The 115343-nt window shown below is 50.4% G+C and carries 106 protein-coding genes and 2 tRNA genes; 84 read left to right on the top strand and 24 right to left on the bottom strand.

Going from position 1 to position 115343, the window contains the following annotated elements; all coding sequences use genetic code 11:
* Positions 1-72 precede the first annotated feature (72 nt).
* The 3 genes from Q7T66_RS03210 to Q7T66_RS03200 are packed head-to-tail and all read left to right on the top strand — an operon-like array spanning position 73 to position 3098.
* Positions 73-1224 (top strand): ATP phosphoribosyltransferase regulatory subunit, encoded by a 1152-nt coding sequence (locus Q7T66_RS03210; protein ID WP_304931851.1) that lies wholly within the window; start codon positions 73-75, stop codon positions 1222-1224.
* Between the two features lie 3 nt (positions 1225-1227).
* Entirely contained in the window at positions 1228-2541 is a 1314-nt protein-coding gene (locus tag Q7T66_RS03205) for an adenylosuccinate synthase (RefSeq protein ID WP_304931850.1), read from the top strand.
* A gap of 20 nt (positions 2542-2561) precedes the next feature.
* Entirely contained in the window at positions 2562-3098 is a 537-nt protein-coding gene (locus tag Q7T66_RS03200; protein WP_304931849.1) for a phosphoribosyltransferase, read from the top strand.
* Between the two features lie 193 nt (positions 3099-3291).
* On the opposite strand, the gene Q7T66_RS03195 is transcribed toward Q7T66_RS03200, so the two are convergent.
* A tRNA-Leu gene (locus tag Q7T66_RS03195) sits at positions 3292-3376 on the bottom strand.
* Positions 3377-3524: 148 nt separating this feature from the next.
* On the opposite strand from Q7T66_RS03195, the gene rnr reads away from it, so the two are divergent.
* The 4 genes from rnr (at position 3525) to Q7T66_RS03175 (ending at position 8335) form a co-directional block, all read left to right on the top strand.
* A complete protein-coding gene (rnr, locus tag Q7T66_RS03190) occupies positions 3525-5957 on the top strand; it encodes a ribonuclease R (protein WP_304931848.1) in 2433 nt (810 codons plus the stop codon).
* A 2-nt stretch (positions 5958-5959) separates the two neighbouring features.
* On the top strand, positions 5960-6703 hold the full coding sequence (gene rlmB, locus Q7T66_RS03185) for a 23S rRNA (guanosine(2251)-2'-O)-methyltransferase RlmB (protein ID WP_304931847.1): 744 nt from the start codon (positions 5960-5962) through the stop codon (positions 6701-6703).
* Positions 6704-6848: 145 nt separating this feature from the next.
* The gene (cysE, locus tag Q7T66_RS03180) at positions 6849-7592 is read left to right on the top strand and encodes a serine O-acetyltransferase (protein ID WP_304931845.1); all 744 of its coding nucleotides are present in this window, start codon (positions 6849-6851) and stop codon (positions 7590-7592) included.
* A gap of 35 nt (positions 7593-7627) precedes the next feature.
* Positions 7628-8335, top strand: coding sequence for a YceH family protein (locus Q7T66_RS03175; RefSeq protein ID WP_304931844.1), 708 nt, complete (start codon positions 7628-7630; stop codon positions 8333-8335).
* A gap of 86 nt (positions 8336-8421) precedes the next feature.
* On the opposite strand, the gene Q7T66_RS03170 is transcribed toward Q7T66_RS03175, so the two are convergent.
* From Q7T66_RS03170 to Q7T66_RS03160, 3 genes are all read right to left on the bottom strand, one after another.
* Entirely contained in the window at positions 8422-9216 is a 795-nt protein-coding gene (locus Q7T66_RS03170) for a UDP-2,3-diacylglucosamine diphosphatase (RefSeq protein WP_304931843.1), read from the bottom strand.
* Between the two features lie 38 nt (positions 9217-9254).
* The gene (locus Q7T66_RS03165; RefSeq protein ID WP_304931842.1) at positions 9255-9743 is read right to left on the bottom strand and encodes a peptidylprolyl isomerase; all 489 of its coding nucleotides are present in this window, start codon (positions 9741-9743) and stop codon (positions 9255-9257) included.
* Between the two features lie 74 nt (positions 9744-9817).
* The gene (locus tag Q7T66_RS03160) at positions 9818-10396 is read right to left on the bottom strand and encodes a peptidylprolyl isomerase (RefSeq protein WP_304931841.1); all 579 of its coding nucleotides are present in this window, start codon (positions 10394-10396) and stop codon (positions 9818-9820) included.
* Between the two features lie 504 nt (positions 10397-10900).
* Here Q7T66_RS03160 and cysS point away from each other — a divergent pair.
* The 4 genes from cysS to tilS are packed head-to-tail and all read left to right on the top strand — an operon-like array spanning position 10901 to position 15366.
* Positions 10901-12298 (top strand): cysteine--tRNA ligase, encoded by a 1398-nt coding sequence (gene cysS / locus Q7T66_RS03155; RefSeq protein WP_304931840.1) that lies wholly within the window; start codon positions 10901-10903, stop codon positions 12296-12298.
* Positions 12299-12303: 5 nt separating this feature from the next.
* Positions 12304-12951, top strand: coding sequence for a DNA-3-methyladenine glycosylase (locus tag Q7T66_RS03150; protein ID WP_370691602.1), 648 nt, complete (start codon positions 12304-12306; stop codon positions 12949-12951).
* 42 nt (positions 12952-12993) lie between these two features.
* Entirely contained in the window at positions 12994-13971 is a 978-nt protein-coding gene (locus Q7T66_RS03145; protein ID WP_304931838.1) for an acetyl-CoA carboxylase carboxyltransferase subunit alpha, read from the top strand.
* Between the two features lie 3 nt (positions 13972-13974).
* A complete protein-coding gene (gene tilS, locus Q7T66_RS03140) occupies positions 13975-15366 on the top strand; it encodes a tRNA lysidine(34) synthetase TilS (RefSeq protein WP_304931836.1) in 1392 nt (463 codons plus the stop codon).
* Positions 15367-15368: 2 nt separating this feature from the next.
* Here tilS and Q7T66_RS03135 read toward each other — a convergent pair whose 3' ends face one another.
* Positions 15369-15500: a hypothetical protein gene (locus Q7T66_RS03135; protein ID WP_304931835.1), complete on the bottom strand. Its 132-nt coding sequence runs from the start codon at positions 15498-15500 to the stop codon at positions 15369-15371.
* A gap of 18 nt (positions 15501-15518) precedes the next feature.
* On the opposite strand from Q7T66_RS03135, the gene Q7T66_RS03130 reads away from it, so the two are divergent.
* From Q7T66_RS03130 to Q7T66_RS03120, 3 genes are all read left to right on the top strand, one after another.
* The gene (locus Q7T66_RS03130) at positions 15519-16772 is read left to right on the top strand and encodes an aspartate kinase (RefSeq protein ID WP_304931834.1); all 1254 of its coding nucleotides are present in this window, start codon (positions 15519-15521) and stop codon (positions 16770-16772) included.
* Positions 16773-16872: 100 nt separating this feature from the next.
* Positions 16873-16966: transfer RNA gene (locus Q7T66_RS03125), tRNA-Ser, on the top strand.
* 120 nt (positions 16967-17086) lie between these two features.
* The gene (locus Q7T66_RS03120) at positions 17087-17563 is read left to right on the top strand and encodes a hypothetical protein (RefSeq protein WP_304931833.1); all 477 of its coding nucleotides are present in this window, start codon (positions 17087-17089) and stop codon (positions 17561-17563) included.
* A gap of 123 nt (positions 17564-17686) precedes the next feature.
* On the opposite strand, the gene Q7T66_RS03115 is transcribed toward Q7T66_RS03120, so the two are convergent.
* Positions 17687-17890, bottom strand: coding sequence for a hypothetical protein (locus Q7T66_RS03115; RefSeq protein ID WP_304931832.1), 204 nt, complete (start codon positions 17888-17890; stop codon positions 17687-17689).
* Between the two features lie 808 nt (positions 17891-18698).
* Here Q7T66_RS03115 and flhD point away from each other — a divergent pair.
* From flhD to Q7T66_RS02980, 27 genes are all read left to right on the top strand, one after another.
* The gene (flhD, locus tag Q7T66_RS03110) at positions 18699-19016 is read left to right on the top strand and encodes a flagellar transcriptional regulator FlhD (RefSeq protein ID WP_112992201.1); all 318 of its coding nucleotides are present in this window, start codon (positions 18699-18701) and stop codon (positions 19014-19016) included.
* Positions 19017-19081: 65 nt separating this feature from the next.
* The gene (flhC, locus tag Q7T66_RS03105) at positions 19082-19630 is read left to right on the top strand and encodes a flagellar transcriptional regulator FlhC (RefSeq protein ID WP_304931831.1); all 549 of its coding nucleotides are present in this window, start codon (positions 19082-19084) and stop codon (positions 19628-19630) included.
* A 33-nt stretch (positions 19631-19663) separates the two neighbouring features.
* Entirely contained in the window at positions 19664-20470 is an 807-nt protein-coding gene (locus tag Q7T66_RS03100; RefSeq protein ID WP_304931830.1) for a class I SAM-dependent methyltransferase, read from the top strand.
* Positions 20471-20661: 191 nt separating this feature from the next.
* On the top strand, positions 20662-21522 hold the full coding sequence (motA, locus tag Q7T66_RS03095; protein ID WP_304931829.1) for a flagellar motor stator protein MotA: 861 nt from the start codon (positions 20662-20664) through the stop codon (positions 21520-21522).
* 52 nt (positions 21523-21574) lie between these two features.
* A complete protein-coding gene (gene motB, locus Q7T66_RS03090; protein ID WP_304931828.1) occupies positions 21575-22672 on the top strand; it encodes a flagellar motor protein MotB in 1098 nt (365 codons plus the stop codon).
* A 42-nt stretch (positions 22673-22714) separates the two neighbouring features.
* Positions 22715-23263, top strand: coding sequence for a chemotaxis protein (locus tag Q7T66_RS03085; protein WP_304931827.1), 549 nt, complete (start codon positions 22715-22717; stop codon positions 23261-23263).
* Between the two features lie 62 nt (positions 23264-23325).
* Positions 23326-23691 (top strand): response regulator, encoded by a 366-nt coding sequence (locus Q7T66_RS03080; protein ID WP_304931826.1) that lies wholly within the window; start codon positions 23326-23328, stop codon positions 23689-23691.
* 50 nt (positions 23692-23741) lie between these two features.
* Positions 23742-25892, top strand: a complete 2151-nt coding sequence (gene cheA / locus Q7T66_RS03075) for a chemotaxis protein CheA (protein WP_304931825.1) — start codon at positions 23742-23744, stop codon at positions 25890-25892.
* Positions 25893-25906: 14 nt separating this feature from the next.
* Positions 25907-26398: a chemotaxis protein CheW gene (locus tag Q7T66_RS03070; protein WP_304931824.1), complete on the top strand. Its 492-nt coding sequence runs from the start codon at positions 25907-25909 to the stop codon at positions 26396-26398.
* A 127-nt stretch (positions 26399-26525) separates the two neighbouring features.
* Positions 26526-27401: a CheR family methyltransferase gene (locus tag Q7T66_RS03065; RefSeq protein WP_304931823.1), complete on the top strand. Its 876-nt coding sequence runs from the start codon at positions 26526-26528 to the stop codon at positions 27399-27401.
* Between the two features lie 10 nt (positions 27402-27411).
* Complete coding sequence (gene cheD, locus Q7T66_RS03060; RefSeq protein ID WP_304931822.1) at positions 27412-28023, top strand: chemoreceptor glutamine deamidase CheD; 612 nt, start codon at positions 27412-27414, stop codon at positions 28021-28023.
* A gap of 42 nt (positions 28024-28065) precedes the next feature.
* Positions 28066-29142 carry a chemotaxis response regulator protein-glutamate methylesterase gene (locus tag Q7T66_RS03055; protein ID WP_304931821.1) on the top strand — a complete coding sequence of 359 codons (1077 nt, stop codon included), beginning with the start codon at positions 28066-28068 and terminating at the stop codon, positions 29140-29142.
* Between the two features lie 145 nt (positions 29143-29287).
* Positions 29288-29686, top strand: a complete 399-nt coding sequence (gene cheY / locus Q7T66_RS03050; protein ID WP_304931820.1) for a chemotaxis response regulator CheY — start codon at positions 29288-29290, stop codon at positions 29684-29686.
* Positions 29687-29726: 40 nt separating this feature from the next.
* Positions 29727-30353, top strand: coding sequence for a protein phosphatase CheZ (gene cheZ / locus Q7T66_RS03045; RefSeq protein WP_304932316.1), 627 nt, complete (start codon positions 29727-29729; stop codon positions 30351-30353).
* Positions 30354-30416: 63 nt separating this feature from the next.
* On the top strand, positions 30417-31625 hold the full coding sequence (locus Q7T66_RS03040; protein ID WP_304931819.1) for an EAL and HDOD domain-containing protein: 1209 nt from the start codon (positions 30417-30419) through the stop codon (positions 31623-31625).
* A gap of 154 nt (positions 31626-31779) precedes the next feature.
* Complete coding sequence (flhB, locus tag Q7T66_RS03035) at positions 31780-32955, top strand: flagellar biosynthesis protein FlhB (protein WP_304931818.1); 1176 nt, start codon at positions 31780-31782, stop codon at positions 32953-32955.
* Positions 32956-32963: 8 nt separating this feature from the next.
* Entirely contained in the window at positions 32964-35048 is a 2085-nt protein-coding gene (gene flhA, locus Q7T66_RS03030; protein ID WP_304931817.1) for a flagellar biosynthesis protein FlhA, read from the top strand.
* Positions 35045-36352 carry a flagellar biosynthesis protein FlhF gene (gene flhF, locus Q7T66_RS03025; RefSeq protein ID WP_304931816.1) on the top strand — a complete coding sequence of 436 codons (1308 nt, stop codon included), beginning with the start codon at positions 35045-35047 and terminating at the stop codon, positions 36350-36352. The genes flhA and flhF overlap by 4 nt, the downstream gene beginning before the upstream one ends.
* Positions 36345-37160, top strand: coding sequence for an antiactivator of flagellar biosynthesis FleN protein (locus Q7T66_RS03020; RefSeq protein WP_304931815.1), 816 nt, complete (start codon positions 36345-36347; stop codon positions 37158-37160). Before flhF ends, Q7T66_RS03020 begins: the two co-directional genes overlap by 8 nt.
* Before the next feature lie 3 nt (positions 37161-37163).
* Positions 37164-37895, top strand: coding sequence for an RNA polymerase sigma factor FliA (locus Q7T66_RS03015; protein WP_304931814.1), 732 nt, complete (start codon positions 37164-37166; stop codon positions 37893-37895).
* Positions 37877-38617, top strand: coding sequence for a flagellar motor protein (locus Q7T66_RS03010; protein ID WP_304931813.1), 741 nt, complete (start codon positions 37877-37879; stop codon positions 38615-38617). The genes Q7T66_RS03015 and Q7T66_RS03010 overlap by 19 nt, the downstream gene beginning before the upstream one ends.
* A 27-nt stretch (positions 38618-38644) precedes the next feature.
* The gene (gene motD / locus Q7T66_RS03005) at positions 38645-39421 is read left to right on the top strand and encodes a flagellar motor protein MotD (RefSeq protein ID WP_304931812.1); all 777 of its coding nucleotides are present in this window, start codon (positions 38645-38647) and stop codon (positions 39419-39421) included.
* A gap of 52 nt (positions 39422-39473) precedes the next feature.
* Positions 39474-40217: a hypothetical protein gene (locus Q7T66_RS03000; protein WP_304931811.1), complete on the top strand. Its 744-nt coding sequence runs from the start codon at positions 39474-39476 to the stop codon at positions 40215-40217.
* A gap of 372 nt (positions 40218-40589) precedes the next feature.
* Positions 40590-42329 (top strand): ShlB/FhaC/HecB family hemolysin secretion/activation protein, encoded by a 1740-nt coding sequence (locus Q7T66_RS02995; protein ID WP_304931810.1) that lies wholly within the window; start codon positions 40590-40592, stop codon positions 42327-42329.
* Between the two features lie 63 nt (positions 42330-42392).
* A complete protein-coding gene (locus Q7T66_RS02990; protein WP_304931809.1) occupies positions 42393-48704 on the top strand; it encodes a hemagglutinin repeat-containing protein in 6312 nt (2103 codons plus the stop codon).
* Between the two features lie 452 nt (positions 48705-49156).
* Positions 49157-49966, top strand: a complete 810-nt coding sequence (locus Q7T66_RS02985; protein ID WP_304931808.1) for a hypothetical protein — start codon at positions 49157-49159, stop codon at positions 49964-49966.
* Positions 49967-50175: 209 nt separating this feature from the next.
* Positions 50176-50481, top strand: a complete 306-nt coding sequence (locus tag Q7T66_RS02980; protein WP_304931807.1) for a hypothetical protein — start codon at positions 50176-50178, stop codon at positions 50479-50481.
* A 7-nt stretch (positions 50482-50488) separates the two neighbouring features.
* Here Q7T66_RS02980 and Q7T66_RS02975 read toward each other — a convergent pair whose 3' ends face one another.
* From Q7T66_RS02975 to dapC, 8 genes are all read right to left on the bottom strand, one after another.
* Positions 50489-51316: a Rossmann-like and DUF2520 domain-containing protein gene (locus tag Q7T66_RS02975; RefSeq protein ID WP_304931806.1), complete on the bottom strand. Its 828-nt coding sequence runs from the start codon at positions 51314-51316 to the stop codon at positions 50489-50491.
* Positions 51317-51341: 25 nt separating this feature from the next.
* The gene (locus tag Q7T66_RS02970; protein ID WP_304931805.1) at positions 51342-53318 is read right to left on the bottom strand and encodes an ATP-binding cassette domain-containing protein; all 1977 of its coding nucleotides are present in this window, start codon (positions 53316-53318) and stop codon (positions 51342-51344) included.
* 214 nt (positions 53319-53532) lie between these two features.
* Positions 53533-54423, bottom strand: coding sequence for a 50S ribosomal protein L3 N(5)-glutamine methyltransferase (gene prmB / locus Q7T66_RS02965; protein WP_304931804.1), 891 nt, complete (start codon positions 54421-54423; stop codon positions 53533-53535).
* Between the two features lie 160 nt (positions 54424-54583).
* The gene (dapE, locus tag Q7T66_RS02960) at positions 54584-55711 is read right to left on the bottom strand and encodes a succinyl-diaminopimelate desuccinylase (RefSeq protein ID WP_304931803.1); all 1128 of its coding nucleotides are present in this window, start codon (positions 55709-55711) and stop codon (positions 54584-54586) included.
* Between the two features lie 4 nt (positions 55712-55715).
* Entirely contained in the window at positions 55716-56069 is a 354-nt protein-coding gene (locus Q7T66_RS02955; RefSeq protein WP_304931802.1) for an ArsC family reductase, read from the bottom strand.
* A 2-nt stretch (positions 56070-56071) separates the two neighbouring features.
* Positions 56072-57199: a PilT/PilU family type 4a pilus ATPase gene (locus tag Q7T66_RS02950; protein ID WP_304931801.1), complete on the bottom strand. Its 1128-nt coding sequence runs from the start codon at positions 57197-57199 to the stop codon at positions 56072-56074.
* Between the two features lie 63 nt (positions 57200-57262).
* The gene (gene dapD, locus Q7T66_RS02945; protein ID WP_304931800.1) at positions 57263-58087 is read right to left on the bottom strand and encodes a 2,3,4,5-tetrahydropyridine-2,6-dicarboxylate N-succinyltransferase; all 825 of its coding nucleotides are present in this window, start codon (positions 58085-58087) and stop codon (positions 57263-57265) included.
* 70 nt (positions 58088-58157) lie between these two features.
* The gene (gene dapC / locus Q7T66_RS02940) at positions 58158-59372 is read right to left on the bottom strand and encodes a succinyldiaminopimelate transaminase (RefSeq protein WP_304931799.1); all 1215 of its coding nucleotides are present in this window, start codon (positions 59370-59372) and stop codon (positions 58158-58160) included.
* 263 nt (positions 59373-59635) lie between these two features.
* Here dapC and smc point away from each other — a divergent pair, with 263 nt between their 5' ends.
* The 5 genes from smc (at position 59636) to def (ending at position 68137) form a co-directional block, all read left to right on the top strand.
* Positions 59636-63151 carry a chromosome segregation protein SMC gene (gene smc, locus Q7T66_RS02935; protein ID WP_304931798.1) on the top strand — a complete coding sequence of 1172 codons (3516 nt, stop codon included), beginning with the start codon at positions 59636-59638 and terminating at the stop codon, positions 63149-63151.
* Between the two features lie 361 nt (positions 63152-63512).
* On the top strand, positions 63513-64637 hold the full coding sequence (locus Q7T66_RS02930) for a cell division protein ZipA C-terminal FtsZ-binding domain-containing protein (RefSeq protein WP_304931797.1): 1125 nt from the start codon (positions 63513-63515) through the stop codon (positions 64635-64637).
* A gap of 2 nt (positions 64638-64639) precedes the next feature.
* Positions 64640-66742: an NAD-dependent DNA ligase LigA gene (gene ligA, locus Q7T66_RS02925; RefSeq protein ID WP_304931796.1), complete on the top strand. Its 2103-nt coding sequence runs from the start codon at positions 64640-64642 to the stop codon at positions 66740-66742.
* Positions 66729-67604 (top strand): UTP--glucose-1-phosphate uridylyltransferase GalU, encoded by an 876-nt coding sequence (galU, locus tag Q7T66_RS02920; RefSeq protein ID WP_304931795.1) that lies wholly within the window; start codon positions 66729-66731, stop codon positions 67602-67604. Before ligA ends, galU begins: the two co-directional genes overlap by 14 nt.
* Positions 67601-68137 carry a peptide deformylase gene (def, locus tag Q7T66_RS02915; RefSeq protein WP_304931793.1) on the top strand — a complete coding sequence of 179 codons (537 nt, stop codon included), beginning with the start codon at positions 67601-67603 and terminating at the stop codon, positions 68135-68137. Before galU ends, def begins: the two co-directional genes overlap by 4 nt.
* A gap of 57 nt (positions 68138-68194) precedes the next feature.
* On the opposite strand, the gene Q7T66_RS02910 is transcribed toward def, so the two are convergent.
* The 3 genes from Q7T66_RS02910 to map form a co-directional block, all read right to left on the bottom strand.
* The gene (locus tag Q7T66_RS02910; protein WP_304931792.1) at positions 68195-68941 is read right to left on the bottom strand and encodes a pseudouridine synthase; all 747 of its coding nucleotides are present in this window, start codon (positions 68939-68941) and stop codon (positions 68195-68197) included.
* A gap of 101 nt (positions 68942-69042) precedes the next feature.
* Entirely contained in the window at positions 69043-71595 is a 2553-nt protein-coding gene (locus Q7T66_RS02905) for a [protein-PII] uridylyltransferase (protein WP_304931791.1), read from the bottom strand.
* 6 nt (positions 71596-71601) lie between these two features.
* Positions 71602-72438 (bottom strand): type I methionyl aminopeptidase, encoded by an 837-nt coding sequence (map, locus tag Q7T66_RS02900; RefSeq protein WP_304931790.1) that lies wholly within the window; start codon positions 72436-72438, stop codon positions 71602-71604.
* Positions 72439-72721: 283 nt separating this feature from the next.
* On the opposite strand from map, the gene rpsB reads away from it, so the two are divergent.
* From rpsB to Q7T66_RS02820, 16 genes are all read left to right on the top strand, one after another.
* Positions 72722-73468 carry a 30S ribosomal protein S2 gene (rpsB, locus tag Q7T66_RS02895; protein ID WP_304931789.1) on the top strand — a complete coding sequence of 249 codons (747 nt, stop codon included), beginning with the start codon at positions 72722-72724 and terminating at the stop codon, positions 73466-73468.
* 140 nt (positions 73469-73608) lie between these two features.
* Positions 73609-74490 carry a translation elongation factor Ts gene (gene tsf, locus Q7T66_RS02890; RefSeq protein WP_304931788.1) on the top strand — a complete coding sequence of 294 codons (882 nt, stop codon included), beginning with the start codon at positions 73609-73611 and terminating at the stop codon, positions 74488-74490.
* A gap of 184 nt (positions 74491-74674) precedes the next feature.
* Positions 74675-75391, top strand: coding sequence for a UMP kinase (pyrH, locus tag Q7T66_RS02885; RefSeq protein ID WP_304931787.1), 717 nt, complete (start codon positions 74675-74677; stop codon positions 75389-75391).
* An 85-nt stretch (positions 75392-75476) separates the two neighbouring features.
* The gene (frr, locus tag Q7T66_RS02880) at positions 75477-76037 is read left to right on the top strand and encodes a ribosome recycling factor (protein ID WP_304931786.1); all 561 of its coding nucleotides are present in this window, start codon (positions 75477-75479) and stop codon (positions 76035-76037) included.
* 49 nt (positions 76038-76086) lie between these two features.
* A complete protein-coding gene (gene uppS, locus Q7T66_RS02875; RefSeq protein WP_304931785.1) occupies positions 76087-76851 on the top strand; it encodes a polyprenyl diphosphate synthase in 765 nt (254 codons plus the stop codon).
* Positions 76845-77663, top strand: coding sequence for a phosphatidate cytidylyltransferase (locus Q7T66_RS02870; protein WP_304931783.1), 819 nt, complete (start codon positions 76845-76847; stop codon positions 77661-77663). Before uppS ends, Q7T66_RS02870 begins: the two co-directional genes overlap by 7 nt.
* 19 nt (positions 77664-77682) lie before the next feature.
* Positions 77683-78861 (top strand): 1-deoxy-D-xylulose-5-phosphate reductoisomerase, encoded by a 1179-nt coding sequence (ispC, locus tag Q7T66_RS02865; RefSeq protein WP_304931782.1) that lies wholly within the window; start codon positions 77683-77685, stop codon positions 78859-78861.
* Positions 78862-78863: 2 nt separating this feature from the next.
* Positions 78864-80231, top strand: coding sequence for an RIP metalloprotease RseP (rseP, locus tag Q7T66_RS02860; protein ID WP_304931781.1), 1368 nt, complete (start codon positions 78864-78866; stop codon positions 80229-80231).
* A 58-nt stretch (positions 80232-80289) separates the two neighbouring features.
* Positions 80290-82683, top strand: coding sequence for an outer membrane protein assembly factor BamA (gene bamA / locus Q7T66_RS02855; RefSeq protein ID WP_304931780.1), 2394 nt, complete (start codon positions 80290-80292; stop codon positions 82681-82683).
* A gap of 42 nt (positions 82684-82725) precedes the next feature.
* The gene (locus Q7T66_RS02850) at positions 82726-83259 is read left to right on the top strand and encodes an OmpH family outer membrane protein (protein ID WP_370691601.1); all 534 of its coding nucleotides are present in this window, start codon (positions 82726-82728) and stop codon (positions 83257-83259) included.
* 15 nt (positions 83260-83274) lie between these two features.
* A complete protein-coding gene (gene lpxD / locus Q7T66_RS02845; RefSeq protein ID WP_304931779.1) occupies positions 83275-84342 on the top strand; it encodes a UDP-3-O-(3-hydroxymyristoyl)glucosamine N-acyltransferase in 1068 nt (355 codons plus the stop codon).
* Complete coding sequence (fabZ, locus tag Q7T66_RS02840) at positions 84335-84853, top strand: 3-hydroxyacyl-ACP dehydratase FabZ (RefSeq protein WP_304931778.1); 519 nt, start codon at positions 84335-84337, stop codon at positions 84851-84853. Before lpxD ends, fabZ begins: the two co-directional genes overlap by 8 nt.
* Positions 84853-85641: an acyl-ACP--UDP-N-acetylglucosamine O-acyltransferase gene (gene lpxA, locus Q7T66_RS02835; protein ID WP_304931777.1), complete on the top strand. Its 789-nt coding sequence runs from the start codon at positions 84853-84855 to the stop codon at positions 85639-85641. The genes fabZ and lpxA overlap by 1 nt, the downstream gene beginning before the upstream one ends.
* A 25-nt stretch (positions 85642-85666) precedes the next feature.
* The gene (gene lpxB / locus Q7T66_RS02830) at positions 85667-86803 is read left to right on the top strand and encodes a lipid-A-disaccharide synthase (protein WP_304932314.1); all 1137 of its coding nucleotides are present in this window, start codon (positions 85667-85669) and stop codon (positions 86801-86803) included.
* Between the two features lie 37 nt (positions 86804-86840).
* Positions 86841-87458 (top strand): ribonuclease HII, encoded by a 618-nt coding sequence (rnhB, locus tag Q7T66_RS02825; protein WP_304931776.1) that lies wholly within the window; start codon positions 86841-86843, stop codon positions 87456-87458.
* 47 nt (positions 87459-87505) lie between these two features.
* Positions 87506-88294, top strand: coding sequence for an RNA methyltransferase (locus Q7T66_RS02820; RefSeq protein WP_304931775.1), 789 nt, complete (start codon positions 87506-87508; stop codon positions 88292-88294).
* Between the two features lie 18 nt (positions 88295-88312).
* Here the strand turns inward: Q7T66_RS02820 and Q7T66_RS02815 are convergent, their stop codons facing one another.
* Positions 88313-89158: a pyruvate, water dikinase regulatory protein gene (locus tag Q7T66_RS02815; protein WP_304931774.1), complete on the bottom strand. Its 846-nt coding sequence runs from the start codon at positions 89156-89158 to the stop codon at positions 88313-88315.
* A gap of 182 nt (positions 89159-89340) precedes the next feature.
* Between Q7T66_RS02815 and ppsA the strand changes: the two genes are divergently transcribed.
* The 3 genes from ppsA (at position 89341) to Q7T66_RS02800 (ending at position 93450) form a co-directional block, all read left to right on the top strand.
* Positions 89341-91779 carry a phosphoenolpyruvate synthase gene (gene ppsA / locus Q7T66_RS02810; RefSeq protein ID WP_304931772.1) on the top strand — a complete coding sequence of 813 codons (2439 nt, stop codon included), beginning with the start codon at positions 89341-89343 and terminating at the stop codon, positions 91777-91779.
* Positions 91780-91951: 172 nt separating this feature from the next.
* Positions 91952-92404, top strand: a complete 453-nt coding sequence (locus Q7T66_RS02805; protein ID WP_304931770.1) for an NfeD family protein — start codon at positions 91952-91954, stop codon at positions 92402-92404.
* Positions 92405-92514: 110 nt separating this feature from the next.
* A complete protein-coding gene (locus Q7T66_RS02800; protein WP_304931769.1) occupies positions 92515-93450 on the top strand; it encodes an SPFH domain-containing protein in 936 nt (311 codons plus the stop codon).
* Positions 93451-93522: 72 nt separating this feature from the next.
* Here Q7T66_RS02800 and smpB read toward each other — a convergent pair whose 3' ends face one another.
* Positions 93523-93972, bottom strand: coding sequence for an SsrA-binding protein SmpB (gene smpB / locus Q7T66_RS02795; protein ID WP_304931768.1), 450 nt, complete (start codon positions 93970-93972; stop codon positions 93523-93525).
* A 63-nt stretch (positions 93973-94035) separates the two neighbouring features.
* On the opposite strand from smpB, the gene Q7T66_RS02790 reads away from it, so the two are divergent.
* Together Q7T66_RS02790 and Q7T66_RS02785 are read left to right on the top strand one after the other, a co-directional pair.
* Positions 94036-94467, top strand: a complete 432-nt coding sequence (locus tag Q7T66_RS02790; protein WP_304931767.1) for a type II toxin-antitoxin system RatA family toxin — start codon at positions 94036-94038, stop codon at positions 94465-94467.
* The gene (locus Q7T66_RS02785) at positions 94451-94786 is read left to right on the top strand and encodes an RnfH family protein (protein WP_370691600.1); all 336 of its coding nucleotides are present in this window, start codon (positions 94451-94453) and stop codon (positions 94784-94786) included. Before Q7T66_RS02790 ends, Q7T66_RS02785 begins: the two co-directional genes overlap by 17 nt.
* Before the next feature lie 37 nt (positions 94787-94823).
* Here Q7T66_RS02785 and Q7T66_RS02780 read toward each other — a convergent pair whose 3' ends face one another.
* Positions 94824-95330 (bottom strand): DUF4124 domain-containing protein, encoded by a 507-nt coding sequence (locus Q7T66_RS02780; RefSeq protein WP_304931764.1) that lies wholly within the window; start codon positions 95328-95330, stop codon positions 94824-94826.
* A 163-nt stretch (positions 95331-95493) separates the two neighbouring features.
* Between Q7T66_RS02780 and guaB the strand changes: the two genes are divergently transcribed.
* Genes guaB through thpR form a run of 4 tightly spaced genes read left to right on the top strand, consistent with a single transcriptional unit; the run spans position 95494 to position 99646 of the window.
* Entirely contained in the window at positions 95494-96954 is a 1461-nt protein-coding gene (gene guaB / locus Q7T66_RS02775) for an IMP dehydrogenase (RefSeq protein ID WP_304931763.1), read from the top strand.
* Positions 96955-96966: 12 nt separating this feature from the next.
* Positions 96967-97428 carry a hypothetical protein gene (locus Q7T66_RS02770; RefSeq protein ID WP_304931762.1) on the top strand — a complete coding sequence of 154 codons (462 nt, stop codon included), beginning with the start codon at positions 96967-96969 and terminating at the stop codon, positions 97426-97428.
* Positions 97429-97459: 31 nt separating this feature from the next.
* Positions 97460-99079, top strand: coding sequence for a glutamine-hydrolyzing GMP synthase (guaA, locus tag Q7T66_RS02765; RefSeq protein ID WP_304931761.1), 1620 nt, complete (start codon positions 97460-97462; stop codon positions 99077-99079).
* Positions 99080-99085: 6 nt separating this feature from the next.
* Positions 99086-99646 carry an RNA 2',3'-cyclic phosphodiesterase gene (gene thpR, locus Q7T66_RS02760; RefSeq protein ID WP_304931759.1) on the top strand — a complete coding sequence of 187 codons (561 nt, stop codon included), beginning with the start codon at positions 99086-99088 and terminating at the stop codon, positions 99644-99646.
* A 37-nt stretch (positions 99647-99683) separates the two neighbouring features.
* Here the strand turns inward: thpR and Q7T66_RS02755 are convergent, their stop codons facing one another.
* From Q7T66_RS02755 to Q7T66_RS02745, 3 genes are all read right to left on the bottom strand, one after another.
* The gene (locus Q7T66_RS02755) at positions 99684-100085 is read right to left on the bottom strand and encodes a group III truncated hemoglobin (RefSeq protein WP_304931758.1); all 402 of its coding nucleotides are present in this window, start codon (positions 100083-100085) and stop codon (positions 99684-99686) included.
* A gap of 30 nt (positions 100086-100115) precedes the next feature.
* A complete protein-coding gene (locus Q7T66_RS02750) occupies positions 100116-100475 on the bottom strand; it encodes a VOC family protein (RefSeq protein WP_304931757.1) in 360 nt (119 codons plus the stop codon).
* 133 nt (positions 100476-100608) lie between these two features.
* Positions 100609-101295: a hypothetical protein gene (locus Q7T66_RS02745; RefSeq protein WP_304931756.1), complete on the bottom strand. Its 687-nt coding sequence runs from the start codon at positions 101293-101295 to the stop codon at positions 100609-100611.
* Between the two features lie 284 nt (positions 101296-101579).
* On the opposite strand from Q7T66_RS02745, the gene cydD reads away from it, so the two are divergent.
* From cydD to Q7T66_RS02715, 6 genes are all read left to right on the top strand, one after another.
* Positions 101580-103208: a thiol reductant ABC exporter subunit CydD gene (gene cydD, locus Q7T66_RS02740; RefSeq protein WP_304931755.1), complete on the top strand. Its 1629-nt coding sequence runs from the start codon at positions 101580-101582 to the stop codon at positions 103206-103208.
* The gene (gene cydC, locus Q7T66_RS02735) at positions 103205-104914 is read left to right on the top strand and encodes a thiol reductant ABC exporter subunit CydC (RefSeq protein ID WP_304931754.1); all 1710 of its coding nucleotides are present in this window, start codon (positions 103205-103207) and stop codon (positions 104912-104914) included. Before cydD ends, cydC begins: the two co-directional genes overlap by 4 nt.
* A 53-nt stretch (positions 104915-104967) precedes the next feature.
* Positions 104968-106569 (top strand): cytochrome ubiquinol oxidase subunit I, encoded by a 1602-nt coding sequence (locus Q7T66_RS02730; RefSeq protein WP_304931753.1) that lies wholly within the window; start codon positions 104968-104970, stop codon positions 106567-106569.
* The gene (gene cydB / locus Q7T66_RS02725) at positions 106566-107720 is read left to right on the top strand and encodes a cytochrome d ubiquinol oxidase subunit II (protein ID WP_304931752.1); all 1155 of its coding nucleotides are present in this window, start codon (positions 106566-106568) and stop codon (positions 107718-107720) included. Before Q7T66_RS02730 ends, cydB begins: the two co-directional genes overlap by 4 nt.
* A 100-nt stretch (positions 107721-107820) precedes the next feature.
* Positions 107821-107943 (top strand): cytochrome bd-I oxidase subunit CydX, encoded by a 123-nt coding sequence (gene cydX, locus Q7T66_RS02720; RefSeq protein WP_304931750.1) that lies wholly within the window; start codon positions 107821-107823, stop codon positions 107941-107943.
* Positions 107944-108075: 132 nt separating this feature from the next.
* Positions 108076-109722 carry a Na+/H+ antiporter gene (locus tag Q7T66_RS02715; RefSeq protein ID WP_304931748.1) on the top strand — a complete coding sequence of 549 codons (1647 nt, stop codon included), beginning with the start codon at positions 108076-108078 and terminating at the stop codon, positions 109720-109722.
* Positions 109723-109726: 4 nt separating this feature from the next.
* Here the strand turns inward: Q7T66_RS02715 and Q7T66_RS02710 are convergent, their stop codons facing one another.
* A complete protein-coding gene (locus Q7T66_RS02710; RefSeq protein WP_304931747.1) occupies positions 109727-110194 on the bottom strand; it encodes a hypothetical protein in 468 nt (155 codons plus the stop codon).
* Positions 110195-110472: 278 nt separating this feature from the next.
* Between Q7T66_RS02710 and queE the strand changes: the two genes are divergently transcribed.
* The 7 genes from queE to ldcA all read left to right on the top strand — a co-directional run bounded on the left by queE (position 110473) and on the right by ldcA (position 115017).
* Complete coding sequence (gene queE / locus Q7T66_RS02705; RefSeq protein ID WP_304931746.1) at positions 110473-111108, top strand: 7-carboxy-7-deazaguanine synthase; 636 nt, start codon at positions 110473-110475, stop codon at positions 111106-111108.
* A 39-nt stretch (positions 111109-111147) separates the two neighbouring features.
* The gene (gene queD / locus Q7T66_RS02700) at positions 111148-111597 is read left to right on the top strand and encodes a 6-carboxytetrahydropterin synthase QueD (protein WP_304931745.1); all 450 of its coding nucleotides are present in this window, start codon (positions 111148-111150) and stop codon (positions 111595-111597) included.
* Positions 111598-111603: 6 nt separating this feature from the next.
* Entirely contained in the window at positions 111604-112116 is a 513-nt protein-coding gene (gene tadA, locus Q7T66_RS02695; protein WP_304931744.1) for a tRNA adenosine(34) deaminase TadA, read from the top strand.
* A 183-nt stretch (positions 112117-112299) separates the two neighbouring features.
* The gene (locus Q7T66_RS18025; RefSeq protein ID WP_370691599.1) at positions 112300-112566 is read left to right on the top strand and encodes a hypothetical protein; all 267 of its coding nucleotides are present in this window, start codon (positions 112300-112302) and stop codon (positions 112564-112566) included.
* A complete protein-coding gene (locus Q7T66_RS02690) occupies positions 112563-113099 on the top strand; it encodes an esterase/lipase family protein (RefSeq protein WP_370691598.1) in 537 nt (178 codons plus the stop codon). The genes Q7T66_RS18025 and Q7T66_RS02690 overlap by 4 nt, the downstream gene beginning before the upstream one ends.
* A gap of 28 nt (positions 113100-113127) precedes the next feature.
* Positions 113128-114051: an alpha/beta fold hydrolase gene (locus tag Q7T66_RS02685; protein ID WP_304931743.1), complete on the top strand. Its 924-nt coding sequence runs from the start codon at positions 113128-113130 to the stop codon at positions 114049-114051.
* Between the two features lie 3 nt (positions 114052-114054).
* On the top strand, positions 114055-115017 hold the full coding sequence (ldcA, locus tag Q7T66_RS02680; RefSeq protein WP_304931742.1) for a muramoyltetrapeptide carboxypeptidase: 963 nt from the start codon (positions 114055-114057) through the stop codon (positions 115015-115017).
* The last annotated feature ends 326 nt before the right edge of the window (positions 115018-115343 follow it).

Below are 115343 nucleotides of genomic sequence, written 5' to 3'. Positions count from 1 at the left end.
TTGTGCCTCGCCAGTAAGCTGGCGATATTAGCCGTGCCGATTTTCTTTTTCTGACCTAGTTCATTTCCCGTCATGCCTAATTGGCTCTTGCCTGAAAATATTGCCGATGTTTTGCCGTCCGAAGCGCGCAAGATTGAAGAGTTGCGTCGTCTGATCATCGACAGTTTCCATCTGTACGGCTACGAGCTTGTCATGCCGCCTATGCTGGAATATCTGGAGTCTCTGCTGGCAGGCGCCGGTCAGGATATGGATTTGCGTACCTTCAAACTGGTTGACCAATTGTCCGGCCGTACCTTGGGTGTGCGCGCCGACATGACTACGCAAGTTGCGCGTATCGACGCACATCTGTTGAACCGCTCATCAATCACACGTCTGTGTTACTGCGGCAGCGTATTGCTGACCCGCCCAAATGGCTTGCATGCGACGCGCGAACCTTTGCAGATCGGTGCCGAGATATATGGTCATGCCGGTTTGGAAGCAGATGGTGAAATTCAAGAGCTCGCGCTGGCCTCATTGGCATTAGCCGGCTTTACGCATGTGCGTCTGGATTTGTGTCACGTAGGCGTACTGCGCGCATTGCTGGAAAGTGATGCAAACGCGCAGAAGGATGAGCGCGCACTGTATACTGCGTTACGTGCGAAAGATGTACCGGCACTTGAAGAGATCACCGCTGCTTATAGCGCGGAAACGCGTCGCGCCTTGCTGGCTTTGCCAGGCTTGTATGGCGACGTGGCTGTGCTTGCGAAGGCGCGCGAAGTATTGCCAAAATTACCTGGCATCACCAAGGCTTTGGATGAACTGAATGCCTTGGTCAGCCTCGCGGGTGACGCCAACGTAACAATCGATTTGGCAGATCTGGGCGGCTATCAATATGAAAGCGGCGCCATGTTTGCGATTTTCGTTCCTGGCTTGCCGAACGCAGTTGCACGCGGCGGTCGTTACGATCACGTCGGCGAAGCATTTGGCCGAGCACGTCCGGCAACTGGCTTCTCGATGGATTTGCGCGAATTGGCGCGATTGTTGCCTGTCGCTGAACCCAAGCGCGCGATTCGTGCACCATGGGGACGCGAACCAGCATTACGTAAAGAAATCAGCGCATTGCGCAAGGCAGGGGAAGTCGTGATTCAAAGTCTTTCCGGCCATGAAAACGATCAGGATGAGTTCGAGTGCGATCGTGTACTCGTGCTTGAAAACGGCAACTGGATTATCAAAAAATTAGGTTAAGTGATGTCTACAAAAAGCATGGCAAAAAACGTCGTCGTAATCGGTACCCAATGGGGCGATGAAGGCAAGGGCAAGATCGTCGATTGGTTGACAGATCATTCGCAAGGCGTGGTGCGCTTTCAAGGCGGCCATAACGCAGGGCACACGCTGGTTATCGGCGGCCATAAAACTGCATTGCAATTGATCCCGTCCGGCATCATGCGTGAAGGCGTGGCGTGCTACATCGGTAACGGCGTAGTTCTGTCAGTACCTGACGTGCTGCGCGAAATCGACAAGCTGGCTGCGATTGGTGTTGAAGTGCCGTCGCGTCTGAAAATTTCCGAAGCCTGCCCGATTATTTTGCCGTACCACACCGCGCTCGACGTAGCGCGTGAAGTTGCGCGTGGCGATGCAAAAATTGGTACGACAGGCAAAGGCATTGGTCCTGCGTACGAAGACAAAGTGGCACGTCGTGCGATCCGCGCTGCTGACTTGTTGAACGAAAAACGTTTTGCTGAAAAATTGCGCGAAAACCTTGATTATCACAACTTCGTTCTGGCTAATTACCTGAAGGTTGCGACTGTCGATTATCAAAAAACACTGGATGATGCGCTGGCCGATGTGCCACGTTTGAAACCTATGGTCGGCGACGTATCGAGCGCGCTGTATGCCGCATTTAACGCAGGTGCGAATTTGCTGTTTGAAGGTGCGCAAGGCAGCTTGCTGGACGTCGATCACGGCACTTATCCGTACGTCACTTCGAGTAACTGCGTGGCAGGTAATGCCTCGACAGGTTCTGGCGTTGGCCCAGGCATGTTGCATTACATCCTGGGTATTACCAAGGCTTACACCACACGCGTAGGTTCAGGTCCATTCCCATCCGAATTGCCTACAGATACAGGCGTCGGCAAACATTTGGCAACCGTCGGTCACGAGTTCGGTACCGTTACCGGTCGTGCACGTCGTTGCGGCTGGTTCGATGCTGCGTTGCTGAAACGCTCGGTACAGATCAACGGTGTGACCGGTATGTGCTTTACCAAACTTGACGTATTGGATGGTTTGGAATCGCTGCGTATTTGCACTGGTTATAAATTGAATGGCAAGACAGTGGATATCTTCCCGGTTGGTGCGGAAGATGCTGCAGCTTGTGAACCGATTTACGAAGAAATGCCAGGCTGGAAAGAAACCACAGTGGGTGCAAAAACGCTGGAAGCCTTGCCGGCCAATGCGCGTGCCTATATCGACAGAATCGAGAAATTGGTCGGCGTACCTATCGACATGATTTCAACCGGTCCTGATCGTGAAGAAACGATCGTATTGCGTCATCCGTTCAAATAAGACTGACCACAGCCGGCAACATGCCTGAATCGAGCGACAAGGATCTTTGGGTTGCGTGGGATGAATATCACCATGCAATCGAACGTCTTGCTTTATTGGTGCATGAGTCCGGCTGGAAGTTCGATCAAATACTTTGCCTGGCGCGCGGCGGTTTGCGCCCAGGTGATGTCTTCTCCCGCATCTTCGATGTTCCGCTGGCGATTTTATCGGCGAGTTCTTATCGTGAAGATGCCGGCACGACGCAAGGCATGCTTGATATTGCCAAGCACATCACAATTACTAATGGTTCGCTGAGCGGCCGCATTTTGCTGATCGATGATCTGGTTGATTCCGGCGTTACGCTGGAAAGAATTCAATCGCATCTCGCTGCGCAATTTCCTGATGTCACAGAAGTAAAATCTGCTGTCATCTGGTACAAAGCTTGCTCATCAATCAAGCCTGATTACTATCTTGAGTATTTGCCGCACAATCCATGGATACATCAGCCATTTGAGGAATACGATGGCTTGCGTCCGCACCAATTAGCGGCATGGATGAAAAAAGGCGACGTAGATTAAACGTGTAGTGATGTTGTCATGCTCGGCTGGCATGATGCAGTGAGTAATCTACGAATACTGAGGGGAAATACGAAGTAGTCGGATAACAAATTGACTGCAATTTTGAATGTAAATAGATTGCAAAGAACTTGGATCTGAAATGCATTCTGAAAAAGAAAAAACCCGTTGACGAATCAACGGGTTTTTAATAACTTGGTGCCCACGGAGGGACTCGAACCCCCACATCTTGCGACACATGGACCTGAACCATGCGCGTCTACCAATTCCGCCACGTGGGCCTACAGAAAGATGAGCAGTATAGCGGAAACCATTCGAAAGTCAATCAAGGATTGCAATGAATTTGCATGATTGCTGACTTATTATGCAAACATCGTCACCGTCCGTTACACTGACTTCCGTTCCAATAACAATTAACTGAAACAGCTTTTGAGCCAATACTCTTACACCATTCCCAGCCGCGAGGAAATTCTCGGCATCTTACGCACGACGACCAGTTCGCACGATGCGCCATCCCTTGCCACCGCACTCGGCGTAAAGCCTGACGAGATGGACGGCCTCATGCGCCGCCTGAACGCAATGGAGCGCGACGGACAGATCAAGCCGGATCGCTCCGGCAATTATCAACTCGCGAACTCATCGAATTTTATTGAAGGTCGCGTCAGCAGTCATCGTGATGGTTTCGGATTTTTAATCCCCGACGATGCCACTGCAGATATCTTCCTGCCAGAAAAAGAAATGCAAAAAGTGCTGCATGGTGATCGCGTACAAGCGCGCATCATCGGCACCGATAGACGTGGTCGTCCTGAAGGCACCATCGTTGAAGTTGTGTCACGTGCGAACACGCATGTGATCGGCCGTTTGCTGAATGAAAACGGTGTGTGGGTTGTTGCACCTGAAGATAAACGCATTGGTCAGGATATCCAGCTTTCTGGCTCTCCAGGCAAAGCAAAAACCGGCCAGGTTGTTAGCGTCGAACTGACAGAGCAACCTTCGCGCTTCAGCCAACCTGTCGGCAAAATTGTCGAAGTGCTGGGCGACATTGATGATCCAGGTATGGAAATCGAAATAGCTGTGCGCAAGTACGGCGTGCCGCATGAGTTTTCTGAAGAAGCAAAAAAAGCCGCAGCAAAATTACCAACAGAAGTACGTGCTATCGATTTGAATGATCGCGTCGATTTGCGCGACGTGCCATTGGTAACTATCGATGGTGAAGATGCGCGCGATTTTGATGATGCCGTTTATTGCGAACCATGCAAAATCGGTAAGGCAGATGGTTTCCGTTTGATTGTTGCGATTGCCGATGTCAGCAATTACGTCAAGCCAAACGAAGCACTGGATGTTGACGCTATTGAACGCAGCACCTCGGTGTATTTCCCGCGCCGCGTGATTCCTATGCTGCCGGAAAAATTATCCAATGGTTTGTGTTCACTCAATCCTGGCGTCGATCGTTTGACGCTGGTGTGCGATGCAGTGATCACGACCAAAGGCGAGATCAAGGCATATCAGTTTTATCCAGCGGTGATTCATTCTGCTGCGCGCATGACTTATACCGAAGTCGCAGCGATTCTCGGCAATACCAAAGGAATAGAAGCAAGCAAGCGTCCGACTTTGGTTCCGCACTTGTTGAATTTGCATGGCGTGTATCAAGCGTTGCTGCTGGCGCGTCACGCGCGTGGCGCAATCGATTTCGAAACGACAGAAACCTATATCGTCTGTAACGAAGTCGGCAAGATCGAACAGATATTGCCGCGCACTCGTAATGAAGCGCACAAGCTGATTGAAGAGTGCATGCTGGCCGCCAACGTCTGTGCTGCGGATTTGCTTGAGCGTCATAAACATCCAAGTTTGTACCGCGTTCACGCGTTACCAACCAAAGAAAAATTGAATCAGGTTCGTACCTTCCTGAAGCAAGTTGGTTTGAATCTGGGCGGTGGCGATAAGCCAAGCGCATCCGATTACGCCGAGTTGATGCCGAAGATTAAAACGCGTCCTGATGCATTGCTGTTGCAAACGATGTTGCTGCGTTCTATGCAGCAAGCCGTCTACAGCCCGGAAAACATCGGTCACTTCGGTTTGTCGTATGAGGCTTACGCGCATTTCACCAGCCCGATCCGTCGTTATCCGGATTTGCTGACGCATCGCGCAATCAAGGCGATTTTGCAAGGCAAGCGTTATACGCCTAAAGGCATAGACACGAGTGTGTTGAACACGATGTTGTCGCCAGCGGCGCGTAAAAAACATGCGCAAGACAAGGCCGAAGGCAAACAGAAAGCCGAAGGCGAACTCGCGATCTGGGAAGCCTTGGGTATACATTGTTCCGCCAATGAGCGCCGTGCAGATGAAGCTTCGCGTGACGTCGAAGCGTGGCTCAAGTGCTACTTTATTCGTGACAAGCTGGGCGAAGAATTTACCGGTGTGATTTCCGGCGTTGCGACTTTTGGTATTTTCGTGCAGCTTGATTCGTTGTTCATTGAAGGTATGGTTCACGTCACCGAGCTCGGTGCGGATCACTTCAAGTTCGATGAAGCACGTCACGAGTTGCGTGGTGAGCGTACCGGTATTCGTTATCAGTTGACTGATCGCGTGACGGTGCAAGTTAGCCGCGTCGATCTGGATGCGCGCAAAATCGATTTGCGTCTGGTAACTGAGCCAGGTATTCACACGGTGCTTAAAAACGAAGCACGTCGCGCGGATACCGAACATCAATTGCGCACGCAAAAAGGCGCAAAGAAAACTTCGGCTAAAACTAGTCCTGCCGGCAGCGCTGCTCCTGCGAAAAAAACCAAAGCTAAACGTACGCCGACGACGCCAAGCAAACAGCGTCCTCCGGCAACAAAACCAAGCAAGAAGAAACGATAAAAATGAAGAGCAAGATAATTTTCGGCTTCCATGCCGTCACGGCGCGCTTGCGCCATGAAGCCTCTTCGGTAGAAGAAATTTATATCGACGCCAGCCGTCACGATCAGCGCATGAAGGATTTGATACGCGCTGCCGAAGCATCAAAGGTACGAATCATTTCGGCTGATGATGCACGTCTTAGCAGCATCGTTGGTACGCGCCGCCATCAAGGTGTTGTGGCCAAGGCCGGCGAACTATCGCTGGCCCGCAATCTGGATGAATTGTTGGACGCAGTCGATGGCCCACCGTTGTTGCTGGTGCTCGATGGTATTACCGATCCGCACAATCTGGGCGCATGTCTGCGTGTGGCTGATGGTGCTGGTGCACATGCAGTGATCGCCCCTAAAGACCGCGCAGTCGGTTTGAATGCGACTGCCGCCAAAGTTGCCAGCGGTGCGGCTGATAACATTCCCTACATCACAGTAACGAATCTGGCGCGCACATTGCGTGAACTCAAAGAGCGCGACATCATGTTGATTGGTACTACCGACGACTCGGAAAAAGGCTTGTATGAAGCTGATTTCTCCGGTCCAGCAGCGTTGATCATGGGTTCCGAGGGCGAGGGCATGCGCCGTCTGACGCGTGAAACCTGCGACGTTCTGGTCGGCATCCCGATGTTTGGTTCGGTCGAAAGCTTGAATGTCTCCGTGGCGTCCGGCGTTTGCCTGTACGAAGCCCGTAGACAGCGGATCGCTACCGGCTCATAAACCGCGCTTGAAGAACCGCAGTTCATTGCTCCAGTAATCAAAGAAAAGCCGTACAAGTCATGACGGAGCCGAACTCGGCTTCCATCATGACTTGCTATAACAGGCTAATATTGTCACCTCGGCATTTTTCGCATAACCATATTCCATGTTTAGTCGTATTCAAGAAGATATCGCCAATATCATTGTCCGCGATCCGGCCGCGCGCAATAAGTGGGAAGTTATAACCTGCTATCCGGGCCTGCATGCCATCGTCATGCAGCGCTGGGCGCACTGGTTCTGGCGCAATGATTTGAAATGGATGGGGCGCTTTACCTCACACATTGCACGCTGGCTGACCGGGATTGAAATTCATCCAGGCGCAAAAATCGGTAGACGTGTCTTTATCGATCATGGCTTTGGCGTGGTAATCGGCGAGACTGCAGAAGTCGGCGACGATTGCACTATCTATCAAGGCGTCACTTTGGGTGGCACTTCACTCAGCAAAGGTACGAAGCGCCATCCTACATTGGCGAATGGTGTCATCATCGGTGCTGGCGCACAGGTGCTGGGCGCATTTACGGTCGGCGAGGGCGCCAAGGTGGGATCGAATGCCGTGGTGGTCAAAGAAGTGCCTGCAGGCGCGACAGCGGTCGGCAATCCAGCGCGTATCATCCTGAAAGACAATGCACGCGATGAAGCAGCCGCACGCATGTTTGCATCTTATGGCGTGGTGCCGAATGGCGACGACCCTTTATCCAAAGCCTTGCACGGACTGATTGATAACGCCGCGACGCAAGAGCATCAAATCGAAAAAATTCTGGCTTCCTTAAAGTGCGCCGGTATCGATTGCGAAACCTTGCTGACGACCGAAAAGTTTGACCAGAAAGAAATGAACAAGTTGGTCGAGTAAGAACTCGCATAACCATTAAAGATTAAGTGTTTTAAATGAGTAATGAGATAAGCAATTCGCAAGTCGCGGAACAATCCAGCAATGAGCAATTCCTGCTGGACGCAGCAGAAATCCGTGTGCTGGCTGTGCTGGCTGAAAAAGAAGCGCTGACGCCGGATAGTTATCCAATGTCCTTGAACGCGCTGACGAATGGCTGTAATCAATTGACCAGTCGCGATCCTGTAATGTCCATGAGCGAAGGCGACGTGCAGGCGATTCTTCAGCGTTTGATGGAAGAGAAATTCGTTACCGAGGTTCATCAGGCCGGCGCGCGCGTCAGCAAGTATCAACATCGGCTACGCGTGAAGTGGTCGCTGGAACAGGACAAGCTGGCCGTATTGACGATCTTGATGTTGCGCGGGATACAAACTGCAGGGGAGATTCGTACACGTTCTGGTCGCCTGCATGATTTTTCAGCGATCGCTGATGTCGAGATCGGATTGCAATTCTTGATGGATAAATATCCACCACTGGTTGCACGCTTGCCGCGTACGCCAGGGACCAAGGAAGCGCGTTATGCGGCCTTGTTATCGGGTGAATTTTTTCCTGAAACGAATGAAGCTGCGGTGAGTTCGGCTAGTGGCGCAGCTGATGTCAGTCGACAAGATCGGATAACTCAGCTTGAAGAAGAAGTCAGTTCTTTAAGGCAGGAAGTCGCTGGATTAACTGAACAGTTCCAGCAATTCAAAAAGCAGTTTGAATAATCAGTATCGATTTTCTACTGACAGAAAACAATCGGATGCGTGATTGTTTGTTGATTAAATAGTGCCTCATTGCTGAGGCATTATTTTTAACTACCGATTTCAATACCGTTCAAATCATAGCGACGGATTATTCCGTTCGCATCCAACGCCAGCCAGTCTCCTCGAGCTGCTGAGCCATCCAGATCCCAGTCAGACAATACATAGCGCACACGCGCTTTTCCATCTTCATGGCGTGCTGGTCTATGCGTGTGGCCGTGGATCATGGTTGCTGTTGCGGTTTGCTCGAATAAAGCAGTAATCGCATCATGGTTAACGTCCATGATTTCGTAAGATTTTTCACGTTGCGCAGCACGACTACCTGCACGTAAATTTTCGATGATGGCTTTGCGCTGTGTCAGCGGCAGAGCAAGAAAATTCTTTTGCCATTCCGCATCTCGCACTTGCGCGCGAAACTGCATATAAGCTGCATCCTCGGTGCAATACGCGTCACCATGCGTCAGCACCAGCAAGCGATCGGCAATAGTCGTTACAAATGGATCGGGGAGTAGCGTGATATTGCAGGTTTTGGCGAATTGTTCGCCAACCAAAAAATCACGATTGCCAGCGATCCAGAATACGTCTACGCCGCGCTGACTTATATTCTTAAGCTGATCTACTACCAGGCTGTTGTACGGATCATTGATGTCGTCATCGCCAGCCCATGCTTCAAAAATATCCCCGAGCAAATAGAGCTGTCGAGTTTTGGTCGCTTCGGTCTGAAGAAACTTGAAAAATGCTTCGGTAGTACGGGGCATCGCAGCCTGCAAATGCAAGTCAGAAACAAAAAGCGCAGCCGTTTCAGGCTGCGCTTTTTGTTTCGATGCAGAAAATGAAATGGTCATATCGTGCGTCGAGAGTGATGCGGTGGCAGAAGTAATGATTAGATGACTTCTGCTTTTTCGATGATGACATCTTCTACTGGTACGTCAGCAAACATGCCGCTGCGTGTGGTTTTGACTGATTTGATTTTTTCCACAACATCGGTGCCGTCAGTAACTTTACCGAATACGCAGTAACCCCAACCGTCTTGACCTGGATAGTCGAGGAAAGTGTTGTTGTTGATGTTGATGAAAAATTGAGCAGAAGCGGAATGTGGATCCGAAGTGCGTGCCATTGCCAGCGTGTACAGATCGTTTTTGAGGCCGTTTTTAGCTTCGTTTTCAACGGTATCGTTGGTTGGCTTTTGTTTCATGCCAGGCTCAAAACCGCCGCCTTGGATCATGAAGCCATCGATCACGCGATGAAAAATGGTGCCAGCGTAGTGGCCAGCGTTAACGTAGGCTAAAAAGTTTTCAACTGTCTTTGGCGCTTTTTCTGCGTCGAGTTCGATGGTGATTTTGCCGTGGTTGGTGGTGAGGATGACTGCCATATTATTCCTTGAACTATGTAAAGTGAGACTGACTAAGTGATACTAAATGGGTGAAGCTAAAAATGTTTGGGTAATTATTTTGTGACAGTCGCAGATTCAATCACGATGGCTTGAACTGGCACATCTTGATACGGTCCACGGCTACCAGTACGGACTTGCTTGATCTTGTCGACAACTTCAGTGCCTTTAACGACTTTGCCGAACACTGCGTAACCCCAGCCATCAGCGCCCGGGTTGTTCAACATATTGTTGTTATTCGTATTGATGAAGAATTGTGCTGTTGCGGAATGTGGGTCACCAGTACGTGCCATCGCAATGGTGTAGGTGTCGTTCTTCAAACCATTTTTTGCTTCATTGCGGATAGGTGCACGCGTTGGCTTCTCACGCATGTTTTGATCAAAGCCACCACCTTGAATCATGAAGTTGCCGATTACACGGTGAAAAATCGTGCCTGTGTATTGGCCGCTTTTTACGTATTGCAAAAAGTTTTCTACCGATTTTGGCGCTTGCTCAGGATTCAATTCCAGCTCGATGTCGCCCAGATTTGTTTTCAGTACTACGTGAGGCGCATCTGCTGCTTGCGCCAATTGCATTGCACTTGACAGAGAGAGTGCTGCAATCATGGTCATGACATGACGACGGGAAAATTTCATTCTGACTTCCTTCATTCGTTTCTAGTGTTTAATTTCTAGCGTTTATATATTGCTTACGTTTGTAAAACGCAAACCTGCAAATATTGATTCTTTTTACTCAACTTCAGCAATTTGGAAAAGCTGACCTCGTTGCGCCTGTTGCACGAATGTCGACACTGTCATATTATGCCGTCCCGTTTGCATTTAGGTATTTGATCTGATGCGGACCGGGAATTTAAGTTTCGATTAGCTGATGTATTTAACGGATTTCAGCGCAAATTTATTACGGCTTGCCGATAGCAAACGTAGCAAATTCAAACTAATTCAAGGTAGCAGAAGAGTATTTCATCAATGCTATACTGCCGCAAAAACGTGCATTTTATCAAAAAGAAGTATGACAAAGTGTTTTGGCGACCTAGTCGCATCAGAGTTTCGGATTTGTTGATACGCGTTGATGACGATGCGCGTCAAGTCTTGTAATAAAAAGCCTTGCAATAAATCCCTGACCGAAACAGACAACCATTCATGAGTGCACTGAAGATCTACAATACGCTGGCGCGTGAGAAGCAGTCGTTTACTCCTATTGATCCGGGCAAAGTCCGGATGTATGTGTGCGGCATGACGGTGTACGACTATTGTCACATCGGGCACGCACGCGTGATGGTGGTGTTCGATCTGGTGCAGCGCTGGTTGCGTACTTCAGGTTACGAAGTTACTTACGTACGAAATATCACCGACATCGATGACAAGATCATCAAGCGTGCGGCAGAAAACGGCGAGTCGATTTCACAATTGACGCAACGCTTTATCGACGCGATGGATGAAGATGCCGCCGCGCTGGGTGTGCAAAAGCCGGATCACGAACCGCGCGCTACTAACTACGTGCCACAAATGCTGGGCCTGATTGAAACGCTGGAGCGCAATGGGCTCGCGTATAAATCATCTGATGGCGATGTTAATTATTCTGTGCGTGATTTTCCCGGTTACGGCAAATTGTCTGGCAAGTCGCTGGACGACTTGCGTGCAGGCGAACGCGTTGATGTGAACACCGGCAAACGCGATCCACTAGACTTTGTGTTGTGGAAGTCGTCCAAAGAATCCGAACCTGACGAAGTGAAGTGGTCATCCAAATGGGGCAGTGGTCGTCCGGGCTGGCATATCGAATGCTCGGCGATGGCCTGCGATTTATTGGGTGAACAATTCGATATTCACGGTGGCGGCGCTGATTTGCAATTCCCGCATCACGAGAATGAAATTGCTCAGTCCGAAGGCGCGAGCAAACATACATTCGTCAACTATTGGATGCATAACGGTTTCGTGCGTGTTGATAATGAAAAGATGTCCAAGTCTTTGGGTAATTTTTTCACGATCCGTGAAGTGCTGGAAAAATTCGATCACGAAGTCGTGCGCTTTTTTATCCTGCGCGCGCATTACCGTAGTCAGTTGAATTATTCCGATGCGCATCTGGATGACGCGCGTAATGCATTGACGCGACTGTACACCGCACTGAAAGAAGTAGCACCAGACGATCAGCCTTTGGATATGACGGAAGCGCACGCAGTTCGCTTTGCCGATGCGATGAACGATGATTTCAACACGCCATTGGCAATTGCTGTTTTGTTTGAATTAGCAAATGAAATTAACAAAAATAAATCCGCAGCATTGGCGCGCCAGTTGTTCAAACTCGCTGGTATAGTCGGTCTTCTGCAACGCCCGGCACAGGAATTTTTGCATGCCGGATTGGCAAGTAACGAAGACGGTAGCGATCTGGAAACATTTGTTACCGAGCAAATTGCCGCACGTGTACAAGCTAAAAAAGAAAAGAATTTTGCCGAGGCTGATCGCATCCGTGCGGGCTTGCTGGAAAAGGGCATCATTCTTGAAGATAAATCTGGCGGTTTGACCGAATGGCGAAGGGCTTAAGCTGGATGGTAAAGATGATTGTCGCTGATGAAATACGCATCCTGCCAGCTTACTGGGAGGACGCGAAGGTTGAGTTGATGAAACGCGACCGCATCATGCGCAAGCTGATCCCCCAGTTTGGCGATTTGCATTTGATTGGCCGCAACGAAGCTTTTTCAACTCTGGCCCGTTCCATTATCAGCCAGCAGATTTCTGTCAAATCAGCGGATAGCGTTTGGCAAAAATTCCTCGAAGTCTGCCCAAAGTGCACGCCAGCGCAGGTTATCAAGGCTGGCGACAAGCTGGCAGAATGTGGCTTGTCGAAGCGAAAATCAGAGTACATTCTCGATCTAGCCGACCATTTCAAGGCAAAACGTGTCAATTGTGACAAGTGGGCCGAGATGGCGGATGAAGACGTTATTGCCGATTTGATTCAAATTCGAGGCATCGGACGCTGGACAGCGGAGATGTTTTTGATATTTAATCTGCTCCGGCCGAATATATTACCGTTGGACGATCTTGGTTTGCTGGCTGGTATCAGCCGCAACTACTTTTCGGGCGAGCCGGTTTCTCGTAGTGACGCGCGCGAAGTGGCCGCGAATTGGGAACCGTATCGCACAGTGGCAACCTGGTATCTGTGGCGCAGTCTCGACGCAGCACCGGCAACAAGTTAAACATATACGAAATCCACCTCGTGTTGATCAGAAGGAGGCACGATGAGTAAAACGACTTTCCTGGGCTTTGAACAGCCGATTGCAGAACTCGATTCCAAGATCGAAGAGCTGCGCTTTGTACAAGATGATTCTGCAGTCGATATCTCGGAAGAGATTGATCGCCTGTCGAAGAAAAGCCAGCAACTGACCAAAGATATCTACGCCAAGCTCACGCCATGGCAGGTTTCACAGATTGCGCGTCATCCACAACGTCCATACACCATGGATTACGTGAATGAAATCTTTACCGACTTCCACGAATTGCACGGCGATCGCAGCTATGCGGACGATCTGTCCATCGTAGGTGGTTTGGCACGTTTTAACGGCATGCCTTGCATGGTCATCGGCCATCAAAAAGGTCGTGATACCAAGGAACGCAGCTTGCGTAATTTTGGTATGCCTAAACCAGAAGGCTATCGCAAAGCGATGCGCCTGATGAAGGTCGCGGAGAAATTCGGCTTGCCGGTATTCACCTTCGTCGATACGCCAGGCGCGTTTCCGGGCATCGATGCAGAAGAGCGCGGTCAATCGGAAGCGATCGGTCACAATCTGTACGTGATGGCAGAACTGAAAGTGCCGTTGATCGCAACCATCATCGGTGAAGGCGGCTCAGGCGGCGCGCTGGCGATTGCGGTTGGCGATGCAGTGTTGATGTTGCAATACTCGACTTACTCAGTGATTTCGCCTGAAGGTTGCGCGTCGATTTTGTGGAAATCCGCAGAGCGCGCATCCGATGCTGCAGAAGCTTTGGGTCTGACCGCACATCGTTTGAAAGCAATGGGCTTGATCGACAAGATCATCAATGAGCCACTGGGCGGTGCCCATCGCGATCCAAAGCAGATGGCCGCATTGGTCAAACGTGCACTGGCCGATACCGTACGTCAATTCCAGGGTATGAAAACCAAGGATCTGTTGGCAGCGCGTCATGAAAAATTGATGAGCTACGGTAAATTTAAAGAGATCACCAATACACCGGAATGAGCCTTGAGCAATAAAGACATTGCGGCAACGCAAAGTGAATTTGAACGCGCGTTAGGGGAAATCCGGACGCGCGTTTCTCTTTCCGGACCTGCTGCGCAAAAGATAGCGATTGCCTATAGCGGCGGGCTGGATTCTGCCGCGCTGCTGCATCTGCTGCATGCGTATGCAGCGCAGCAAGGACTTGAATTATTTGCTTTCCATGTGCATCACGGACTGAGTGCCAATGCCGATCAGTGGCTGGCGCATTGTCAGCAGCAATGTACCGCTTTGAACGTGGCATTTGATGCACGACGCGTGCAAATAGACAATCAGGAAAAGAGTGGCGTTGAAGAAGCCGCGCGCCATAGTCGCTACGCCGCCTTGGGTGAAATGTGCCGCGCGCATGATGTGCCTTTGCTGTTGACTGCGCATCATCAGGACGATCAGGCGGAAACCGTATTGCTGCAATTGTTGCGCGGCTCCGGCGTGGCTGGATTGTCCGGCATGGATAGCTCTAATCACGCAGCCGATTTGCTAGGTGATGCAAGCTTGCTGATGGGGCGCCCGCTGTTGCAACTCGCGCGTGCTGACTTGGAAAAAATCGTCATCAAAAATGCGATTGCTTACGTCGAGGACGAATCCAATCTCGATCCACGTTATGCGCGCAATGCCTTGCGTCATCAGGTGATGCCTGCGCTGGCACAACATTTCCCCGGTTTTCAGCAACGCTTTGCGCGTACCGCGCAACACGCCCAATCGGCGCAACGTTTGTTGATAGAACTCGCAGAGCAGGATTTGACGCAGTGTCTGGACGGCGAATGTCTGGATATTACGAAGCTGAAAAATTTCAGCAGTGATCGTATCTATAATATGTTGCGCTACTGGTTTTGCGTGCGTGGTGTGCGCATGCCATCGACATCCTGGCTCAATGAAATGCGCACGCAACTGCTTGAAGCGAAACACGATGCGCAATTATGCGTAACGCATGCGGATTGCCATATCCGACGTCATCGCGATCGTGTTTTCATCACGCCCAAGCTGGATCCTGAAACTTTGGAACAACCGCCAGTAGCCTTTGCTTGGAAAGGTGAAGCTTCCGTTCATTTCGCGGAATTTAGCGGCACGCTATTTTTTGAACAGACAGAGCAGGGCATAGCTGCTGACTGGTTACGTTCACAGCCTTTGACGCTGCAGTTGCGCAGCGGCGGCGAGCGTTTGAAACCAGCGTGGAATCGTCCTACCAAAAGCTTGAAATACCATTACCAAGCCTGCGATGTTCCTGCGTGGGAGCGGGAACGCTTGCCGCTGGTCTTTGCGGGCAAGCAATTATTGTTTGCCGCCGGAATCGGCATGGATTGTCATCAACTCAGTAAAGAAGTCGGCCCGCATATCCAGTTTCGCTGGCAATTCGATTAAGGTTAAGCTGCTTGCTTGCATTTTTGCTTACTTTGATAAGCCGAAAATGGCCAGAAACCGTTGTCGGACTTGTCATTCTGCGCTGCAAGCTGTAAAGTCGTGGGTTGATTTTTCCAGCTTTTTTCTTTTTTCAAGCGCGCTTTTCTATCCTTATGGCTTTAATCGTTCACAAATACGGCGGCACGTCGATGGGCTCTACCGAGCGCATCAAGAATGTCGCCAGACGCGTTGCCAAATGGCATGACGCTGGGTATCAAATCGTCGTAGTGCCGTCGGCCATGTCCGGCGAAACAAATCGTTTGATCGGCTTGGCAAAAGAATTGATGCCACAACCGAATCCGCGTGAACTCGATATGCTGGCTTCAACCGGCGAGCAGGTTTCCGTCGCCTTGTTGGCCATGGCTTTACAGTCGATCGGCAAGGAAGCTGTGTCCTACGCAGGTTGGCAGGTTGCGATCAAGACTGACTCCGCTTTCACCAAGGCACGGATTCAATCCATCGACGACGCAAAAGTCAAAAAAGATCTGGACGCTGGTCGCATCGTTATCATTACTGGTTTTCAGGGTGTGGACGATGAAGGGAATATCGCGACATTAGGACGCGGTGGCTCGGATACTTCTGCTGTTGCTGTGGCAGTCGCATTGCAAGCGCAAGAATGCCTAATCTACACCGACGTCGACGGCGTGTACACGACCGACCCGCGCGTCGTATCAGAAGCACGTCGCCTGAATACGGTTACGTTTGAAGAGATGCTCGAAATGGCGTCGCTCGGTTCGAAAGTGCTGCAGATACGCTCAGTCGAATTTGCCGGCAACTACAAGATGCCGACGCGCGTATTGTCGTCGCTGACCGACCCTATGATGTCGCTGGAAGAAGAAGCAAAGTCCGGCACCCTGATTTCGTTTGAGGAAGATACAAATATGGAACAAGCCGCTATCACCGGTATCGCATTCAATCGCGATGAAGCGAAGATCACTGTGTTGGGCGTGCCAGATCGTCCAGGCATCGCTTATCAAATCCTCGGCCCGATCGCCGCTGCGAATGTTGAAGTCGACATGATTATTCAAAATCAATCAGTCGATGGCAAAACAGATTTCACGTTTACTGTGCCGCGCAATGAGTACGCAAAGGCAGTGGACGTATTGAATGACAGCGTCAAGGCACACATCGGTGCTGCCAGCATTCAAGGCGACACCAAGGTATCGAAAGTATCGGTCGTCGGCGTCGGTATGCGCAGCCATGTCGGCATCGCTTCGCAAATGTTCCGCACCTTGTCGGAAGAGGGCATCAATATCCAGATGATCTCCACTTCAGAAATCAAGATATCGGTCTTGATCGATGAAAAATACATGGAACTGGCAGTGCGCGCATTGCACAAGACCTTCGATCTGGAAAAAAGCAATTAAGTCATATTTTGATGGCATAGTTTGGTTGACCAGACATGCCTGAAAAGTTATGATACTGAACCTTGCAGTAGCGGGCAGTTTGAAGCTACTGAAGTAATGTGGAGGCGTGGCCGAGTGGTCGAAGGCACTTCCCTGCTAAGGAAGCATACGGGCTTAAACCTGTATCGTGGGTTCGACTCCCACCGCCTCCTCCAAAAGATTAGAAGCCCTTGATGAAAATCAAGGGCTTTTTTCTTTGGTCGAATTGGATCAAGTCACTTTTACTGGAACAACGCATTTTGAACACGAAAAGAAGTAAGCGCTGGAACGGCAGTATGGATACGCTGGCCGATGAATATTTGAACGGTGTGGTTGCGCAAATGATGTCATATGGCGAACGCGTGCAATTCAGTTTGATCAGTGGTGAGAAACCAAACTACCAGGTCATCAACACCTTTGATAAAAAAATGGCCTTCAACGGCAACCATCATTTGACGCAACCGCAAGAAGATGAATTTGCAGGTAGCAATGCCACGCCCGTATTCACGCTGGAGCAGATCAAGACCAGGGAAGCGGCTGTCGCTATCAAAAAGACCGCCAGCACACGTACGGCACGCGTGAGTACGCGTAGTAGTCCTGCTGCTGCAAAGGTCGGTGATTTGATCGATGTTCAGAAATACGAATACTTCAAAAACAATGTTCAAAAACTGCCAGAAGGCATTCGTGCCTATTCACAAGAAGTCAGTAACCTGATGAAAAATGGCATGTCGGCGGAAGCGGCCTTTAGCCAAGTCGTCCAACAGCACTTCTGAAATGAGCTGAACCCGCTAGAGAATATTCTCGCCACAAAAAAGCCCACAAGTGATTGCGGGCTTTTTTTATTTGTATCTACGGCAGCGTTCAAATTTTTTGGGTGAGGTTACGAAGCTTTTGAGCTACACGCGATAGATTTTTTCACCTGTTTGAACGATTTTAAATTTTGCATCGGAGAGCGGATCCAGTGCGCGCCCATCTGCAAGCTTATAGGTTTTGCTGCCTGGCAGTCCTTCATCTGCTGTTTCTACCGGGGTTTGAAAAACCTCCACATGGTAACCAGCCCCTGTTTTTCCTTTGGCGTCGAATTTTTCTACCAAATCCATAAGAGTCTCCTTTAGGTTGAGGATGGGATATCCGATCTCACAATAGCAGATTTTTTCCGCAAGTTAGACATCAGCTTATTTGATCTTGTATTGCAGTGTGGTTCGACCTACATGCGGCATTAATGACAGCGTGGTTTGACTTAATTTTGTTGATTCTTTTGCAATTATATTGAATTTTTCATTGAATACGAGTGTCTACTCAACCGTAAATATCAATGTATCTACTTCGATACAAGCGGCACATAACATAGACACATTCGGCAGACATGATGCGTTTGCTGGGGAGAAGCGAACGCGGTAATGGCGAAAACAAAGAAATATGCAAAAAAGAGAATTTATTTTGCGCCAACCCTAAAGTTCTGGAATTGGCCGCCGTTATCAATCTTAGATAACGGCATAAAAATATTTTAAATTTATTTTGTTTGAACCCTAAAGTTTTGCAAATACGTGCCGTTAAAGATACAAGAGGCTGAGAAAAGATGATTTTTTCGCCGGTTTTATTAAATATTTTTAAGAATTTTCCTTATTAAAAATAGTTAAAAATTATTGTTCCAAGCTGTTTTTGGAAAAACTTTTGAGATTGCAATAAATGCTCAGAAGTAATACACAAGCCACTCTCCGCTCAATTTCATGTTGAGCGCATCGTATGCTGGTCGACGTTTGTAAGACAAACGCCTACCGGCATATTGTCGTCTTCTCTGTATAAAAATACCGAGTAGTGCCTATTTCAGGCAATTGTTTCCCGAATCAGAATGCATTCACTGGCTCACAAATGTGGCCACAGACATTCACAGGTAAGGGGATTCACATGACAAACAACGACATCATTGCAGAAATTCGCGACGCTAATCTGGGTTACCTGATGCTGGCGCAACAAATGATCCGTGCCGACAAGGCAACTGCAATCTTCCGCTTGGGTATCAGCAATGAAATCGCTGATTTGATCGAAGGCATGAACAATGCTCAAATTCTCAAATTGGCAGGAGCGAACATGATGTTGGCCCGATTTCGATTCGACGATGGCGCCATCCTTGGAATGCTGACCAATTACAATAAAGACCGTTCGCTGGCACATTCGCACGCAGCAATCTTGATGGCAGGCCAAGCTGTTGAGCAAATAGCTTAACGTCAAATAGCAGCTAAGTAGTCAATCCCGATCAAATTGCTGTAACTCTTCCGAAGAGCGCGAACATGGCCAAGAAAAGTGTAGTGACAGAATCCCAAGAGATTCAACTCGCCATAGAACTGATTAATCTGGGTGCGCGCTTGCAGCTGCTGGAGTCAGAAACTTCTTTGTCACGCGAACGCTTGTTGAAGCTTTATAAAGAGCTGCGCGGTGTTTCGCCTCCCAAAGGCATGTTGCCGTTTTCGACCGATTGGTTTATTACATGGCAACCAAATATTCACTCTTCGCTTTTTATCGGCATTTACAAATACCTTATTGAGCATGCGCAGATTTCCGGCATCCACGCAGTAACCAAAGCCTATAAATTGTATTTGGAGCAGGTTGATATGGGCGAGGACGGCGAACCTGTCTTGTCTTTGACACGCGCTTGGACCCTGGTTCGATTTTTCGATAGTAAAATGCTGGCGACGGCATGCTGCAGCGAATGCAGCGGTCATTTTGTAGTGCACCGTTTGGATTTGAATGCGAACTACACCTGCGGTTTGTGCCATATGCCGTCCAGAGCCGGTAAAACCAAACGAGCGAAAATGGATGCAGCTTTGCTGGTGGCGTGACCGAATGGTTTAATTTCTGGAAAGAGTGTCTGAGTGAAGATTGTGCGGCGCTCCGGCGCAAAACCGGCGTCGCCCGAATCTAGATACCTCCTGAATGTGCCTGCAGTGCAGGCTCTTTTTTTTCAAATCCTTTCTTTCTTAATCGTTTTGCTGATCGCCCGCAGTCTGGGTTCGATTCTCGGCATAACGATGCATATCCTTCTTATTGCTTTTCTTCAGGGGCTTATCTCGGCTGGTTTTTCGTACTGGCGTGGGATGGCTGCCTGGTGGATTGCGATTCAGTTTTTCTTTCCCTTCGTTTTGCTTTTTGGCCTGTTTTTGCAACTGCCGCCATCTCTTTTCCTGTTCGCTTTTCTTGTCTTGCTCTTTTTATACTGGAGCACTTTCCGTACGCAGGTTCCTTTTTATCCGTCGAATTTAGCGACCTGGAATGCTGTGGCCGAACTATTGCCGAAAGATAGAAGTGTTCACCTAATTGATATTGGTAGTGGTTTGGGTGGTTTGGTTTTGAATTTGGCCAAGCGCCGTCCGGATAGTCATTTTCTTGGTATAGAAATTGCACCACTACCGTGGCTGGTGAGTATGTTGCGCGCTCGTTTCACGCGAAGTGCTGCGCAGTTTACGCGTGGCGATTATGGACGCTTGAATTTTGCCGAGTATGACGTCGTGTTTGCCTATTTATCCCCAGTAGCAATGCCTGCCTTGTGGAAGAAAGCGCGCACTGAAATGCGGCAGGGTACGATGTTGTTGAGTTACGAGTTCCCGATTCCTCAGGTGGAACCAACGTTTACGGTTACGCCTGCGGCAAATAGCCCGAAAATTTATGGTTGGCAGATGTAGGATTGTTAGGCATTCTTATGTGAGCATGTGACTCAAGTTCTTGCATTTAAAGCCGTTGAAAGACATATAGCCATGCCCAAAAAATCGAGTTAAGTGTGCTGCTCGAACACAGTGCCGATCATCGCGGTTGCGTATTGGCAATTGTTGAGGCAATAATGGCATCCTAAATCCAAAAAAATCGGAGCACGCGCTTGTTAGTTATCATCGGATATGTAGTTGTCCTCGCATCGGTTTTTGGCGGGTTTGCATTGGCAGGCGGGCATTTACACTCGCTGTTTCAACCAGTCGAATTATTAATGATCGGTGGCGCTGCGACCGGCGCATTTTTCGTCGGTAATAACGGCAAAGCGATCAAGGCCACGCTGAAAGCGTTGCCTAGCGTTCTCAAAGGTTCCAAATATACAAAAGCTTTGTATATGGAATTGATGACACTGTTGTTTGAGATCCTCACCAAAGTGCGTAAAGAAGGTTTGATGTCGATTGAAGGTGATATCGACTCACCCGAAGAAAGCGCTATCTTTACCAAGTATCCGACCGTTCTGGCGGATCACCATATTATTGAATTCATCACTGACTATCTGCGCTTGATGGTGTCCGGGAACATGGACGCATTCCAGATCGAAAATTTGATGGACAACGAAATCGATACTCACCATGCTGAAGGTGAAATTCCTGTGCACTGTATTGCAAAACTGGGTGACGGTTTTCCGGCGTTCGGTATTGTGGCCGCGGTGATGGGCGTGGTGCACACGATGGCATCGGTCGGTTTGCCGCCGGCAGAGTTGGGGATTTTGATTGCGAATGCGCTGGTCGGTACCTTCTTGGGTATTTTGCTGGCTTACGGTTTCGTGTCGCCAATCTCCAGCGTGCTTGAACAAAAACTGCACGAGTCGTCAAAAGTATTTCAATGTATCAAAGTCACTTTGCTGGCAAGTTTGAATGGTTATGCACCGGCGCTTGCCGTCGAGTTTGGTCGTAAGGTATTGTTTTCAACAGAGCGTCCTACTTTCAATGAATTGGAAGAGCACATCAAACAATCGAAATCGAAATAATCAGATTCTTAAAGTATAAGAATTAAAGAATATAGAAGAAGCGGAGACTCACATGGCTGACGAAGGACTCCGTCCCATTATCGTAAAACGTATCAAGAAATCCGGGGGCGGCCATCATGGCGGCGCCTGGAAAATTGCCTACGCCGATTTCGTGACCGCGATGATGGCGTTCTTCTTGTTGATGTGGCTGCTTGGTTCGACCGCCAAGGGTAATTTGCAAGGGATCGCGGATTATTTTGCTACTCCATTGAAAGTGGCAATGGCTGGTGGTTCAGGTAGTGGCGATGCCAGCAGTGTCATCAAGGGCGGCGGCAAGGATATGACCCGCATTGATGGTCAGCAAAAAAAGGGCGATGACCCACAAACCAAGAAAACTTCTTTAAAGGCTGCGGTCGCTGAACTTGAGCGGCAGGAAATGGAACGCCTCAAATCGCTTAAAGCGCGGATTGAAGAGGCGATCGATGCCAACCCAAGCTTGAAACAGTATAAAAACCAGCTTTTGCTCGATATCACATCTGAAGGTTTACGCATTCAGATCGTCGATGAAAAAAATCGTCCTATGTTCGCTTTGTCAAAAGCAGAACTGCAGCCCTACACCAAAATTATTCTGCACGAGATTGCCAAAACGCTCAACGATATTCCGAATCGGATCAGCTTGTCCGGGCATACCGATGCAACTCCTTATTCCAGCGGCGAAAAAAGTTATAGCAACTGGGAGCTGTCTTCCGACCGAGCAAATGCGTCACGTCGTGAATTGATTGCGGGTGGTATGGCCGACTCCAAAATGCTGCGCGTGGTTGGGCTCTCGTCTGCCGTGCTGTTTGATCCTGCTGATCCGTTGAATCCAGTCAATCGCCGCATTAGTATTATCGTGATGAACAAGAAAACTGAAGATTCCATCACGAAAGAAAATCGTACGGTGGATGTGACGGATGAAGAAACAGCGAAAGAAACAGTCGAGCAAGGGGTCAATTTATCTGGTGTGCTCCAGCCTGCGCAAACGGCTGTCCCTGCGTCAGTGCCGGCGCCAACAGTAAAGCCAACTCCGATTTCGACTCCTGTTTCAGCTGCACCGGCACCTAAACCGATGCCAAGTGCAAATGCGACCGCCACAGCAGCGGCTGCTGCGGCAGCTGCCGCAGGCAGATAAAAAACAACGGCAAATAAACGAAATAATGACTGGGTAGTTCCCATGACAATAAATAATTCGTTAGCGTCGCAAGTAACTGATCTGTTGTCGGGTCTGTCGGATCACGGCAGTCAACATTTGACCGAAGTCGAAACAGATCTGGTGCAGACCAATGTTTTGCTAGCCGAAGCGATAGAAAAGCTGAGTGCCAGTTTTATGGCAATTCATGCCGCCGTTACCGAGCAGCAGCAGATGGTCGATGCATTATCGACAACTGCAACAGTTTCGCTGGAAGCCACGCAAGCGCTCAAAGCCAAATCCATGCAAATCGATCAGCACGTTAATGCTGCGGTAACCGGTTTGCAGTTTCAAGACATGACCAATCAATTAATCGGCCGCACATTGCGCCGAGTAGTGGGGTTCCGCGATGTGCTTGAAGTGGCTGGCGCCAGCAGTATTGCGATTCCGGCAGATGCCACGAATGAGCAGTTGCATGGCATGCTGAGGCATATCAACGAGACCTTGAAGACCGAAAGTGTCGATTTGGAAAAAGAATTATGGAAGGCTGTATGCCAGACGCATATGGAAAGCGGCGACATTGAGCTGTTTTGATTCGTAGATAAATTTGGACTAGCGGGTTTAAAAACCTGAAACGTGTATTAGCAGGAGTGAAAATGGCAAAGACAATATTGGCGGTCGACGATTCTGGTTCATTGCGGCAGATGGTAGTTTTCAGCCTACGCGCTGCGGGCTATCAGGTCACCGAAGCAGTGGATGGGCAGGATGGACTCGATAAGGCGCAAGCACAAATTTTTGATCTGGTTTTGACCGATCAAAACATGCCGCGCATGGACGGTTTTTCACTGATCCGTGCACTGCGCGCCTTGCCTACATATCAGAAGATACCGATTCTGATGTTGACGACAGAGTCCAGCGATGAAATGAAAGCCAAGGGACGGGCCGCAGGTGCAAATGGCTGGTTGGTCAAACCGTTTGATCCGCAACGCTTGACCGAGGTCGTGAAAAAAGTCATAGGCTGACACGCGATGCGCGTCAGCATCATCACGAGCACAGATAACGGAGTGGAATAATGACCATCGATATGAGTCAGTTCTTCCAGGTGTTTTTCGACGAGACCGAAGAACTGCTGGCTGAGATGGAAAAATTGCTGTTGGCGGTTGATGTATCTGCTCCGGATGCGGAGGACCTGAACGCAATTTTCCGTGCTGCGCACTCTATCAAGGGTGGAGCTGCCACGTTTGGCATTACCGATCTGACAGAAGTAACGCATGTGCTGGAGACTTTGCTCGATAGAATTCGCAAAGGTGAAATGGCATTGATGGCAGAACACGTCGATGCATTTTTGTCGGCAAAAGATATTTTGAAAATGCAGCTGGATGGACATCGCTTGCACACGCCAGTCGACCTCGATGCGGTTGCTGAAGTTCGCATGCGCTTGGAGGCCTTGTCGCAGGATGAAGTTGTTGCGCCGGTAAAAGCACCGGTTGCACCCGCAGGATCAACTGCCAATTCGGCATCGCGCACAGATCGTCGGTTCCGTATTGAGTTGCCGCAAGTGCCGCCGCGCGATGTTGAAGCGCTTGCTGCAGAGCTGGGTTTGCTGGGTGATATCAGTCAAGGCCTATTGCCGGATCAACGTGCATTTTTTATTCTGAGTACGCACGAAGGCCCCGACGATATTATTGCGATCTGCTCGTTTATTCTTGATCCGCAAGACCTCAAAATTATTGAAGAGTCTGTGCCGAAATCCGCCGGTACCAAGCTGTCTATCGATGAGCGCAGTCAAGCTGAAGCGGAGCAGGGTTTTGGTTTCTTTGAACCGCTGCACTCGGAAATTGCGACCAAAGATCAAGAAAACGAGCAGGGCTACGGCTTCTTTGCGCCATTCGTGCCTTTAGATATTCCTGCACCTGCCGCAGCCAAGACCACAGATTCTGAAGATGACGAATCCGATGATCACCATCACGCTGCAGTTGTAGCTGATAAAAAAACAGTCGTTAAACGCGAAGCAGATAAAGTTGTAAACAGTGCTGAATCATCGTCGATACGCGTCAGTATAGAAAAAGTTGATCAACTGATTAATCTGGTCGGCGAACTGGTAATCACGCAGGCAATGATTGAGCAGCGTACCGACTCCCTCGATCCTATGCTGCATGAGCGTCTGCTAAATAGCGTGACGCAACTGACACGCAATACGCGCGATTTGCAGGAAGCTGTGATGTCCATCCGTATGATGCCTATGGATTATGTGTTTTCACGTTTCCCTCGCATGGTGCGCGATCTCGCGGCCAAGCTCGGCAAGAAGGTTGACTTTGTAACGCATGGTGCAGCGACTGAACTCGACAAGGGTTTGATCGAGCGTATCGTCGATCCTTTGACCCATTTGGTACGTAACAGTATTGATCACGGGATTGAAATGCCGGAAGTACGCGCGGCTGCGGGCAAAGCGCCAGCTGGCCAGCTTTCACTTTCTGCCGGCCATCAAGGTGGCAATATCATCATTGAAGTGAGCGATGACGGCGGTGGATTAAACCGTGACAGAATTCTCTCCAAGGCCAAGCAGCAAGGCATGGATGTATCTGATGACATGCCGGATGAAGAAGTCTGGCAGCTGATTTTTGCGCCGGGCTTTTCGACTGCAGAAGCGGTAACAGATGTGTCCGGTCGTGGCGTCGGTATGGACGTCGTCAAGCGTAATATCACTGCGATGGGCGGTGTGGTCGACATTCGATCCAGTAAAGGTTTCGGTACGACGATTTCGATTTCATTGCCTTTGACGTTGGCGATTCTCGATGGCATGTCGATCAAGGTCGGTGAAGAGATTTACATTCTGCCCTTGGGCTATGTCGTGGAATCCCTGCAGCCTGAACCAATCGACGTGAAGGAAATTAGCGGGCAGGGTACAGTGGTCAAGGTACGCGGCGACTATTTGCCGCTGATACCGTTATATAAAATGTTTGGCATAGAACCACGTTTTACCAACCCGTCGGAAGGCATCGTCGTTATTCTGGAATCGGAAGGACGCAAGGCAGCTTTGTTTATCGACGATCTGGTCGGACAACAGCAAGTCGTGGTGAAAAATCTCGAATCGAATTATCGCAAGGTGGCAGGCATATCTGGCGCCACAATTCTGGGTGATGGCGGTGTATCGCTGATCATCGATGTAGCAGCATTACTCCGTTCAAGCCGTCAGTTGAACGATGAATCCATTTATTCCTGAAGAGGAGAATCCCCATGATTCACAATGTAAAAGACAATACGACAGGCGCTGAAACCGGCAATGAATTTCTTGCCTTTACCTTGGGCAAAGAAGAATACGGCATCGACATTTTGAAAGTGCAGGAAATCCGCGGTTATGAAGCCGTGACGCGGATTGCAAACGCGCCTGAATTCGTCAAAGGCGTCGTGAACCTGCGCGGCATCATCGTGCCTATCGTTGACATGCGCATCAAGTTCAATCTGGGTGAACCAACCTACGATCAATTTACAGTCGTCATTATTTTGAATATCAGCGGACGCGTGGTTGGCATGGTGGTCGATAGTGTGTCCGATGTAATTACTTTGTCGCCGGAACAAATCAAGCCGGCACCGGAAATGGGCACCGCTTTCAATACCGATTATTTGATTGGCTTAGGAACGCTGGATGAGCGTATGCTGATTTTGGTCGACATCGATAAATTGATGTCTAGCGAAGAGATGGGTTTGATCGAAAAAATTGCGGCCTGAGCATAGGCAGCAGCAAGATTTAAATTAAGAATATTCAAAAGCGACTGTGCAAAACAGCGGATGAAGTTTTTGGAGACGGCGTATTCAGTATGATCGATACGCATAAGGTGAAAAGGAAATCAGCAGTATGAAACCGAATTCTCAAGCAAGATCAGAAGGCTCCAAAGAGTTCGAGTTCACGGCACGCGACTTTGATCGGGTGCGTTCGCTGATTTATAAAAAGGCAGGCATCGCCCTGGCCGAGAGCAAGCAGGAAATGGTCTATAGCCGTCTGGCGCGTCGTTTGCGTGCGACCGGCATAGGATCATTCGTCACGTATCTGGATAAGCTGGAACAAGGTGGCGATGCGGAAGAGTGGGAGGCATTCACCAATGCCTTGACGACGAATCTCACGTCATTTTTCCGTGAGGCGCATCACTTCCCGATTCTTGCCGAGCATCTGAAAAAAATTAAAGAGCCGATCGAAATCTGGTGCTCTGCTGCGTCTACCGGCGAAGAGCCGTATTCAATTGCGATGACCGCTTGCGAGGCGTTCAATACCTTGACGCCGCCGGTACGCATTATTGCGACCGATATTGATACCAATGTATTGAACACCGGCGCTAACGGCGTTTATTCGATAGACCGACTCGACAAAATGTCGCCGGAACGTGCCAAGAAATTTTTCTTGCGTGGCAAAGGTGAGCGCGAAGGTTTGGTGCGCGTGCGCCCAGAACTGCGCCAAATGATCACCTTCAAACAAGTGAATCTGCTAGCCGACAATTGGGGCATCAACACACAATTCGACGTGATATTTTGTCGTAACGTGATGATCTACTTTGATAAGCCTACACAAGGAAAAATTCTGGATCGTTTCGCCCCATTGATGAAACCCGACGGCTTGTTATTTGCCGGCCACTCCGAGAATTTCCTGTACGTGTGCGATGCGTTCAAGTTGCGTGGCAAAACAGTCTACGAACTGGATCCAGAGAAAAAAGCGCGCGCACAAATGCGTCGGGCATGAGATAGAACTTATGAACGAATTAGCCAAAGAACATTTCGCCACTAATGTCTATTACGACCGAACCTTCGATCGCGATGCGGCAAAAATTTTACCGGGCGAGTATTACTACACCGGCAAGGATATGTTGATCGTCACGGTGCTCGGCTCATGTGTATCAGCTTGCATACGCGATCGCGTAACCGGTGTCGGCGGCATGAATCACTTCATGTTGCCGGATGGCGGTGGCGATGCGGATAGCCCGATTTCTGCATCTGCGCGCTATGGCACTTACGCGATGGAAGTCTTGATCAATGATTTGCTGAAGGCGGGTGCCAAGCGTGAAAATCTTGAAGCCAAGGTATTCGGCGGCGGTGCTGTACTGCGTGGATTTTCATCCCTGAATGTGGGCGAACGTAATGCCCAGTTCGTCCGTGATTTTTTGAAGGTTGAAAACATTCGCGTAGTCGCTGAGGATTTGAACGATATTCATCCTCGCAAGGTTTATTACTTTCCGCGTACCGGCAAAGTGCTGGTCAAGAAACTCAAACAATTGAATAACAATACTCTGGTCAATCGCGAACAGGATTACGCCAACCGTCTGCAGAATAACAAAGTCGCAGGCGATATCGAGTTGTTTACCTGATTACATAGACTTCAATAAAAATAGCTTTACCAAGGTGACGGTATGAAAATAAAAGTATTGATTGTGGACGACTCCGCGTTGATCCGCAGCGTGATGAAAGAGATCATCAATAGCCAGCCCGATATGGAAGTTGTCGGCGTAGCGCCCGACCCGATCGTGGCTCGTGATTTGATCAAGCAAACCAATCCTGATGTACTGACGTTGGATGTCGAGATGCCGCGTATGGACGGTCTCGATTTTCTTGAGAAGTTAATGCGTTTGCGTCCTATGCCTGTCGTGATGGTGTCGTCCCTGACTGAGCGTGGCTCGGAAATTACTTTACGCGCGCTGGAATTGGGCGCAGTCGATTTCGTGACCAAGCCTAAGATGTCTATTCAAAGCGGCATGCTGGAATACACGGAAATGATCGCGGATAAAATCCGTGCTGCATCGAAGGCGCGTATCAAACCGCGTCAAATTCAATCAGCAGATTCGGCTAATGTTGGCGAGCGTGCGTTGCCGTTGATACGCAATCCACTGACCAGTAGTGAAAAGTTGATCATCATTGGCGCATCTACCGGCGGTACTGAAGCAATCAAGGATTTCCTGATGCAGATGCCTTCCGATTGTCCGGGTATTTTGATCACGCAACACATGCCGCCAGGTTTTACCAAGTCGTTCGCACAGCGCCTCGATAGTTTGTGCAAGATCAGCGTTAAAGAATCCGAAGGTGGCGAACGTATTTTGCCTGGTCACGCCTATCTCGCGCCTGGTCATTCGCATTTGCAATTGGTGCGTAGTGGTGCCAACTACACGACACAAATCGATCAGGGACCGCCAGTCAATCGTCATCGTCCGTCGGTTGATGTGCTGTTTCACTCGGCTGCGGTGCATGCGGGTAAAAATGCTGTAGGTGTGATTCTTACTGGCATGGGTAAAGATGGTGCACTAGGCATGCTGGAAATGAAAAATGCAGGTGCTTATAATTTTGCGCAGGACGAGGCATCTTGTGTTGTGTTCGGTATGCCGCGCGAGGCGATCGCGGTTGGTGCGACGCATGAAGTAGGACCTTTGCATTCATTGCCGGGCATGGTTTTAGGTTATCTTGCAACACATGGCAGCCGCGCCTTGCGTGTATAAGCAAGGTATGTTGTTGCCGTGGTGGAAATCTTCCATCTCTGAGGCATCATCAGTGCATAATAGTAGTGTTCGAAAGAGGGCGAATTGCAAGTTCGTCACTCTCTTTCAAGATCGATAACGATTCAAAGAATTAATGGAGTAATTCATGGCAGGTCCAAATACCAAATTTTTAGTCGTCGATGATTTCTCAACGATGCGTCGTATTGTCCGCAATCTTTTGAAAGAATTGGGCTATACCAACGTTGATGAAGCGGAAGATGGCGCTATGGCGCTGGCCAAGCTGCGTAGCGAAACTTTCGATTTCGTCGTATCCGATTGGAATATGCCGAACATGGATGGTCTGACGATGTTGCAGCACATACGCGCCGACCCAGCATTGTCCAAATTGCCGGTGCTGATGGTGACGGCAGAAGCGAAAAAAGAAAACATCATCGCAGCGGCACAAGCCGGCGCGAATGGTTATGTCGTGAAGCCGTTCACCGCCGCGACTCTGGACGAAAAACTCGCGAAGATTTTCGAAAAACTGGCTGCTGCCGGAGCATAAGTTGAGCACGAATTTACGTGCAGATGTAGCGCCTTCCGATATGACCGGTGGCGGCGTGGATATTTCGCATGACGAAGTATTGTCGCGCGTCGGTCACATGACACGCTCCTTGCACGACAGCTTGCGTGGTCTGGGCTTCGATCAATTGATCGCCAGCGCATCGCACGATATTCCTGATGCACGTGATCGTTTGGATTATGTGGCGCGCATGACGGAGCAAGCGGCGCAACGTGTGTTGAATGCGACGGAAGCGGCTGGTCCGCTGCAAGATCGTATTCAAGCCGACGCTGTCAGCATGGCGAGCGAATGGCAACAGACTTTGCAGGGTGCTTTTTCAGAAGAAAAATACCGGGCGATGGCTGCGCGTACCGTCGCTTATCTAGATCAGACCCAAGGCGCAACCGCGGAAACCAAGCAGCATCTGATGAATATCATGATGGCGCAGGATTTTCAGGATTTAACAGGGCAGGTCATAAAAAAAGTAACCGAGTTGGCGCACGGTCTGGAGCAGCAATTGCTGCAACTGCTGGTTGATTATGCTCCGCCAGAAATCAAGCGCGAAGTGGATACCGGTTTGCTGAACGGACCGCAAATCAATCCGACTGGCAACGATGTTGTTGCCAGCCAGGCGCAGGTAGATGATTTGCTCGATAGTCTGGGGTTTTAATACACAGAGTTAGCATTTTCTGCGGCTCTTTTTGTTTTAGTTTTTTCCTTTCTCATCGCCTCCATGTCTGAAAATAAATTCATTGTTCGAGAACCGCTCTTGAGTGCGGCACAGCAAATCGTTGGCTACGAACTTCGTTGGGATGGACACGCGCATGGCGACGGCATGGCTAGCGACGAAGATTTGCTGGAACTGGCGACCTTTGCAGCGGAACAACTGAACAATGATGATTCTGGTTGGCTGCTGAACGATAGTGTCTTGTTTCTGGAAGCGACCCCGGCGCTGATCACTTCGCCAGTAGTGCAAAAACTGCCGGCAAAACACGTGGTCTTTCGTTTGACGGCAGCCGATCTGGCCGATGCCGATACCCAAAAAACAGTGATCGAATTGCGCCAGCAAGGTTATGGGATTTCCTTGTGCAATGCTGAATCAGTGGGGCCGGACAGCCCGCTGTTGGCAATCGTCAGCCATGTCGAAGGCAAGCTGGGTGGGGAAGGCGCGTTTGCCAGCACCGATAATGTTAATGGCAAACCGTTACCAGTCAAGGTCGCACGTCATATCGCTGATTGGCAGGAATACGATGCATGCGTGAAGGCAGGGCTGCAGACATTTATCGGCAATCTCTATCTGACTCCGCGTCCAAGCATAGAGAAGCAGGGTTTGAATTCAGCGCAGACCATCATTGTTCAGTTGATGCAGATGGTGCGTAAAAATGCCGATGTGCGTGAGTTGGAAAACGTCCTCAAACGCGACGCAACCTTGTCATACAAACTATTCCGTTATATCAACAGCGTCGGCTTTGGCTTGGGTGCAGAAATCCAATCCTTGCGTCATGCGGTCACGATGCTGGGTTATTCGCCTTTGTATCGCTGGTTGTCCTTGTTGCTGGCAACCGCCAGTACGAATAGTCATTCTGCCGTCCTGATGCAAACCGCGATTGTGCGTGGCCGTTTTGCAGAGTTGGCCGGGCAGGGGATTTTGCCTCAGCAAGAAGCTGAAAATCTGTTTGTGGTCGGCATGTTTTCTTTGCTCGATAAACTGCTCGGTATTCCGATGGAAGAAGTTCTGGAGAAAATCCAGTTGTCCGAATTGGTGTCGCAAGCCTTGCTGACACGTGAAGGCATGTACGGCCCATTCCTGGCATTAGCAGAAGCTTGCGAGCCAGATAATGGTGATATCAGCGCATTGGCGGACTCCTTGTTCCTCAACGCCCGGCAGGTCAATGAGGCACATCTGGCTGCCTTGGCATGGGCGCAAGCCATCAAAATCTAAGTTGTTTCCACATATACCCGCGCGGCAACACTTAAAAAGCGGGTATTTCCCAGCCTATTCCCTAGATCAACTAAAAGCTTTCTAGCCAATAATCGACTCATTGGTCCGTATGGCGTCGTCTTGAACGCCGGTCGGACTGGCTCAGGAGTCGGCTTTGGCTGAAGAAAGTGATCTCGAAAAGACGGAACCCGCCTCACCGCGCAAGCTGGAACAGGCGCGGGAGCAGGGTGACGTCCCGCGTTCGCGCGAGCTCGCAACATGTACCTTGTTGCTGGGCGCGAGTGCGGCTTTCTGGTTCACAGGCGGCCATATGGTCAATGAGCTCAACGGCGTGCTCGCATCCGGTTTGAGCTTCGACCGCGAGATGGCCTTCGACATGGAATTATTGCTCGCCAGTGCCGCCGCCAGCATTATCAGATTACTCATCGCATTTGCACCAGCGGCCTTGATCTTGATCGTGGTCGCTTTGGCGTCGCCGATGCTGATTGGCGGTTGGTTATTCAGCGCCGAAGCTTTACAACCGAATTTTGGCCGCATGAACCCGATCAAGGGCATCGGTAATATGTTTTCTACCCGTTCTGCGGTCGAGTTGGGCAAAGCAATCGGCAAGACCGTATTGGTCGGCTGGATCGCGTGGATGGTCATGAAGTATGAGATCGATGCAGTACTGGCATTAAGCGTAGAACCGCTGAAATCTGGTCTGGAACATTTGGGTCATTTGCTGCTGGTCAGCTTTGTCTTCATCGTCAGCGGCTTGATTATCATTGCGGCAGTCGATGCGCCTTATCAAATGTGGGCGCATGCGAAGAAACTGATGATGTCGCGTCAGGATGTGCGCCAAGAGTCGAAAGAGTCTGACGGTAATCCTGAAATCAAAGCCAAGATTCGCCAGCAACAACGTGAAATGGCACGTCGCCGCATGATGTCTGAAGTGCCGACTGCAGACGTGGTCGTGACTAACCCGACGCACTATGCCGTCGCACTCAAATATTCCGAAAAAGGCAATCGCGCTCCGATCGTCGTCGCCAAGGGCGCAGATGAAGTCGCAGCAAGAATCCGTGAGCTGGCAATGGAAAACAATGTCGTGATGATGGAAGCGCCACCTTTGGCACGTGCCTTGTTCCGTCATGCAGAACTGGGCGATGAAATTCCAGAAGCCTTGTATATCGCCGTGGCTGAAGTGCTGGCCTATGTATTCCAATTGCGCGCTTACAGCAAAAACGGTGGTTCACGTCCACAAAAACCTGGCGACATCGATGTGCCGCCAGAGCTTGATCCTCTTAATCCCGCTGCAGAAGATGCAGATACCAATGGCCTGCAAAATGGATAGTTTGAATCATGAATAGCCTGAAATTTCCAGCTTGGATGACTGGCGCTGGTTCTAAAGCCATCGCTGCACCGTTGATCATTATCATGATGTTGTCGATGATGATCTTGCCGTTGCCGGCGATCGTGCTGGACATCTTCTTCAGCTTCAACATTGCGCTGTCCATCATCGTATTGCTGACCGCCTTGTATACGGTCAAGCCGCTGGACTTCATGGTCTTCCCAACCGTGCTGCTGGTCAGCACGATGTTGCGTTTGTCCTTGAACGTGGCTTCCACGCGCGTGGTGCTGACCGAAGGTCATAACGGTCCGGACGCGGCGGGTAAAGTGATTGAAGCCTTCGGCCACTTTTTGATCGGCGGTAATTACACCGTTGGTATTGTTGTGTTCGTGATTTTGACCATCATCAACTTTACCGTGGTGACCAAAGGTGCCGGCCGTATCGCTGAAGTGGGCGCACGGTTCGCACTGGATGCGATGCCTGGTAAGCAAATGGCGATTGACGCCGATTTGAATGCCGGTTTGATTGGTGAACAAGATGCACGTTTGCGTCGTACACAAGTTGCGCAAGAAGCGGAATTCTACGGCGCGATGGACGGTGCGAGTAAGTATGTGCGTGGTGATGCGATCGCCGGCATTATCGTTACTGTCATCAATATTGTTGGTGGCTTGATGGTCGGCATGATCCAGCACGATATGGCATTTTCTGCCGCGCTGGAAAACTACACATTGCTGGCAATCGGTGATGGTCTAGTCGCACAGATTCCTTCTCTGATCATTTCTACTGCGGCAGGTATCGTGGTGTCGCGCGTCGCCAGTGAACAAGATATCGGCGGCCAATTGGTTGGCCAATTGTTCGCCAAGCCACAAGTGTTGTACATCACTGCAGCCATCATCGGCGGCATGGGTTTGATCCCAGGTATGCCACATTTTTCCTTTCTGTTGCTGGCTGCTGGGATGGCCGGTGCCGCTTACATGATTTCGCAACGGGCGTTGAAGGCGCCAGAAGTCGAGCCTGAAGTCACCGCGCCGCCACCAGCACCTGAAGTCGAAGAAGCCACTTGGCAAGACATCGTGCAAGTCGATACCTTGGGTCTGGAAGTTGGCTATCGCCTGATTCCGTTGGTTGATAAATCACAAAGCGGTGAGCTGCTGCGTCGCATTAAAGGGATACGCAAAAAATTCGCACAGGAAGTCGGCTTCCTGTCACCGCCCGTTCATATTCGCGACAACCTTGAGCTGAAACCATCGGCATATCGCATCACGCTAAAAGGCGTGGAAGTCGGTAGCGGCGAAGCACACGCTGGCCAGTTCCTCGCGATCAATCCAGGCATGGTGAGCGGTACTTTGCCAGGTCAAGCTACCAGCGATCCAGCTTTCGGTTTGCCGGCAACATGGATAGATGCAGGTTTGCGCGAACAAGCACAAGGCATGGGTTACACCGTGGTCGATGCCGGTACCGTGGTCGCAACACATTTGAATCATTTGATCACTACGCACGCAGCTGAATTGCTCGGTCGTCAGGAAGTGCAGCAATTGCTCGATCATCTGACCAAGGAAACTCCAAAGCTGGTGGAAGACCTGGTGCCAAAATTGATTCCACTTTCGACACTGCAAAAAGTTTTGCAGAATTTGTTGATCGAAGGCGTGCACATCCGTGACATGCACACCATCATCGAAACCATGACCGAGCACGCCAGCTTTACCCAAGACGTCAACGAGTTGACCGCGCTGGTGCGCGTCGCTCTTGGTCGCGCGATTGTGCAGCAGCTCTTCCCATCGACGAATGAATTGTCGGTGATGACTTTGGATAATCGACTCGAGCGTTTGTTGACACAAGCTTTGAGCGCAAGCGGTCCGGAAGGCGCTGGCATCGAGCCAGGCTTGGCCGATACGATCGCCGCGCAGGCAGAAGCCGCGACGCGTCAACAAGAGCAATTAGGATTAACGCCAGTACTGTTAGTGCCGGCACAGTTAAGGGCATTGCTGGCGCGCTTCCTGCGCCGTGCAATACCGCAGTTGAAAGTTCTTTCGCACGCAGAAGTGCCCGATTCAAAAACGATCAGAGTTACTAGCTTAGTTGGAGGCCAGGTATGAATGTCAGAAAATTTACAGCAAGCACGTCGCGCGGCGCATGGAGTTTGGTGCGTGAAGCATTGGGTCCCGACGCCGTCATTCTTTCCAACCGAGCAGTGGCAGATGGTGTCGAGATTCTCGCGCTGGCTGGCGAAGACATGGCCTCGCTGGCGGAGCCTTTCGTTGAGAAAACGATTTCAGAAAACACCTTGGCTGCTTTGTCACCCAAGCAAAAACTGACGCATGCTCAGCCTGCGCCTTTGGCGATTCCTGCACTGGCACCGGCATTGCAAGCTGCACCCGCAGCGCCAGCGGCACAGCCGGTACAAGCTGCAATCGGTGAAATCAATGCCGCCGAGCTGCACGACGTGATGAAAGAAATTCGCTCCATGCGTGGCATGCTAGAAATGCAATTGGCCGAACTGGCATGGACCGATCAGCACAAACGCGAACCAGCAAAATCCAGCGTCTTGCGTGAAATGCTGGCCGCTGGCTTTAGCGCCAGTTTGGCGCGTTATCTGATTGAAAAAATGCCTGCCGGTTCCAGCAAGGACAGCGGCATGGAATGGATCAAGAGCATCCTGACGCGTAATCTGTCGACCATCGGTAATGAAAACGAGATCCTTGAAAAAGGCGGCGTGTATGCATTAGTCGGTCCTACCGGCGTCGGCAAAACCACGACGACTGCAAAACTGGCAGCACGTTGCGTAATGCGTCACGGCCCAGGCAAACTCGCACTGATCACTACCGACGGCTATCGTATCGGCGGCTACGAACAATTGCGCATTTACGGCAAAATCCTCGGCGTCATGGTGCACTCGGTCAAAGACGAAGCCGACCTGCGTATTGCACTCGATGAACTCAAAGGCAAACATACCGTGTTGATCGATACCGTCGGCGTTAGCCAACGCGATCAAATGGTGGCAGAACAAATCGCCATGCTGAGCGGTGCTGGTAGCCAAGTCAAACGTCTGCTGTGCTTGAATGCGACTTCAACCGGCGAAACACTCAACGAAGTAGTCCGTTCTTACATGGGCGATGGCCTCGCGGGCTGCATATTGACCAAATTAGATGAAGCTGCAACCATTGGTAGTGCACTAGATGTAGTCATTAGACAGAAATTGAACTTATACTACGTAGCTAATGGGCAACGCGTGCCGGAAGACCTGCACGTCGCGAACCAACAGTACTTGGTTGACCGTGCATTCAAGCTCAAGCGCGAAACGGCACCATTCCAGTTCAACGACGCAGAAATACCTTTGGTAATGGCAAATACAGCAAGAGCAATGAACGACAAAAGTTTGCGTGAGGTGATTCTTGGCTAGTTTCGAATGTGATCAGGCAGAAGGTCTACGGCGCATGCTCGCCGGGCCCAAGCCGCGCATTTTTACATTTTTATCTGCGACTTCGGTTGCCGATAAAAGTGCAATGCTGGTCAATTTGAGCGCGTCACTTGCTTCAAGCGGCAGCGATGTCGTGCTACTGGATGCGTGTATATCGAAGGATGGCATCACACGTCGCATGGGCGTCGAAGTCCAGGCGACCTTACTGGATGTCGCACGTCAGCAGCGTGCATTGAATCAGGTTGTACAGGCAATGCCGCAAGGTTTTGGCATTGCGTCACTGACTAGCGGCTCGGTACATTTAGCGACGCGTGACGCTGATGAACTGCGTCGTTTGTCGAATGCCTTCGGCGTATTGGCTGCGCAATCTGACGTCTTGGTCGTCGATGCAGAGCTGGACGAAAGTGATAATTTCACGATTCCCGGTATGGCAAGCGGTGACATCGTGATTCAAGTCGCACCCGGCGCGGCTTCGATCAAGGAAGCGTATTCACTGATCAAACGCCTCAACACACAATTAGGTCGCCGACCTTTCGGCATTCTGGTCACAGGCGCCGATGAGCGCGAGGCCGAAGTCGTCTATCAAAACATGGCGCACGTCGCCAGCCGTTATTTAGCGGTACAACTGCATTCCATAGGTTCAATTCCATCGGACGAAAGCACAACGCGCGCTGCACGTTTAGGTCGTGCCGTGATTGATGCATTTCCAATGGCTGGCGCATCGGTGGCGTTTCGCCGCTTGGCAGAACGTTTTACGTTGTCCGCCAATGGCGTCAAGCTTGGAGCTTGATTGATGTACACCGCAGAAGGAAAATCGGATAGGGATCACCTGGTAAGCGAGCACGCACCGCTGGTCAAAAAACTCGCACATCAGATGAAAGCCAAGTTGCCTCCCAGTGTGGAAGTCGATGATCTGATTCAAGCCGGCATGATCGGTTTGCTGGATGCGGTCAGCCGCTACGAAGAAACCCATGGCGCACAGTTTGAAACCTACGCCGTGCAACGCATACGCGGCGCGATGCTGGATGAATTACGCAGCAGCGACTGGATGCCACGCAGCATGCGTCAAAACATGCGCAAGATCGAGGTGGCAATGAACAACTTGCAGCAAAAGTTGGGTCGTCCACCGAACGAAAGCGAAGTCGCCAAGCAACTCAAGTTGTCGCTCGCCGATTATCAGGATTTGCTCAGCGATGGTGGCGGTCATCAACTGGTGTACTACGAAGATTTTCACGATAGTGAAGACAACGAACATTTCCTCGATCGTTATTGCACAGATGAGTCGCCTGATCCTTTACAGAATTTGATGAACACCGGTTTCCGCTCGGCGGTGATCGCAGCCATCGAAGCATTGCCGGAACGAGAAAAAATCCTGATGAGTTTGTACTACGAACAGGAAATGAATCTGAAGGAAATCGGCGCCGTAATGGGCGTGACCGAGTCACGCGTATCGCAACTACATAGCCAGGCCATCGCCAGGATGCGTGCAAACTTGAGGGAGAAAGCGTGGACTGGGGTAGCTTAATTGGCGTCGCACTTGCTCTGGGTGGTTTGCTCGCCGGACAAATGCTGGAAGGTGGAAAACTCGGTTCGCTGATTCAGCCAGCCGCGTTCATCATCGTCGTGGTCGGAACCATAGGCGCCGTGCTTTTGCAAAGCGGCTGGCCGACTTTTGTGCGTGGCGTAAAAATGGTGAGTCGCGTGTTTGTTCCGCAAGACGATGACTACCCATCCTTGATGCGCGATATTACCAACTGGAGCACGATCGCACGGCGTGAAGGTTTGCTCAGTCTGGAGCGCGTCATCAAGGACGTAAAAGATCCATTTATCGCGCACGGTTTGCGATTGATAGTCGATGGCGTCGATCCACACAAACTGCGCGGCGTACTCGATATGGAAATCGGTGCGTACGAAACACGCGAACGTCTTGCCGTCAAAATATGGGAATCAGCCGGCGGCTATGCACCCACCATCGGGATTCTGGGTGCAGTTCTGGGTTTGATCCACGTGATGGAAAATTTGTCTGATCCTAGCCGTCTTGGTAGCGGGATCGCAGTGGCTTTCGTTGCCACGATTTATGGCGTGGGGTTTGCCAATCTGGTGTTCTTGCCTATCGCCAGCAAACTCAAGGCGCTAGTCGCTCGCGATATCTTCAAGCGCGAGATGCTGGCCGATGCATTCGCTGGTATCGCTTCCGGCGATAATCCGCGTTTGATCGAAGAGCGCATGAATATCTACCTGATGTAAATGCTTTCATCTTAAGTAGACACGCACATGGCCCGTAGAAAACACGAAGAAGAACACGAAAACCATGAACGTTGGCTGGTGTCTTATGCCGACTTCATTACCTTGTTGTTCGCCTCCTTCGTCGTCATGTACGCCATCTCTTCAGTCAACGAAGGCAAGTACCGCATTCTTTCTGATTCCCTAGGTATTGCGTTCGGTAGTGCCACACCTAAAACACCAGCATTAAAAGATCCCATCGAAGTTACGCGGCCATCGCTGAATACACGCCCGATTCCTACCCCTGCACAACGCACCAGCGACGCAGCAGTCAAGCGTGAAAAAGCGCAGATGACCAACATCGCGCGAGACATCTTGAAAGCGATGGCACCGCTAATCAGTCAAGGTAAAGTACGCGTCACGCAAACCAGCCGTGGCGTCAGCGTAGAGATCAATGCGAGCGTATTGTTTGCACCAGGCGAAGCCAAACTCAGCCCGATTTCGGAAAAAGCTCTGCGCGCAGTGGGTGAAGTATTGAACAAGGTCGACAACGATATTCAAGTCGAAGGCCATACCGATAACGTCCCAATCAGCAATGCCATATTTCCATCCAACTGGGAGTTATCCGCAGTGCGCGCGAGCAGCGTCGTGCGCTTGTTCCTCGACAATGGCATGGATGAAAAACGTCTGGTCGCGATGGGCCATGGCGCCAATCAACCAGTCGCCAGCAACGACACAGCAGAAGGGCGCTTGCGTAATCGTCGCGTCCAGTTGATGATTCTTTCGGGTTTGCCGGAAGTAGTGACTGAAGTCCCTGTCACTCCATAAAACGAATCATTTGATTGCTGCGTCACCTTCACAATTTTAGTTATAAAAATTCATGAGCATCATAGACAAAGCGCGATCAGATCGCAGAATCGTGGCACTCTCTGCACGCGTACAGCAACAACTCAAAATCAAGTTTAAGAAATCCGACGAGAGCGCGTGGCACACAACTATCAACGGCGATACGGCTGTCATCGCATACACAGCGTGCCGTCATCCAAGTGCTGCGCTAGCGCGCGAACTGTTACAGCTGAATCTGCAGTTGTCTGGCTATCGTCGCGTCAAGCTTGGTATCTCTTCAGTCATTGAAAATGATGTCATGCCGAATTTCATCAGCGTGCTCGATAACGAGCTGGTACGTCAAAAGTTGATCCCGCAATTCCTCGAGCTTGGTTTTGAATCCGAGCAGTTTTATTGCGACTCTGAAAAGAACACACGTGCCTATCTGAATCATGTGCTTACAGGCCCGCCAGAAAAATTTGCAGACGTCGTTCCCTTGTTTGTCATGCTGCTAAGCGTAAGCGATGCTTTGGCAGTCGACGCATATCACGAGGTCTACGATAAGTTTTTGCTCTTGAACAAAGGCACGTACGCCAAGCAACTGCTGACCATCGAACAATTAGTCAATGACTGGGGCAAAACGAAGTCGCTGGATCAAACCGATACCGTCAAAAAAATCCTGCTAACGATAGAACCAACAGCCAATTTCAGCTGGTTCGGCTTTACAGATGAAAGCGGATTTCCGGATCAGGGTTTCTTTGTTGATGAAGTATTTTCTGTTCGCTTGTTGCCGACTTGATAGGTGAGCAGTGTGCCATAAGGCCTTAAAACCAAAGAGCTTTTCTGCAATAGGCCAGTAACTCGTGTGTTCTGCTGTCATCCTCATTCAGGCTTATCTTCTTCCGTATCAAAGTCTTTTAATTAATAATTTTTGTTACGCAAACCTTTGTTTTATTCGCTAATTCAAAAAGTATTTGTAAGAAAAAGTGATTTAGCTTTTTCTATTTCCTGAGTTAACGCTTTCTGAACATGCAATAACAACAAACCTTACTTAAAACTTACATTCTTTTCAAATACCCCATGAACATGGCATGTTCTCGCATGCGATTCTCTATATGGTTGCTTTTTTATTAAGCACACTATCGGGGGCGGCTTTTAACGGTCGCAATAAATGCACAAGCAATTCGTTGTAAGTCCTTTCTTCCGCAAGTCGTTTTTTCCTTCAATTAGTTTGCTACTTAGTGGACTCTTCTTTACATCTTCTGTCTTCGCTCAAAGCTTCGCTACCGATGAACTAATCAGACAACAAGAACGTGAACGCCAATTACGTTTGCAGCAAGAGCAAACGCCGGACGTTCGTTTGCAAGCACCTGCGGCTACTCCTCCTGCCGCGGTTCTCTTGCCAGAAAACGAGTCTCCATGTTTTCAGATTAATCGCATCAAGCTGGTCGGTGATGCGGCTGATCAATTTCAATTCGCTGTGCAAAGCGTAGTAGAAGGCGACGATTCTCCGATTGGTAAATGCCTCGGTGCCAATGGCATCAACTTGATATTGACGCGCGCGCAGAATGCCATCGTTGCAAAAGGTTTCGTCACCACGCGGGTACTCGCTGCACCCCAAGACATCAAGTCAGGTGATTTAGCGCTGACCGTTATTCCAGGGCGCGTGCGTAATATTCGTTTCGCAGCTGATGCAGATATCAGAGGTACTAAATGGAATGCGATTCCGATTCAATCTGGCGACATTCTCAATCTGCGTGATATCGAACAAGGTTTAGAGAACTTCAAGCGCATTCCTACGGCGACTGCTGACATCAAGATTGAAGCTGCAGAAGGTGAAGGCGCAGAGCCTGGTCAAAGTGATCTCGTCATTTCCTATCAGCAGAGCTTTCCATTTCGAGTATCCCTATCCCTAGACGATTCAGGTTCCGAATCAACCGGTAAATACCAAGGCGGGCTGACACTGTCATATGATAACTGGTGGACGTTGAATGATCTGTTTTACATCAGTATCAATCATGATTTGGGTGGCGGTGACGCAGGTGCGCGCGGCACACGTGGTGGAACTGTTCACTACTCGGTTCCGTTTGGATATTGGACGCTAAGCACAACCGCTTCAAGCAATCGATATTTCCAAAGCATTGCAGGCTTGAATCAGAATTACGTCTATTCAGGTACGAGCAGTAGCAATGACCTCAAACTTTCTCGCGTGGTCTATCGCGATGCGCAACGTAAAACGACAGTGGCTTTGCGTGCGTATCTCAAAGAGTCCAACAACTACATTGACGACACCGAAGTAGAAACACAGCGCAGACGCACAGCAGGCTGGGAACTTAGTGTTGGACATCGTGAGTTCATGGGAGCTAATACGCTCGACCTGAATTTCGCCTATCGCCATGGCACGGGAGCATTTCAGTCTCTTGCAGCACCTGAGGATTTATTCGGAGAAGGTGCGTCGCGTCCACAAGTCTGGAATGCAGACGTATCTCTTTCTATTCCCTTTCAGATCGCACAACAAAACCTACGTTATCTCGGTGCATTCCGTGGGCAGTGGAACGATACGCCGCTGGTACCGCAAGATCGTTTTTCTATTGGTGGTCGCTATACCGTGCGTGGCTTTGACGGCGACATGATGCTGTCGTCAGATCGCGGTTGGACCTTGCGCAATGATGTTGGCCTCATCTTGGGTTCTAGCGGACATGAGTTGTACCTTGCGCTTGATTACGGCGAAGTCGGTGGTCAAGCCAGTCAGTACCTGATTGGTACACGTTTGGCAGGTACGGCGCTCGGTCTGCGCGGCAATCTACTTGGTGGTTCTTACGACATCTTCGTCGGCCAACCGATCAAAAAACCAGATGGCTTTAGAACGGCGAACACCACAGCAGGCTTCAGCTTGAATTGGTCGTATTAATCCGTTCGCTCCGATTCTTATCTATATCGATCTCATCTCCAACGCATCAATCATTAGGCAAACATGAACAAGAATCTATACCGCATTGTTTTTAATAAAGCTCGTGGCATCTTGATGGTTGTTGCAGAGAATGTATCGGCTCAAGGTAAAGGTGATGCAGATCCAGTAGCGTCTATCGTCGTTAAGCAAGCAACATATTCACAGTGTATGCAGATGAGGTTAATTTCATTTGCTGCGAAACTTGCTGTCGGCATCATGACGATGGTGACGCCATTGGCGCACGCGCAGATCATCGCTGATCCGAATGCGCCCGGCAATCAACGTCCAACTATTCTTGGCACTGCAAATGGTCTGCCCCAAGTCAACATTCAAACACCGTCTGCGGCTGGTGTTTCGCGCAATACGTATAGCCAGTTCGACGTACAAAGCAACGGTGCAATTCTTAATAACAGTAGAACGAATACACAAACGCAGACGGGTGGCTGGGTGCAGGCCAATCCTTGGTTGGTCGGTGGCGCCGCACGCGTGATTCTGAATGAGGTTAACTCTAGTAATCCAAGTCAGCTACGAGGTTATATCGAAGTCGCCGGACAACGCGCTGAAGTCATCATTGCTAACCCGGCAGGTATTCAAGTCAACGGCGGCGGTTTCATCAATGCCGATCGCGTCACGCTTACAACGGGGACTGCTGTCGTGAATAGTGGCTCGCTCGATAGTTACCGTATCCCTAAAGGCTCCATCAGTATCGATGGCCTTGGATTGGATACTCGTACTGCGAACTACACTGATATTCTTGCCAGATCAGTTCAGCTCAACGCAGGTATCTGGGCGAATCGCTTGAAAGTCATTACTGGTGCGAATGAAGTCAGCAGGACAAGCACGGACTATCCGGGAGATGTCTCGCAAGGTGTCACTCCGATCGCCGGCACTGGTCCAACTCCGCAATTTAGTCTTGATGTTGCTGCGATAGGTGGGATGTACGCGGGTCACATTTATTTGGTTGGTAGTGAGAGTGGATTAGGTGTGCGCAACAAGGGCACAATTAATGCAGCAGGTGGCAATCTCGTTCTGCTCTCTAACGGCCTATTGACGAATGAAGGCGCGATCCAGGCAGCATCGTCTAATGGTAGTGGCGGAAACATAAAAATAGATACAGCCGGCGGAATAAGTAACGTCGGTGCAAATGCAGTTATTAGCGCACAAGGTCAAGCGTCAATCGTAACCGCAACTGGTGTTCTTAACGAAGCCGGTGCAAAGGTCGAGGCTGGTTCATCGCTCGCTATCACAGCAGGCGCTATAGACAATGCAGGAAAGTTGGCAGCAGACGATACTATTACTATTACTATTACTGCTGACGATATTGGAAATGCAGCTACTGGTGAGATGGTTGGCAATACGATGAAGGTCTCAGCCACGAACAGTTTGACTAACCGTGGACTGATCGATGGTAGTGCTGTGTTATTAAAGGCAGATGCGCTCGACAATATTGGCACTGGCCGTATCTATGGTGATGACCTCGGTATTGCGGCTAATGTTCTGAACAACGATTCAGAAACGCTCAGCGGCGTTCGTTCAGATGCGGGAATTGCGGCACGTCAGAGATTGGATATTGGTGTTGGTACTTTGAACAATCGAAATGGCTCTTTACTTTTTAGCGCTGGTATCGGGGCGAATGCTCTCAACATCGGCGGCAGTTTGGATGCACAAAATCAAGTCAATGGCACGGCAGGAACCATCAACAATGCAGCAGCTACTATCGAATCGAAGGGAGGCGCAAATATCTCCGCGCTCCAGATTAACAATATCAATCCCGATTTTAGTATTCGGACCGATACAACTAACCAAGCCGCCTCTGCTTATTACATTCGTCTGGGTGGAACTAGATACCTGGAAAGCAATACTGGACGTTGCTTTCGATGTGCCTCAGATAGGAGTGATTCCGGCGACGTTGGTCTCCCGCGGTTGGAATACGTTGCTCCTAGCAGTCAGTATCCGTTTGAAGCCGGTTACTCTAAGGTCCCTTATCAGCTAACAGCCTATGAGGACACTCCAGAGGGCGACGTTGTTAGCGTAAATTACTCTTATCCTGCAAACAGCAATGTATGGACACTTTTTAATGTGCCGGTGGGTGATCAGGCGCAGTTAAGAAATCGGCTTATCAGTTACAACCAGAACCTGATCTCCCGTTCTTACCGTGACTTTTATCATATATGGGTAACAAGTACGCAGACGGTGCAGACCGTCGTCGATAACGCTGGTGCACCAGGACGCATTGTCTCTGGAAGTGGGATGAAGCTCTCGGGTGGTTCCATCCTTAACGACAATAGTCAGATCTTAGCCGGCGGAAATCTAGACATCACTGGCAGTAATTTGACTAGTACTGAGACTTCGGGGCACCGTCAAGTCACCGATCTCGGCACGTTCCGGGGGGATACCGTGGAATATTCACCCTACCGACTACGAGCTGGATATTTCGGTACTGGAAGCTATGTCTATGTCAGCGAGAGTGTTACCACCAAACTCGATACCTCGCTTGCCACCGGCAACACTAGCGTTTCTGGAACAGGCACCCAACTCGCGAGCCATACTGCACCTAGCAGCAGTCTCATAATTCTTAATCCAGATGCTAACGACAGTCATATTTACAAAGGCGATCCACGTTTTAATAATCAGCAGCAATGGCTCTCGAGCGATTACATGCTGCAGGTATTAGCGACCGATCCAAACACGATTCAAAAACGTTTGGGCGATGGCTTCTACGAACAAAAACTCATACGTGAACAAGTAGCGCAACTCACTGGACGCAGATTCCTTGATGGCTATTCCAGCGACGAGGCTCAATACCAGGCACTGATGCAATCAGGTGTGACCTATGCTCAGAAGTGGAATCTCGTTCCGGGAATAGCACTTACGGCAAGTCAGGTAGCGCAGCTTACTAGCGATATAGTTTGGCTTGTTGCGCAAGAGGTTGTACTGCCGGATGGAACCAAGACTACTGCGCTCGTGCCGCAAGTTTATGCGATGCCTAAGACGGGAGATCTTGCTGCAAACGGTTCCTTGCTGGCCGGTCAAAACGTCAACATCCAACTTACTGGTGATCTTAAAAACTCTGGAACGATTGGTGGGCGTAACGTCGTGCAAATCAATGCAGACAATGTGCAGAACTTGGGCGCCATCGGGGGTAAGACAGTCAGTGTGGCTGCTCAGCAGGATCTTGTTAACCTTGGCGGTCGCATTATCGCTGAAGATAATCTCACTGCTACGGCAGGTAGAAATCTGACTATACAAAGCACGACTAGCACGGGATCAGCATCTGCTGGTCTGTCTAGCAGTAGTCTTACCCAGGTTGATCGTGTCGCCGGACTCTACGTCACTGGAGATAAGGGTATTCTTGTTGCCAGCGCTGGTAACGACTTTAGTGTGCTGGCAGGTGTTCTCTCAAGCACGGGAAGCATTCAAGCTACTGCTGGCAACAATGTTAGCCTCGGGGCTGTAGATACTGGATACAAGAGTGACCTAACAGCTAGCGCGCGGAACTATATACGCGAGTCTGGCACGCAGGAAGTTGGTAGCCAGATCATTTCAGGTAACCAGACTACTTTGATTGCTGGCAAGGACTTTAATGCGCGTGCTACTACTGTTAATGCCACCGGCGATTTGGCACTCAGTGCTAGTGGCGATATCAAGATTACGGAAGGCCGCAGCACTATTCAAAGCGATGAAGCCCGCTATGCTACGAGTTCAGGTTTCCTCTCCAAATCGAGTACCGAAAGTCGCAGTCAAAGCCAGAGTGATAGTGCAATCGGTAGCAGCATTGGTGGCAAGACCGTAACTCTCGCCTCGGGTGGTGACACTCTTATCCGAGGGTCCAATGTGGTCGGTGACAGCGACACCGTAGTGGTAGCCGGACGTAATCTGAACATCGAAGCTGCGACCAATACAAGTCAGGCCAGCAGTTTCAACGAAACGAAGAAGAGTGGTCTTTTCAGTAGTGGTGGATTAAGTATTACATACGGTAGTCAACAACTAAGCAGCGACCAGAAAAACACCCGCACTGGATCTGTAGGCAGCACGGTCGGTAGTGTCGCTGATGACGTCAAGCTAGTGGCCGGCAACCAGTACAAGCAGGTTGGTAGTGATGTCGTTGCGCCAGGTGGTGATATAGCCATTGCTGCTAAAACTGTCGACATCGTCGAAGCAACAGATAGCTACACTACCACCACAGAGCAACGTTCTAAACAAAGCGGACTGACTCTTGCTCTTACCAACCCTGTCATTACCGCAATGCAAACTGTAGCCCAGATGGTGGACGCAGCCGGCAATACCAGTGATGGACGCATGAAGGTACTCGCCGGTGCAGTCGCAGGCCTATCGGTAAAAAATGCTGCCGATGCTATCCAGGCAGGTCAAGGTAAAACCATCAATGGCAAAGACAATCAGATAGCAACCGGTACGAACAAAGAAACCGGCGAAACTACAAGCCGCGACGCCAACGCGGCTGACCAAGCAGGGGGCATCAATTTAAGTTTAAGCATTGGTGCCTCCAGCAGTTCTAAAAAAACCGTTCAAAGCGGGTCGCATGCCACAGAGTCTAATGTTGTTGCCGGCGGTGACATCATCATTAAGGCAGCAGGTGCTGGCCAGGATTCCGATGTCACGATTCAAGGCTCAAACATCTCTGGCAAAAACGTCACGATCCAGGCGGATGACAAGATCAACTTGCTGGCTGCCATTAACACTGCAGAGCAGCATAGCGACAACAAGTCCGCCAGCAGCAGCATTGGGATTAGCTTCGGCACAGATGGTTTCATGATCAACGCCAGTGCCAGCCAAGGTCGTGGCAATGCCGACGGCAGTGATGTCAACTGGACCAATACGCACGTCACTGCAGTTAATCAACTGACGCTACAATCCGGCGCAGATACCAATCTAATTGGCGCTGTTGCGACCGGCAAGCAAGTTACTGCCGATATTGGCGGCGACCTTAATATCCAAAGCCTGCAAGACACAAGCCAGTACGACAGCAAACAAAAGGACATGGGAGGTGGTGTCTCCATTGGCTTTGGCGTATGGAGTGCGAGCGTCAACTTCAGCAAGAGCAAGGTCAATTCTGACTATGCCAGCGTAGTGCAGCAAAGCGGCATCAAGGCAGGCGACGACGGTTTCGACGTGAAGGTTGCGGGCAATACGGATCTTAAGGGGGCCGTGATTGCTAGCACCGACAAAGCCGTTGAAGAGAACAGGAACAGCTTCAGTACTATCCAGCTCACCACCACCGATATCGACAACAGGGCGGATTACAAGGCCGATTCCTTTGGTGTTGCGCTCGGATACGGCTCTAGCGCAGGCACACCCAAACTGTCCGGTGCTGGCATCGGAAAAGACAGCGGTCATGCCGAAAGCACTACCACATCAGGTATCAGCGCCATCGCCGGCAACAAGGATGTGCGCTCTGGTGATCCCGAAACCGGTATCGCAAAAATATTTGATGCGGATAAGGTTCAGAAAGAAATCAATGCACAGGTGCAGATTACTCAAGCCTTTAGCCAGCAGGCCAGCAAAGCTGTGGCTGATTATGTTCAGACAGAAAGAAAAGAATTAAGAGAGCAACTCCGGAAAGCGACAGGGGATGAAAAAATAGTCATTGGCAAACAGCTTGACGATTTATTGTTGCAAGAACGCGTCATGAATATATTAATTGGTGCCGTGACCGGGATGGGTGCTTCAGCGCTAACTAAGGAATCTTTGTCGATAGCTGCCGATAAAATGCGTGAAATCACGATAGAAAATTCATTGAAGTTCAAAGGGATTGTGGATGGGGGCGAAACGTTCACCAATTTCTTGAAAGGAAAGAGTGAAGGGATACGTGGTGATGGACAAGGAACTGGTGGGACGCGAGCGGATCTAGATAATATTTGCGGGAAAAACAACGAGCGGTGCGTTACAACAAAGGACTCGAATGGGATTGAGATTCTGGATTTGAAAGACGGGAAGGTACAGTGGAACAGGGAGGCGGTGAATGGAATGACACTTTTCCAATACCTTGATTCTACGGAAGGGCAGAAGGCTGCAGGTGCAACAGGTGGTATTCAAGGTTGGAAAGGAACATTGTTTGGTGAACCGTATGCCGCGGGGAGTTGGCAAGATAAATTGATAGAGTCTTTTGGTGGAACACATGATTTTTTGGGTGGACAGGTGACGGGACTGTACGATGAACAAGGGGATACGAAGCGTGGAAGAAGTAATGTACAGAAGGCATTTCATGAAACTTGGAGTGTCTTGGCAATCGTTCCATCTACGCCATTCGCGATGTCGGAACTATTGCCGCCAGAAGTGTGGCAAGCCATTTCTATTCTATTAAGGAACTCAAGATGAGATGGATAAGGTTAGTTATTGCTAACGTTTTAATTATTTTTTTGGCTGCCTGTGGTATTGGGGGTTACTGGATGAACGGTGATCCAAGGAGTGGGGAAAATATCAAGCCGTACAGAGACTATTGGGTTAAGCAATCCATGACAGAAGAAGGGAGGAAAGATGATTGGATTGGTTGTAGGGGGAAGGCTGATGGTGGATTTTCCTGGGACATGAGAAAGATGCTTCCTAATGAGACGAAAGACACCTCCCGTCTTCGCCAAACTTCGGAGATGAAAGCTTGCATGTTACAAGGTGGATACCGATATCAGAACGATTAACGTGGAATTGGTATAAGAAATAGGAGTGCAAGTTGTGTCGATTATCACGAGATCAGAATTGATCTGTCGACTTTGCTATTTTAAAAAATTGGGGAGATAAAACGTTGCCCAAGCTAGCGAGCTAATGAAAATATGATGAACAAGAAATTTACTTATTCCTTATTTTTGACTTTAATCATAAACATAGGCGGCTGCAGCTTTGTAAATCAGCAGCTAGCAGACAAAGCCAATGAAACTAAACTATTAAAGTCAGGTGCTCTTGATGCAAACGTCACTGGCGTATATGACACCTATCAAGTCAAATTTCTTGATAAGTACAAGATAACGCATGAATGGCCACGCAATTCGAATGGCTGCCAATATGCAAGTTCTCCGACGCTAGGCATTTCCAATGGGTATCAGGGAGAATTTTATGCTGGAAAAGATATTTACGAAGAGGGTAATGTAACAAAGCAGCGCGACGTCCACCCTACATGGAACTTTGACCGCTTTGTACGTAGCAAAAAAGTGACCGGCCACTGTCCCGCAGATTCGCCGAACTGTGACTATGGTGGAAAAGTGTTTGAAACGGGGTTGACGCCCATGTGCCTTCAAGTCTGGGTAGGCAGCAGCCATTCGCTAACGTATTATTTCTTTAAACGCACGGTTACTGAATGGGAAAAAATTTTACCGGAGTGGGGATTCATACAGCCAGCAACAAAGAAGACCGTTGGCAACAATACCTGGTACGTTTATCAATCGGATTTGCAGACTCCTAAAATAAACGTGGTCAGCGGCCCTTTTCAAATGTGGATTCTTCCCGTAGGCGCAAGTGACTATACTATCGCCTTAAAGTTGAATGCAAATCAGAATTCATTGAATTCGCCGCAAACACATTTGCAAATGCAGGCAATCTACCGACACTTGATTGAATCAGTAAAAATTGAGAATGTGGAACAGAAGTAATGCTTTATCTTGGTAGAGTGGCAGCTTGGCCAAGCGGTTTATCAAACCAACATTCAAAGTGATAAATTCCATCACCGTTGAGTTGGGAAAGCAAATATGGCCGGAAGTTGGGCGCATTCTAACGACATCGGAATATATCAATCGACTTTGATATTTAAAAAATTTTGGTTGAAAAACGTTAGCCCAAGCTACCTTGCTAAAGTTCAATAATGAATAGCCGACAGTTGCCTATCTTAGGATTAGTAATTTTTATTGCATCATGTGCTTCGCATTCGTTTCAACCAACACCACCAATGTTTAAAATGTTTGAGAAAAATAATCTGCAGAGCGAAGAGATCAAAAAAGAGATGATTGCCTGCGGATTTCCAAATGTTATTACAGGGCGTAATCCAGATGATTCTCTTGGTGAGACGGCAAAACGAGAGCGTTGTATGTTTAAGGAAAATTTTCGCTACATTGACGGATACATGGGAATTTGTTCGACGCAAGCTGCGATAAGAATCAAGGAGTGTTGATTTCTCGCTAACTTCGTCGTATCAAGTATGAAGTGAGCTTACCAAGCTTTTTATAGAGTTCGCCATAGCGGCGATTCCATTTTTTGACTGCGCGGTATTGATTGAGCACTGTTTCTACATCACCCCGTGCGATTGGTCCCGTTAGTGCTTTTTCTGGCCCGATCTTCAAAACATTCTCTGTCGTTTCCCTCACTAGCGATGCCATCATCTTCAGCGCCACGTCTTGCGGTATGCCAGCTTGTCCATAAGTTTGCACCGCTGTGTCCAGCAGCGTGACCAGATAGTTGGATGCGAACACCGCAGCGGCGTGATATAGGATTTTTTGTTCGCTTTTGATCGTTACCAACTGAGCACCGATCGCTGTGAATAGTGGCGTCAATATATCGAGCGCACGCTGATCGCCCTCTATGCCGCAATAAGTACCGGCGAAATCGTTGATGATTTTTTCCGGTACTGCAAAACTTCGGATGGGATGAATGCTGGCGATTGCTGCGCCATGCGCGCTTGCAGCTTGCAAGATCGATGACGGCAGCGCACCGCTGCAGTGAAAGACGATGCTGTCTGTGGAAAGACAATTTGCGTTTGCCAAAGCCTCGCAACAGATCGCGATTTGATCGTCCGGTGCAGCGATCAGGAAGATGTCGGCAGGGTGCAGATCGGCGTAGCTATTTGCTACTCGTCCTTTGCCTATGAAAGTAACGGCGTCCATTCCGCTTGCTGTCGAGCGATTTAAAATGTCTTGAATCTCGACGACACCATTGTCGCGCCACAAGCGTCCCAGCGTCTGGCCTACTTTGCCACAACCGATAATGCTGAGTGTCGCTGCATGGTTCATGCTGGTCGCTTGTGATTGGTTTTGCTTACTTGCCGGCTTTTTCCAACGCTTCTTGTTGCTCCAGCCATTCAGCTTCCAGTTGCGTGACTTCTTTCGTATAGAAAGACTGATCGGCTAGCAGTTGCTTCAGTTCTTTTTTCTTGGCGGCATCGTAGATCAATGGATCGGCAAGCGCTGTTTCGACTGTGGCTTTTTGAGCATTACGCTTGGTGATTTGCTCTTCGAGCTTTTTGATTTTGAGCTCAATCGGCTTTCTGTGCGCGGCCAGTTTTTGGCGATCTTCTGCTTCCTGTTTTTTCTGCTCACGTTTATCTACTGCCGATGCTGCTGGTGCAGCAGGTGCGATGACGCTGGCGGATTTCTCTTTGACTACTGGCAGCGCTGCGGCATTGCCGGCGGCGGCATTTTTAGTTGCCAGTTTGGTTTTGAAAAGCCAATCTTTGTAGTCATCTAGATCGCCGTCGAATGGTTGCAGTTTGCCGTCGGCGACGATGATGAATTCGTCGGTCGTGGCGCGCAGCAAATGTCTATCATGTGAGACAACCATCAGCGTGCCTTCGAACTGCGCCAATGCCATCGTCAGTGCTTCGCGTGTTTCCAGATCCAAATGGTTGGTTGGTTCATCGAGTAGCAAGAGGTTAGGGCGTTGCCACACGATCAGTGCCAATGCGAGACGCGCTTTTTCACCACCGGAGAAGGGCGCGATTTTACTCGTTACCATCGCGCCGTTGAAGTTGAAGCTGCCAAGGAAGTTGCGCAGTTCTTGTTCACGCACATTCGGAGCGATGTGCGCCAGATGCCAAAGCGGTGATTCTTCGTGGCGCAACATTTCAACTTGGTGCTGGGCGAAGTAACCGATTGCCAGGCCTTTGCCGAATTCCGATACGCCGCTCAATGGCGCCAGTTCTGCTGCGATGGTTTTGATCAGCGTCGATTTACCTGCACCATTGACGCCAAGCAGGCCGATGCGCTGGCCGATCTGTAATGAGAAGTTGATGCCGGAAACGATTTTCTTTTCCGTGATCGAATAATCGGTTTCATTTTCGATGCGGTAACCGGCATCAACGTTTTCCATGACTAACAATGGATTCGGTGCAGCAGCCGGTTCACGGAATTCAAATGAGAATTCAGCAGCGGCGCGCAGCGGAGCCAGCTCATCCATTTTCTCCAAAGCCTTCATCCGACTTTGCGCTTGACGCGCTTTGCTGGCTTGCGCCTTGAAGCGGTTGATGAAGGATTCCAGATGCGCGCGTTGGCGTGTTTGTTTTTCCAGTGCGCTTTGCGCCAGGATCATTTGTGCCGCACGTTGACGTTCGAATCCTGAGTAATTACCTGAGTAGCGTTTCAGCTTGCGTTCATCAATATGCACGATGACGTTGACGACAGCATCCAGGAAATCCCTATCATGCGAGATGACGATCAAGGTACCTGGATAACGTTTGAGCCAGTCTTCCAGCCAGATGATTGCGTCCAGATCCAAATGGTTGGTCGGTTCATCGAGCAGCAGCAAATCGGAAGGGCACATCAAGGCTTGCGCCAGGTTCAAACGCATACGCCAACCGCCGGAGAAACTCGCAACCGGTTGTTCCATCTGCGCCATCGTGAAGCCGAGGCCGAGCAGCAATTGTTCGCCGCGCGAGCGCACGGTGTAGGCGTCGGCATCGGCCAACGCGCTGTAAAGATCGCCGATCAATACACCATTGTCAGTCGTGTCTGGTTCGCTTTCGAGGAAGGCGAGTTCTTCTTCCAGACGGCGCAAGGTGACGTCGCCATCGATGGCGTAATCGATCGCCGAGCGTTCCAGCGGTGGAGTCTCTTGCGCGACGTAGGCGACGCGCCATTTGGCTGGAAAGTCGATAGAGCCGAGATCGGCATGCAGTTCACCGCGCAGTAATCCAAACAGGCTGGATTTGCCCGCGCCGTTGGCACCGATCAGGCCGATTTTATCGCCAGGATTGAGTGTGACGTCGACTTTGTCGAGGAGTGGCTTGATGCCACGCATGAGTGAAACTTGTTGAAAACGGATCATGTGGTGTGTAAGTGGATCGCGCTGGCGACCGACTTTGCTTCTTCAATAAACGATTTAAAAAATAAGCGGCAAGAAAAGTTTCTTGTAGCCGAAAGATGGAACTGCAAGTTGTGTACCTTGCTTATGCGAAATCTCAGTTCGCTGATTCGCCCGGTTCCCGCTTCAGCGGGAACGAGCATATAAAAATTTATTGCAATTGATCGGCTGTGACCAGGAATACCATGTCGTCGCCGGCACTGGTAGTGAGCCAGGTCAAATTCAATTCGGGGAATGCGGCTTCTGCAAACGCGCGTTCGTTGCCGATTTCGACCATCAAGATACCTTTTGGCGTCAGGCGTTTTGCTGCGCCGGCAACGATTTTTCGTACCAGATCCATACCGTCGTCACCGCCTGCCAATGCAATTTGCGGCTCGCGTAAATATTCCGGTGGCAGCTTGCCCATTGATGTGGAATTGACGTACGGTGGATTGGTGATGATCAGGTCGTATTTATTCTCAGGCACATTCGTGTACAGATCGGATTCGATCAACGTGATGCGATCTTGCAGCTCGTATTCATCCACATTGATTTTTGCAACGGCCAGCGCATCTGCAGAAATATCAACTGTGTCGACTTGCGCATTCGGGAAAGCATCTGCCAGCATGATAGGCAGGCAACCAGAACCGGTGCACAGTTCCAGAATGTTGGTGATCTTGTCCGGGTTGCTGACCCAAGGGGAAAATTGATCAGGGATCAGCTCGGCGATAAACGAGCGTGGAACGATGACGCGTTCATCGACGTAAAACCGGTAGCCGCCCAGCCAACCTTCGTTGGTAATGTAAGCAGCAGGCACACGCTCATCGGCGCGTTGTTCTATCACGCGCAAGACGGCATCAACTTCATCCTGTAACAAGCGCGCATCAAAAAACGGATCGAGTTTATCGAGTGGCAGTTTCAATGTATGCAGAATCAGGTAGGCGGCTTCATCCAGTGCATTCGTGCTGCCATGGCCGAAGAAAAGCTTTGCGGTGTTGAAACGGGTCACTGCGTAACGCAGCAAGTCGCGAATGGTAGAGAGATCGTTAGGCTTGGTAGGCATGGTTCTATACAACTAGTAAAAAGGATGAAGCCCGATACGCGCTTTGCGCTTATCGGGCAGGGTAATTTGGTGGCAACGTGCAACGTTTCCGCGCGTCTTGATCTTTCGATTTTTCAAGGCCGTCGCATTAAATTTTGCGTTAGCTGCCTTGATGTGCTTCTTACAGCAGCAAATTTTCCATCGTGCGGCGATAGATGTTTTTCAGTGGATCGATGAATCGCACTTCAATATGTTCATCGATTTTATGAATACTGCCGTTAGGAGGACCGAACTCGACCACCTGCGGACAAATCTGCGCGATGAAGCGACCATCGGACGTACCGCCGGTAGTCGACAATTCTGTCGTCACGCCGGTTTCTGATTTGATGGCATCGGCCATCGCATCGCTCAATGTGCCTTTTGCAGTGAGGAATGGATAACCGCTGATCGACCATTTCAAATCGTATTCAAGGCCGTGCTTGTCCAGAATTGCGTGCACACGTTGTTGCAAGCCTTCGACAGTGCTGGCCGTGCAGAAACGGAAGTTGAAGTCGATCACGACATTGCCCGGAATGACATTCGAAGCGCCTGCGCCGCCGTGCATATTCGATACTTGCCATGAGGTCGGCAAATAGTATTCGTTGCCGTCATCCCATTTTTCAGCGACCAACTCTGCCAAGGCAGGGGCGCATTGATGAATAGGATTGCGTGCTAATTGTGGATACGCGATATGGCCTTGAATACCTTTGACCGTCAGCTTGCCGGACATGCTGCCGCGCCTTCCGTTCTTGATCGTGTCGCCCAGAACATCTGATGAAGTCGGTTCACCAACCACGCAATAATCGAGTTGTTCGCCACGTGCTTTTAACGCGTTGCAAACGATCACGGTGCCATCGGTTGCGGGACCTTCTTCATCGCTGGTAATCAGAAAGCCGATCGAGCCTTTGTGATCGGGTTGCGCGTGCACGAATTCTTCGACGGCGACGACCATCGCTGCGATCGACGTTTTCATATCGGCTGCGCCGCGACCATACAGTTTGCCATCGCGTTGCGTCGGTACGAATGGCGGCGAGGTCCATTGATCTAAAGGTCCAGTAGGCACGACATCGGTGTGACCGGCGAATACCAGCAGCGGCTGCGCAGTTCCCTTGCGCGCCCACAGATTGGTGACGCCATCGGACTCTATCGTTTCGCAAACAAAACCGAGAGGCGACAGCAATTCGATCAGGCGCGATTGGCAGCCTTTGTCTTCCGGTGTTACCGATGACAGTGAAATCAGTTCTTCAGTGAGAGCGAGCGTCTTGCTCATAGAATTAATCTTGAAAAATTTGTTGATAAAGATCGGCTGAAAAACCGACTGTAGATTTTTTGTCCTTGACCAGGACAGGACGCTTGATCACCGATGGTGACTCCAGCATCAACTCGGTTGCGCTGGAGTTATCGATGATGGACGCCTTGCGTTCGTCAGACAGATTGCGCCAGGTTGTGCCTTTGCGATTGACCAACACATCCCACGGTACATCGCGTAACCAGCCAGCGATCAGCTCGCGTGTAATGCCGTCTTTCTTGAAATCGTGAAAGACAAAATCGGTGCCATTGCCGCTTAACCAGGTGCGTGCTTTTTTAACCGTGTCGCAATTGGGAATGCCGTAAAGATTGATCGTCATGCTTACATTTTCAATGTGAATTCAGTGAAGCTGGCGCCTTGTTCTTCTTCCGGCTCTTCCACTTCAATTTTTTGTGCAGAGTTATTCAACAGCCAGAACAGATTGCTGGCGGAGTCGGCATGTGCCAATGCTTCGTCCTGCGTAACGATGCCGTCCTTGATCAATTGCATCAAAGCTTGCTCGAATGTTTGCGAGCCGGGCGACATACTTTTTTCAATCGCTTCCTTGATCTGCGTGATTTCACCTTGCTCGATCAGTTCAGCAACGTGACGCGTATTCATCATGATCTCGACCGCAGCGCGACGACCGCCATCAATGGCAGTGATCAAGCGTTGCGAAACGATCGCGCGCAAGGTTGACGAAAGATCTGTCAGCAGCGATTGGCGGTTATCAATTGGATAAAAGTTGATAATCCGTGTCAGCGCCTGATAACTATTATTCGCATGCAGCGTTGCGACGACCAGATGGCCGGACTGCGCATAGGCGAGTGCGGCTGCCATGGTTTCCTTGTCGCGAATTTCGCCGATCATGATGCAATCGGGTGCTTGGCGTAATGCGTTACGCAAGGCCACAGACAGATTGTCTGAGTCGCTGCCAATTTCACGTTGGTTGACGATCGAGCGCTTGTTCTTGAACAAGTATTCGATCGGATCTTCCAGCGTCAGGATATGTCCTGTCTTTAAATTATTGCGATGATCCAGCATCGACGCAATCGTCGTTGACTTGCCTGAACCGGTGGAGCCGACGACCAATAACAGGCCGCGTTTTTCCATGATCAGCGTTGCCAATGCAAACGGCAAGTTCAAGGTATCGAGCGCGGGAATTTCTCCGGGGATAAAACGCAATACTGCAGAGATACTGCCGCGCTGGCGAAACGCCGATAAACGAAAACTACCGACGCCTGCCACCGGGATACCAATGTTAAGCTCGTTCTCGCGTTCGAGCTCTTCTATCTTTGCTGCTGGCACAACTTCCGCCAGCAAGGTCATGATCGCTTTCTGGTCCAGCTTCTGCTGGTTGATCGGCATCAAGCTGCCATTGATCTTGATATGGATCGGCGAATTGACTGCGATAAACAAGTCAGATGCTGCTTTTTCCTTCATCAGGAGAAATAACCGATCCATAGCCATGAGCTAATCCTTAGTGGAAGTCAAAACGAGAAAGTACACTTTGCTTCTGCAGTTCAATTACGATTAGTCGCGCAGCAATTCGTTGATGGCGGTTTTCGAACGCGTTTGAGCATCCACGCGTTTGACGATCACAGCGCAATACAAACTGTATTTGCCATCGGCCGAAGGCAGGTTGCCGGATACGACAACTGAGCCTGCTGGAATACGGCCGTATGTAACTTCGCCGGTTGCACGATCGTAAATCTTGGTCGATTGGCCGATGTAGACGCCCATCGAGATCACCGAGTTTTCTTCGACGATTACGCCTTCAACGATTTCCGAACGTGCGCCGATGAAGCAGTTGTCTTCGATAATGGTTGGGTTGGCTTGCATAGGTTCCAGCACGCCGCCGATACCAACGCCGCCAGACAAGTGAACGTTCTTGCCAATTTGCGCGCATGAACCAACGGTTGCCCATGCATCGACCATCGAGCCTTCATCGACGTATGCGCCGATGTTGACGAAGGACGGCATCATGACGACGTTTTTACCGATGAAGCTGCCGTGACGTGCGACTGCCGGTGGTACCACGCGGAAGCCGCCTTTGGCGAAATCTTCAGCGGTGTAATTGGCAAACTTGGTCGGGACTTTGTCATAGAACTGCATGTGATCGCCGGAAGGCATGGTGATGTTGTCTTCCAGGCGGAAGGACAGCAAAACTGCTTTCTTGACCCATTGATTGACGACCCATGCGCCGCTGTCTTTTTGGGCAACGCGCAATGTGCCTTCGTTCAATTGCGCGATAACTTGCGCTACTGCGTTGCGCAGATCTGCTGGCGCATTTTTAGGTGAGAAATCTGCACGGTTTTCCCATGCTTGGTCGATGATCTGTTCGAGTTGTTGTGTCATGTGAGTACTTATCGGTTGATGATAAAAATAAAATAAATAATTAAAGACGGGCTGCTATTCAGAAAAAAAATCAGGATTTTTCGCTGGCTAATTTCTTGGTAAATTCGACTATGCGTTGTGCTGCTTCCAGGCATTCCTCGACTTCGGCAACCAGCGCCATACGTATGCGATTTTGCCCAGGGTTAATGCCATGCGCTTCGCGGCCTAAATAACTGCCCGGCAATACCGTGACATTATATTCGGCATAGAGGCGCTTCGCGAATTCGATATCGCTGATGGCGACCAGCTTGTCGACTTTGGCCCACAGGTAAAAACCGGCGTCCGGCAAATCGACATCGAGTACTTCTTGCAGCAAGGGTGTGACTTGCTTGAATTTGGTAACGTATTTTTCGCGGTTATCGATGACGTGTTGCTCATCGTTCCATGCAGCGATTGATGCGCTTTGAACGGACGGGCTCATCGCGCTGCCATGATAGGTGCGGTACAGCAGGAATTTCTGAATGATCTCGGCATCGCCGGCGACAAAACCTGAGCGCATGCCCGGTACGTTTGAACGCTTTGACAAGCTGGAGAAACCGATCAAACGTGGATAACCCTTGCGGCCCAGTTTATGCGCGGCTTCCAATCCACCCAATGGCGCTTCGGCACCGAAGTAAATCTCGGAATAGCATTCGTCCGCTGCGATGACAAAACCGTAACGATCAGACAGCGCAAACAATTCTGCCCAATCATCCAGCGTCAACACTGCGCCAGCCGGATTGCCCGGCGAGCAAATGTAGACCAATTGCACGCGCGACCACACTTCATGGGTAACCGCGGCAAAGTCCGGCGCAAAGTTACGCGCCGGATCGCAATTGACAAAATACGGATGCGCGCCAGCCAGATACGCTGCGCCTTCATAAATTTGGTACAGCGGATTCGGGCATACGACCAATGCTTGCCGCGTAGGATCGACGACGGTTTGCGCCAATGCAAACAAGGCTTCGCGCGAACCGTTGACCGGCAACACTTGCGTGGCGGGATCCAGTTTCGGCAGATTGTAGCGGCGCTCCAGCCAGCCAGCGATCGTGGCGCGCAAGGCCTCGGTTCCTGCGGTGGTTGGGTAAACCGCCAAGCCATCGAGATTGTCGGCTAGTGCTTGTTGGATAAAAGCCGGCGTTGGATGTTTGGGTTCGCCTATGCCCAGGCTGATGGGACGATAAGCAGGGTTCGGAGTGATACTCGCAAACAGTTGCTTGAGTTTTTCGAACGGATAGGGTTGCAGCTGGTTTAGAAGTGGATTCACGGCAGAGGCGGAAAATGTGCAGTCAGTAACACTTGAGTGCTAATTAATGCAAGGTTCAAAGTGGCAACATTATACCGTCCATGAGCCAGTAACCGTAGCGCGCTTTATGCCAACCATTAAGTCTTGCGCAAGCTCACGCTTCAAATGATAGAAAACGTTATTTCAAATGCTATGATTACCCCCTTTTGCGGGCTGTTTCGCCGCCTCCGCCAACTCGGTCGGAATCTTAATTTCTGTTGTATATCCTGGGAACGGTTGCTAACGTGCGTTTAACTTCCATTAAATTATCTGGATTCAAGTCTTTCGTCGATCCAACGAACTTTCAGGTGCCAGGCCAATTAGTCGGGGTCGTTGGCCCTAACGGTTGCGGCAAATCCAATATTATTGATGCTGTGCGCTGGGTTTTGGGTGAATCCAAGGCTTCCGAGCTGCGCGGCGAGTCCATGCAGGACGTTATTTTCAACGGCACTAATACTCGTAAACCAGCCGGTCGTTCATCGGTCGAACTGGTTTTCGATAACGGCGAGGGCAAAGCCGCCGGTCAGTGGGGCCAGTATGCAGAGATCGCCGTCAAGCGCACGCTGACACGCGACGGCACCTCGACTTACTACATCAATAATCAGGCCGTACGCCGACGCGATATTCAAGATATTTTCCTCGGTACCGGTCTCGGCCCACGCGCTTACGCGATCATCGGACAGGGCATGATTTCGCGCATCATTGAAGCGCGTCCCGAAGAGCTGCGTATCTTTTTGGAAGAGGCTGCAGGCGTATCGAAATACAAAGAGCGCCGTCGCGAAACTGAAAATCGTCTGCAAGACACCCGTGAAAATCTTCTGCGCGTGGAAGATATTTTGCGCGAGCTGAATACCAATCTGGAAAAGCTGCAAAGCCAGGCTGCCGTCGCACAAAAATTCCACGAATTACAAGCCGATCAAGACGAGAAACAAAAACTGCTGTGGCTGCTGCGCAAGAATGAAGCGAAAGCCGAGCAAGACAAACACTTCCGCGATATCGAAAAAGCGCAGCTCGATCTGGAAGAGCAAACCGCCAAGCTGCGCCACGTCGAAACCGAACTTGAACACATGCGTCAGGCGCATTATGCTGCCGGCGATCGCATGCATCAGGCGCAAGGTCATCTGTATCAAACCAATTCTGAAATTGGCAGTCTCGAAGCACAAATCAAATTCGTTATCGAATCGCGCAGCCGTCTGCAATCGCAACTGAATTCACTGACCGCACAACGCGATCAATGGCAGCGCCAAGGTACGCAATACCAGGACGATCTGGTCGAAGCAGAAATGCATCTCGAAGAGCAGGCCATGCGCGTCGAGCAAGCACAGGAAACCGCACATCGCGAAAACGATCGATTGCCCGCCTTAGAGCAAGCATGGCGCGAATCGCAATTGAAAACCACTGAGTCGCGCGGCAAGATCATGCAAGCGCAACAACTGATCGAACTTGAATCTGCGCATCAACGCAACGCCTCGAATATTCTGTCCGGCCTGACGGTACGTCGTGAGCGTTTGCAGCAGGAAAAGCAAGGTCTCAATCTGCCTGATTCCACGCATCTTTCCAACTTGAAGATGCAGCTGGAAGAAAAGCAGGCAACGCTGGAAGAAGCGACGGAGCAGCTTGAAGTCGCGCAAGAACAGTTACCTAAACTTGAAGAAGAGCGCCGCACCGCGCAGCAACAAGTCAATACAGAAACCGCCAATAACGCGCAGTTGGAAGCGCGCCTCGCCGCGTTGAAGCAGCTGCAGGAAAGTGTGCAAACGCAGGGCAAAGTACAACCGTGGTTGCAAAAACACGAGCTCAGCGAGTTGCCGCGCTTGTGGCAAAAACTGCACATTGATCAAGGCTGGGAAACCTCGCTGGAATCGGTATTGCGCGAGCGTACTTCAGCGCTGGAAATGTCGAATCTTGATTGGGCCAAAGCTTTCTTCAACGATGCGCCGCCAGCCAAGCTGGCTTTGTTCACACCGAATGCAACGCCGTCTGAAGCGACGCCTACGCAAGCGGGACTCAAGCCATTCCTGAGTTTGCTGCAATTAAACGATCCAGGCCTGCGCGCATTGCTGCAGGATTGGTTGCACAACGTCTATGTTGCGGACGATATCGCGGCAGCTTTCGTCGATCGCAATAAGCTGCCTAACGGTGCGTACTTCGTCACCAAGCAAGGCCATGTCATCAGCAAATCGAGTGTACGTTTTTACGCATCGGATTCTGAGCAAGACGGCATGCTGGCGCGTCAGCAAGAAATCGAAAACATCACCAAGCAATTGCGTGCACAGCACATGTTGGCTGACGAAGCGAAATCACGTTCCGTACGCGCCGAATCTGCATTGACGCAAGCCACGCAACGTCTGCAAGAAATTCGTCAACGTGCAAATACGCTGACGCAAGCCGTGCACGGCTTGCAAATCGATGTAATGAAATTGTCAGAAGTACAGGAACGCTTCAACCAGCGCAGCACACAGATCAGCGCCGATCTGGAAGAAATCGCCGCGCAGGAAGCTGAGCAACAACAGGTCAAGGCAGAGTCAGAGGCCAAGTTTGAACAACTCGATGGCGAGTTGGGCGAGCTGCAGGAAAAACACGAAGAAGGACAGACTGAATATCTGGCCAAGGAACAGCAATTGAATGATGCACGCCAACGCGTACGCGAACTGGAACGTGCCGCGCAAGAAGCCGAATACGCCGAGAAATCACAACGCAGCAAAATCGAAGAATTGAAACGCAGTATTGCGACCGCACTGGAACAAGCTGCGCAACTGTTTGCCAATATGCAACAAGGCAGTCTAGAGCTGGAAAGCCTGGACGATCAAGCCGCACAAGCCGGCTTGCAAACCTTGCTCGACAAGCGCACGGATCAGGAACGTGCGTTGGCTGATGCTCGTCACGAACTCGATCAATTGACGCAGCAATTACGCGGCCATGATGAAGCGCGCATGCAAGCTGAACGCAGCCTGCAACCGCAACGCGATCGCATTACTGAATTGCAATTGAAAGAACAAGCCGCGCGCTTGAATCAGGAACAATATTCGCAGCAGCTGATCGAAGCGCAAGCTGACGAAGCTGCGTTGATGGAAAAACTCAACGGCGATACGCGTCCGTCGTATCTGCAAGGCGAAGTCACACGATTGACCAATGCAATTGCAGCGTTGGGCGCGGTCAATCTCGCCGCATTGGATGAGTTGGCAACGGCATCGGAACGTAAAAACTTCCTCGATGCGCAGAATGCCGATCTGACCGAAGCGATCAATACGTTGCAAGATGCGATCCACAAGATCGACATAGAAACACGCGCTCTGTTGCAAGACACCTTCGACAAGGTCAATCATCACTTCGGTGAACTGTTCCCGATTCTGTTCGGTGGCGGTCAAGCCAAACTGACGATGACTGGCGAAGAGATTCTGGATTCCGGCGTGCAGGTGATGGCACAGCCGCCAGGCAAAAAGAACGCAACGATTCACTTGCTGTCAGGTGGCGAAAAAGCACTGACGGCGACCGCGTTGGTGTTCTCGATGTTCCAGTTGAATCCGGCACCGTTCTGTCTGCTGGATGAGGTCGATGCACCGCTGGATGATGCGAATACCGAACGTTTCTGCAATATGGTCAAACGCATGTCGGCGCACACGCAGTTCTTGTTCATCTCGCATAACAAGATCGCGATGGAAATGGCGCAGCAACTGATTGGTGTGACGATGCAGGAGCAGGGCGTGTCACGGATTGTTGCGGTGGATATGGAGTCGGCCGCTAGTTTTGCCGAAGCCTAAGACAGTCAATAGCGCAAAATGTAATGCGGTAGTTTTTCGTGGTTTTTACTACGTAGGTTTTTAATGTTGAAGGTGCGGCATTCTAGTGGACAATTTTCGCGGAACGCTGGTTTTCAGCATTGCTTTTAAAGAGAGCGGATTGATTTTTCGATCCGCTCGTCAGACTTAACATGAACACGGGTTGTACGGTATCCTGAAGGCTAGTTGCCGCTTGTAAATGGCACGCTTTTTCATCGGATAGTACTACCATCGAACCCTGGAGTTTTATGACGCAATCCGCTTCAACCAATTTTGTTGCCAGCATCTTTTGCGCGACAAATAGCCGCATGATGACGAATCAATTTTCCGCCCAAGGTGCAGCATGACAGATCTGCAAACCAGTTTGATAGTGATAGGTGGCGCGATTGTTGTGGGCGTCATTTCCTACAATAAGTGGCAGGAATACAAAGCGAAGAAAAGCGTGGAGCGCGCGTTTTCATCGTCGCATGATGATGTGTTGATGGGGCAAAGTGAAGCAGGTGCGGCACCAATATCGGTGACAGAGTTCAGCGCTGATCGACGCGAGCCGACATTGTCATCGGGTGATCCGGTTTATGCCGAGACCGACACTCCTGTGGATGGTACTGAGCCAGCAGAACGCGCGCAGGAAGAGCTTGATGCGCAAGTAGACATGATGCAGGCGGCGGAAGAAAAAGAATTGCCAGTCGATTACCTAATTGATTGCACGATTCCGCTGACATTGACCACGCAACTTCGTGGCGAAAAAATTCTACCTGCATTGCAATCCCTGCGTCACGTCGGTAGCAAGCCGGTCAATTTCGCTGGCCAGCATATCGATGGCGGCTGGGAAGCAATTACGCATGGCGGTATTTATAAATCCTTGATGGCAGGTGTGCAACTGGCCAGCCGAAGCAATGCACTGAACGAATTGGAATATTCGGAATTCGTCATGCGCTTGCGCCAGATCGCGGATGATTTCGATGCTGATCCTGATGTGCCGGATATGGCTGAAGTTATGGTGACTGCGCGCTCCTTGCATCATTTCGTCACAGAGTACGATGCCAAGCTCAGCGTGAATATTCAATCGAATGGCGCGCCTTGGTCGGTAACGACTTTGTTGGCAGCGTTGGAACGCCAAGGTTTTGATGTGCGCCCTGAAGGTCGTTTGGTGATGCCTGATGGTGATGGTGGCGTGCTGTTCTCGCTGTCCACTAATGTCACGCTGGCAGAAGAAACGACAAATCGTTTGACTCTGTTGCTGGATGTTCCTGTCGTCGCTCCCGAGCGCGATGGTTTTGGCGCGATGATTGCTTGCGCACGTTCTTTGTCTTCGCGACTTGATGGCACAGTGGTCGATGACAGCAGCCAGCCTTTGTCCGATGCTGCGCTGAATGAAATCGGCGGCCAGATCGAAGTGTTTTATGCCGATATGGAAGCAGCGGATATTCCGGCAGGTTCCACTCGGGCACTGCGTTTATTTAACTGATCATGCAGCCGGATCTGTTTTCTACGGCATCGCAACAAACTGGCACTGCGCAGTCCGAACAAAAATCTCAAGACATTTCAGATGCAAGCAATCCTCCTGCGCGCGCCGGATGGTTGCGCGAGGAGTTGAATCGCCACAATCACGCGTATCACGTCCTCGATAGTCCATCGATCCCCGATGCGGAATACGACAAGCTGTTCCGCGAGCTGCAAGCGCTTGAAGTTGCACATCCCGAACTGCTGGTTTTCGATTCGCCTACGCAGCGCGTTGGTGCGTTGGCCGCTTCCGCTTTTCCACAAGTCACGCATTCTGTACCTATGCTATCGCTGGGTAACGGCTTCGAAGATGCAGACATCGTTGCCTTCGATAAGCGCGTCAGCGATGGCTTGAACAGCACAGAGGAAATCGAATACGCGACTGAATTGAAGTTCGATGGGCTCGCGATCAATCTGCGCTATGAAGACGGCATACTGGTACAAGCGGCGACACGTGGCGATGGCGCCACTGGAGAAAACGTGACTGCCAATATTCGCACCGTACGTGAAATTCCTTTACGTCTGCGTACGGCAACGCCACCCAAAGTATTGGATGTGCGTGGCGAAGTCATGATGTACAAGGCTGATTTGCAAAAGCTGAATGCACGTCAGCGCGAGCTGGATGCAAAAGAGTTTGCCAATCCGCGCAATGCGGCTGCTGGCAGCTTGCGTCAGCTCGACTCGCGGATTACCGCACAGCGTACCTTGCGATTTTTTGCTTATGGCATAGGCGCACTCGAAGGCGCAGAGGTGCCGGCTTCGCATTCCGCTTTGCTAGATTGGTATGCAGAGTTGAATATCCCGGTATGCGCCGAACGGGCTGTCGTCAAAGGTGCGCAAGGGCTACTTGAATTTTATAAAAACACTGGCGAAGAGCGTGCGCAATTGCCGTACGAAATCGACGGTGTGGTCTACAAAGTCAATCGTTTAACTCAGCAGCAACAACTCGGTTTTGTTTCGCGCGCACCGCGTTTTGCCATCGCGCATAAATTCCCGGCTGAAGAAGCATTGACGACAGTGCAGGGCATAGAAGTGCAGGTTGGTCGTACTGGTGCGATTACGCCGGTCGCACGGCTTGCTCCGGTACTGGTTGGCGGTGTCACTGTTACCAATGCGACCTTGCACAACGAAGATGAAGTGCGTCGCAAGGATATTCAAATTGGCGATACGGTCATCGTGCGGCGTGCTGGCGATGTGATTCCAGAAGTTGTTTCGTATGTCCCAGAGTCACGGCCAGCGAATGCTCAGCCTTTTGTCATGCCGACCAATTGCCCCGTGTGCGGTTCGCCTATCGTGCGGCTGGAAGACGAAGCAATTGCGCGCTGCTCAGGTGGCTGGATCAAATGTTCGGCGCAGCGCAAAGGCGGTTTGCTGCATTTTGTTTCGCGACGCGCAATGGATGTCGAAGGCCTAGGCGATCAACTGGTTGAACAATTGGTCGATAAGCACATCATCACGACGGCAGCAGATTTGTACAAGCTGGGTTTTCGCGCATTGGCTGAGCTGGATCGCATGGCCGATAAGTCTGCGCAGAATGTGCTGGCCGCTTTGGAAAAATCCAAGAAAACGACCTTTGCACGTTTCATTTACGCGCTTGGTATTCGCCACGTAGGCGAAGCAACGGCCAAGGAACTTGCGCGCCACTTTGGCAATCTGAACGCGTTGTTAGAAGCGACGGAAGAGCAGTTGCTGGAAGTGACAGATATTGGTCCAGTAGTAGCGAAATCGATTACCGCATTTTTAAGCGATCCTTTGAATATCGAGTTGCTGGAACAATTGCAGGCGGCCGGCGTTCATTGGCCAGAACATGTAGTTGAAAACAAGCCCAAGCCGTTCGCCGGAAAAACATTTGTGCTGACAGGTACGTTACCGAACATGAGCCGCGACAATGCTGCTGAGAGAATAGAAGCACTGGGCGGCAAGGTTGCCGGTTCTGTTTCCAAAAAAACCAGTTACGTGGTCGCAGGCGCAGAAGCTGGCAGCAAACTTGCTAAAGCTGAAGAGCTGGGCTTGACCATACTCGACGAAACCGCATTCCTTCAATTATTGGATAGTGATGACAAAGATTAAAAAAGCAGTTTTCCCGGTAGCTGGCTTGGGCAGTCGTTTTTTGCCAGCGACCAAAGCGCAACCCAAGGAAATGCTGCCTATCGTTGATAAGCCTTTGATTCAATACGCGGTCGAAGAAGCGGTCGCCGCCGGCATCACTGAGATGGTATTTATCACCGGTCGTAACAAGCGCGCGATTGAAGATCATTTCGATACGGCTTATGAGCTGGAAGCTGAATTGGCTGCGGCCGAAAAAAATGCATTGCTGGATTTGGTGCGCAACGTGATTCCCAAGCACATCAATTGCATTTACATCCGCCAGTCAGCGCCACTAGGTCTGGGTCATGCAGTCTTGTGCGCGCGTCCCGTTGTCGGCAATGAGCCGTTTGCAGTGTTGCTGGCCGATGATTTCATGGACACAGAGGCAGGCACGAAACCAGTGCTGGCGCAGATGACCGATATTTTCGAACGTGAAGGCCACAGCATTTTGGCTGTGCAGGACGTGCCACGCGCAGAAACCAAGCAGTACGGTATCGTCAGCGCGACGCATTATCAAACCAATCTGGAGCTGGTCAACGCGATCGTTGAAAAACCGCAGCCAGATGTCGCGCCATCGACGCTGGCGGTGGTTGGACGCTACGTTTTGACCAGCAAGGTATTTGAACATCTGGAAAAAATCGGTAAGGGTGCTGGCGGTGAAATTCAGTTAACTGACGGTATTGCGTCCTTGATGCAGGCGGAAAAAGTGCTGGCTTATCGTTATGCCGGACAACGTTACGATTGTGGTTCCAAGCTCGGTTATTTGAAGGCGACGATGGCGATGGGGCGCAAGCATCCAGAAACTGGCGCCGCGTTTGAAGAGTATTTGAAAGCGATGAAATGACCGTTAGAGAAATTCTGAAGATGGGCGATCCGCGCCTGTTGCGTGTGGCTGAACCGGTTACCGAGTTCAACACGCCAGAGCTCAACGCTTTGATCGCGGATATGTTCGATACCATGCACGCGGCCAATGGCGCGGGTCTGGCTGCACCACAAATAGGCGTGAATCTGCGTTTGGTAATTTATGGCTTTAAACAAAACACGCGTTACCCGGATGCGCCACCTGTGCCGGAAACAGTGTTGATCAACCCGAAGTTGCGTCCGCTGTCAGCCGAGCGCGACGAGGCTTGGGAGGGTTGTTTGTCGGTGCCAGGATTACGTGGCGTGGTACCGCGTTTCAGCGCTTTGCATTACGAGGGTTTTGATCAGTTCGGCAATGTGATCAGCCGCGATGCAGAAGGTTTCCATGCGCGTGTAGTGCAGCATGAGTGCGATCATCTGGATGGGATTTTGTATCCTATGCGCATAGAAGATTTCACGCAGTTCGGATACATGGATGTGCTGTTTCCAGAGATGGATCCTAACGAAGACGACTGATTTTTTGAGTATAAAAAGCGGTGAGTTAATTCACCGCCAAGTTATTCAAAATTTCACTTAAAATTCTTCGCCTTCATTCAGGTAGCGCCATTCGCCCACTGGCAAATCGCCCAGCTTCACGCGGCCTATGCGCACGCGTTTCAAACCTACTACTTTCAAACCGACGATATCGCACATGCGGCGAATCTGGCGTTTTTTACCTTCGCGCAAAATGAAGCTCAGTTGATCTTCGTTTTGCCATTTCACTTGCGCCGGCAGCAGTTTTTTCCCATCCAGGATCAAGCCGTGATTTAAACGTTTCAACTCTGAATCGGGCAGCTTGCCCGGCTTGATGTGTTGCACGCGGACCAGATATTCTTTTTCTACGCTAGTCGTTTCGCCGATCAAATGTTTGGCAATGCGGCCGTCTTGTGTCAGCACCAGCAAACCGACGGAATCGATATCGAGTCGTCCTGCCGGAACCAGGCTACGTAACTGCGTAGGGTGGAATTGCATGGCCGCCTGATCTTCTTTCCAGCGATTCTCGGCCTTGATCAAAGCGACGGCAGGTTTGTAGCCATCTTCCGCTTGACCGCTGACATAACCCATCGGCTTGTTGATCAAAATCGTCACGCGCTTTGATTGCTCTGCGGCGGCTTGACGTTCAACAGTCACGCGTTGTGACGGCAAGATTTTTGTACCGAGCTCGGAGACGACTTTGCCATCGACACGGACCCAGCCGCGCGCTATCCATTCATCGGCTTCGCGGCGGGAGCAAAGGCCAAGTTCGGACATGCGTTTAGAGAGGCGTAATGGTTCGGTCATGGTGATGCAATTATCTAAAAATTTAAACGGTGATTGAAAATAGTATGGATGCAAGTCCGACATCAAGCGAAGGTCTGTCGCGCGCTGAATTTTATCTTGCATCAGACCCGCAAGGCATCGAGCAGATCGCTTTCCATCTGTATCTGGCTGCGCGGATTGTTGAGTGCAGAACCATCGATCAGGAAGACGTCTTCTACGCGTTCGCCTAGCGTCATGACTTTTGCCGTGTGTAGATTCACTTTGTACTTGGTGAGTACATTCGCGATCGAATACAGCAAGCCATTTCTGTCGTTGGCGGAAACAGTCAGCAAATAATATCGGCCACGTTCATCGGGACGCAAATCGACAGTTGGCGTCGCCGGGAAGTTACGGCACAGACGCGACAAACGACCTTTGCTAGGCAAGGGCAAGTCGCTTTGCGTCGTGAGTATTTTGCTCAAGTCATGTTCGATCAAACTGATCAGATCGCGATAACTATCGGCAAATGCCGGCTCGGTAATCAGGAAGGTATCGAGCGCGTAACCGTGTTTGGTGGTGTGAATTTTTGCGTCGAGAATGCTGAAATTCTTGTGATCAAAATAGCTGCAAATGCGTGCAAACAGATCGGGTTGATCCTTCACATACACAGTCACTTGCAAGCCTTCGCCTATCGGTGCCAAACGGCATTTTACGACCGGCACTAAGCTATCGATTTTGTCGTAGAGGACGCGCGTTTGCCATGCAATATCCGCTGCATCGTGGCGCAGGAAATAAACCACGTCCAGTTGCTGCCAAAGTTTTTCATGATCCTTGTCGGACAAGCCAAACAGGCGCAATGATTTAATGGCTTCTTCCTGCCGATTTTTCAGTTCGCGATCGGCCGATGGTGCTTGTCCGCCAAATACGCGTGAAGTCATGTGATACAGATCTTCCAGCAACTTGCCTTTCCAGGCATTCCACACTTTTGGACTGGTGCCGCGTATGTCGGCGACCGTCAGTAAATACAGGGCGGTCAGATGACGTTCATCCTTGACCAGGTTTGCGAAGGTGCGGATGACTTCAGGATCGGATAAATCCTGTTTCTGCGCGACTTGCGACATCGTCAAATGATTCTCGACGAGGAAGACGACGAGCTCGGTATCTTCTTCCGACAAGCCGTGGTCTACGCAAAAATTATGTGCATCTTCCATCCCCAATTGCGAGTGATCGCCACCGCGACCTTTGGCAATATCGTGGAACAGCGCTGCGATATACAACAGCCACGGTTTGTTGAAGTCGGCGGCGAGCTGACTGCAAAATGGATATTCGTGCGCGTGTTGACTCAACATGAAGCGACGCACATTGCGAACCACCATCATGATGTGTTGATCGACTGTATAGACGTGAAAAAGATCGTGCTGCATCTGGCCGACGATCTTGCGGAAGTTCGGTAGATAGCGTCCCAAGACGCTAGTCTGGTTCATTCGGCGCAACGCATGTGTGATGCCTTGCGGCGCCTGCAGGATTTTCATGAAGAGCGCGCGATTGACTGGATCACGGCGGAATTTGTTATCGATCTTGAAGCGCGAATGCCACAGCGCGCGGAAGGTGCGCGAAGTCATGCCTTTCAATTCAGGATGCAAGGACAGCAGCAGGAAAACTTCCAGCATCGCAGACGGTGTGACATCGAAAGTATCGTCATGCGCGATATCGATAAAACCATTCACTTCATTGAAGCGTTCATTCACCGCAACCGGCGAAGTCATTTGCGGGAACAGTTGCGCTTCGATATTTTGCAGCAGGATCGCATTCAGTTGCGTGACAGCCTTCGCGGCGAGGTAGTAACGCTGCATCAGGTATTCGCTGGCACGGCGTGTTTCCGTCGATTTGAAACCTATCGATTCTGCAATCGCAGTTTGAATATCAAAGACGAGGCGATCTTCGCGGCGATTGGCGATGATGTGGAGTCGTATGCGCACATCCTTGAGAGCGCGTTCTTTCTGCTTCAGTTGGCGTGCTTCGGTCGATGTAATCAATCCGCGCTCGGCCAATGCCGGCCATGAATCACCGAGTCCGGCTGCTTTTGCGACCCATAAAATAACTTGTAAATCGCGCAGGCCGCCCGGGCTTTCCTTGCAATTCGGTTCAAGGCTGTAGGGGGTGTCTTCGTACTTGGCGTGACGCTGTCTGAGCTCCAGTGTTTTGGCCTGGAAAAAAGCGCGTGGATTCATTGCCGCGTCGCAGCGCTCTTTCATGGATTGAAAAAGTGGCGCATTGCCGATAATCAGTCGAGCTTCGAGTAAGCTGGTTTGCACGGTAATGTCGGCCTCTGATTCCGACAGGCACTCATCGATGGTTCGTATGCTGTGACCGATTTCGAGGCCGATATCCCAGAACAACTGGATCAATTCTTCCAGCTTTGCCTGCACTGCATCGTCGGGCGCTTCTTGCAGCAAGATCAAGACGTCGACATCGGAGTAGGGGAACATTTCGCCGCGACCGTAACCGCCAACTGCAACCAAGGCTGCAGATGCTGGCAAGTCGAAGTTAGTCCACGACTTCGCCAATGCTGCATCGACGATTTTGGTTAAATCCGTCAATAACAATTCTGTTTTGCCATCGCCCAAAAAACGGTCTATGACGATTTGTCGCTCGGCTTTGAGCTGTTCTTTCAGTTCGATGGCGAAGGACGGCATGGATGTTTAGGCGTTGGCAGGTTGTGGGATATCTGTTTGCTGCGCGATAAACGCAGGCGGCGGCGGGGTGCCAGCCGATTGCGTCAGGATTTCATAGCCGGTTTCGGTTACGAGTACGGTATGTTCCCATTGGGCCGACAGGCTGCGATCTTTGGTTTTGATGGTCCAGCCATCGCCCATTTCACGGATTTCGCGGCGACCTGCGTTGATCATCGGTTCGACCGTAAAGATCATGCCGGCAACGAGTTTTTCCAGTGTTCCGGGACGGCCGTAATGCAACACTTGCGGTTCTTCATGGAAGACTTTGCCGATGCCGTGGCCGCAAAATTCGCGCACCACGCTGTAGCCGTTTTTTTCCGCATGCTGTTGAATCGCAAAACCGATATCGCCCAAATGTGCGCCCGGTTTGATTTTCGAGATACCTAACCACATGCATTCGTAAGTGATTTCGCTCAGGCGCTTGGCTTGAATCGACGGTTCGCCAATCAAGAACATGCGGCTGTTGTCGCCGTGATAACCATCCTTGATAACGGTAATGTCCAGATTGACCGAGTCGCCGTTCTTTAAAACCTTGTCGCCGGGAATGCCGTGGCAAATCACATCATTAACCGATGTGCAAATTGCTTTTGGATAAGGCGTATAGCCGGGTGGGCAGTAATTTAAAGGAGCGGGAATCGTATCTTGCACATTGACCATGTATTCATGGCACAGACGATCCAGTTCGCCGGTAGTCACGCCCGCCTTGACGAATGGCGTGATGTAATCTAGAACTTCGGCGCCTAGCCGGCCGGCAACACGCATGCCTTCGATATCTTCTGCAGTTTTAATTGAAATATTGCTCATGGGAATCCGAAAAATGCTGAGAGTTACATGCTGAATTCGCAGCATGAATTAGAAATAGATAAAGAATTATAGACGAGCGCTTACTTATTCGCCGACGAAAGTGGCGTGGGACTTGAAACAAATAGCACTTTCGGGGTAGAATCTCGGGCTTGCCTGAATTGGTTTTCAAGCAAATTTTTTTGTAAATCGCGAATCCGCTCGAAAAGGGTGCCTGAATCAAGACTGAAAGCAGTCCATGATTCTGGTGACTGAGCAGATTCCAGACCCCAACCCTGGAGATATTATGTCAGTAACAATGCGTGAAATGCTGGAAGCCGGTGTCCATTTCGGTCACCAAACCCGCTTCTGGAACCCAAAGATGGCTCCTTACATTTTCGGCCATCGCAACAGAATTCATATCGTCAATCTGGAAAAAACCTTGGGCATGTACCAAGAGGCGATGAAGTACATCAAACAATTGTCATCGAACCGCGGCACCGTGTTGTTCGTCGGTACCAAGCGTCAAGCGCGTGAAACCATCGCCGCTGAAGCAGCGCGCGCTGGCATGCCTTACGTTGATCAACGCTGGTTGGGCGGCATGCTCACCAACTTCAAAACAATCAAAACATCGATCAAGCGTTTGAAAGAATTGGAAGCATTGGTTGAAGACGGCTCGATCGAAAAACTCAGCAAAAAAGAAGCGCTGATGTTTGAACGAGAAAAAATCAAGCTGGAAAAAGCAATCGGCGGCATCAAGGACATGGGCGGCATTCCTGACGCAATTTTCGTGGTTGACGTTGGTTACCACAAAGGTGCGATCACCGAAGCAGCTAAACTGGGCATCCCGGTTATCGGCGTCGTTGATACCAACCACTCGCCAGAAGGCGTTACCTACATCATCCCAGGTAACGATGACTCGTCCAAAGCAATCATGTTGTACGCTCGCGGCGTAGCAGATGCGATCCTCGAAGGCCGCGCTAGCGCGACTAACGATTTGGTCGAATCGATCAAAGGCGGCGACGACTTCGTTGAGGTCAGCGAGCAGGCTTAATACCCTGGCTCTGATGGTTTGAGCGTCAGAAATCAAGGGGCAACAGTGGTTCGCCCCTTTTTTTCGAGCACATTTTGAACGTAATAAGATGGAGGGCGTCACAGCGACGTCTGTCTGTCAGGAATTGTTAGGAGATTGTAATGGCCGTTATTACTGCAGCTATGGTTGGTGAACTGCGCGCTCTGACTGATGCGCCTATGATGGAATGCAAAAAAGCATTGACGGAAGCCGATGGCGATCCAGTCAAAGCAGAAGAACTGCTGCGCGTTAAACTCGGTAGCAAAGCATCGAAAGCTGCTTCCCGCGTAACCGCTGAAGGCGTTGTTGCTGCTTTCGTATCAGGTAACGTCGGCGCGTTGGTTGAAGTTAACTGCGAAACAGATTTCGTTACCAAGAACGATGAATTCCTCGCCTTGGCAAATGCTTGCGCTAAATTGATCGCTGAAAAAAATCCAGCTGACGTGGCTGCCTTGTCGGCCTTGCCTTTGGATGGCAAAACAGTTGAAGAACAACGCGCTGCGTTGATCGGTCGTATCGGCGAAAACATGTCTATCCGTCGTTTTCAACGTTTTGAAACAGCTGGCAAATTGGCTTCCTACCTGCACGGTACTCGTATCGGCGTGATGGTTGATTTCGACAGCGCAGACGAACAAGTCGGTAAAGATGTGGCTATGCACATCGCAGCGATGAAGCCAGTTGCATTGTCATCAGACAATGTTCCTGCTGATTTGATCGCTAAAGAGCGTTCGGTTGCAGAACTGAAAGCCGCTGAATCAGGCAAGCCGGCTGAAATCGTCACCAAAATGGTTGAAGGTTCGGTACAGAAATACCTGAAAGAAGTTTCCTTGCTGAACCAGACATTTGTTAAAAACGACAAGCAAACTGTCGAACAAATGTTGAAAGACACCAAATCCACCGTGAAAGCATTCACGATGTATGTGGTCGGTGAAGGCATTGAGAAGAAACAAGACGACTTTGCTGCAGAAGTAGCAGCACAGGTCGCAGCAGCAAAACAGGCGTAAGTTAAAAAAATCGGGCCGAAAGGCCCGTTTTTTTAACGCCATCAAGTATGCTTTGATGTGTGCCAATAATTAAGATTTTGCTTCAGCATCGTCATCCACAATATGGCAATGCTGAAGCAGAATCTGGTAAGAACTGAAGTAAAACCGTCGCCTCAGTAAAACCGGATAACAAGGAATCCTGCCCATGACAAGCCCAGCCTACAAACGCGTTCTCCTCAAACTTTCAGGTGAAGCGTTAATGGGAGACGATCCGTACGGTATCAATCGCGCGACCATCGAACGTATGGTGGCCGATGTGTCGGAAGTCTCAAAACTGGGTGTGGAGCTGGCGATCGTGATTGGCGGCGGCAATATTTTCCGCGGCGTTGCGCCTGGTGCGCAAGGGATGGATCGCGCCACCGCCGATTACATGGGCATGTTGGCTACGGTTATGAACTCACTGGCATTGGCTGACGCGATGCGTCAGGCGGGTATCACTGCTCGTGTGATGTCGGCAATTGCGATCGAACAAGTTGTCGAGCCATATGTCCGTCCCAAGGCTTTGCAGTATCTGGAAGAAGGCAAGATCGTTGTCTTCGCAGCCGGTACCGGCAATCCATTTTTCACCACTGATACCGCAGCTGCTTTGCGCGGCTCAGAAATCGGCGCAGAAATCGTCTTGAAAGCGACCAAAGTCGACGGCGTGTACAGCGCAGATCCAAACAAGGATCCGGATGCAACACGTTATTCAACCATCACTTTTGACGAAGCGATTTCCAAGCATTTGCAGGTCATGGATGCGACTGCGTTTGCATTGTGCCGCGATCAAAAATTACCAATCAAAGTATTCTCCATCGTCAAACCGGGTGCGCTTAAACGCGTGATCATGGGTGAAGACGAAGGCACATTGGTGCACGTATAAACCAAGTAAGTTTTATCGAATTTTGTAAAATTGAATACAGCGAATTCAATTTTCGTTTAACTCGTAGCAAAAGAGGAGAGCAGTAATGACTGTTGCAGAAGCAAAAAAGACTGCTGATCAAAAAATGCAAAAGTCGATCGAGACTTTGCGCGCAGATTTGGCAAAAGTACGTACCGGCCGCGCTCACACCGGCATATTGGATCACGTCATGGTCGAGTACTACGGTAACCCAACCAATTTGACTCAGGTTGCCAACGTGACGCTGGTCGATGCGCGCACAATCGGTGTTCAACCTTTCGAAAAGAAAATGGTTGCTGTTGTTGAGAAAGCCATTCGTGATGCTGACCTCGGTTTGAATCCATCAACCCAGGGCGAAATGATCCGTGTACCGACACCACCGTTGACCGAAGAACGCCGCAAGGAAATGGTCAAGCTGGTCAAGAGCGAAGCCGAAGATGCAAAAATCGCGATCCGCAATATTCGCCGCGACGCCAACGAAACTCTGAAAAAGCTGTTGAAAGAAAAAGCCTGCTCGGAAGATGACGAACGTCGCGCGCAAGACGAAATCCAAAAGCTGACCGACAAGTTTGTGTTGGAAGTCGACAGAATGGTCGTCGAAAAAGAAAAAGAAGTGCTGACAGTTTGAGTCGGCCCTCGATTCTTTTGTCACTCTTTTCATTTCTGGCCGCCCATCCATGACATCGTCAAGCTCAACCCAGGTCGTGCCGGACGTATCACTGGTGCCGCGTCATATTGCCATCATCATGGATGGCAATGGACGCTGGGCGACCAAGCGTTTCATGCCGCGCGTAGCAGGCCACGTCAAAGGTGTAGAAGCGGTACGCGGTATCGTCGAAGCCTGCGCAATGCAGGGCGTCGAGTACGTGACTTTTTTTGCTTTCAGCTCGGAAAACTGGCGTCGCCCCGAGGATGAAGTGTCCTTGCTGATGCGTTTGTTCGTGACCGCTCTGGAACGCGAAGTAGCGAAGATGCACGCCAACGGCATACGCCTGAAAATTGTCGGCGACCTCAGTCGCTTCGACGACAAACTGCAAAAAATGATTGCCAGCGCAGAGCGCAAGACTGCCGCCAACGATAAGCTGACGGTGACTATTTGCGCCAACTACGGCGGTCGTTGGGACATCATGCAGGCAGTAAATCAAATGGTAGCGACCAATCCAGGTGCGACTGATTTTACTGAAGAGCAACTGGCGCAATATCTGTCGCTGTCTTATGCGCCTGAGCCGGATCTCTTCATTCGTACTGGTGGCGAAGAACGTATTTCCAATTTCCTGTTGTGGCAACTTGCTTATACCGAGTTGTATTTCACTGATGCCTACTGGCCCGATTTTGACGCGGCTGAGTTAGAGAAGGCAATTTCATCCTATCAGCAACGCGAACGGCGTTTTGGTCGTACCAGCGCCCAGTTGACTGAACAAGCATCGGCGGCCAAATGCTGAAAACCCGCATTATCACTGCGTTAATTTTGCTGGCAGTGTTGCTGCTGGTGATTTCATCCGGTTCATTTGAAGTATTTGCGGTATTCACCGGCATCTTTTTTGCGGCTGCCGCATGGGAATGTCTGCGTCTGTTCGGCAATAAATTCCCCGTGTTCGGTGCTGTGTTGTGGACGGCAGCATTTACCTATCTGGTGGTGACCGCCAGCTTCAAACAAAGCATGCTTTTGTATGCGATCTGCGTTGCGATCTGGGCCGTGCGTCTGGTGCCATCCTTGGGATTTGGATTGCCGCCGCTGGATGGCTTCCGCAATCGCTTGCTGACTGGTATTTTTGGTATCGCCGTTCTTGGCGCATTCATTGCCATACTCAGTTTGTACAATCGATCGGCGCTGTATATGTTTTCGGTCATGGCGCTGGTCTGGATTGCTGACATCGGTGCTTACTTCAGTGGCAAAGCTTTTGGCAAACGCAAACTGGCGCCATCGATTTCTCCGGGTAAATCCTGGGAAGGCGCGATTGGCGGCGGTATTCTGGTTTTGCTTGCTAGCGCAGCAACGCTTACTGTGCCAGCCTTGAACGATACCTTTGCCGTACAGCTTTATCTCAAGTGGGGTTGGGCTGGTTTCCTGACGATATTGCTATTGATGGTTGCCGCCAGCATAGTCGGCGATCTGTTCGAATCCCAACTCAAGCGCCGCGCCGGTATGAAGGACAGCAGCAATCTGCTGCCCGGCCATGGCGGCGTACTCGATAGACTGGATGCGTTAATTCCGACATTGCCGCTGGCAGTGCTGGTTGGCTACTGGATGTAAGGCGCAGATGCGGCAAAAAATGCAGCACATCACAATACTCGGTTCGACTGGTTCCATAGGCGTATCGACTCTCGACGTCATCGCACGTCACCCTGATCGTTATCGTGTCTATGCATTGACGGCGCACAATCGTGTCAAAGAGTTGGCCGCGCAATGCGCACAATTCCAACCAAGTATCGCAGTTGTCGGTAGCGCCGAATCTGCTCAAAAACTCCAACTTATCTTGCGTCAGCAAGGCCTGAAAACTCAGGTCGAATATGGTGAAGCTGCTTTATGCGCGGTCGCTAGTGCGGCTGAATGCGATAGTGTCATGGCCGCGATTGTTGGTGCGGCTGGACTTGCGCCAACGCTGGCCGCAGCACGTGCCGGTAAAAAAGTGCTATTGGCGAATAAAGAAGCGCTGGTGATGTCTGGCCCATTATTGATGGAGGCGGTCGCTGCCAGTGGCGCGACTTTGATGCCGATTGATAGCGAGCACAATGCTATTTTTCAATGTATGCCGGCGGCATATCATGCGCAAGATCAACGCTCACCATCGCAGCATGGGATAGAAAAAATTCTGTTGACGGCGTCGGGCGGACCTTTCCTGCATCGCGATATCAATACCCTGAATCAGGTCACCTGCGCTGAAGCGATTGCGCATCCCAAATGGGTGATGGGCCGCAAGATCTCGGTGGATTCCGCCACGATGATGAACAAGGGGCTGGAAGTCATAGAAGCCCATTGGTTATTCGGTGTTCCGGCTAGTCAGATTGAAGTCGTGATCCACCCGCAAAGTGTGGTGCATTCGATGGTCTCTTATGTCGACGGTTCGGTGCTGGCGCAACTGGGTAATCCGGATATGCGTACGCCGATTGCACATGCGATGGCTTATCCGGAGCGGATTGCTTCCGGTGTCGCGCCTATCGATTTGGTCAAGATTGCTCAACTTACTTTTGAGACGCCTGACTTGGTGCGATTTCCATGTCTGAAACTGGCGTATGATGCACTGCAAGCGGGCGGTTCCGCACCGGCGATCATGAATGCGGCGAATGAAATTGCGGTGCAGGCATTCCTTGATGGTCGCATTGGTTTTCGGGTGATCGATCAATTGATTGCTCGCGTGATGGCCGCTTTGCCTTCGGGGCCCGTAACGGATATTGAATCAGTTTTTGAGCAAGATCAGCGCGCGCGCGATGTTGCGAATTCTTTTATATAAACATGCACTTTCTCCAAACTATCCTCGCATTTGCAGTTGTTCTCGGCGTGCTGATTATCGTGCACGAACTGGGGCACTATTTGGTAGCGCGTTGGTGCGGTGTCAAAGTGTTGCGTTTCTCCGTTGGGATGGGAAAAGTAATTTTTTCGCGTCGTTACGGTCCAGATCAAACTGAATGGGCAATTTCAGTTTTGCCACTTGGTGGTTACGTCAAAATGCTGGATGCGCGCGAAGGCGATCTCAGTCATGTCTCGCCAGCCGATCTGAAGCGCGAATTCACCCGTCAATCTGTATGGCGTCGTATTGCGATTGTGGCCGCTGGCCCGCTCGCTAATTTCCTGCTTGCGATCCTCGTGTTCGCAGGTTTGTATGTATACGGCATTCCAGAGCCTGCGCCGAAATTACGTGCGCCCGCAGAACAATCCGTGGCGTATAAAGCTGGTCTGCGCGGTGGCGAACTGGTGACAGCCGTGAATGGCGAGCCGATTCAAATTTGGAACGATTTGCGCTGGCAGGTAGTGCAGGGCGTCGTTAACAACAAGCCAGTCAAGCTGGATGTTGAACGCGCTAATCCTAATTCCCCATCTGAAAAAATAATCAACACGCTGACCATTCCAGTCGACAGCATTTCGGCTGAAGAACTGGAGGGTGATTTCCTCGTCAAGCTCGGTATCGACTTGGCGCGTCCTCGAGCAATCCTGGGTCAGGTTGTTCCAGACGGCCCAGCTATGCTGGCGGGCTTGAAGACTGGCGATCTGGTGACTGCAGTGAATGGCGTGGTTATCCCGGATGGGATGGCCTTGGTTGAAGCCGTTCGTGCTTCACCTGGCAAGAACTTGAAAATTGATCTTTTGCGCGATGGTCAGCCACTGAGCTTGAACGTTACGCCGGAAGAGGCGAGCAAAGATGGCCAGGTCTTCGGCCGCATCAAGGTTGAAGTGCCGATGGCACCAGAAATGGTGTTGGCAAGTCACGGGCCAATTACCGCCTTGGCCAAGGGTGTACAAAAGACCTGGGATACCAGCGCGATGACCTTGAAAATGGTCGGCAAGATGATCGTCGGCGAGGTGTCCTGGAAGAATGTCACGGGCCCGATCACGATTGCTGATTACGCAGGACAGACGGCCCGTATCGGTCTGATTAGTTACTTGAGTTTTATTGCCTTCGTCAGTATCAGTTTAGGTGTCATGAATCTATTGCCTATACCAGTGCTGGATGGTGGGCATTTGCTGTATTATGCTGTGGAAGTTTTGACGGGTCGTCCTGTCTCTGAACGCTTTGGTGCAATTGCGCAGCGTGCGGGAATAGGAATATTGATGACCTTGATGTTGGTGGCGGTCTTTAATGACATTAACCGCCTGATCTCCTGAACTAGGTAAGTCTCTTAACGACCCTAAGTCTGACTAGTATCTTAATTTACGATAGCCAATGAAATTATATTCAGAGCGTTTCTCTTTACCGACTTTCCCTCGTCACCTTATCGCTGTTGCTGCCTTGGCTTTGTGCTCTGGCTACACGCAGGCGGCTGATCCATTCACCGTAAAAGATATCCGCGTCGAAGGTATTCAACGTACCGAAGCGGGCACGGTTTTCAGCTATTTGCCGGTACGGGTTGGTGAAACGTTCACGGATGAAAAAGGTTCGACCGCGATCAAGGCTTTGTACGCGACCGGTTTTTTCAAGGACGTACGGATTGAAGTTGAAGGTGACGTGCTGGTTGTCTTCGTTGAAGAACGTCCTGCGATTGCCTCCGTTGAATTTACCGGCACTAAGGAATTCGATAAAGAACAATTGACCAAAGCGCTGAAAGAAATCGGCGTCGGCGAATCGCGTATTTTCGACAAGGCGCTGGTTGATCGCGCAGAACAAGAATTGAAACGTCAATATCTGTCACGCGGTTTGTATAGTGTTGTGATCACAACCACAGTGACACCGATCGAACGTAACCGCGTATCGATTACTTTCGCAGTGGACGAAGGCGATGTGTCGCGTATCAAGAACATCAACATCATTGGTACTAAAGCGTTCACTGAAAAAGAATTAATCAAGAACATGAGCCTGAGTACACCGGGCTGGTTCACTTGGTATTCCAAGGCTGATCAATATTCGAAACAGAAGCTGGCTGGCGACATTGAAAAAATGAAATCCTTCTATCTGGATCGCGGTTATATCGAGATGCAGATAGAGTCGACACAGGTTTCAATTTCGCCGGATAAAAAAGATATTTACATCACCGTCAATATTAAAGAAGGTGAGAAATACACTGTTTCCGATATCAAACTCGAAGGTGAAATGTTTGGTCGTGAAGAGGAATTGAAGTCGCTGCTGCAATTGAAAAAAGGCGATGTGTATTCTGGTGAAAAACTGACTGCAAGTACCAAAAATATTTCTGAACGTCTGGGTAATTTTGGTTACGCTTTCGCTAACGTGAACGCAAATCCGCAGCTTGATCGCGAAAAGAAAGAAGTTGCTTTTACAGTATTGATCGATCCGGGCAAACGCGTCTATGTTCGCAACATCAATATTTCCGGTAATACTAAAACACGCGATGAAGTGATTCGTCGTGAGTTGCGCCAGTTTGAGAATTCTTGGTATGACGGTGAAAAAATCAAGATGTCGCGCGATCGCGTTGACCGTTTGGACTATTTCAATGAAGTGACAGTCGAAACACCAGACGTACCTGGCAAGACCGATCAAGTTGATGTCAATCTAGCGGTAACCGAGAAGCCAACAGGTAGCATCATGCTGGGTGCGGGGTTCTCCAGTGCAGATAAACTCTCATTAAGCGGATCGATTAATCAAAATAATGCTTTTGGTAGCGGCAATACTGTCGGTATTGACGTCAATACCAGCAAACTGAATCGCACCATTGCGCTGTCTAGCACTAATCCATATTTCACAGATGACGGTATTAGTCGTAGCTATGAGATATTTACACGTACAACCCGTCCTCCTAGTGTGAATACGGGTGACTATCGTATTCGTAGTAATGGTGCGAACGTCAAATTCGGTGTGCCATTTTCTGAGTATGATCGTGTCTTTTTTGGTGTAGGTATTGAGCAGACTAGTGTTGAAACTTACACCGGTGTTACGAATTACAATGATAGTCCGGATGCATACAGGCGTTACGTAGATAGTATTAATAATGTCGCTAACAGCACGACAGATCCTCGGAGTGCCTTTTCGCAAGGACAGCATGATGCTTCAGCGACCGCAATTCCGTTAACTGCGGCGTGGCAGCGGGATAACCGGGATAGCGCGCTGGTGCCTACTAAAGGCCGTTTCCAACGTGCTAATTTTGAAATTTCACCAGGGGGCGACTCTACTTATTATCGTGCAACCTATCAGCATCAATGGTTCCGCCCGTTGTTTAGTAATGTTACTTTGGCATTAAATGGTGAAATTAACTACGGTAAAGGTCTGGGCGGAAAAACCTATCCGATCTTCAAAAACTTCTACGCGGGTGGTATTGGTTCGGTGCGAGGTTATGAAAGTTCGTCACTAGGGCCTAAGGCCGCCAATGGTGATCCATTAGGTGGTTCGTCACGTATCATTGCTAATGCAGAGTTGCAATTCCCGTTCCCTGGATCAGGAACGGATCGCAGCTTGCGTTGGTTTACTTTCTTTGATGCAGGTAATGTTTATGCCGATAGTATCGGTGGTGATTTGAAAACATCCGTAGGTATAGGTTTAAGCTGGATTTCGCCTATCGGACCGTTGAAGTTGAGTTTCGGCAAGCCTTTGAATGCGGACGATAGTAGTGACCCGCTTAAACGTGATAAAACCCAGGCATTCCAGTTCCAGCTAGGCACAGGTTTCTAATCGCCTTCAGGCATAATAGAAATTCAGTAATCGAAATTTGAAATGCGGAGAATTATTTTGAAGTCTTTATTTAAACTATCAGTGGCCTCCAAGGGCCTTACATTATTTATCGCAGGATTATTCCTGGTTTCTGGTGTGCAAGCGCAGGAAATGAAAATTGGCGTAGTCAGTACAGAACGCATTTTCCGTGAAGCTGCGCCTTACAAAGCTGCGCAAGTAAAGATCGAGCAAGAGTTTTCAAAACGTCAAAAAGAATTGCAGGATTTGGCGAATCGTTTGAAAGCCATGGCAGACAAGCTTGATAAGGACGCTGCTGTATTGTCCGATACTGATCGTGCAAAACGTCAGCGTGAATTGGCTGAAGTCGACAAGGATTTTCAACGTACGCAACGTGAATTCAAGGAAGATTTGAATCAACGTCGTAACGAAGAAATGGCGAATGTTATCGATCGTACCAACAAGGTAATCAAGCAGATCGCTGAAGCGGAAAAATACGATATCGTGCTGCAAGAAGCTGTTTACATCAGCCCGCGTATTGACATCACCGACAAAGTGCTCAAGGCTTTGAGCAAATAAAATATAAAGGCAACGATGAGCACTCGGCTGGGAGAATTAGTCGAACGCTTGGGGGGCCGGTTGATAGGTAATGCCGACATTGAAGTTGTCGGCATTGCGCCGTTAAGCGATGCCGATGCATCGCACATCACGTTTCTTTCCAATCCCAAGTTCCGAACGCAAGCTGCACAAACACGTGCGGCTGCTTTGATTTTGTCTGCTGCTGACGATGAAGTTGTCGACGCAACATATTCTGGTGCTCGTATTGTCGTTAGCAATCCGTACGCCTATTTCGCACACGCAGCGCAGTTCTTTGCAGCGCTGACTGCGCGCGCAGCACCGACGGGCATACATCCTACTGCTGCTGTTGATTCGCAAGCGCAAGTTGCTGCCAGCGCCTCTGTAGGATCGCACGTAACCATCGAAGCTGGAGCCATAGTCGAAGATGATTGCGTGATTGGCGCGGGCAGTTTTATCGGAGCGGATGCTCGGGTTGGCAGCGGGACGCGTTTTCATCCACGTGTTACGTTTCTGGCAGGTTGCAAAATTGGCAAACGCGGAATTATTCATTCCGGCGCAGTGATTGGTGCCGATGGTTTCGGCTTTGCCAATGAAGGTGGAGTCTGGATCAAGATCCCACAAACCGGTGCTGTGAAAATCGGCGATGACGTAGAAATTGGTGCGAATACGTCGATTGATAGAGGCGCCTTGGCTGATACCGTGATTGACGACGGCGTCAAGCTCGATAATCAAATCCAGATAGGCCACAATTGCCATATCGGGGCGCATACCGCGATGGCTGGCTGCGTCGGCGTGGCGGGCAGTGCGATTATCGGCAAGCATTGCACATTTGGCGGTGCAGCGATGGTATTAGGCCATCTGACTATCGCTGATAATGTACATATTTCGTCGGGCAGCATGGTGTCGCGCTCGATTCATGAAAAGGGGCAGTACACGGGGTTTTACCCATTGGCAAAAAATGCTGACTGGGAAAAATCAGCCGTCATCGTGCGCAATTTGCCGGCGATGCGTGAGAAAATTCGGACCTTGGAAAAAACAATTAAGTCGCTGGGCGACAACGAGAGTGAAGAACCACATGAGTAACGACATAAAAGCTGAAATTAATGCTGAAGTAAAACCAGTGTCAAAAACGCTGGATATCAATCAGATCAAACAATATTTGCCGCATCGCTATCCGATGCTGCTAGTTGATCGCGTATTGACCTGGGAATCCGGCAAGTCGATTACCGCAATCAAAAACGTTACTGCCAATGAAGAATTCTTTAACGGACATTTCCCGCATAAACCGGTGATGCCTGGGGTGTTGATGATCGAAGCGCTGGCGCAAACCGCCGCCTTGTTGTCGTTTCTGACGATGGGTCAAAAGCCGGATGACAATAGCGTGGTGTATTTCATCGGTATCGATGGTGCGCGTTTCAAGCGTCCGGTTGAACCTGGCGATCAGTTGAAAATGGAAGTCGAAATCCTGCGTAACGCGCGTGGCATCTGGAAATATAAAGCGACCGGTTCTGTAGACGGCCAACTGGCGCTTGAAGCAGAGCTGATGTGCACGATGCGCACTATCAACGAACCAAGTCCAGCTGCGGGGCAGTAATGAGCTTGATTCATCCAACCGCGATCATTGATCCACAAGCGCAACTCGATGCGTCGGTTGAGGTTGGCGCGTATTCGGTGATTGGTCCCAACGTAAAAATTGGTGCACGTACAAAAATTGGTCCGCATGTTGTCGTCGAAGGACATACGACGATAGGTACCGACAACACGATATTTCAGTTCGCTTCGATTGGTGCTGCACCACAAGACAAGAAATATGCGGGCGAGCCTACGCAATTGTCTATCGGTGATCGCAATACGATACGTGAATTTGTCACGATTAATCTCGGCACGACGCAGGATGCAAATATCACGCGTCTGGGCAACGATAACTGGATCATGGCATACGTGCATATCGCGCATGACTGCCAGTTAGGTAGCAACATCATTCTTGCGAATAACGCGACGCTGGCTGGTCACGTGCATCTGGAAGACTGGGTCTTTCTTGGTGGCTTTACCTCGGTCCATCAATTCTGCCGCATCGGCGAACATGCGATGACGGCTTTTACTGCAGCTGTTAGCCAGGACATTCCACCTTTCGTTACTGCAGCCGGGAATCGCGCCGTGCCGGCCGGTATCAATAGCGAAGGCTTGAAGCGTCGCGGCTTTAGCAGCGAACAGATCATGGCCATCAAACGCGGCTATAAAACGATCTATCGTTCTGGCTTGCCGCTGGAAGAAGCCAAAGCCGCATTGCTCGAAGAAGAAAAAAAATCACCCGACGCAGCCGCTTATCTGCGGCAACTGCGTGAATTCATAGCAGCATCTCCTCGTGGCATCATCCGCTGACCTGGCAGGCAAGACCTCGATTGCGATGGTCGCCGGTGAAACTTCCGGTGATTTGCTGGCTGGGCGCTTGCTGTCTGGTTTACGCCCTCAATTGCCGGATGCATTAATGCACGGCATAGGCGGATCGCATATGGCTGAACACGGTTTCATCAGCGATTTCCCTATGGAGAAGTTGTCGGTGCGCGGCTTGTTCGAAGTGCTCGCGCATTACCGTGAAATCAAGGGAATACAAATCGCATTGCGCGATCAGCTATTGCTTGAGAGGCCATCCGTTTTTATAGGTGTGGATGCGCCTGATTTCAATCTGGGATTAGAGGCGGAATTGAAAAGTGCCGGTATTCCAACCATGCATTTCATAGGCCCATCGATCTGGGCATGGCGTGGCGGACGTATCAAGAAGATCGCGCGCGCCGTATCGCACATGCTGGTCATCTTCCCATTCGAGGAAGAAATTTATCGCAAGGCGGGTATTCCAGCGACCTATGTTGGCCATCCGCTGGCGCAAGTCATTCCGATGGTGCCGGATCAAGCCGGTGCACGTGTCGCTTTGGGCTTGTCAGCGACCGCACCTGTTGTATCTATCTTGCCGGGCAGTCGCATGTCGGAGCTCAAGTACAATGCCGTCGCCTTTGTCGCTGCAGCAAAACTATTACTGCAACGCGATCCCACCTTGCAGTTTGTCGCACCGATGGCCGGTGATGCGCAGCATCGTTATTTCAATGAGTTAATTGCACAAGCCGGTTTGCAGGATGTACCTATTAAAGTCATAGACGGTCAATCGCATCGTGCGCTGGCGGCCGCTGATGCAGTCTTGGTTGCGTCGGGTACCGCATCGCTCGAAGTCGCTCTGTTCAAAAAGCCGATGGTCATCGCTTACAAAATGATGCGGGCTTCCTGGCATGTGTTGCGTCATATGGGTTATCAGCCGTGGATAGGCTTGCCGAATATTCTTGCGCAAGAGTTTTTGGTGCCAGAATTATTGCAGGATGCAGCAACGCCTGAAGCGTTGGCAGATGCCTTGTGGAAGCAATTGCAGGACGGTACACATCGTGAATACCTGCAGCGCCGCTTCACAGAAATGCACCATACTTTGTTGCGTGATACTGCCGCAGAAAGCGCGCGCGCCGTGCTGGAATTGATTGCACAATCGCCCCGTGCTTGATTGCATGCGCATTTACTAATAAAGCACATACATAGCCATGGTAAAAAGAATCGACACCAATCTTTCGCTATTCACTAGCCTGGATGAGGATGTCATGTGCGGCGTCGATGAAGCGGGTCGCGGTCCATTGGCAGGCCCTGTGTTTGCTGCTGCGGTGATTCTTGATCCGCTGCGTCCAATTGCTGGTTTGCGCGACTCGAAGAAACTCACAGAGGCAAAGCGCGATGCATTGGCGATCGAGATCAAATCATATGCGTTGTCTTGGTCGATTGCACAATGTTCTGAAGAAGAAATCGATACTCTGAACATTTTGCAAGCCACCATGCTGGCAATGCGTCGTGCCATTGAGGGCCTGCATATAATCCCGACATTGGCACTGATCGACGGTAATCGTTGCCCGGTCATGACAGTGCGTGGCGAGGCGATCATCAAAGGCGACGACAAAGTGCCGGCGATTTCTGCTGCATCGATTTTGGCAAAAACTGCGCGCGATCATGCATTAGGATTGCTTCACATTGAATACCCGCATTACGCCTTCGATCAACACAAAGGTTATCCAACAGCTTTGCATATGGAGCGATTGCGTGAACATGGCGTATCGCCTGTGCATCGCAAGTCGTATGCGCCTGTGCGCGCCTTGCTTAATAAATATTAATTACCAAATAGTCGCGACAAAAACCGCCAGATGCATTGCTGCTAATCATGACGCTCAAAACAATTTCATCGCGTGACAATCCACTCTATAAAGAATGGAAACTTCTCGCTACCAGTTCGCAGGCACGTCGCAAGGCGGGCCGCACTCTGCTGGACGGCGTACATCTGTGTGAAGCGTATTTGCAGCACATTGGTAGTCCACCTGTTTGCATCGTCAGCGAAACGGCTTTACTCAATAGCGAAGTGAAAGTCATTCTGCAAGAGTGTGGTGATAGTCAAAGTATCGTGCTGCCTGATGCCTTGTTCCACGCACTAAGTCAGGTTGAACATGGCGTTGATATTTTGTTTGTGGTTGATACGCCCGAACAGGTCGAGCCACAGCGCTTGGCGCAATCCGCAGTATTGCTGGATAAGGTGCAGGATCCTGGTAATTTCGGCTCCATCGTACGCAGCGCCGCCGCCGCTGGGATCAAGCAAGTATTTTGCGGCCCAGGTACCACGTTCGCATGGTCACCCAAGGTATTGCGCGCGGGAATGGGCGCGCATTTTTTGATAGAGATATTTGAAAATGTCGATCTGGAAGCTTTGATCAAGCGCGCCGATATTCCCGTCATCGCCACTAGTTCGTATGCAGAAAAACGTATCTACGATCTGGATCTGAAGCAGTCGGTAGCTTGGCTGTTTGGGCATGAAGGGCAGGGCGTCGCGGAACATTTGTTGGCCTTGTCCACGCATCAAGCCACGATTCCTCATCTAGGCGCGATTGAATCGCTGAACGTTGCAGCAAGCTCGGCAGTATGTTTTTTCGAGCAAGTGCGGCAACAAACTTCAAACTAAAATTTCACGCTAGTTTTTTTAATAAGGTCGTTGCTCGGATTTAATTTCCTGCAATATCGTCGCCGCAATTTCTTCGATAGATTTAGTCGTCGATGACATCCAGCGTATGCCTTCGCGGCGCATCATTTTTTCTGCTTCATTGACTTCGTAGCGACAGTTTTCCAATGCAGCATATTTGCTGCCTGGTAAACGTTCATTGCGGATTTCTGCCAATCGATCTGGCGCAATCGAGAGTCCAAACATCTTGCTCTTGTATGGCGCTAATCCGCTAGGCAATTTCTCTCTTTCAAAATCATCAGGGATCAATGGATAGTTCGCCGCCTTGATGCCGTATTGCATCGCCAGGAATAAACTGGTTGGTGTTTTACCTGAGCGTGATACGCCGACCAAAATTACATCTGCTCCCGATAAATTCTTGTTCGATTGGCCGTCATCGTGCGCCAGCGAAAAGTTGATCGCTTCGATACGATTTTTATACTCTTCCGAATCAGTGCCGGTATGACTGCGGCCTATCGTATGTGTGGATTTGACTCCCAGTTCTTGTTCAAGCGGCTCGACGAAGGTTTGAATCAGATCCATGTGCATGCCTTTGGATAGCCGCACCACATTCGATAGATCTGCTTTTACTAAAGTAGAAAAAACAATTGGCCGTTGACCATCGATGGCAAAGGCATCATTGATTTTGCGCAGTGCATCATGCGCCTTGTCGAGCGTGTCGATGAACGGCAAACGTATCTGTTTGAAGCGCAAGTCAAACTGCGTCAGCACTGAATGGCCGAAAGTTTCTGCAGTGATACCTGTTCCATCAGAAACAAAAAAGACAGTGCGTGCACTGAGCGTATTACGTTCGGAAGAAGTGGCCATGAGTGAAATGTAAGACTACTGTAAGTTAAAAAAATGCTGCACTGCGATGCGCATTGATACGGGATTCTGTAAAATGGCGGCCAATAGCTATTTTGTCCAGTGGCGACTCTCGAAGAATAACAAAAACTGTCGGCCAATAAAGGCACGCATGAAGATTTCTTGTCATCAAAGCAGAGGTTGTTATGTCGAATGTTATAAACACTGGGAGCAAGTCTGACCAGGCAGTAGAGGGAAGCTATGTCATTTCCTTCGAACATCTACGGATGTCTGATGTAGATTCAGTGGGGGGCAAAAACTCTTCGCTGGGCGAAATGATCAGTCAGCTTGCAGAAGCTGGCGTCCGCGTGCCGGGTGGTTTTGCCACTACGGCGCAAGCGTTCAGAGATTTTTTGGCGTATAGCGAAAACGGCGGACTCAGTCTGGCGCAACGTATTGCAGATCGACTCGCTGATCTGGATATCGACGATGTGCGTTCGCTCGCCAAAGCCGGCGCTGAGATTCGTAACTGGATAGTGGAGACACCTTTCCAACCGCGACTTCTGAGTGAAATTCAACAGTACTATCAAAATCTTTCCGCTGATTCATCCAAGGAAATGTCGTTTGCCGTGCGTTCTTCCGCAACTGCTGAAGATTTGCCGGATGCGTCTTTTGCCGGTCAGCAGGAAACCTTCCTCAATGTAGTTGGCATCGACAATGTGCTGGAAGCAATCAAGCACGTTTTCGCTTCGCTCTACAACGATCGCGCTATCTCGTATCGCGTACACAAAGGCTTCACTCATGCCGAAGTTGCCTTGTCGGCTGGCGTGCAGCGCATGGTCCGTTCTGATCTGGGTTCGGCTGGTGTGATGTTCACTCTGGATACCGAATCCGGTTTCACGGATGTGGTATTCATTACATCGAGTTACGGTCTGGGTGAAACAGTGGTGCAGGGTGCAGTCAATCCTGATGAATTCTACGTACACAAGCCGATGCTGGAACAAGGCAAGTTGCCTATCATTCGTCGCAACATCGGTTCCAAACTGATCAAGATGGAATTCACTGCTGAAGCGAAAGCTGGACGTTCAGTGCAAACCGTTGATGTACCTATCGGCATGCGCAATCGCTACTCGTTGACCGATGAAGAAATCGTGCAACTCGCCAAGTACGCGGTCATCATTGAAAAGCACTACGGCCGTCCGATGGACATCGAATGGGGCAAGGACGGTTTGGATGGTCAGTTGTACATCCTGCAAGCGCGTCCAGAAACCGTCAAGTCGCAGCAAAAGCCGACCGATGTGCAGCAACGCTTCAAGATGAAAGGTAGCGGCACAGTATTGACTGTCGGTCGCGCTATTGGTCAAAAGATCGGCGCCGGTCCTGTGCGTGTGATTCTCGATGCAGCAGATATGGAGCGTGTGCAACCAGGTGACGTATTGGTCGCTGATATGACGGACCCGAACTGGGAACCGGTCATGAAACGCGCATCCGCGATCATTACGAATCGTGGCGGTCGTACTTGTCACGCAGCGATTATCGCGCGTGAGTTGGGTGTGCCGGCTGTGGTTGGTTGTGGTGACGCGACTGAGTTATTGAAGGATGGCGCGCTGGTCACTGTATCGTGCGCCGAGGGTGACGAAGGCAAAGTCTATGACGGCTTGCTCGAATCAGAAGTGACAGAAATCGCACGTGGCGATTTGCCTGAACTGCCGTTGAAGATCACGCTCAACGTTGGTAATCCTCAACTCGCGTTTGACTTCCAATCGATTCCAAATGCAGGTGTTGGTTTGGCACGTCTGGAATTCATCATCAACAACAATATCGGCGTGCATCCAAAAGCAATTTTGGAATATCCGCACATCGATCCTGATTTGAAAAAAGCAGTGGAATCGGTTGCACGCGGTCATGCTTCGCCGCGCGCTTTTTATATCGACAAGCTGGCGGAAGGTATTGCCACCATCGGCGCTGCATTCTGGCCTAAACCAGTGATTGTGCGTCTGTCGGATTTCAAATCGAACGAGTACAAAAAATTGATCGGTGGTTCGCGTTACGAGCCGGACGAAGAAAATCCTATGCTCGGTTTTCGCGGTGTAGCGCGTTACCTTGCGCCGGACTTCGCTGAATCATTCGAGATGGAATGCAAGGCGATGAAACGCGTGCGTGACGAAATGGGATTGACCAACGTCGAGATCATGGTGCCGTTCGTACGAACCTTGGGCCAAGCTGAAAAAGTCATCGACTTGCTGGCGAAGAATGGCCTCAAGCGTGGCGAAAACGGCTTACGCATCATCATGATGTGCGAAGTGCCATCGAATGCAATTCTGGCTGAAGAGTTCTTGAATTACTTCGATGGTTTCTCTATCGGTTCCAACGATTTGACGCAGTTGACGCTGGGTCTTGATCGCGATTCCGGTATGGAAATTCTGGCTGCCGATTTCGACGAACGCGATCCTGCTGTACTGGCATTGTTCTCGCGCGCGATTGCGGCATGTCGCAAGCAGGGCAAGTATGTCGGCATCTGTGGTCAGGGCCCATCGGATCATCCGGACTTCGCCGAGTGGTTGATGAAAGAAGGTATTACTTCGCTTTCACTTAATCCGGATTCGGTGATCGAAACATGGCAGAACCTAGCCAAACGTCTATAAAAAATAAAGTGAAAACGGTCGGGTCATTCGATTTTATTTTTCAGTTCAGTTTTTTAGACTAGACTGTATGCACCCGACCGGCTGACACTGAACAAGTTTCATCGTGGTTCTCAACCCTCGCTGCCCAACGGACTCCGAGGGTTTTTGTTTTTATGCGTTGAAAGGAATACAGATGACCGACTGGATGATTTGGTTTGCGGTGGCATGTGTGCTGATCATATTGGAAATGGCAAGCGGCACTTTTTATTTGCTGATGATAGGCACAGGCGCAGCAGCGGGCGGTGCCGTCGCACTCGCCGGCGGTAGCGGAAGCTGGCAATGCATAGTCGCCGCAGTTGTGGCAGCTGTCGCTACTTTTGCGTTACGTCGTAGCCGCTTTGGTCGCCCATCAAATATCAACTCGGCGCGCGATTCGGGCATCAATCTCGATATCGGCCAAACCATTGAAGTAAGTGAATGGCGTAATGTTCCCGGTGCCGCCAGTCATGCTCGCGTGATGTATCGCGGTGCACAGTGGGATGTGGAACTTGCGAGCGGCGGCACTGCCGTGCCTGGCGTGTTTCGCATTCAGGAAGTGCAGGGCAATCGCTTGATGCTCATCAATAACGACACGGTAGGCGATTAAGGCGCTGCCACCATTGTGTAAGATCCTGTTCGACACATCGGCGTGTTCATACGCGTGTTTATAAGCTTGTTCGTAAGCGCATTCAGAAGTGTATTAAAAAAGGAGTTCATATGTTCGGTACTACCAGTACTACCATCATTTTTCTATTGTTCGTCGTCATTGTCTTTGTCATCAAGACCGTCAATGTCGTTCCGCAACAGCACGCATGGGTCGTTGAGCGTCTGGGTAAATATCATGCGACCTTGGGCCCTGGCTTGAAGATCGTATTGCCATTCATAGATCGCATCGCCTACAAACATTCGCTGAAGGAAATTCCATTAGATGTGCCTATGCAGGTCTGTATCACTAAAGACAATACACAGCTGGAAGTCGACGGCATTTTGTACTTTCAGGTGACTGACCCTATGCGTGCATCGTATGGATCATCGAATTATATTTCTGCAATTTCACAATTGGCACAAACGACTTTGCGTTCGGTCATTGGTCGCATGGAATTGGATAAAACCTTTGAAGAACGTGATCTGATCAATCACAGCATCGTCAATGCTGTTGATGAATCGGCTTCCAACTGGGGCGTCAAAGTATTGCGTTATGAGATCAAGGATCTGACACCGCCGCGCGAAATTCTGCATGCGATGCAATCGCAAATTACCGCAGAGCGTGAAAAGCGCGCGTTGATCGCAGCGTCCGAAGGTCGCAAGCAAGAGCAAATCAATATCGCGACTGGTGAGCGTGAAGCATCGATTGCGCGTTCAGAAGGCGAGAAGCAGGCCGCTATTAATCGTGCGCAAGGTGAAGCTTCGGCAATTTTGTCGATCGCTGTAGCGAGTGCTGAAGCGATTCGCAAGACGGCCGCAGCAATTCAAGAACCTGGTGGTTCTGATGCGGTGAATTTGAAAGTGGCTGAGCAATATGTTGAAGCTTTTGGAAAACTGGCGAAGACAAATAATTCCATCATCATCCCTGCCAATCTGGGAGATATCGGTGGTTTGATTGCGACTGCCATGCAAGTGGTGAAATCGCAGGGGACGCAAACCAAGTTGTAATGTGATGGAATCGCTGGATGTTTCAGACATCGATTCTTGAAAATGAAAAACGGCGCTCAAGGGCGCCGTTTTTTATCGTCGGTTTTGTTTCATTACCGACTGAATTTCGCGCTGCGTATCGCGCTCTTTTTCGCTATCGCGTTTGTCGTGCTGCTTTTTACCTTTAGCCAGCCCGATTTCGCATTTGATATAGCCTTTTTGAAAATGCAGGTTCAGCGGCACCAGCGTATAGCCGGCACGTTCAACCTTTACAACCAGTTTTTTGATTTCTTCTGATTTCAGCAATAGCTTGCGCGTGCGCACCGGATCTGGCGTCACGTGAGTGGAGGCGGATGACAAGGGGCTGATGTGCGCGCCGAACAAGAAGATTTCGTCATTGCGTACAATCACGTATGCTTCTTTTAATTGTGAGCGTCCGGCACGGATGGCTTTGACTTCCCAACCTTGTAATACGATGCCGGCCTCAAAGCGTTCCTCGATAAAATAATCGTGAAATGCTTTTCTGTTATCAACAATGCTCATGAGTTTCGGCTAATGGTCGGTTAAAATGGCAACTCTGCGATTCTATCAAACGGTTCTTATTCGATGGCAGTAGTGCACAAAACAGTTTTACTGGGTTACAGCGCCGAACAGATGTTCGCGCTGGTCGATCGGGTCGAGGATTATCCTCAATTTTTGCCATGGTGCGGCGGCGTTGACGTCAAGCAGCGCGAAGAAGGTCGGCTGGTCGCCAGCATCATGATCAACTATCACGGTATCAAGCAAAGCTTCACGACTGAGAACACCACGGTACGGCCGGTGTCAATGACGATGCGTTTGCTTGAAGGTCCATTCAAGGAGCTGCATGGTACATGGGTATTCAAGCCCTTGCGCGAAGATGCCTGCAAGATTGAATTCGACCTGCAGTATGAATTCTCGAATCGACTGATCGAATCGATAATCGGACCGGTATTCAATATGATCGCGACCAGTTTTGTTGATTCATTCAGCAAACGTGCGGATGAAGTGTATGGCTGATGCATCCGCTTCGTCGGCAACTCCTGCTTCGATTTCGATTCAGATTTGTTACGCGCGGCCGGACAAGCAGTTTTTGCTGACACAGATGGTTGCGCCTGGCACAAGCATCCAGCAAGCAATTTTGAGCAGTGGAATCATTCAGCAAGCTTTGGAAATTGATCTCACCGTCTGGCGGGTCGGCATTTACGGCAAGGTGAAAACGTTGGATACGATTTTGCGCGAACATGATCGGGTTGAAATTTACAGACCCTTGATCGCAGATCCCAAAGATTCACGCCGCAAGCGGGCGGAAAGCAAGGATTCTAAAAAGAAGTCGTAAATAAAAAAGCCGTTGAATTCAACGGCTTTTTTATTTCTTATTTGCATTCATCCATGATGCGATTGGTGTTGCGCGTCTCCTGCGCACGCTCTTCATCGCTCATATACGAACGCTCGCCGGAAGGATCCAGGCGGCTGATGCGTTCTCCTGAATCCAGCGTGCGTTTGTAATTGCTGGCTTGCTCGCAATTTTTTTTCTTGTCGGCTGCGAATTTAGTTTTCTGCTCCGTTTCCTTGTCTTTTTCGGCTTTTTCAGACTTGCGTTTATTGTAGTCGGCGTTTTTTTCTGCGGTCGTCTGCGGCCCTTTCTTTGTCGCTTCACTTTCGCTCGCAGGTTCATCCGCGGATTTGGCCGGAGCGTTAGCCGGTGTCGACCCCCTAGGCGATTTCAGGATTTGGCTGTTTGGCACCGATGCCGGAGGCGCTGTATCCGAATACTGTTTCACGCCTTTCTCGTTGAGCCATACGTATTGCGCCAAAGCGGCGCCGGCACAACTGGCTAACAGGATGGCAACAGTAAAGCGTTTCAAAGCGGGTGCATGCATGACAAATCCTCAAGAAAAGGGCGGGGTGAATACTAGTGCGATTTCGCCATGCTTCCCCTTGTCTGTCAATGCAAAAGGAAATTTTAGCGTCAACTTGTAGCAAGGGCAGGACGTATGAAACGGATTTCTGTATAATTCGCTTTTGCGCCACTAGGAAAATACTATGCGTCTATTACAAAAAGCACTCACATTCGATGACGTGCTGCTGGTCCCGGCTTATTCTGACATTCTCCCAAAAGATACTTCTCTTGTTACGCGCCTGTCGCGCAACATTACGTTGAATATCCCTTTGCTGTCCGCAGCAATGGATACCGTTACCGAAGCGCGCCTTGCAATTGCAATGGCACAAGAGGGCGGTATCGGCATCATCCACAAGAATCTGACCGCCGTCGAACAGGCGCGCGAAGTCGCCAAGGTCAAGCGTTTTGAATCCGGCGTGGTCCGCGATCCGATCACGATTGCACCAACTACCAAGATTCGCGACGTCATTGCCTTATCGGCACAGCACGGTATCAGCGGCTTCCCGGTAGTCGAAGGCAAAATTGTGGTCGGCATCATCACCAACCGCGATCTACGTTTTGAAAACGAACTCGATGCTCCTGTCAGCGCCAAGATGACACCGAAAGACAAACTTGTCTTCGTGCCTGAAGGTGCTGATCTGGTCGAGGCCAAGCGCCTGATGAACAAGCACCGTCTGGAACGCGTGTTGGTCGTCAACGAAGCCTTTGAGTTGCGCGGCCTGATTACTGCTAAAGATATTCAAAAAGCGACTGAACATCCAATCGCGTCGAAAGACGGATTCGGCAAATTGCGCGTAGGCGCAGCGGTCGGTGTTGGCGCAGACAATGACGAACGTATCGATTTGCTGGTGAAAGCCGGCGTCGATGTATTAGTCGTTGATACCGCGCACGGCCATTCCAAAGGTGTGCTGGATCGCGTTCGCTGGATCAAGGATAACTACAAAGGTGTTGACGTCATTGGCGGCAATATCGCCACGGCTGCAGCAGCCAAGGCCTTGGCAGATCATGGCGCGGATGGCGTCAAGGTTGGTATAGGCCCAGGTTCGATCTGCACCACGCGTATCGTCGCCGGCGTAGGCGTGCCGCAAATTACCGCGATTTCAAACGTTGCTGAAGCGCTCAAAGGCACAGGCATTCCATGTATCGCTGACGGCGGCATTCGCTTCTCTGGCGATATCTCGAAAGCACTGGCAGCAGGCGCATCGACAGTCATGATGGGCAGCATGTTTGCCGGTACTGAAGAGGCGCCAGGCGAAGTGATTTTGTTCCAGGGTCGTAGCTACAAATCGTATCGCGGCATGGGTAGCTTGGGTGCGATGGCTGATGGTTCGGCTGATCGTTACTTCCAGGACGCTGCAAATAATGTCGACAAGTTCGTACCAGAAGGTATCGAAGGTCGCGTGCCTTACAAAGGCAGCGTCATCGCTATCCTGTACCAACTGGTTGGCGGCGTACGTTCATCGATGGGTTACTGCGGTTGCGCAACCATAGACGACTTCCGCGAACAGGCTGAATTTGTGGAAATCACATCGGCCGGTATGCGCGAATCGCATGTGCATGATGTGCAGATCACCAAAGAAGCACCTAACTACCGCGCTGACTAAGGTTGCGCTGTAATGATGGATGCTTCTAGCGCTGATGTGACGAACACGGGCGAACAGCATGAAAGTTTTTCTGATGCTGTTGCCCGTATCGAGCGCTTGGGTAAAAGTCTGTTTGGGGTAACTGCCTGTGTCGTGTATTTGCATGGAAAAGAATCACGACTTGCTACACAAGCACATCAGTATTGCGCGCAACTGCCTTTAAACGAAGCCTTGCATGTGATGCCAGAGAAGTCGTCGCCATTCAGCCCGGCAATGGGCAAGATCGACAACTTCGAAGTACTTTTTTATGCCTTGCATCCTTTACGTAATCGCACCGGCAATATCGTTGGCAGAGTGGCGTTGATCCATGAGCGCTCACGTGCTTTTACTGCTGGCGATGCACACTGGATGACTGATCTGGTGGCTTTGCTGGAGCGGGAGTTGCATTTTTCTGCGTACGACGTCGAAGCACACAGCAGCACCTCTTCTCAATAATTGTTCCACCTGAAACGCTAAGCTCACTCTCATGCATTCGAAAATTCTCATCCTCGATTTCGGTTCCCAAGTTACTCAGTTGATCGCACGTCGCGTGCGCGACTCTGGCGTTTTTTCGGAAGTCTTTCCCTATGATGTCAGCGATGAGTTCGTACGCAATTACGGCGCGGCTGGCGTAATTCTCTCGGGTGGCCCTAACTCGGTAATCGAAGGCGACGATACACCACGTGTACCGCAATCGGTATTCGAATTAGGTGTGCCGGTGATGGGTATTTGCTACGGTATGCAAGCCATGGCGGAGCAACTGGGCGGCAAGGTAGAAAACGGCACAGTGCGTGAATTCGGTTACGCAGAAGTCCGCGCCCATGGTCACACTGCTTTATTGAAAGACATCAGCGACTTCACCACAGCTGAAGGTCATGGCATGTTGAAGGTCTGGATGAGTCATGGCGACAAGGTCAATGAAATGCCACCTGGCTTCAAGCTGATGGCATCAACACCGAACTGCCCAATCGCCGGCATGGCAGATGAAGCGCGTCGCATGTACGCATTCCAGTTCCATCCAGAAGTTACTCACACAGTGCAAGGCAAGGCTATCATCGCGCGTTTCGTGCATGATATTTGCGGCTGCAAATCGGACTGGAACATGCCCGATTACATCGCTGAAGCAGTTGAAAAAATTCGTCAACAAGTTGGTACGGATGAAGTCATTCTCGGCTTGTCCGGTGGCGTCGATAGCAGCGTTGCCGCAGCCTTGATCCATCGCGCGATTGGAGATCAACTGACCTGCGTTTTCGTGGATCACGGTCTTTTGCGTCTGGACGAAGGCAAGATGGTGATGGACATGTTCGCCGACAATCTGGGCGTGAACGTGATCCGTATCGATGCCGTGGATCAGTTCATGGGTCATCTGGCCGGCGTGAGCGATCCCGAAGCCAAGCGCAAAATCATCGGACGCGAGTTCGTTGAAGTTTTCCAGGTCGAAGCAGGCAAGCGCAAGAACGCAAAATGGCTGGCGCAAGGCACGATTTATCCTGACGTCATTGAGAGTGCAGGCAAGGGTAAAAAAGGTCACACGATCAAGAGTCATCACAATGTTGGCGGCTTGCCGGAAACATTGAATCTGAAATTGCTTGAACCGTTGCGCGAATTGTTCAAGGATGAAGTGCGCAAGCTGGGCGTAGCACTCGGCTTGCCACACGACATGGTGTATCGCCATCCATTCCCAGGCCCAGGCCTTGGTGTGCGTATTCTTGGTGAAGTGAAAAAAGAATTTGCTGATTTGTTACGTCGTGCGGATGCGATTTTTATCGAAGAACTGCGCAAGACTCCATTCGTCTTAGCACCAGGCGCATCGGAAGCAACGGACAACGGTATTCCGCATCGCAACTGGTACGACGCCACCAGCCAGGCTTTTGCCGTATTCCTGCCAGTCAAATCGGTCGGTGTCATGGGCGATGGGCGCACCTATGAATATGTGGTGGCCTTGCGTGCAGTGCAGACGCAAGATTTCATGACGGCGCACTGGGCACATTTACCACACGAATTGTTGGGTAATGTTTCCAATCGCATTATTAATGAAGTGCGCGGCATTAATCGTGTTGTCTACGATATCTCGGGCAAACCACCAGCGACCATCGAATGGGAGTAATGGCGAGTGACGGAAAGTCTGTTTTTTGCTTTACAGCCTGACGTCAACGCTATAGCGCAACTTAATGAAGTTGCTGCCGCTTTACGCGTGCAGCATCCTCTGTCTGCACGTTTTATAAGCACTGACAGATTGCATGTTACTTTGCATTTTGTTGGGAATTTTGCCGAGATTACAGAAGCTCAGCTAGATGGTGCACACGCTGCCGCTGCTGCCATAAAATTACCTCCCTTCGATGTCAGTTTCGACAAGGTGCTCAGCTTTCAATCTGCAAAAGCAGAGCGACCATTGGTGCTGACTAGCACCTCCGCTATGACTGCACTTCAGTTGTTTCGCTATGAACTTGGCGACCAGCTGCGCAGGCGTGGAATCAAAGCAGAAAAAGCAAAATTTACCCCGCACATCACACTCTCCTATGACGAATATGCGCTCGACGAACAGGCGCTAGCCGCCCCAGTTAAATGGGCTGCTCACGAATTTGTGTTGATCAAGAGCTTCGTCGGGAAAAGTCGTTACGAGATATTGGAGCGTTGGCCTCTGGGTGCCGCTTCAAGGTATCACTTACCTTAAGAAATATCGTTCAATCATTCGATTGCAAGCTGGCTGGCTACTCGGGTAAATCAACTGGAATACTGTTCGGGCTACGCGCCATCTGGTAACCGTACCAAAGACTTTGCGCAATCCTTTGTGCTGAAGCGGTGGCGCGATTTCCCATCGCGTGATTTGCCTGCTCCTTTGCGGTTTCGTCGAACAATACAAGCCAGCGTTTGAAAAGCGTTTCATCCAGATGTGCCATTGCCGCATGCTTTTGCATAGGCGTGCCGGTGTAACTACCGGTGCCACGCAAGATGGATGACCAAAAATTGACCAGGGTCACCAAGTGATGATCCCAGTCATGTACCTGGCTGTTGAAGATAGGGCCGAGCACTTCGTCTTTTCTTACCTTTGCATAGAAGGCATGCACCAGCTGTGAAACTTCTTCTTCAGTGCAGAGTTCGGGGTTAAGCATTATTTCTCCGGGAAAACGATTGCACTTTGTTCATGCTGCGGCTTCAGACCACACCGCAAATTCATTTCCGCTAGGTTCAAGAAAATGAAAGCGGCGACCTCCTGGGAATGAAAAAATCTCTTTACTGATGATGCCACCAGCATCCCTGACTTTTTGCTCGGTAGATTCCAGCTCTTGGCTGTAAAAAACCAACAGGGCTGCGCCTTTATCAGAATACGATGTCAATTCCGATTTGTAGAAACCGCCATCCAAACCTTGATTTGAGAACGCTGCGTAATCCGGGCCGTAATCGACAAAGCTCCAGCCAAAAGCAGCTTCAAAGAATTGCTTGGTTGCCGCGATGTTTTTGGATGGATATTCGACGTAATTAAGTTTTTCGTGCAGATTCATGGATGGTTTCCTTAGCGCTTTGCAATATTAAAGTTGATTATATTGCGTGTTGATTACATCCACTGAAAACACCATGTGCTGAGACTATATCTGGGTTGATATTGTGCCAAGCCAGATCGATTTAATATCTGTATCAAACTTCTGTAGCTGCTTTTGCCATATTCTTTTTCAGCTCGAGATCTGCGTAAGGATCGTCCTTGTCGGATTCGCTCGTAACTGCATGCTTGACCATGTACTTCGCATAGGCATCCAGCAATTCCATCGTGAAATTAGCTTTGTCTTTGACGGGTATCCAGCCTTTGTCGCTTTTTTCTTCAACATGCATATCTGCGCCGTTGAATTTGATACTGATTTCTTTGTCCTTTTGCGCCAGCTCGAATTGATCGAGGAAGTCGCTGACGGATGCACTCGGATTGCTGCCTGCGAAATCTGCCATTGCGCCTTTTAATGCTTCTTTACGAGCAGATGCCGCGCTGTTGATCATGTTGGCCATGCCGTCGCGCAAGGCCGGATTTTCATTCAGCATGGTTTGAAACTTGACGTTGCGATTGTCGCCGCTGAGTGCAAAGCCATCCTTGTCGGATGTAATGCGCAGAGCAGGTGGAACATTGATACCGTAGGCTTGCAAGGCAGCGCTCAAGGTGTCTTTAAAGTTCGGGTTCGCCACGGTTGAAACCGCTGTAAGCGTCGACGCCACGATTGGTTTGTTGACTGCAGTGGCAAGCAAATCGCCAAATGCCATATTCGGCGATTTATTCGACTGGGCAGAAATGAAGTTGTATTGTGAATTTACGCCGCGATCATTCGAAATCTTGTCCATGCTTTTTTCTCCGTCTGGATACGCAATATGAGTGAGTCAAAATAAGTCACTCAGGATGTAACTATCAGCAGCCCAGCTTAGCAGTGCGATCAGGACTTCAATATGACGATCAAAGCGGTAAAAATTCGGTTCTGTGCGGATTGTCAGATCATCGCGCAACAGAGTCAGTTTGTATAAATTTGATCTAGCGCAAGAATTAAAAGAGGCGACACACCATAATGAAAACCAATATGCAACCCGGCTCAAACTCTTCTCATCGCTTATGGTCCGATCAAGGACTTGATATGGGAACTGTTCTGCAAACATTTGCATCCTTGCTGTGGTTGCCGCAAGCCGGCTTGCTAGCTTACGCAGTACAAGGCTTGGCAGATGTTGGTGGTTTGGATGCGGTAAAAATTCCTGCGGTGCTTTTATTATTACTTGGCGTGATACGCGCAGCATGTGACGCATCAGGTGCACGTCGAGTATTTAAATCTGCGCGCACACGTTTGTCTGAATTGCGTGCACAGGTCGCGACTGCGCTGGCCGCACGTTCACCTTTGGATATAGATAGGCCTGCATCGGGGCTAGCCGCTAGTGTCATCGCCGAGCAGGCAGAAGCAGTGATCCCGTATCTGACGCGTTATCGTCCTGCGCGTTTGCGTTCCACCGTTATTCCCATCCTCATTCTTGTTGCCGTGTTCCCCTTGTCGTGGATTGCTGCGCTGGTTTTATTGATCGCTGCGCCGCTGATTCCAATGTTCATGGCATTGGTTGGCTGGCGCGCGCGCGCCGCGAGCGAAGCGCAGATGACAGAGATGGGCGACATGAATGCTTTTCTGCTGGATAGATTGCGCGGACTGGCAACTCTGCGCACTTTGGGCGCGATTGACATGACCGCGTTGCGTCTGCGTGATGCGGCACAAGCACTACGTGAACGCACGATGGCGGTATTGCGGATCGCTTTTTTATCGTCGGCTGTGCTTGAACTGTTCGCTGCATTGGGCGTGGCGATGATCGCGGTGTATGTTGGTTTTCATTTGCTGGGACAAATTGAATTTGGTGCCTGGGGTAGTCGTCTGAGTCTTGGGCAAGGTTTATTCATCTTGTTGCTTGCGCCTGCATTCTTTGAACCGCTGCGCGATCTGTCTGCTGCGTGGCATGACCGAGCAGCAGGTGAAGCGGCATTGGATGCATTGGATCGTTTGTCGTATACGCGTCTTTTGTTGCCGGATGCAATCGGCGCAAAAAGTATGTCCTCATTCAATGCAACAAGCGCACCTTCAGTATCGATCAGCGATCTGCTTTTTTATCACTCCGGTGCTGTTACGCCTTTGTTTGAAGATTACACATTGCACGTCGCTGCAGGCGAACACATTGCGATTGTTGCGCCTAGTGGCGGTGGCAAATCGACCTTGTTGTCCTTGATCGCAGGCTTGGTGTCGGCGCAGGGCGGCGAGATCAAAATCGATGACATAAAACTTTCGTCAAACACGGTGGCAACTCTGCGCAGCCGCATGACGTGGATAGGCCAGAAGCCGCATATATTTGCTGGCTCGGTGCGTGCCAACGTTGCGCTTGATCGTGCAGGCATTGATGCGCAAGACGTGACAGCAGCGTTGCAGTTTTCTTCGCTGGATGCGGTGCCACAAGCACAGCTCGGTGTGGCGCTGGGTGAGGGCGGTGGTGGCTTGTCTGGCGGCGAAGCAGTGCGCTTGGCTTTGGCGCGAGCGATGGTGGCGCAGCATGCAGATCTGCTGCTCGTCGATGAGCCGACTGCACATCTCGATAACAGTACCGCCAAACAAGTGACGGACGCCTTGCTGCGATTGGCGCAAGGCAAAACCATGATCGTCGCGACTCACGATCCAGTGCTGGCAGCACGCATGCAGCGCGTGATTGTACTGAACGCAGACGCCGAGGTGGAAGCATGAATCTCTGGCGCGATCTGCATCCGATTCTGGCTCTGTTTATTGCCAGCCACAAAAACAAATTATTGATAGGCGCTTTGCTGGCGGGTGTAACAGTGCTATCCGGCATGGCTTTGCTTGGATTGTCAGGTTGGTTCATCACCGCGACGGCGATTGCCGGCTTGAATGTATCGATTGCATTCATGTTCGACGTCTTCATGCCTTCTGCCGGGATTCGATTATTGGCGCTGGGACGCACGGCTGCGCGCTACGGCGAAAGATTGGTCACACATGACGCGACACTGGCGGTGTTGGCCGCTTTGCGTGAGCGTTTATTTATAGGCTGGGCGCAACCGGAGGCAGCACGTCGCCTATTGGCACGACCTGCGCAATTGTTGTTCCGCCTGACTGGCGATATCGATGCGCTGGACTCACTGTATTTGCGGATTTTGGTACCAGTCGGGTCAGCGTTGGTGGCTGCGCTTGCAACCGGTATTGCATTGAGTTTTATCGATGTGTATTTAGGTTTGGCGATTACCGTTTGGTTGATAGTTACTGGTCTTGGAATTGCATATGTGGTTGCACGTAACGCTAGTCACACAGCACGTCGCTGTAGCTATGGCATAGAAGCGCTACGCGCACGCAGTATCGATTTAGTCGCTGGGCAAACTGAATTGCTGATGGCAGGTCGGCTGGATGCGCAAAAAGCCTCGCTGCTTGCAGCCGATGAATATCTCGCCCGTGCCGACGATGCCTTGAATAAATTGGAAGTACAAGCTGGCGCTGCCTACAGCGTGGTCGGTATGTTGACGCTGGTCGCGACATTGATTGCGGTTGCCGTATTGATGGAAAACGGCGCGATAGGTACGCCCTTAGCAGCACTGGCTTTGCTGCTGGTACTGACCGCGACCGAACCTTTCTCCGCTTTACGCCGTGGCGCATTGGAGCTCGGGCGCACTGTGTTGGCTGCGCGTCGCTTGAATCCGCGTTTACAAGCTGCTGTTAGTCCAACAGCGACTCCGCCTTCTGTACCGTTTTTATCTCAGAATCTGATCCTTACTTTGCGCGATGTACGCGCGCATCCTGCAGGTCAGGATGCGACTGGTGCATCGGTTCTGCACGATATCTCTCTAACCATCGCTAAAAACGAGCGCGTGGCGCTTATAGGCGCGAGTGGCGCTGGCAAATCGACCTTGATGGCGGTGATCGCCGGTGAATTGGCAGTGCAGTCGGGAAAGGTGCAAGTAGCCGGGCATAGCTTGCTGACGCAAAGAACTGAGTTATTCCAGGACAGTCTGCGCGACAACCTGCGTTTGGCAAATGCCTCGGCAGACGACGCTAGCCTCTGGGAAGTATTACAGACCGCAGGTTTGGCCGATAACGTCGCAAAAATGCCGAATGGGTTGGATACGCGCCTGGGCGAGGGCGGCTTGGGATTGTCCGGCGGGCAACTACGTCGTCTGGCTTTGGCACGCTTGTTATTGCGCGATGTGCCGCTGTGGTTGCTGGACGAACCGACCGAAGGGCTGGACCCGCAGACCGCGCGCGACGTTTTGCAAAGGCTGGACAAGCTGGCGGCTGGTCGCAGCCTTCTGCTGGCAACACATGTGCGGCGCGAGGCGGCGTTGGCGGACCGCTTGGTTTGCATGGAACATGGGCGTATTGTGATGGACGTGATGCGTGGCGATACAAGTTTCGAACTTGTGCTGAACACGCTGCGACCGGATTAATTTCGACCCCGACCACTGCGCGGCAAAGAATTTAAGTCTTATAAGGGAGCACCATGGAACTCGATATTGTTTCGTTATCACGGTTACAGTTTGCCACCACGGCGCTGTATCACTTTCTGTTTGTCCCACTCACGCTGGGGCTTTCCATCCTGCTGGCAATCATGGAGACGGTCTATGTCATGACCGGCCGCGTCATCTGGCGCGACATGACCAAGTTCTGGGGCACGCTATTCGGGATCAACTTTGCGATGGGTGTCGCGACCGGCATCGTGATGGAATTTCAGTTCGGCATGAACTGGAGCTACTACAGCCATTACGTCGGTGACATCTTCGGCGCGCCGCTGGCGATCGAGGGCTTGATGGCTTTCTTCATGGAAGCGACTTTCGTCGGGCTGTTCTTCTTCGGTTGGGACAAGCTATCCAAGGTTGGCCATCTGACCGCAACCTGGGCTGTCGCGATCGGTTCCAATTTCTCTGCGTTGTGGATTCTGATCGCCAACGGCTGGATGCAAAATCCTGTCGGCTCTGCCTTTAATCCAGAAACCATGCGGATGGAAGTGACCGACTTCGCCGCTGTATTGAGCAACCCGGTAGCGCAAGCTAAGTTTGTGCATACGGTATCTGCGGGTTATGTGACCGCCGCGATTTTCGTGCTGGGTATTTCAGCCTGGTATTTGCTGAAAGGCCGTCATCTTGAATTGGCAAAACGCTCAATGACAGTCGCCGCATCTTTCGGTCTGGCCGCATCTTTGTCGGTCGTCGTGCTCGGTGATGAAAGCGGTTATCTGTCGACCGAACATCAAAAGATGAAGCTGGCTGCCATTGAAGGCATGTGGGAAACACAAGATGCTCCCGCCGCCTTTACGCTGGTTGGTTTTCCAAGTCAGGAAGCGCGCGAGACACATTACGCGATTCATATTCCGGCATTGATGGGATTGATCGGCACACGTTCTCTGGATACGGTGATCCCCGGCATTAACGAACTAGTGCAACGTGCTGAATTACGCATTCACAACGGCATCAAGGCTTACGATGCGCTGCAAAAAATCCGTGAAGCGGGCAGTAGCAGCCAGATCACACCAGCGATGCGCTACGCATTTGAAGAAACCGGTAACGATCTTGGCTATGCGCTTTTGCTCAAACGCTACGTAGACGATCCGCGGCTAGCAACGCCTGAACAAATAAGCAAAGCGGCTCTAGATACCGTGCCGCAAGTGGCGCCGCTATTCTGGTTGTTCCGCATCATGGTGGCGATCGGCATGTTCATGATTTTGCTGACAGGCGTGTTCTTTGTGCTCTCTGCGAAGCGGCAGCTTGATAAACATCGATGGTTGCTAAAGCTGGCAGTGTTCGCGATTCCATTACCGTGGATTGCAATTGAAGCAGGCTGGCTGGTGGCAGAATTTGGTCGTCAACCCTGGGTGATTGAAGGCGTGTTGCCGACGGCAGTTGCGGTATCGGATCTGGGTATCAAAACCTTGCTGATTACGCTGGCTGGCTTCGTCGCGATTTACACCGTGTTGTTCATCATCGAGATGAAGTTGATTTTCAAAGTCATAGCTAAAGGGCCAACCATAGAAAACTCACCGGAAATAGGGGCTTACGGCAAAGCTACAGCCGCTTCCATTCCAGCAGCCAAACCGGAGCCACTATGATTCTGCACACACTTATCGACTACGACATCCTGCGTCTGATCTGGTGGAGTTTGATCGGCGTCCTCTTGCTGGCTTTTGCGATCACCGACGGCTTCGATTTAGGCACGGGAATTCTTTTGCCCTTTGTTGCTAAAACCGATATTGAACGACGCGTGGTGATCAACAGCGTTGGCCCGGTATGGGAAGGCAATCAAGTCTGGCTGATACTCGGCGGCGGCGCAATTTTTGCAGCGTGGCCGCAACTTTATGCGGTTGCATTCTCCGGCTTCTATCTCGCGATGTTTGCGATTTTGGTTGGCTTGATTTTGCGTCCAGTCGCATTCAAATTCCGCAGCAAGCGCGAAGAACCAGAATGGCGCGCGCGCTGGGATTGGGTGTTGTTCTTTTGCGGCTTCGTACCGACGCTGATCTTTGGCGTTGCATTGGGCAATGTGCTGCAAGGTGTGCCGTTCCGTCTGTCGTCAGACATGCATATTTTTTATGACGGCAGCTTCTTCGGTTTGCTGAATCCATTCGCTGTGTTGTGCGGTCTGGTATCGGTTGCGATGTTGATCATGCACGGCGCTGCGTGGTTGCAACTGAAAACCGAAGGCGCGATTGCCGATCGTGTACGAACATATGGCAGCCTCGCCGCTTTAGCGACATTCGTTCTGTACGCATTTGCAGGCGTATTGCTGTGGGCTTATATCGATGGTTATCGCATCACCAGCGTGATCAATCCTATCGGCCCATCCAATCCTTTGCTGAAAACTGTCGATGGTCACGTCGGTGCATGGTTCGTCAACTACGCGGCGCAACCTTGGACCTTGGCTGCGCCTGTACTCGGCTTGCTCGGTGCGATTGGTGCATGGATAGGTTTGCGCATGCGTCGTGAAATTTTCACGATTTTGAGTAGTGCTGTCAGCGTAAGCGGGATTATTTTGAGCGTCGGTGCATCGATGTTCCCATTCATCTTGCCATCGTCGATTGATCCGCGGGCTAGTTTGACGGTATGGGATTCGTCATCAAGTCATCTGACCTTGTTCATCATGCTGGTAGTGACGGCGGTGTTCATTCCTATCATCGTCGCGTACACAACCTGGGTGTATCACGTGTTGTGGGGCAAGGTAGATGAGCAGGCGATACGCGATGAAAGTGGTCACGCGTATTGATACGTGGGCTGTTAATTAGAAAGAACTTCAGCAGAACTTAGACGAACTTATATTATTGCCGCCATTGCAGGATGGCGGCATTTAGAGACAAGGAACAATCATGTGGTACTTCGCCTGGATACTTGGTCTACCGCTTGCCGCTGCTTTCGCAGTGTTGAATGCAATGTGGTACGAACTGATGGACGATGAAGCAAATCGTAAAGAGAAACTCGCCAATCCTTAAGCAGGCAAGTTTCGTGGCGGTATGCGCATAGGTGTTGGTTTCGATAAAATGGAGCCAGCACTAAAACTTGCATGCTCAATGGCAGCCAGTTTTAGAAAATCACTGTTAGTCCCCAGAGAGATTCAAACCTAGATGCATACCGTTACGATCGCTCTGATTTTATTGCTGGCTGTATTAGCCAGCGGATTTTTTGCCCGACTATTACCGTTCAAGGTGCCTTTGCCCTTGGTACAAATTGCAGTGGGCGCAGGGCTGGCTTACGGTTTTGGCATCAGCGTCCCGCTCGATCCTGAATTCTTCTTTCTCTTCTTCATTCCTCCATTGCTGTTTCTGGATGGCTGGCGCATTCCCAAAAGTGCGTTCTTCCGCGATGTACGCCCGATCACGATGCTGGCGATCGGACTGGTGCTGTTTACCGTGCTCGGCATGGGCTACTTCATCCACTGGATGATTCCATCGATACCGTTGGCGGCGGCATTTGCGCTGGCTGCCATTCTGTCGCCGACTGATCCGGTCGCGGTCTCATCCATTGCCTCGCAAAGTCCCATTCCTCCACGCCTGATGCACATACTTGAGGGCGAAGCATTGCTCAACGATGCATCCGGTTTGGTGTGTTTTCGCTTTGCATTGGCTGCGGTGATTACTGGTACGTTTTCTTTTCTCGATGCCTCACTGGAATTCTTGTGGGCGGCGGGCGGTGGCTTGATGGTCGGCGTGCTCGTCGCATGGTTGATTGGTGTTGCAAATAAATGGTTTGTGGTCGCGGTCGGTGAAGATCCAGGCAGTCAAATTTTGATCAGCCTGTTGCTGCCGTTCGCTGCGTATTTGTTGGCGGAACATCTGCAGGTTTCCGGCATTCTTGCAGCCGCCGCTGCCGGTATCACCACGCACTACACTGATATGGTCGGCCGCAGATTGGCGACCACACGCATGCAACGCCGCGCAGTGTGGGACACGATACAGATGGCGCTCAATGGCGTGATCTTCGTGATTCTCGGCGCGCAAATACGCAATACGGTGGAAGGTTTGCCTATGGTGGCAAACAATATGGGACTCAACAGCGCATGGTGGTTATCGCTCTACGTAATTGCGATAGGCGTTGCGCTTACCGGCCTCAGATTTGTGTGGGTGTGGAGCACGCTGCGATTTACTTTGTTTAAAAAACGCCGCGCACAACCCACCGATATCAAACCGTCGATGCGCGTGCTTTTGTTGACCGCATGCTCAGGCGTGCGCGGCGCGATCACGCTAGCGGGCATCTTGACCTTGCCCTTATTGATGCCCGATGGCTCCGCTTTCCCGGCGCGCGACTTACTGATTTTTCTGGCGAAAGGCGTCATCCTGTTGTCACTGGTAAGTGCAAGCGTTGCCTTGCCGTTCTTGAGTAAAGACATGAAGTTTGTACCCGAACCGGTATTGGGTATGGATGAAGGACATGCACGCGTCGCTGCAGCAGAAGCCGCCATCCGTCACATTCAATCAGTTAGCGATGCCGCACTCGAAAAAGCAGAAAATAACGGCCACGCAGAAGCCGCTATGCGCGTCACAGAACTCTATCGACGCCGGCTGGATTACGGTTTGAGCGAAGGTGAAGAAGCGACGCGCATACAAATGCTGGCAGAGAAAGAACGTGAACTACGCTTGTCCGCGATACGCGCAGAACGCGATGAGTTATTTCAGATGTGGCTGCACAACAAACTGGATGACACTTTGCATCAGCGTTTGTTGCGCGAGCTGGATTTGATTGAAGGGGCGTTGACGCGGAATGTGCAGCATTAATTCTTTAAATATCCTTATCCTTTAACTCAAATTTTGGCTCATAAATTTTTACCAATGTTTCAATGAATTCTTTAGATTTATCTATTATTAGTTGTGCTTCAGCTTGGTTGCAAAATTCCCCTTGATGGGCAACTGAATTACGTTTTTTATTAATTTCTTTAGCCAAAGTTCCGAGTCGTTGAATTATTTTTTGATGTGCCTCGTCGAGGGTTAAAGGGATCAAAAGGCGATCAATCTTTCCAGAGATACCGTTAGCCCACATGAGAACACTATCAATGAACTCGCTCTTAAATTCGCTTTTTTGAGAAAATTCTTGGCGAATAGCGAAGTTTGCTGCCAATTCAGCTGCTGTTGCAGCGCGGACGATTGCTGCAGATGATTCTTGTCTCAAATGAAGGCCACCTAACTTATTCCATTGCGATTGAATCTTCTCGAGATCAGTTCGATCTTCATATGCTTTTGAATTAATCATGATGGTTTATGGTTTTGTTGACGCTTTCTGAGCGTTGAAAATTAGGATTAAATTTCTTTTAGCGCAGAGCTAGACTATTCTCATTTATTGTTCAGAAGGCATCTTAATTGCAGTGGCGCTGCATGTATAGCGCCTATGTACTATCGATCCGTGAGCTCCAACCCGCTCTGGTCTATAATGACGGCCCGCGACACATAAGCAAAGCAGCCTAATTCCGCATTCATTTGCGAGCTACTATTTGCCCGCGACCTTGCATCAACCTTCATCCGGCCATCATTTTGACTTACAGCGTAAAAGAGATTTTCTACACATTGCAGGGCGAGGGCGCGCACGCTGGGCGACCTGCTGTGTTTTGTCGTTTCTCCGGCTGTAATTTATGGACTGGGCGCGAGAGCGATAGGGCGACTGCGGTTTGCCAGTTTTGCGATACTGATTTTGTCGGGACTGATGGCGAAGGCGGCGGCAAGTTTGCCGCGGCAGAGAAGCTGGCGAACACGATCAACGCTTTGTGGCCGGAGTCGTACGCGGCCAGCAAATACGTGGTGTTTACCGGTGGCGAACCTTTGCTGCAGCTCGATACAGAACTCATCACTGCGATGCACGCGGTTGGTTTTGAAATCGCGATTGAAACCAACGGCACTTTGCCTGTGCCTGCTGGCGTGGATTGGATTTGCGTCAGCCCGAAGATGGGTTCGCAACTGGTCGTGCGCAAAGGCAGCGAGTTGAAGGTCGTGATCCCGCAATTGGCGCAATCGCTGGCGGCGTATGAAGAACTGGATTTTGAACACTTCTTCGTGCAGCCTATGGATGGCCCGTTGGCAGAACAGAATACCAAGCTTGCGATCGATGTGTGCAAACGCAATCCGAAATGGAAGCTGAGTATACAGACGCATAAACTTTTACAGATACCTTAACGCTTATTTAGCGCCTTACTAAGAGCTTTACAAAAAATCATGCTGACAATTACCCGCAAACTTGAATTCGATGCCGGTCACCGTATTCCCGACCACAAGAGCCAGTGCCGCAATTTGCACGGCCATCGCTATACGCTCGAAATCACGCTGATCGGTAATGTGATCGAGGAAGAGGGTAGTTCCGATAACGGCATGATCATGGATTTTTCCGATATCAAATCGTTGGCGAAACACCATTTGGTCGATGTCTGGGATCACTCGTTTATCGTCTATGAAAAAGACGCGAAGGTACGTGAGTTCCTCGAGAGTATTCCCGGTCACAAAACGGTGATCATCGACCGTATTCCAACTGTAGAAAATCTGGCGCAAACCGCATTCAATATTTTGAATGCTGCGTACAAGGATCATTACGGCACCGGCTTGCGTCTGCACAAATTGGTGCTGCACGAAACGCCAAATTGCTGGGCTGAAATTACCGCTGAAGGCTGAGCCTTGATGCCGGACCAAAGCCACGACGGTATTCAAGACGCAGTCTGGATGCGGCTAGCGCTGGATCAGGCGCAAAACGCCTGGGCGCTGGGCGAAGTGCCGGTCGGCGCTGTGGTGGTCAAGGATGGGCAAGTAATTGCCACCGGTTTCAATCAGCCTATCGGCACGCACGATCCGACTGCACACGCAGAAATCATGGCCTTGCGCGCTGCGGCTACCATCCTCGGCAATTACCGTCTGCCAGGCTGCGAACTCTACGTCACGCTGGAACCTTGCGCGATGTGTTCCGGCGCGATGATTCACGCACGTTTGTCACGCGTTGTGTATGGTGCCTCCGATCCGAAGACCGGCGCTTGCGGTTCCATCGTCAATCTGTTCGAACAGAATCAACTCAATCACCACACGCAACTGACAGGCGGCGTGATGGCGCAAGAATGTGGCGCCTTGCTGAAGGAGTTTTTTGCGGAACGGCGCAAGGCCGCGCAAGCCGCCAAACCGGATGGCTCTAGTACCATCTGACGAACTTTATGCACGCGCTTACTGTGCGTGACGCTAGTCCCCGTTTAGTGCCCGTTTTCCCTCCGTTCTGATTCTTACTCGTGTCCTTCCGAATTCCCATTTTTGAACCACATTGCCTGGACGCACTCCAATTGAATAATCATGGTTTCTTTGCCATCGTTTTTCGTCAGGGAGAATATCCTCATGGATGCACCGCACGGTACTGAAGGCACTGCGCAGGATAAGGAACTGAAACCGCCCAGCTTGTTATTGTTGGCGCTGGAAGGTCGTGCGCCATGGGAGTTTGGCGCGTCCTTGCTTGCATTTCCATTATTAAAAAATGTGCCACGCGGTGACGGTCATCCTGTGATGGTATTACCCGGCTTGATGGCCGGCGATGCCCTGACTTTATTCTTGCGTAAATTCCTGCAAGGCAGCGGCTATACGGCCTACGCTTGGGAACAGGCTTGAACCGTGGACCACGCGATGGTGTGCTCGAATCTTGCATTGCGCGCGTCAAGGAATTGAGTGAAAAGCACGGACAAAAAGTCAGTCTGGTTGGCTGGAGTCTAGGTGGAATTTTTGCACGCGAAATCGCCAAAGCATTGCCGAATGATGTGCGCCAAGTGATTACATTGGGCTCGCCATTTGCCGGCCATCCAAAGGCGAATAATGTATGGCGTCTGTATCAGGCAGTTAGCGGAAAAACTGCAATCGACGATGTACAGATCGCAGAAATCAAGAAGCCTCCGCCAGTTCCATTCACCTCGATTTTCAGTCGCAGCGATGGTATTGTGTCGTGGCAATGTTGCGTCGAGCAGGAGGGCGATCAAGCAGAAAATATCGAGGTCCATGGAAGTCACACCGGCATGGTGGTTAATCCGATTGTTTTGCATGCGATTGCGGATCGACTCGCGCAAGCGGATGGACAATGGCGGCGCTTCGATACAGGCGGTCATCAAGGAATTAAAAAGTATATTTATCGCGATCCAAAGCGCGCATAAGATTCACTCATTTTTAGGAAGTCTCAGCTTGCCCATCGCTAAAGTAAATGATCTCGACATCTGGTACGACACGCAAGGCGACCCAGCACATCCACCACTTTTATTGATCGTTGGTTTAGGGATGCAATCTGTCTCCTGGCCTGAATCGTTTTGCAACGGTTTGGTCGAGCGCGGTTTTTATCTGATCCGCTTCGATAATCGCGACAACGGTTTATCGACCAAGCTGCATCATCTGGGCAAACCAAATACGTTGTTGGCCGTACTGAAAATGGCGCTTCGCATGAAGCTCGCCGCCGGCTACAAACTCGACGACATGGCCGCCGACGCGATTGGCTTGATGGATGCGCTCGATATTCCAAAGGCGCACATCGTTGGCGCGTCTATGGGCGGCATGATTGCGCAAATCGTTGCAGCACGTTATCCAGAACGCGTGCTCAGTCTGACTTCCATCATGTCGACCAGCGGTAGGCGTGGCTTGCCGGGACCGACGCGCGCCGCGCGTAAAGTACTTTTCTCTGCTGCACCTGATCCGACAAATCAAGTCGCGTTGACAGCGCACTTCGTCAATATGATGCGCGTGATTGGCAGCCCGGCTTATCCTACGCCGACAGAAGTTTTGCAGGAGCGAGTTGCGCGTACTGTCGAACGTAGTTTGGAGCCGGTAGCGACGACACGACAATTGTTAGCCATAGGCGCGTCCGGTGATCGTGTCGATCTTTTGAAAAGTATTACGGTGCCGACTTTGGTTATTCACGGGATTGAAGATCCATTGGTACCGATCGCAGGTGGTCGTGAAACTGCAAGCTTGATACCGAATGCGACGATGGTCGAGATCGCCGGCATGGGACACGATTTACCTGATCAATTAGCTGAAGAAATAACAGCAAAAATCGCTGCGCATTGTCATGCAGCAGACGAAGTAAAAGTCGCCACGATCGCCTTCGCTGAATAAAGAATGAGCATTCAATTAAACCAGGATGTGCGGCAACTGCTGCTTGCGAATAAAGCAGAAGGCCCGCTAGTCGCAATTGTTTCGCCTAGCGGTTATGCGTCTAATCCAGATGCAGTTGAGCGCGGCATCGCCACCCTGAAAGCGCAAGGTTGTCGTGTGCGTAACTTCACCGATGCGGCCTCTAAATTTCAACGTTTTGGTGCCAACGACGATGCGCGCATTGCGCAGCTATATGCTGCTGCACAAGATCCAGAAGTCGATATCGTGCTGGCCTTGCGCGGTGGTTACGGCTTGACGCGCCTGTTGCCTGATCTGGATTTCGAGATGTTGGCTGGGAGCGGAAAACTGTTCGTCGGGCATAGCGATTTTACGGCTTTGCAAATGGGCTTGTTGGCGCTAACGGGTGCGTCCAGTTTTTCCGGCCCGATGTTGTGTGACGATTTCGTGCGGGATGAGTTGAGCGAATTCACGCTCAATCATTTCTGGCAATGCGTGACTCAGTCTTCACACACGGTTGTCGGTCAAGCGGAAGATAATCCAAAGTTGTCGGTCAATGGCACACTGTGGGGCGGCAATCTGGCGATGCTGACGCATCTGGTCGGCTCACCTTGGTTGCCAAAGGTGCAGGGCGGCATTTTGTTTGTTGAGGATGTGAACGAACATCCATATCGTGTCGAACGCATGATGCTGCAGTTATTGCATGCTGGCGTGTTGGATGGTCAGCAGGCGATATTGCTTGGGGATTTCTCTGCTTATCGGTTGACTGATTACGATAATGGGTATGACTTTGAGCAGATGGTGGGGTATTTGCGGGAGCATTTGCCTGTGCCGGTTTTGACTGGATTGCCGGTTGGGCATGGGAGGAATAAGGCTACGATGGTGGTGGGGGCGGAGGCACAGTTGGTGTCGTCTGGCGATTCTTTTTCTTTGACTATGTCTGGGTATCGTTCGTTAGTGGAGCGCTGATTCTTTTCTTTCTTCGTTGTTAGTGGCCGGGGGTAGCCCGGCAGCTACTCACTTTTCTTGCTTCGCCAAGAAAAGTAAGCAAAAGAAGGCGACGCAGAAGCCGTTGCCCGCTTTGCGGGTCCCCAAGTCAAACGATCATCAGTCGGGAGCACAAACAAACTCGCTGCGCTCAAACAGGTTTGCACTCTTTATCCGCCTGATGACCGTTTGCCTTGGCAACGTCACATGCGGTTAAGGTCAACTGCAAAACCAAAACCAAAACCAAAACCAAAACCAAAACCAAAACCAAAACCAAAACCAAAGCAAAAAATACATCTGGATTGAGC

Source organism: Herminiimonas sp. (assembly GCF_030655415.1).
The sequence above is the reverse complement of the archived record's forward strand: the minus strand, read 5'-3'. Positions and strand labels throughout refer to the sequence as shown.

Coding starts and splice junctions, on each gene's coding strand:
- Q7T66_RS03210 (WP_304931851.1), top strand. CDS start 73: ATGCCTAATTGGCTCTTGCCTGAAAATATTGCCGATGTTTTGCCGTCC.
- Q7T66_RS03205 (WP_304931850.1), top strand. CDS start 1,228: ATGTCTACAAAAAGCATGGCAAAAAACGTCGTCGTAATCGGTACCCAA.
- Q7T66_RS03200 (WP_304931849.1), top strand. CDS start 2,562: ATGCCTGAATCGAGCGACAAGGATCTTTGGGTTGCGTGGGATGAATAT.
- rlmB (WP_304931847.1), top strand. CDS start 5,960: ATGAAGAGCAAGATAATTTTCGGCTTCCATGCCGTCACGGCGCGCTTG.
- cysE (WP_304931845.1), top strand. CDS start 6,849: ATGTTTAGTCGTATTCAAGAAGATATCGCCAATATCATTGTCCGCGAT.
- Q7T66_RS03175 (WP_304931844.1), top strand. CDS start 7,628: ATGAGTAATGAGATAAGCAATTCGCAAGTCGCGGAACAATCCAGCAAT.
- Q7T66_RS03170 (WP_304931843.1), bottom strand. CDS start 9,216: ATGACCATTTCATTTTCTGCATCGAAACAAAAAGCGCAGCCTGAAACG.
- Q7T66_RS03165 (WP_304931842.1), bottom strand. CDS start 9,743: ATGGCAGTCATCCTCACCACCAACCACGGCAAAATCACCATCGAACTC.
- Q7T66_RS03160 (WP_304931841.1), bottom strand. CDS start 10,396: ATGAAATTTTCCCGTCGTCATGTCATGACCATGATTGCAGCACTCTCT.
- cysS (WP_304931840.1), top strand. CDS start 10,901: ATGAGTGCACTGAAGATCTACAATACGCTGGCGCGTGAGAAGCAGTCG.
- Q7T66_RS03150 (WP_370691602.1), top strand. CDS start 12,304: ATGGTAAAGATGATTGTCGCTGATGAAATACGCATCCTGCCAGCTTAC.
- Q7T66_RS03145 (WP_304931838.1), top strand. CDS start 12,994: ATGAGTAAAACGACTTTCCTGGGCTTTGAACAGCCGATTGCAGAACTC.
- Q7T66_RS03130 (WP_304931834.1), top strand. CDS start 15,519: ATGGCTTTAATCGTTCACAAATACGGCGGCACGTCGATGGGCTCTACC.
- Q7T66_RS03120 (WP_304931833.1), top strand. CDS start 17,087: ATGGATACGCTGGCCGATGAATATTTGAACGGTGTGGTTGCGCAAATG.
- Q7T66_RS03115 (WP_304931832.1), bottom strand. CDS start 17,890: ATGGATTTGGTAGAAAAATTCGACGCCAAAGGAAAAACAGGGGCTGGT.
- flhD (WP_112992201.1), top strand. CDS start 18,699: ATGACAAACAACGACATCATTGCAGAAATTCGCGACGCTAATCTGGGT.
- flhC (WP_304931831.1), top strand. CDS start 19,082: ATGGCCAAGAAAAGTGTAGTGACAGAATCCCAAGAGATTCAACTCGCC.
- motB (WP_304931828.1), top strand. CDS start 21,575: ATGGCTGACGAAGGACTCCGTCCCATTATCGTAAAACGTATCAAGAAA.
- Q7T66_RS03085 (WP_304931827.1), top strand. CDS start 22,715: ATGACAATAAATAATTCGTTAGCGTCGCAAGTAACTGATCTGTTGTCG.
- Q7T66_RS03080 (WP_304931826.1), top strand. CDS start 23,326: ATGGCAAAGACAATATTGGCGGTCGACGATTCTGGTTCATTGCGGCAG.
- cheA (WP_304931825.1), top strand. CDS start 23,742: ATGACCATCGATATGAGTCAGTTCTTCCAGGTGTTTTTCGACGAGACC.
- Q7T66_RS03070 (WP_304931824.1), top strand. CDS start 25,907: ATGATTCACAATGTAAAAGACAATACGACAGGCGCTGAAACCGGCAAT.
- Q7T66_RS03065 (WP_304931823.1), top strand. CDS start 26,526: ATGAAACCGAATTCTCAAGCAAGATCAGAAGGCTCCAAAGAGTTCGAG.
- cheD (WP_304931822.1), top strand. CDS start 27,412: ATGAACGAATTAGCCAAAGAACATTTCGCCACTAATGTCTATTACGAC.
- Q7T66_RS03055 (WP_304931821.1), top strand. CDS start 28,066: ATGAAAATAAAAGTATTGATTGTGGACGACTCCGCGTTGATCCGCAGC.
- cheY (WP_304931820.1), top strand. CDS start 29,288: ATGGCAGGTCCAAATACCAAATTTTTAGTCGTCGATGATTTCTCAACG.
- cheZ (WP_304932316.1), top strand. CDS start 29,727: ATGACCGGTGGCGGCGTGGATATTTCGCATGACGAAGTATTGTCGCGC.
- Q7T66_RS03040 (WP_304931819.1), top strand. CDS start 30,417: ATGTCTGAAAATAAATTCATTGTTCGAGAACCGCTCTTGAGTGCGGCA.
- flhA (WP_304931817.1), top strand. CDS start 32,964: ATGAATAGCCTGAAATTTCCAGCTTGGATGACTGGCGCTGGTTCTAAA.
- flhF (WP_304931816.1), top strand. CDS start 35,045: ATGAATGTCAGAAAATTTACAGCAAGCACGTCGCGCGGCGCATGGAGT.
- Q7T66_RS03015 (WP_304931814.1), top strand. CDS start 37,164: ATGTACACCGCAGAAGGAAAATCGGATAGGGATCACCTGGTAAGCGAG.
- motD (WP_304931812.1), top strand. CDS start 38,645: ATGGCCCGTAGAAAACACGAAGAAGAACACGAAAACCATGAACGTTGG.
- Q7T66_RS03000 (WP_304931811.1), top strand. CDS start 39,474: ATGAGCATCATAGACAAAGCGCGATCAGATCGCAGAATCGTGGCACTC.
- Q7T66_RS02995 (WP_304931810.1), top strand. CDS start 40,590: ATGCACAAGCAATTCGTTGTAAGTCCTTTCTTCCGCAAGTCGTTTTTT.
- Q7T66_RS02990 (WP_304931809.1), top strand. CDS start 42,393: ATGAACAAGAATCTATACCGCATTGTTTTTAATAAAGCTCGTGGCATC.
- Q7T66_RS02985 (WP_304931808.1), top strand. CDS start 49,157: ATGAACAAGAAATTTACTTATTCCTTATTTTTGACTTTAATCATAAAC.
- Q7T66_RS02980 (WP_304931807.1), top strand. CDS start 50,176: ATGAATAGCCGACAGTTGCCTATCTTAGGATTAGTAATTTTTATTGCA.
- Q7T66_RS02975 (WP_304931806.1), bottom strand. CDS start 51,316: ATGAACCATGCAGCGACACTCAGCATTATCGGTTGTGGCAAAGTAGGC.
- Q7T66_RS02970 (WP_304931805.1), bottom strand. CDS start 53,318: ATGCGTGGCATCAAGCCACTCCTCGACAAAGTCGACGTCACACTCAAT.
- prmB (WP_304931804.1), bottom strand. CDS start 54,423: ATGCCTACCAAGCCTAACGATCTCTCTACCATTCGCGACTTGCTGCGT.
- dapE (WP_304931803.1), bottom strand. CDS start 55,711: ATGAGCAAGACGCTCGCTCTCACTGAAGAACTGATTTCACTGTCATCG.
- Q7T66_RS02955 (WP_304931802.1), bottom strand. CDS start 56,069: ATGACGATCAATCTTTACGGCATTCCCAATTGCGACACGGTTAAAAAA.
- Q7T66_RS02950 (WP_304931801.1), bottom strand. CDS start 57,199: ATGGCTATGGATCGGTTATTTCTCCTGATGAAGGAAAAAGCAGCATCT.
- dapD (WP_304931800.1), bottom strand. CDS start 58,087: ATGACACAACAACTCGAACAGATCATCGACCAAGCATGGGAAAACCGT.
- Q7T66_RS02930 (WP_304931797.1), top strand. CDS start 63,513: ATGACAGATCTGCAAACCAGTTTGATAGTGATAGGTGGCGCGATTGTT.
- ligA (WP_304931796.1), top strand. CDS start 64,640: ATGCAGCCGGATCTGTTTTCTACGGCATCGCAACAAACTGGCACTGCG.
- galU (WP_304931795.1), top strand. CDS start 66,729: ATGACAAAGATTAAAAAAGCAGTTTTCCCGGTAGCTGGCTTGGGCAGT.
- def (WP_304931793.1), top strand. CDS start 67,601: ATGACCGTTAGAGAAATTCTGAAGATGGGCGATCCGCGCCTGTTGCGT.
- Q7T66_RS02910 (WP_304931792.1), bottom strand. CDS start 68,941: ATGACCGAACCATTACGCCTCTCTAAACGCATGTCCGAACTTGGCCTT.
- Q7T66_RS02905 (WP_304931791.1), bottom strand. CDS start 71,595: ATGCCGTCCTTCGCCATCGAACTGAAAGAACAGCTCAAAGCCGAGCGA.
- map (WP_304931790.1), bottom strand. CDS start 72,438: ATGAGCAATATTTCAATTAAAACTGCAGAAGATATCGAAGGCATGCGT.
- rpsB (WP_304931789.1), top strand. CDS start 72,722: ATGTCAGTAACAATGCGTGAAATGCTGGAAGCCGGTGTCCATTTCGGT.
- tsf (WP_304931788.1), top strand. CDS start 73,609: ATGGCCGTTATTACTGCAGCTATGGTTGGTGAACTGCGCGCTCTGACT.
- pyrH (WP_304931787.1), top strand. CDS start 74,675: ATGACAAGCCCAGCCTACAAACGCGTTCTCCTCAAACTTTCAGGTGAA.
- frr (WP_304931786.1), top strand. CDS start 75,477: ATGACTGTTGCAGAAGCAAAAAAGACTGCTGATCAAAAAATGCAAAAG.
- uppS (WP_304931785.1), top strand. CDS start 76,087: ATGACATCGTCAAGCTCAACCCAGGTCGTGCCGGACGTATCACTGGTG.
- Q7T66_RS02870 (WP_304931783.1), top strand. CDS start 76,845: ATGCTGAAAACCCGCATTATCACTGCGTTAATTTTGCTGGCAGTGTTG.
- ispC (WP_304931782.1), top strand. CDS start 77,683: ATGCAGCACATCACAATACTCGGTTCGACTGGTTCCATAGGCGTATCG.
- rseP (WP_304931781.1), top strand. CDS start 78,864: ATGCACTTTCTCCAAACTATCCTCGCATTTGCAGTTGTTCTCGGCGTG.
- bamA (WP_304931780.1), top strand. CDS start 80,290: ATGAAATTATATTCAGAGCGTTTCTCTTTACCGACTTTCCCTCGTCAC.
- Q7T66_RS02850 (WP_370691601.1), top strand. CDS start 82,726: ATGCGGAGAATTATTTTGAAGTCTTTATTTAAACTATCAGTGGCCTCC.
- lpxD (WP_304931779.1), top strand. CDS start 83,275: ATGAGCACTCGGCTGGGAGAATTAGTCGAACGCTTGGGGGGCCGGTTG.
- fabZ (WP_304931778.1), top strand. CDS start 84,335: ATGAGTAACGACATAAAAGCTGAAATTAATGCTGAAGTAAAACCAGTG.
- lpxA (WP_304931777.1), top strand. CDS start 84,853: ATGAGCTTGATTCATCCAACCGCGATCATTGATCCACAAGCGCAACTC.
- lpxB (WP_304932314.1), top strand. CDS start 85,667: ATGGTCGCCGGTGAAACTTCCGGTGATTTGCTGGCTGGGCGCTTGCTG.
- rnhB (WP_304931776.1), top strand. CDS start 86,841: ATGGTAAAAAGAATCGACACCAATCTTTCGCTATTCACTAGCCTGGAT.
- Q7T66_RS02820 (WP_304931775.1), top strand. CDS start 87,506: ATGACGCTCAAAACAATTTCATCGCGTGACAATCCACTCTATAAAGAA.
- Q7T66_RS02815 (WP_304931774.1), bottom strand. CDS start 89,158: ATGGCCACTTCTTCCGAACGTAATACGCTCAGTGCACGCACTGTCTTT.
- ppsA (WP_304931772.1), top strand. CDS start 89,341: ATGTCGAATGTTATAAACACTGGGAGCAAGTCTGACCAGGCAGTAGAG.
- Q7T66_RS02805 (WP_304931770.1), top strand. CDS start 91,952: ATGACCGACTGGATGATTTGGTTTGCGGTGGCATGTGTGCTGATCATA.
- Q7T66_RS02800 (WP_304931769.1), top strand. CDS start 92,515: ATGTTCGGTACTACCAGTACTACCATCATTTTTCTATTGTTCGTCGTC.
- smpB (WP_304931768.1), bottom strand. CDS start 93,972: ATGAGCATTGTTGATAACAGAAAAGCATTTCACGATTATTTTATCGAG.
- Q7T66_RS02790 (WP_304931767.1), top strand. CDS start 94,036: ATGGCAGTAGTGCACAAAACAGTTTTACTGGGTTACAGCGCCGAACAG.
- Q7T66_RS02785 (WP_370691600.1), top strand. CDS start 94,451: ATGAAGTGTATGGCTGATGCATCCGCTTCGTCGGCAACTCCTGCTTCG.
- Q7T66_RS02780 (WP_304931764.1), bottom strand. CDS start 95,330: ATGCATGCACCCGCTTTGAAACGCTTTACTGTTGCCATCCTGTTAGCC.
- guaB (WP_304931763.1), top strand. CDS start 95,494: ATGCGTCTATTACAAAAAGCACTCACATTCGATGACGTGCTGCTGGTC.
- Q7T66_RS02770 (WP_304931762.1), top strand. CDS start 96,967: ATGATGGATGCTTCTAGCGCTGATGTGACGAACACGGGCGAACAGCAT.
- guaA (WP_304931761.1), top strand. CDS start 97,460: ATGCATTCGAAAATTCTCATCCTCGATTTCGGTTCCCAAGTTACTCAG.
- Q7T66_RS02755 (WP_304931758.1), bottom strand. CDS start 100,085: ATGCTTAACCCCGAACTCTGCACTGAAGAAGAAGTTTCACAGCTGGTG.
- Q7T66_RS02750 (WP_304931757.1), bottom strand. CDS start 100,475: ATGAATCTGCACGAAAAACTTAATTACGTCGAATATCCATCCAAAAAC.
- Q7T66_RS02745 (WP_304931756.1), bottom strand. CDS start 101,295: ATGGACAAGATTTCGAATGATCGCGGCGTAAATTCACAATACAACTTC.
- cydD (WP_304931755.1), top strand. CDS start 101,580: ATGGGAACTGTTCTGCAAACATTTGCATCCTTGCTGTGGTTGCCGCAA.
- cydC (WP_304931754.1), top strand. CDS start 103,205: ATGAATCTCTGGCGCGATCTGCATCCGATTCTGGCTCTGTTTATTGCC.
- Q7T66_RS02730 (WP_304931753.1), top strand. CDS start 104,968: ATGGAACTCGATATTGTTTCGTTATCACGGTTACAGTTTGCCACCACG.
- cydB (WP_304931752.1), top strand. CDS start 106,566: ATGATTCTGCACACACTTATCGACTACGACATCCTGCGTCTGATCTGG.
- cydX (WP_304931750.1), top strand. CDS start 107,821: ATGTGGTACTTCGCCTGGATACTTGGTCTACCGCTTGCCGCTGCTTTC.
- Q7T66_RS02715 (WP_304931748.1), top strand. CDS start 108,076: ATGCATACCGTTACGATCGCTCTGATTTTATTGCTGGCTGTATTAGCC.
- Q7T66_RS02710 (WP_304931747.1), bottom strand. CDS start 110,194: ATGATTAATTCAAAAGCATATGAAGATCGAACTGATCTCGAGAAGATT.
- queD (WP_304931745.1), top strand. CDS start 111,148: ATGCTGACAATTACCCGCAAACTTGAATTCGATGCCGGTCACCGTATT.
- tadA (WP_304931744.1), top strand. CDS start 111,604: ATGCCGGACCAAAGCCACGACGGTATTCAAGACGCAGTCTGGATGCGG.
- Q7T66_RS18025 (WP_370691599.1), top strand. CDS start 112,300: ATGGATGCACCGCACGGTACTGAAGGCACTGCGCAGGATAAGGAACTG.
- ldcA (WP_304931742.1), top strand. CDS start 114,055: ATGAGCATTCAATTAAACCAGGATGTGCGGCAACTGCTGCTTGCGAAT.